108 protein-coding genes, 1 rRNA gene, 1 pseudogene and 1 riboswitch (1 of these 111 running past the window's edge) are annotated in these 115343 nt (G+C 43.9%); of the genes and pseudogenes, 19 read left to right on the top strand and 91 right to left on the bottom strand.

What is annotated here, in order from left to right; genetic code table 11:
• Nucleotides 1–245, bottom strand: the start of a protein-coding gene (locus NFR88_RS06665) for a creatininase family protein (RefSeq protein WP_251614372.1). Its footprint begins 520 nt before the window's first position; 245 of the gene's 765 nt are visible here — the first part of the coding sequence; it begins with the start codon at nt 243–245; the stop codon falls past the left edge of the window.
• A 186-nt stretch (nt 246–431) separates the two neighbouring features.
• Between NFR88_RS06665 and NFR88_RS06660 the strand changes: the two genes are divergently transcribed.
• Nucleotides 432–2027, top strand: a complete 1596-nt coding sequence (locus NFR88_RS06660; protein ID WP_251614369.1) for a PucR family transcriptional regulator — start codon at nt 432–434, stop codon at nt 2025–2027.
• Nucleotides 2028–2323: 296 nt separating this feature from the next.
• On the opposite strand, the gene NFR88_RS06655 is transcribed toward NFR88_RS06660, so the two are convergent.
• From NFR88_RS06655 to trhA, 4 genes are all read right to left on the bottom strand, one after another.
• Nucleotides 2324–3730: an amidophosphoribosyltransferase gene (locus NFR88_RS06655; protein ID WP_251614366.1), complete on the bottom strand. Its 1407-nt coding sequence runs from the start codon at nt 3728–3730 to the stop codon at nt 2324–2326.
• Nucleotides 3731–4127: 397 nt separating this feature from the next.
• Nucleotides 4128–4832, bottom strand: a complete 705-nt coding sequence (locus NFR88_RS06650) for a pseudouridine synthase (protein ID WP_251614364.1) — start codon at nt 4830–4832, stop codon at nt 4128–4130.
• Nucleotides 4833–4898: 66 nt separating this feature from the next.
• Entirely contained in the window at nt 4899–6164 is a 1266-nt protein-coding gene (locus tag NFR88_RS06645) for an FAD-dependent oxidoreductase (protein WP_251614362.1), read from the bottom strand.
• A 52-nt stretch (nt 6165–6216) separates the two neighbouring features.
• Nucleotides 6217–6876 carry a PAQR family membrane homeostasis protein TrhA gene (gene trhA / locus NFR88_RS06640; protein WP_161908874.1) on the bottom strand — a complete coding sequence of 220 codons (660 nt, stop codon included), beginning with the start codon at nt 6874–6876 and terminating at the stop codon, nt 6217–6219.
• Between the two features lie 180 nt (nt 6877–7056).
• On the opposite strand from trhA, the gene NFR88_RS06635 reads away from it, so the two are divergent.
• Nucleotides 7057–7698: an HAD family hydrolase gene (locus NFR88_RS06635; RefSeq protein WP_251614361.1), complete on the top strand. Its 642-nt coding sequence runs from the start codon at nt 7057–7059 to the stop codon at nt 7696–7698.
• A 60-nt stretch (nt 7699–7758) separates the two neighbouring features.
• On the opposite strand, the gene NFR88_RS06630 is transcribed toward NFR88_RS06635, so the two are convergent.
• From NFR88_RS06630 to NFR88_RS06590, 9 genes are all read right to left on the bottom strand, one after another.
• Nucleotides 7759–9381, bottom strand: coding sequence for an ATP-binding cassette domain-containing protein (locus NFR88_RS06630; RefSeq protein ID WP_251614360.1), 1623 nt, complete (start codon nt 9379–9381; stop codon nt 7759–7761).
• Between the two features lie 121 nt (nt 9382–9502).
• Complete coding sequence (gene scfB, locus NFR88_RS06625; RefSeq protein WP_251614359.1) at nt 9503–10873, bottom strand: thioether cross-link-forming SCIFF peptide maturase; 1371 nt, start codon at nt 10871–10873, stop codon at nt 9503–9505.
• 1 nt (nt 10874) lies between these two features.
• Complete coding sequence (gene scfA, locus NFR88_RS06620) at nt 10875–11018, bottom strand: six-cysteine ranthipeptide SCIFF (RefSeq protein ID WP_160200859.1); 144 nt, start codon at nt 11016–11018, stop codon at nt 10875–10877.
• Nucleotides 11019–11127: 109 nt separating this feature from the next.
• Complete coding sequence (locus tag NFR88_RS06615; protein ID WP_251614358.1) at nt 11128–12018, bottom strand: polysaccharide deacetylase family protein; 891 nt, start codon at nt 12016–12018, stop codon at nt 11128–11130.
• 6 nt (nt 12019–12024) lie between these two features.
• Entirely contained in the window at nt 12025–12531 is a 507-nt protein-coding gene (locus NFR88_RS06610; protein ID WP_160200857.1) for a bactofilin family protein, read from the bottom strand.
• A gap of 2 nt (nt 12532–12533) precedes the next feature.
• Nucleotides 12534–13244, bottom strand: coding sequence for a polymer-forming cytoskeletal protein (locus tag NFR88_RS06605; RefSeq protein WP_160200856.1), 711 nt, complete (start codon nt 13242–13244; stop codon nt 12534–12536).
• A 73-nt stretch (nt 13245–13317) separates the two neighbouring features.
• Nucleotides 13318–14241 carry a hypothetical protein gene (locus tag NFR88_RS06600; RefSeq protein WP_160200855.1) on the bottom strand — a complete coding sequence of 308 codons (924 nt, stop codon included), beginning with the start codon at nt 14239–14241 and terminating at the stop codon, nt 13318–13320.
• On the bottom strand, nt 14228–15076 hold the full coding sequence (locus tag NFR88_RS06595) for a D-alanyl-D-alanine carboxypeptidase family protein (protein ID WP_251614357.1): 849 nt from the start codon (nt 15074–15076) through the stop codon (nt 14228–14230). The genes NFR88_RS06600 and NFR88_RS06595 overlap by 14 nt, the downstream gene beginning before the upstream one ends.
• 54 nt (nt 15077–15130) lie before the next feature.
• The gene (locus NFR88_RS06590) at nt 15131–16537 is read right to left on the bottom strand and encodes a Sapep family Mn(2+)-dependent dipeptidase (RefSeq protein ID WP_251614355.1); all 1407 of its coding nucleotides are present in this window, start codon (nt 16535–16537) and stop codon (nt 15131–15133) included.
• A 167-nt stretch (nt 16538–16704) separates the two neighbouring features.
• Between NFR88_RS06590 and NFR88_RS06585 the strand changes: the two genes are divergently transcribed.
• Both NFR88_RS06585 and NFR88_RS06580 read left to right on the top strand, forming a co-directional pair.
• Entirely contained in the window at nt 16705–17736 is a 1032-nt protein-coding gene (locus tag NFR88_RS06585; protein WP_160200852.1) for a 2,5-dihydroxypyridine 5,6-dioxygenase NicX family protein, read from the top strand.
• Nucleotides 17737–17921: 185 nt separating this feature from the next.
• Complete coding sequence (locus tag NFR88_RS06580; protein WP_251614354.1) at nt 17922–19910, top strand: sigma 54-interacting transcriptional regulator; 1989 nt, start codon at nt 17922–17924, stop codon at nt 19908–19910.
• A gap of 62 nt (nt 19911–19972) precedes the next feature.
• On the opposite strand, the gene NFR88_RS06575 is transcribed toward NFR88_RS06580, so the two are convergent.
• The 13 genes and pseudogenes from NFR88_RS06575 to NFR88_RS15210 form a co-directional block, all read right to left on the bottom strand.
• Complete coding sequence (locus tag NFR88_RS06575; protein ID WP_251614454.1) at nt 19973–20917, bottom strand: ABC transporter ATP-binding protein; 945 nt, start codon at nt 20915–20917, stop codon at nt 19973–19975.
• A 28-nt stretch (nt 20918–20945) separates the two neighbouring features.
• Complete coding sequence (locus NFR88_RS06570; RefSeq protein WP_160200850.1) at nt 20946–21983, bottom strand: ABC transporter ATP-binding protein; 1038 nt, start codon at nt 21981–21983, stop codon at nt 20946–20948.
• A gap of 11 nt (nt 21984–21994) precedes the next feature.
• A complete protein-coding gene (locus tag NFR88_RS06565; protein WP_243150994.1) occupies nt 21995–22969 on the bottom strand; it encodes an ABC transporter permease in 975 nt (324 codons plus the stop codon).
• 10 nt (nt 22970–22979) lie between these two features.
• Complete coding sequence (locus NFR88_RS06560; protein WP_160200849.1) at nt 22980–23906, bottom strand: ABC transporter permease; 927 nt, start codon at nt 23904–23906, stop codon at nt 22980–22982.
• Nucleotides 23907–23990: 84 nt separating this feature from the next.
• A complete protein-coding gene (locus NFR88_RS06555) occupies nt 23991–25610 on the bottom strand; it encodes a peptide ABC transporter substrate-binding protein (protein ID WP_160200848.1) in 1620 nt (539 codons plus the stop codon).
• 382 nt (nt 25611–25992) lie between these two features.
• Nucleotides 25993–26790 carry a M55 family metallopeptidase gene (locus NFR88_RS06550; RefSeq protein ID WP_160200847.1) on the bottom strand — a complete coding sequence of 266 codons (798 nt, stop codon included), beginning with the start codon at nt 26788–26790 and terminating at the stop codon, nt 25993–25995.
• A 144-nt stretch (nt 26791–26934) separates the two neighbouring features.
• Nucleotides 26935–28230, bottom strand: coding sequence for a cytosine permease (locus NFR88_RS06545; protein WP_251614353.1), 1296 nt, complete (start codon nt 28228–28230; stop codon nt 26935–26937).
• A 113-nt stretch (nt 28231–28343) separates the two neighbouring features.
• Nucleotides 28344–29501: a PucR family transcriptional regulator gene (locus NFR88_RS06540; protein ID WP_251614352.1), complete on the bottom strand. Its 1158-nt coding sequence runs from the start codon at nt 29499–29501 to the stop codon at nt 28344–28346.
• 40 nt (nt 29502–29541) lie between these two features.
• A complete protein-coding gene (locus tag NFR88_RS06535; protein ID WP_251614350.1) occupies nt 29542–30009 on the bottom strand; it encodes a low molecular weight protein-tyrosine-phosphatase in 468 nt (155 codons plus the stop codon).
• Between the two features lie 167 nt (nt 30010–30176).
• Nucleotides 30177–30344 (bottom strand): hypothetical protein, encoded by a 168-nt coding sequence (locus NFR88_RS06530; RefSeq protein WP_160200843.1) that lies wholly within the window; start codon nt 30342–30344, stop codon nt 30177–30179.
• 148 nt (nt 30345–30492) lie between these two features.
• On the bottom strand, nt 30493–31383 hold the full coding sequence (locus tag NFR88_RS06525; RefSeq protein ID WP_251614348.1) for a Fic family protein: 891 nt from the start codon (nt 31381–31383) through the stop codon (nt 30493–30495).
• A gap of 369 nt (nt 31384–31752) precedes the next feature.
• Nucleotides 31753–32052: a YciI family protein gene (locus tag NFR88_RS06520; RefSeq protein WP_251614346.1), complete on the bottom strand. Its 300-nt coding sequence runs from the start codon at nt 32050–32052 to the stop codon at nt 31753–31755.
• A gap of 272 nt (nt 32053–32324) precedes the next feature.
• Nucleotides 32325–32408 (bottom strand): annotated as a pseudogene (locus NFR88_RS15210) (sigma factor-like helix-turn-helix DNA-binding protein); the annotation flags it as partial.
• 402 nt (nt 32409–32810) lie between these two features.
• Between NFR88_RS15210 and NFR88_RS06510 the strand changes: the two are divergent.
• Entirely contained in the window at nt 32811–33779 is a 969-nt protein-coding gene (locus tag NFR88_RS06510) for a helix-turn-helix transcriptional regulator (protein ID WP_251614344.1), read from the top strand.
• A gap of 369 nt (nt 33780–34148) precedes the next feature.
• Here the strand turns inward: NFR88_RS06510 and NFR88_RS06505 are convergent, their stop codons facing one another.
• The 3 genes from NFR88_RS06505 to NFR88_RS06495 all read right to left on the bottom strand — a co-directional run bounded on the left by NFR88_RS06505 (nt 34149) and on the right by NFR88_RS06495 (nt 36103).
• Nucleotides 34149–35042, bottom strand: coding sequence for a Fic family protein (locus tag NFR88_RS06505; RefSeq protein WP_251614341.1), 894 nt, complete (start codon nt 35040–35042; stop codon nt 34149–34151).
• A gap of 258 nt (nt 35043–35300) precedes the next feature.
• Complete coding sequence (locus NFR88_RS06500; protein WP_251614339.1) at nt 35301–35588, bottom strand: hypothetical protein; 288 nt, start codon at nt 35586–35588, stop codon at nt 35301–35303.
• Nucleotides 35589–35599: 11 nt separating this feature from the next.
• The gene (locus NFR88_RS06495; protein WP_251614337.1) at nt 35600–36103 is read right to left on the bottom strand and encodes a hypothetical protein; all 504 of its coding nucleotides are present in this window, start codon (nt 36101–36103) and stop codon (nt 35600–35602) included.
• Nucleotides 36104–36278: 175 nt separating this feature from the next.
• Here NFR88_RS06495 and NFR88_RS06490 point away from each other — a divergent pair, with 175 nt between their 5' ends.
• Both NFR88_RS06490 and NFR88_RS06485 read left to right on the top strand, forming a co-directional pair.
• Nucleotides 36279–36518, top strand: a complete 240-nt coding sequence (locus NFR88_RS06490; protein ID WP_160200837.1) for a helix-turn-helix domain-containing protein — start codon at nt 36279–36281, stop codon at nt 36516–36518.
• A 136-nt stretch (nt 36519–36654) separates the two neighbouring features.
• Nucleotides 36655–36894: a helix-turn-helix domain-containing protein gene (locus NFR88_RS06485; protein WP_160200836.1), complete on the top strand. Its 240-nt coding sequence runs from the start codon at nt 36655–36657 to the stop codon at nt 36892–36894.
• Between the two features lie 198 nt (nt 36895–37092).
• Here the strand turns inward: NFR88_RS06485 and NFR88_RS06480 are convergent, their stop codons facing one another.
• The 9 genes from NFR88_RS06480 to NFR88_RS06440 all read right to left on the bottom strand — a co-directional run bounded on the left by NFR88_RS06480 (nt 37093) and on the right by NFR88_RS06440 (nt 44428).
• Entirely contained in the window at nt 37093–37839 is a 747-nt protein-coding gene (locus NFR88_RS06480; RefSeq protein WP_251614335.1) for an aminotransferase class IV, read from the bottom strand.
• A gap of 12 nt (nt 37840–37851) precedes the next feature.
• Nucleotides 37852–39312 carry an aminodeoxychorismate synthase component I gene (gene pabB, locus NFR88_RS06475; RefSeq protein ID WP_251614452.1) on the bottom strand — a complete coding sequence of 487 codons (1461 nt, stop codon included), beginning with the start codon at nt 39310–39312 and terminating at the stop codon, nt 37852–37854.
• Between the two features lie 35 nt (nt 39313–39347).
• A complete protein-coding gene (locus NFR88_RS06470) occupies nt 39348–40022 on the bottom strand; it encodes an anthranilate synthase component II (RefSeq protein WP_307726235.1) in 675 nt (224 codons plus the stop codon).
• A gap of 499 nt (nt 40023–40521) precedes the next feature.
• Nucleotides 40522–40653, bottom strand: coding sequence for a Rid family hydrolase (locus tag NFR88_RS06465; RefSeq protein ID WP_463602657.1), 132 nt, complete (start codon nt 40651–40653; stop codon nt 40522–40524).
• Nucleotides 40654–40708: 55 nt separating this feature from the next.
• On the bottom strand, nt 40709–40987 hold the full coding sequence (locus NFR88_RS06460) for a flavodoxin (RefSeq protein WP_463602658.1): 279 nt from the start codon (nt 40985–40987) through the stop codon (nt 40709–40711).
• Nucleotides 40988–40994: 7 nt separating this feature from the next.
• A complete protein-coding gene (locus NFR88_RS06455) occupies nt 40995–41483 on the bottom strand; it encodes an HD domain-containing protein (protein ID WP_160200830.1) in 489 nt (162 codons plus the stop codon).
• A gap of 14 nt (nt 41484–41497) precedes the next feature.
• Complete coding sequence (locus NFR88_RS06450) at nt 41498–42118, bottom strand: helix-turn-helix domain-containing protein (protein ID WP_465250576.1); 621 nt, start codon at nt 42116–42118, stop codon at nt 41498–41500.
• 279 nt (nt 42119–42397) lie between these two features.
• The gene (locus tag NFR88_RS06445; protein ID WP_251614331.1) at nt 42398–43696 is read right to left on the bottom strand and encodes a tyrosine-type recombinase/integrase; all 1299 of its coding nucleotides are present in this window, start codon (nt 43694–43696) and stop codon (nt 42398–42400) included.
• Nucleotides 43697–43798: 102 nt separating this feature from the next.
• Nucleotides 43799–44428 (bottom strand): helix-turn-helix domain-containing protein, encoded by a 630-nt coding sequence (locus tag NFR88_RS06440; RefSeq protein ID WP_016301857.1) that lies wholly within the window; start codon nt 44426–44428, stop codon nt 43799–43801.
• A gap of 175 nt (nt 44429–44603) precedes the next feature.
• On the opposite strand from NFR88_RS06440, the gene NFR88_RS06435 reads away from it, so the two are divergent.
• From NFR88_RS06435 to NFR88_RS06410, 6 genes are all read left to right on the top strand, one after another.
• Nucleotides 44604–44834, top strand: coding sequence for a helix-turn-helix domain-containing protein (locus NFR88_RS06435; RefSeq protein WP_016301858.1), 231 nt, complete (start codon nt 44604–44606; stop codon nt 44832–44834).
• A 658-nt stretch (nt 44835–45492) separates the two neighbouring features.
• The gene (locus NFR88_RS06430) at nt 45493–46995 is read left to right on the top strand and encodes a MobA/MobL family protein (RefSeq protein ID WP_251614329.1); all 1503 of its coding nucleotides are present in this window, start codon (nt 45493–45495) and stop codon (nt 46993–46995) included.
• Between the two features lie 111 nt (nt 46996–47106).
• A complete protein-coding gene (locus tag NFR88_RS06425; protein WP_251614326.1) occupies nt 47107–47964 on the top strand; it encodes an NUDIX domain-containing protein in 858 nt (285 codons plus the stop codon).
• A gap of 46 nt (nt 47965–48010) precedes the next feature.
• The gene (locus NFR88_RS06420) at nt 48011–48445 is read left to right on the top strand and encodes a GNAT family N-acetyltransferase (protein ID WP_016301861.1); all 435 of its coding nucleotides are present in this window, start codon (nt 48011–48013) and stop codon (nt 48443–48445) included.
• On the top strand, nt 48414–48989 hold the full coding sequence (locus tag NFR88_RS06415; RefSeq protein ID WP_251614324.1) for a M24 family metallopeptidase: 576 nt from the start codon (nt 48414–48416) through the stop codon (nt 48987–48989). Before NFR88_RS06420 ends, NFR88_RS06415 begins: the two co-directional genes overlap by 32 nt.
• A gap of 173 nt (nt 48990–49162) precedes the next feature.
• Nucleotides 49163–49978, top strand: a complete 816-nt coding sequence (locus NFR88_RS06410) for a KilA-N domain-containing protein (protein WP_465250575.1) — start codon at nt 49163–49165, stop codon at nt 49976–49978.
• A 40-nt stretch (nt 49979–50018) separates the two neighbouring features.
• Here NFR88_RS06410 and NFR88_RS06405 read toward each other — a convergent pair whose 3' ends face one another.
• From NFR88_RS06405 to NFR88_RS06390, 4 genes are all read right to left on the bottom strand, one after another.
• On the bottom strand, nt 50019–50258 hold the full coding sequence (locus tag NFR88_RS06405) for a DUF6061 family protein (protein WP_016301864.1): 240 nt from the start codon (nt 50256–50258) through the stop codon (nt 50019–50021).
• A gap of 532 nt (nt 50259–50790) precedes the next feature.
• Nucleotides 50791–51900, bottom strand: a complete 1110-nt coding sequence (locus NFR88_RS06400) for an aldo/keto reductase (protein ID WP_251614322.1) — start codon at nt 51898–51900, stop codon at nt 50791–50793.
• A 190-nt stretch (nt 51901–52090) separates the two neighbouring features.
• Nucleotides 52091–52882 (bottom strand): zinc dependent phospholipase C family protein, encoded by a 792-nt coding sequence (locus NFR88_RS06395; RefSeq protein ID WP_251614320.1) that lies wholly within the window; start codon nt 52880–52882, stop codon nt 52091–52093.
• Nucleotides 52883–52908: 26 nt separating this feature from the next.
• Nucleotides 52909–54495: an ABC-F family ATP-binding cassette domain-containing protein gene (locus NFR88_RS06390; RefSeq protein ID WP_161908901.1), complete on the bottom strand. Its 1587-nt coding sequence runs from the start codon at nt 54493–54495 to the stop codon at nt 52909–52911.
• Nucleotides 54496–54693: 198 nt separating this feature from the next.
• Between NFR88_RS06390 and NFR88_RS06385 the strand changes: the two genes are divergently transcribed.
• The gene (locus NFR88_RS06385; protein ID WP_160200825.1) at nt 54694–55071 is read left to right on the top strand and encodes a desulfoferrodoxin family protein; all 378 of its coding nucleotides are present in this window, start codon (nt 54694–54696) and stop codon (nt 55069–55071) included.
• Nucleotides 55072–55134: 63 nt separating this feature from the next.
• On the opposite strand, the gene NFR88_RS06380 is transcribed toward NFR88_RS06385, so the two are convergent.
• From NFR88_RS06380 to NFR88_RS06365, 4 genes are all read right to left on the bottom strand, one after another.
• The gene (locus NFR88_RS06380; protein WP_161908902.1) at nt 55135–57057 is read right to left on the bottom strand and encodes an ABC transporter ATP-binding protein; all 1923 of its coding nucleotides are present in this window, start codon (nt 57055–57057) and stop codon (nt 55135–55137) included.
• The gene (locus tag NFR88_RS06375; RefSeq protein WP_251614318.1) at nt 57050–58837 is read right to left on the bottom strand and encodes an ABC transporter ATP-binding protein; all 1788 of its coding nucleotides are present in this window, start codon (nt 58835–58837) and stop codon (nt 57050–57052) included. The genes NFR88_RS06380 and NFR88_RS06375 overlap by 8 nt, the downstream gene beginning before the upstream one ends.
• A gap of 307 nt (nt 58838–59144) precedes the next feature.
• Nucleotides 59145–60122: a choloylglycine hydrolase gene (bsh, locus tag NFR88_RS06370; RefSeq protein ID WP_251614316.1), complete on the bottom strand. Its 978-nt coding sequence runs from the start codon at nt 60120–60122 to the stop codon at nt 59145–59147.
• Between the two features lie 159 nt (nt 60123–60281).
• Nucleotides 60282–60776, bottom strand: coding sequence for a shikimate kinase (locus tag NFR88_RS06365; RefSeq protein WP_251614314.1), 495 nt, complete (start codon nt 60774–60776; stop codon nt 60282–60284).
• Nucleotides 60777–60934: 158 nt separating this feature from the next.
• On the opposite strand from NFR88_RS06365, the gene NFR88_RS06360 reads away from it, so the two are divergent.
• On the top strand, nt 60935–61636 hold the full coding sequence (locus NFR88_RS06360; protein ID WP_251614311.1) for a helix-turn-helix domain-containing protein: 702 nt from the start codon (nt 60935–60937) through the stop codon (nt 61634–61636).
• On the opposite strand, the gene brnQ is transcribed toward NFR88_RS06360, so the two are convergent.
• The 10 genes from brnQ to mtnA all read right to left on the bottom strand — a co-directional run bounded on the left by brnQ (nt 61633) and on the right by mtnA (nt 70330).
• Nucleotides 61633–62898 (bottom strand): branched-chain amino acid transport system II carrier protein, encoded by a 1266-nt coding sequence (gene brnQ, locus NFR88_RS06355; RefSeq protein WP_160200819.1) that lies wholly within the window; start codon nt 62896–62898, stop codon nt 61633–61635. The two genes, NFR88_RS06360 and brnQ, sit on opposite strands and share 4 nt — an antisense overlap.
• A gap of 190 nt (nt 62899–63088) precedes the next feature.
• A complete protein-coding gene (locus NFR88_RS06350; protein ID WP_251614309.1) occupies nt 63089–63529 on the bottom strand; it encodes a threonine/serine exporter family protein in 441 nt (146 codons plus the stop codon).
• Nucleotides 63529–64287, bottom strand: a complete 759-nt coding sequence (locus tag NFR88_RS06345) for a threonine/serine exporter family protein (RefSeq protein WP_161908906.1) — start codon at nt 64285–64287, stop codon at nt 63529–63531. Before NFR88_RS06345 ends, NFR88_RS06350 begins: the two co-directional genes overlap by 1 nt.
• A gap of 15 nt (nt 64288–64302) precedes the next feature.
• A complete protein-coding gene (gene pgeF / locus NFR88_RS06340) occupies nt 64303–65127 on the bottom strand; it encodes a peptidoglycan editing factor PgeF (protein WP_251614305.1) in 825 nt (274 codons plus the stop codon).
• 346 nt (nt 65128–65473) lie between these two features.
• Nucleotides 65474–66115 (bottom strand): CpXC domain-containing protein, encoded by a 642-nt coding sequence (locus NFR88_RS06335; RefSeq protein WP_251614302.1) that lies wholly within the window; start codon nt 66113–66115, stop codon nt 65474–65476.
• On the bottom strand, nt 66096–66692 hold the full coding sequence (gene scpB, locus NFR88_RS06330) for an SMC-Scp complex subunit ScpB (protein WP_161908908.1): 597 nt from the start codon (nt 66690–66692) through the stop codon (nt 66096–66098). Before scpB ends, NFR88_RS06335 begins: the two co-directional genes overlap by 20 nt.
• A complete protein-coding gene (locus NFR88_RS06325) occupies nt 66682–67458 on the bottom strand; it encodes a segregation and condensation protein A (RefSeq protein WP_160200813.1) in 777 nt (258 codons plus the stop codon). The genes scpB and NFR88_RS06325 overlap by 11 nt, the downstream gene beginning before the upstream one ends.
• Nucleotides 67455–68363: a DMT family transporter gene (locus NFR88_RS06320; protein WP_160200812.1), complete on the bottom strand. Its 909-nt coding sequence runs from the start codon at nt 68361–68363 to the stop codon at nt 67455–67457. Before NFR88_RS06320 ends, NFR88_RS06325 begins: the two co-directional genes overlap by 4 nt.
• Entirely contained in the window at nt 68363–69277 is a 915-nt protein-coding gene (locus NFR88_RS06315; protein WP_251614299.1) for a DMT family transporter, read from the bottom strand. The genes NFR88_RS06320 and NFR88_RS06315 overlap by 1 nt, the downstream gene beginning before the upstream one ends.
• Nucleotides 69278–70330, bottom strand: coding sequence for an S-methyl-5-thioribose-1-phosphate isomerase (mtnA, locus tag NFR88_RS06310; protein ID WP_251614296.1), 1053 nt, complete (start codon nt 70328–70330; stop codon nt 69278–69280).
• Between the two features lie 313 nt (nt 70331–70643).
• Here mtnA and NFR88_RS06305 point away from each other — a divergent pair, with 313 nt between their 5' ends.
• The gene (locus NFR88_RS06305) at nt 70644–70856 is read left to right on the top strand and encodes a cold-shock protein (RefSeq protein WP_161908912.1); all 213 of its coding nucleotides are present in this window, start codon (nt 70644–70646) and stop codon (nt 70854–70856) included.
• 91 nt (nt 70857–70947) lie between these two features.
• Here the strand turns inward: NFR88_RS06305 and NFR88_RS06300 are convergent, their stop codons facing one another.
• Nucleotides 70948–71625 carry a transglycosylase SLT domain-containing protein gene (locus NFR88_RS06300; protein ID WP_160200808.1) on the bottom strand — a complete coding sequence of 226 codons (678 nt, stop codon included), beginning with the start codon at nt 71623–71625 and terminating at the stop codon, nt 70948–70950.
• Between the two features lie 262 nt (nt 71626–71887).
• Nucleotides 71888–72532 (bottom strand): transglycosylase SLT domain-containing protein, encoded by a 645-nt coding sequence (locus tag NFR88_RS06295; RefSeq protein ID WP_161908913.1) that lies wholly within the window; start codon nt 72530–72532, stop codon nt 71888–71890.
• A 288-nt stretch (nt 72533–72820) separates the two neighbouring features.
• On the opposite strand from NFR88_RS06295, the gene NFR88_RS06290 reads away from it, so the two are divergent.
• Nucleotides 72821–73699, top strand: coding sequence for a PhzF family phenazine biosynthesis protein (locus NFR88_RS06290; protein WP_251614293.1), 879 nt, complete (start codon nt 72821–72823; stop codon nt 73697–73699).
• Nucleotides 73700–73788: 89 nt separating this feature from the next.
• On the opposite strand, the gene NFR88_RS06285 is transcribed toward NFR88_RS06290, so the two are convergent.
• From NFR88_RS06285 to NFR88_RS06220, 14 genes are all read right to left on the bottom strand, one after another.
• A complete protein-coding gene (locus NFR88_RS06285) occupies nt 73789–74961 on the bottom strand; it encodes a sugar-transfer associated ATP-grasp domain-containing protein (RefSeq protein WP_251614290.1) in 1173 nt (390 codons plus the stop codon).
• Nucleotides 74962–75882: 921 nt separating this feature from the next.
• Entirely contained in the window at nt 75883–77076 is a 1194-nt protein-coding gene (gene tuf, locus NFR88_RS06280) for an elongation factor Tu (protein WP_160200804.1), read from the bottom strand.
• 78 nt (nt 77077–77154) lie between these two features.
• A complete protein-coding gene (gene fusA / locus NFR88_RS06275) occupies nt 77155–79224 on the bottom strand; it encodes an elongation factor G (protein WP_160202879.1) in 2070 nt (689 codons plus the stop codon).
• A gap of 41 nt (nt 79225–79265) precedes the next feature.
• The gene (rpsG, locus tag NFR88_RS06270) at nt 79266–79736 is read right to left on the bottom strand and encodes a 30S ribosomal protein S7 (RefSeq protein ID WP_160202880.1); all 471 of its coding nucleotides are present in this window, start codon (nt 79734–79736) and stop codon (nt 79266–79268) included.
• A gap of 458 nt (nt 79737–80194) precedes the next feature.
• The gene (gene rpsL, locus NFR88_RS06265; protein ID WP_160202881.1) at nt 80195–80611 is read right to left on the bottom strand and encodes a 30S ribosomal protein S12; all 417 of its coding nucleotides are present in this window, start codon (nt 80609–80611) and stop codon (nt 80195–80197) included.
• 244 nt (nt 80612–80855) lie between these two features.
• Nucleotides 80856–81749, bottom strand: a complete 894-nt coding sequence (locus NFR88_RS06260; RefSeq protein WP_251614288.1) for a cation diffusion facilitator family transporter — start codon at nt 81747–81749, stop codon at nt 80856–80858.
• 19 nt (nt 81750–81768) lie between these two features.
• Nucleotides 81769–83025 carry an L-cysteine desulfidase family protein gene (locus tag NFR88_RS06255; RefSeq protein ID WP_251614285.1) on the bottom strand — a complete coding sequence of 419 codons (1257 nt, stop codon included), beginning with the start codon at nt 83023–83025 and terminating at the stop codon, nt 81769–81771.
• Nucleotides 83026–83033: 8 nt separating this feature from the next.
• On the bottom strand, nt 83034–84809 hold the full coding sequence (locus tag NFR88_RS06250; protein WP_160202884.1) for a sigma-54 interaction domain-containing protein: 1776 nt from the start codon (nt 84807–84809) through the stop codon (nt 83034–83036).
• Between the two features lie 17 nt (nt 84810–84826).
• Nucleotides 84827–85855 (bottom strand): uroporphyrinogen decarboxylase family protein, encoded by a 1029-nt coding sequence (locus tag NFR88_RS06245; protein WP_243151104.1) that lies wholly within the window; start codon nt 85853–85855, stop codon nt 84827–84829.
• A gap of 12 nt (nt 85856–85867) precedes the next feature.
• A complete protein-coding gene (locus NFR88_RS06240; RefSeq protein WP_161909349.1) occupies nt 85868–87271 on the bottom strand; it encodes a YfcC family protein in 1404 nt (467 codons plus the stop codon).
• A 388-nt stretch (nt 87272–87659) separates the two neighbouring features.
• Entirely contained in the window at nt 87660–87842 is a 183-nt protein-coding gene (locus NFR88_RS06235) for a GNAT family N-acetyltransferase (protein WP_251614282.1), read from the bottom strand.
• A gap of 14 nt (nt 87843–87856) precedes the next feature.
• Nucleotides 87857–89254, bottom strand: coding sequence for a sodium:solute symporter family protein (locus tag NFR88_RS06230; protein ID WP_161909348.1), 1398 nt, complete (start codon nt 89252–89254; stop codon nt 87857–87859).
• A gap of 15 nt (nt 89255–89269) precedes the next feature.
• The gene (locus tag NFR88_RS06225; protein WP_160202887.1) at nt 89270–90475 is read right to left on the bottom strand and encodes a metal-dependent hydrolase family protein; all 1206 of its coding nucleotides are present in this window, start codon (nt 90473–90475) and stop codon (nt 89270–89272) included.
• Nucleotides 90476–90495: 20 nt separating this feature from the next.
• Nucleotides 90496–91704: an MFS transporter gene (locus NFR88_RS06220; protein ID WP_251614447.1), complete on the bottom strand. Its 1209-nt coding sequence runs from the start codon at nt 91702–91704 to the stop codon at nt 90496–90498.
• A 242-nt stretch (nt 91705–91946) separates the two neighbouring features.
• Between NFR88_RS06220 and NFR88_RS06215 the strand changes: the two genes are divergently transcribed.
• The gene (locus tag NFR88_RS06215) at nt 91947–92648 is read left to right on the top strand and encodes a helix-turn-helix domain-containing protein (RefSeq protein WP_160202889.1); all 702 of its coding nucleotides are present in this window, start codon (nt 91947–91949) and stop codon (nt 92646–92648) included.
• Between the two features lie 3 nt (nt 92649–92651).
• Here the strand turns inward: NFR88_RS06215 and NFR88_RS06210 are convergent, their stop codons facing one another.
• From NFR88_RS06210 to NFR88_RS06170, 9 genes are all read right to left on the bottom strand, one after another.
• Nucleotides 92652–93959, bottom strand: coding sequence for an NCS2 family permease (locus tag NFR88_RS06210; RefSeq protein WP_251614280.1), 1308 nt, complete (start codon nt 93957–93959; stop codon nt 92652–92654).
• A 66-nt stretch (nt 93960–94025) separates the two neighbouring features.
• Nucleotides 94026–94200: riboswitch (cobalamin riboswitch) on the bottom strand.
• 246 nt (nt 94201–94446) lie between these two features.
• Entirely contained in the window at nt 94447–94626 is a 180-nt protein-coding gene (locus NFR88_RS06205) for a hypothetical protein (RefSeq protein ID WP_202620439.1), read from the bottom strand.
• 5 nt (nt 94627–94631) lie between these two features.
• Nucleotides 94632–95171, bottom strand: coding sequence for a GNAT family N-acetyltransferase (locus NFR88_RS06200; RefSeq protein WP_251614278.1), 540 nt, complete (start codon nt 95169–95171; stop codon nt 94632–94634).
• A gap of 458 nt (nt 95172–95629) precedes the next feature.
• Entirely contained in the window at nt 95630–99454 is a 3825-nt protein-coding gene (gene rpoC, locus NFR88_RS06195; RefSeq protein ID WP_160202900.1) for a DNA-directed RNA polymerase subunit beta', read from the bottom strand.
• A 17-nt stretch (nt 99455–99471) separates the two neighbouring features.
• A complete protein-coding gene (gene rpoB, locus NFR88_RS06190) occupies nt 99472–103137 on the bottom strand; it encodes a DNA-directed RNA polymerase subunit beta (protein ID WP_251614274.1) in 3666 nt (1221 codons plus the stop codon).
• 572 nt (nt 103138–103709) lie between these two features.
• Complete coding sequence (locus NFR88_RS06185; protein WP_251614272.1) at nt 103710–104579, bottom strand: SPL family radical SAM protein; 870 nt, start codon at nt 104577–104579, stop codon at nt 103710–103712.
• A 45-nt stretch (nt 104580–104624) separates the two neighbouring features.
• Nucleotides 104625–105335, bottom strand: a complete 711-nt coding sequence (locus tag NFR88_RS06180; protein ID WP_251614270.1) for an amidohydrolase family protein — start codon at nt 105333–105335, stop codon at nt 104625–104627.
• A complete protein-coding gene (locus NFR88_RS06175; RefSeq protein WP_251614268.1) occupies nt 105332–105853 on the bottom strand; it encodes an ECF transporter S component in 522 nt (173 codons plus the stop codon). Before NFR88_RS06175 ends, NFR88_RS06180 begins: the two co-directional genes overlap by 4 nt.
• A gap of 188 nt (nt 105854–106041) precedes the next feature.
• Nucleotides 106042–107991, bottom strand: a complete 1950-nt coding sequence (locus NFR88_RS06170) for a fructose-1,6-bisphosphatase (RefSeq protein ID WP_251614266.1) — start codon at nt 107989–107991, stop codon at nt 106042–106044.
• A gap of 107 nt (nt 107992–108098) precedes the next feature.
• Between NFR88_RS06170 and spoIID the strand changes: the two genes are divergently transcribed.
• Nucleotides 108099–109049, top strand: a complete 951-nt coding sequence (gene spoIID, locus NFR88_RS06165; protein WP_251614264.1) for a stage II sporulation protein D — start codon at nt 108099–108101, stop codon at nt 109047–109049.
• A 95-nt stretch (nt 109050–109144) separates the two neighbouring features.
• On the opposite strand, the gene murA is transcribed toward spoIID, so the two are convergent.
• From murA to rrf, 9 genes are all read right to left on the bottom strand, one after another.
• Nucleotides 109145–110410, bottom strand: a complete 1266-nt coding sequence (gene murA / locus NFR88_RS06160) for a UDP-N-acetylglucosamine 1-carboxyvinyltransferase (RefSeq protein ID WP_251614262.1) — start codon at nt 110408–110410, stop codon at nt 109145–109147.
• 180 nt (nt 110411–110590) lie between these two features.
• Nucleotides 110591–110833, bottom strand: coding sequence for an AbrB/MazE/SpoVT family DNA-binding domain-containing protein (locus NFR88_RS06155; protein ID WP_160202907.1), 243 nt, complete (start codon nt 110831–110833; stop codon nt 110591–110593).
• Between the two features lie 23 nt (nt 110834–110856).
• A complete protein-coding gene (locus tag NFR88_RS06150) occupies nt 110857–111210 on the bottom strand; it encodes a hypothetical protein (RefSeq protein ID WP_160202908.1) in 354 nt (117 codons plus the stop codon).
• Nucleotides 111211–111276: 66 nt separating this feature from the next.
• Nucleotides 111277–112011: a tRNA1(Val) (adenine(37)-N6)-methyltransferase gene (locus NFR88_RS06145; RefSeq protein WP_251614259.1), complete on the bottom strand. Its 735-nt coding sequence runs from the start codon at nt 112009–112011 to the stop codon at nt 111277–111279.
• 3 nt (nt 112012–112014) lie between these two features.
• Nucleotides 112015–112941 (bottom strand): PSP1 domain-containing protein, encoded by a 927-nt coding sequence (locus NFR88_RS06140; protein WP_161909334.1) that lies wholly within the window; start codon nt 112939–112941, stop codon nt 112015–112017.
• A 4-nt stretch (nt 112942–112945) separates the two neighbouring features.
• A complete protein-coding gene (locus tag NFR88_RS06135) occupies nt 112946–113755 on the bottom strand; it encodes a hypothetical protein (RefSeq protein ID WP_251614257.1) in 810 nt (269 codons plus the stop codon).
• Between the two features lie 5 nt (nt 113756–113760).
• The gene (gene tmk / locus NFR88_RS06130) at nt 113761–114381 is read right to left on the bottom strand and encodes a dTMP kinase (RefSeq protein WP_160202912.1); all 621 of its coding nucleotides are present in this window, start codon (nt 114379–114381) and stop codon (nt 113761–113763) included.
• A gap of 9 nt (nt 114382–114390) precedes the next feature.
• Nucleotides 114391–114639, bottom strand: a complete 249-nt coding sequence (locus tag NFR88_RS06125) for a hypothetical protein (RefSeq protein ID WP_251614255.1) — start codon at nt 114637–114639, stop codon at nt 114391–114393.
• A gap of 416 nt (nt 114640–115055) precedes the next feature.
• Nucleotides 115056–115172: ribosomal RNA gene (rrf, locus tag NFR88_RS06120) — 5S ribosomal RNA — on the bottom strand.
• Nucleotides 115173–115343 lie beyond the last annotated feature (171 nt).

Genomic DNA, 115343 nt, shown 5'->3' with positions numbered 1-115343 from the left:
CTGCCAGGAAACGGCATATGGGGGTCAGAAACGCCGGGACGAATCACAGGTGCCGCCAGCGCTTTGCCCAGCCTCTTCGCAAAGTCGCCCGCCTCCGCATGGGCTCTGATTGCATCAGTATCCTCCGGCAGGTGTGGCCCATGCTGTTCCACCGCACCGGAAAAAATTACCACTGTCTTATATCCTTCAGCCAATGCTTTTTCAATTTCAGGCCAGGTCATTTCCTCTAAATAATAAGTTCTCATAGCTGATTTCCTCCTTTCTTTTGCTATATACAATATTATAAATTTATCATATCATTGAAATCACTTTTAGCTCTTTTCTGTTTCAGATAAAAAAACGTACTTCCCTTTGTTCCTTTTGACAAAAAACTCCTCCTATGATACACTTTAAACAATTATCTTGTCCAAGAAGGCAGATAGGAGTGCAATATGAGTATCACCCTGAAAGATTTATTAAGCCTGCCAGTGATGGAAGGTGCCATTGTAAGAGCCGGAACTTTATCGCTTTCCAACACCGTTTCCGGCATTGGAATCGTTGACCAGTTCGACATTCAATTTAATTATGACGAGTTGTTTCACACTTCCAAATATCTGCTTGGAGAGATTCTGCTGTCCAGCTATTTTCTTACGTTTCCCTTACAGGTCAAACTGGATTGCCTGCACTTTCTTAGCCGCGTCGGAGCAAGCGGAACTTTAGTGATGAATATCGGTATGTTCAAAGAGGACTTCGAGCCGGAAGTGATACAAACTGCAGAAGCGCTGGATTTTCCTTTGATTCAGATGCCGTCTCACAGGCACTCCTGCAGCGAACTGATTACGCCTATTATGGAACAGATTCTGGAGGATCGAAAGAATCAAAACTACTGGACTAACATTGTCCTGGAATACATGGCGTCCCTCTCTGCGCAGGAGCGCTCTCTAACCCTTCTTGTAGACATTATCAGCCAGTACACCCATTTTTCTATCGGTCTCTACGATAAGGACTTGAACCTGCTTCACGGCGCTGACTGGGCCGGTGAAGATTTCAAACCTCTTCATGACGCTAATTTTACCATTTCCCATGGAGAGAAACTTTCCACTCGCACATCTTATCAAAGTGCTTTTGTCTCAAAGACAGGAAACCGCTACTACTTCACCCGAAGCCCCATTTTCTTCAGCGACCCGGTATTAAGATATCTAACAGTGATTTCCAAGCAGGGCGCGGTAAACCAAATCCAGTTTGAGCAGGTGATGGAATCGATTCGTCTGTATCTGTGTATATGGGAGAAAAACCGCTCTGATAAGACTGCCCTGTGTCATGCTCTTATTCACAACGAACCTATTAAAATTCAGAGCCTTGCCAAGCGGCTGAGTGTCGATATAAAGAAGATTCACGCTGTACTCATTTTCAGCATGACAAACAGGGCAAAAAAAGAGCCCGATTTACTTCGGACGAAATTAGAAAAACACTATTATTCCCAAGGATTTACGCCAATTTCAGAGGTAAACGGAGATTGCATCGTTCTGTTTCTGGAATTTCCTGATTATGAGATCAATCGCTACGATTTCTTTATGGAATCAGAAAAAGCTTTTTCTTCCTATGAGGAAATTGAGCGCATGATGATTCATGCCGATTACTATAACCCCGGCATTTACAAAGATTTATTCGAAGAGTACGTCGCCTATAACGCCTACCTGCATCGCATTCTTCCTTCAAAAAAAGTTTTCAATCTGGGCGAACTGCATTTCTGCAGCGAGTGCGCTGCCGTTGCGTCAGACAAAAAAGCTTCTGACCATGCCCTTACCATTCTGCATCCGATTCTGCATGCCGCTTCCGGTGCTGATACTTTGCTGGAAACTCTGGAAACCTTTATTATTGATGCCAACGGTAATATTGACAAGTCTGCCGAAATGCTGTATGTCCATAAAGGCACGGTGAAGTACCGGCTGAAACGAATTAACGAAATCCTTGGTTTTGATATGCGAAAAATGCCTGAATCTCTAACGATTTACAAGGCGCTGGCCCTTTACCGGATTTTAAAATAGAAAAAATTCAGCGCTGCTGAACTCTGTGCGCTTGCTTCACTCATATCTCATGCATATTTCAAAGAGAATTCTCAAAAATATGCACCGCTGCGTGCATATTTTCACCAAAAATTAAAAAAATACGCATAAAACGCCGTCATCAAGAGGGTTTTCCCTCTCTCTGACGGCGTTCTTCATTGTAAATCTGCATATTGCAATCAAAATTCTAAAAAATATGCACGATTCCTTATCATAGCCTGCATATTTTCGCTGATTTTTACGAATATATGCACAGCTGCTGCATTACAGTGCAAAGACTATTCTTTTCCGTTCCAGCAGTAGGTGCAGAGTTTATTTCTTTCAAGGCCCGTAGCATCCATCATATCATCAAGGCGACAGAACTGCAGCGTAGTGAATCCCATTTCCTTACGGATTTCCTCCACCATCTGCGCATATTTTTCTGTCTCAGGATTTGCATATTCTTCCAGGATTTCACCAGTTACGTTGCCATTCTCAAGTCTTGTGATAACTCTTCTGGTAATCAGATCCATTTCAGAGGAAGAACGCGAGAAGTTCAGATATTTGCATCCATACATAATCGGCGGGCACGCAGGTCTGATGTGCAGCTCCTTTGCGCCGATTTCAAAGAGATATTCGGCAGTTTCTCGAAGCTGCGTTCCTCTTACGATGGAGTCATCAATGAGTACCAGTCTCTTGTCTTTGATTAAATCTTCCACAGTCAGAAGCTTCATCTTTGCAATCAGATTTCGCTTGGTCTGAATGGTCGGCATAAACGAACGCATCCAGGTCGGCGTATATTTAATAAAAGGTCTTCCGTATGGAATACCAGAAGCATTGGAATATCCCACTGCGCTTCCGATACCGGAATCAGGTACACCAGCTACATAGTCCGCTTCTACACTATCCCGCTGTGCCATCTTGGCACCGCAGGCATTTCTCATCCGCTCTACACTGATCCCCTCATAGGAGCTTGCCGGAAACCCGTAATACACCCAAAGGAAAGTACAAATCTTCATGTCTTCGTTTGGATTCAGCAGTGTCACACAGTTCTGATCTGTAATCACTGCAATTTCTCCTGGTCCCAGTTCTTTGTAATCTGTATATCCCAGATTCTTGTAGGCAAAACTCTCGAAACTAAAGCAGAACCCCTCCTCTTTCTTACCTACAGCAATAGGTGTTCTGCCGTATTTATCACGAGCTGCATAAATGCCCGCCTTATTCATCAGAAGCAGCGATATGGAGCCGTCGATGACTTCTTGTGCATAGTGCATGCCCTCGATTAAATTCTCTTTCTGATTAATCAGCGCTGCAACCAGTTCGGTCGCGTTGATTTCACCGCCGCTCATCTCCAGAAAATGAGCATGTCCCGTATCAAAGAGTCTCTGCACCAGACTATCGACATTATTAATCTTTCCCACTGTCGTCAGCGCATAAGTGCCATGATGGGAACGAATAATCAACGGCTGTGGCTCGTAGTCCGAAATACAACCAATTCCCATAATGCCGTCCATCGTCTGCATATCTTTGTTAAACTTCGTTCTGAAAGGAGAGTTTTCGATATTGTGAATCGCTCTGTTAAAGCCGTCCTTTCCGTATACCGCCATACCACCTCGCCGAGTTCCCAGATGAGAATGGTAATCTATCCCAAAAAACAAATCAAACACGCAGTCCTGCCGCGCTGCAACACCAAAAAAGCCGCCCATAACGTAACCTCCTTTATCGTAAATGGTTTAACTGAAAAAAATATTGTACCACACTCTTTTTGCTTTTACAATATTTCTTTATAAAAAACATACGGCAAATATGAAAAGTATCATTAGCCATCAATACTGACAAAATGATAGTAACATGCAGGATTTTGTCAGCAAATCGTGAAGAAACCCATCTTAATACGACTGAAATCCTGACAGAGCTGACAAAATCAAAAATAATTGTCAGTTCTGGCAGAATTTTTGATAGAAACACAGACAAAACTGACAAAAATTTAAAAAGCTGTCAGCTTTGTCTGTTCCAGAAAATCATTAAACGTTTTTCATGCGTTTGCCGTGACAGAAAACAACATAAATGCGGGGTAACTAAAAGAAGACGGTTTCCCGTCTTCTAGCAATTCTTTAAATATTCGACTTCTTCTTTTGTCAGTTTTCTATAATGCCCTACAGCCAATCTGCCCAGCTTAATATCGCCGATAGCAATACGTGCAAGTTCCTGCACGTTATTGCCGACCGCCTTAAACATCTTGCGTACCTGGCGATTTTTTCCCTCGTGAATGGTGATATCCACGATGGTAGACCTCTGCACGCCTTTAACAATCTGCACTTTGGCGTTAGATGTCACGTAACCACCGATATCAACGCCCCTTCGCAGCTTTGCACATTTCTCGTCAGACAGAACGCCTGCAACCCGCGCCCTGTAAGTCTTCGGCATCTCATGTTTCGGATGGGTCAGCCTATACGCAAAATCTCCGTCGTTGGTCATGATCAGCATGCCGGAAGTATTATAATCCAGTCGTCCCACCGGAAAAATTCTGGCGTCGACATCCTTCACCAAGTCCATCACAGTCTGTCTGTCCTTATCGTCACTGACGGTTGTCACATACCCCAGCGGCTTGTTGAGTAAAATATAGACCTTCTTATCCTCCGGTTCTATGCGGCGACCGTTAACTTCCACTACATCACCTGCAACTACATCATAGCCAGCTTCCTTCAGCGTCAATCCGTTGACCTTCACATTGCCGGCAGCAACCAGTTCATCTGCCTTTCTTCTGCTGGCAATTCCTGATTGCGCAATATATTTATTAATTCTCATCGATTTTATGTCTCCTTTTCCTAAGGAGGATTTTAACACAAAATCATCTGGAAGTCATCGCTTTTTTTAACAGTCGTATACGCAGGTGAGATCTGCCGCCTCGATGCGCGCTGCAATTTCTTCTCTGTTTACGGAGTAAAGTCCTTTCTCCTTCATATACTGGAAAAATTCATCTCCCGCAAAAGTAAACATGCCGCCGTCAGGTTTTTGGTACGTTAGCAGTGCACCAATAGCGATAGTGTCCGGCAACTGCAAACACGATTCGCCTGCCGCATAACAACCGGCATTGTGACCGGCCAAAGCCCCTGTAGAAATTGCTTCCGTATGACCGATGAAAAGTCCCGACTTCTCCCCGCCGCAAAAGAGGTTTTTAACACCTTTTACCTGCATATTTTCCTCTCGCTCTGTCACTGCCAGATAGCGAATAGAGTTGCCTTTTCCGCCTGCATAAGGGTCTGCATATCTTGCATTTTCAAAACCTTCCACCGTCCGAAGCTGCTCCAGCGGAAAATATGGGGTCATCATCTTTGCATAGCCAGTATCGATGAGAACAATGTTTTCCACAAATTGCGGCAGCGCATACTGTTTGCAAACCTTTTTAGAAAGCTTGCTTTTATTGATTAATTCCTTTGCAAGGGGCACGATTGCTACGCCTTTCTCAGAAAGTTCCTGTTGCAGTGGCTTTGATAGAGTCGATTTCTCTATTTTCGTGGATCCGCTGAAAGCGCCCGGCGTGCCGTCTGCACGTTTACCATAATAATCAAATCCACCTGCTTTTTCAGAAATGCTGACTCTCGGTCCAAAGGCGGGACACCTGAGCACGCACATACTGCATCCGTTTCCAAACTCCATGCAGTTTCCCATAGGTCCCGTCGTTCCCGTACAATCTACATAAACATCGGCATCAAAGTGCTCGCCATCCGCTGACACAAGTTCCGTAATTCTATTTTCACCATCCTGACATTTCTCGGTTTCGACATCTATAATCCGGGTCATGAAATGTATATCGACTCCCATCTCATGCAAAAGTTGCCGAACCTTCGGCTCCACTTTTAATACGTTATAAAATGTTGCGTGCTTATGTCCCGGAAAATCTACATTTCGATGGGTTGCACAGCCGTCAGTAATCTCAAAAAGCTCTCTTGCACCCATAGCGATATTCTCTTCTGCCGCGGTGAATCTTCCATTATTTCGCATAATACCGCCCACATTGCCCAGCCCCAGGAGCAGGTCTGTCCTTTCAAGAAGCTGCACCTTTGCGCCGGTTTTTCTTGCGGTGACTGCAGCGCTGACCCCTGCCCAGCCGCCGCCGACTATGATAATCTTTGCCATATGAACCTCCAACAATTCTTCTTGTTACTATTCATATGACAATTTATGCTTTTTAGAACGCCATAGGTATGACATAAACCGCGATACAGATATAATGCAAGACACTCCCTGCCAGCACAAACAAATGCCAAATGCTGTGCATATATCTTTTTTTCATGGCATAAAATACAAGTCCCCCTGTGTAACTGATCCCTCCAAGAAGCAGGAGCCAGAAGGCAGGCTGCGGCAGTACGCGGATAATATCTTTAAAGGCAAATACAATTGCCCAGCCCATGACCACATAAAGTACGGTGCCCAGCCTCTCGGTCTTAGCAAGATCGATGGCGTTGAGCAGAATGCCAAAACCTGCGCAAAGCCAGACTGCACCCACTACGACTAGTCCTTTGGGATTTCCACGAAGGGCGACGAGACAAAATGGCGTATAACTCCCCGCAATCAGAAGGAAAATAGAAGCATGATCAAAAATTCGCAGTATTTCCTTTGCTTTGGGATGGGGTACCCCATGATAAACCGCCGACATGGTGTAAAGCACAATCAGCGATATACCAAAAACCAGACTGACGCCCAGCGCCAACCCGCTGTGGTGAACTACAGATAAAACGATCAGCACTGTAGTGCCGCCTACTGCCAGTACTGAGCCTAAGCCGTGAGACACTGTATTAAAAATCTCTTCCCCCACTGTATATCTCTTTAAAGTTCCGTCTGTCATCATTTTTCCCCTTTCTAATTTCGTATATATTTTTTAACATTTTAAAATCTAGTTTTTATTACTATATTATAATATATTCATTTTCATTTTATGTCAAGTTTAAAACAAAATTTGTCTGCTACTTGTTTCCCAACATAGAAAATGCTACACTTTCTACTAGCATGGAAAGGAGCCTTAGATTTTATGTATCAGGGAATTATTTTTGATTTAGACGGCACCCTCTGGGATTCCACAGCACAGATTTTACCGGCGTGGAATAGAGTGCTGGCCCGCTGCAACACCTGCTCTCCTATGACACTTCCTGAGTTTCAGAGCTATATGGGGAAAACCATAGAAGAAATTGCAGCTATCAAGCTGCCCCACCTGCCGCTTAAAGAAGGCGCAGCCATTTTTTCTGAATGCTGCAAAGAAGAACTCATTGAGCTTGCAAAAAGCGGCGGTGTTTTGTATCCGAACCTAGCGGAAACCCTCGGCACTTTGCATCAAAATCACTTTCTCGCCATTGTAAGCAATTGTCAGAACGGCTACATTCAAACTTTTCTCGAGTTTCATCGGCTGAGAGACTTCTTCGATGACTTTCTTTGCTTCGGACAAACACAGCTTCCCAAAGGTGAAAACATTCAGCTTCTCATGGAAAGAAACAATCTGCAAACCGCCGTTTATGTCGGCGATACGCAAGGTGATTTCGATGCCGCAAGGCAAGCAGGAATTCCATTTATTTACGCTGCCTATGGGTTTGGAGAAGTTCCGGACCGTTCCTATCGTTTAAATACGATTTGTGAGCTGCCGAAACTGTTGAAAGAACTAGTAGTACTGTCAGAATAAACCTTCTGTCGTACAACCAAAAAGGAACGACCCCACTAGTTGTTCCTTTTTAGACTATGCTCAAACTGATATTTCTTTTCTTAGCTTTTGATAAGCCTCCGTTTTGATAACCTCATCAGGTGTTCCAGCCATCAACAGCTTTCCTGCCTCCATGAGGAGAACTTCGTCAAAAGCTTTCAAGTAGTTGCTATCTAAATCATGGGTTGCAACAATCACAATTTTATCTTTACGACTCTGCAGAATCCCTGACAGTATTTTTTTATTTGCCATATCCATGGCAGAAAATGGCTCATCATACAGTTCAACCGATGCGTTTTCTGCAAAAGCACGGAGCATGCAGATTACCTGTTTTTCTCCTGCGCTAAAATCCAAGCCTCCGAAGTCAAAGTTTTCTAATCTTTGTTCTTTGTCATAAGCTCCAAACATGGTAACATTTTCTGTGAAATCGCCTTTAAAAATATGACTTCCTACACCGGTTAAGGATACGTAATCCTCTACGCATATATCATCGGAGGACGTTCCGTCAAAATAAACCTTTCCAGAATCCTCCACTTTACTTTTACGGATTATTTCAAGAATCGTACTTTTTCCACAACCGTTGTGTCCAATTAACGCATATTGACGTCCTCTTACGAAGCGATAGCTAAAGTTTTTAATTTCAAACCCCTCAAAGTTCTTAGAAAGGTTCTCAAGCTCAAGGGTTTCAATAGCGTTTTCCTCTAGTTCCGATTTCAATTCTTTCCTTGCCACACCTTTTCCCAGCTGGTTGATATATTCCATCAGATTTTCCGTAACCTGCTTTGTCGATTTAATATTGCTGACTTCTTCCAAAATATATCTCAGCGGTTCAATAAAGCTTTCTGCATAACCAAGGGCTGCAACTCCAGTCCCCAGCGTAATTTTTGAAAAAACAAAAAGAATCCCGACTGCAGCAAATGATAGAATATTAACCGCATATAAAAATCCCCCATTTAAGATATGAGTAAATGTGCTGAATTTCCCGTAGTGAAGCATACTATCTTCTGTTTTCCGCAGCACTTTTGACTGCTCACTTCCCATGGCGTTCTGCGTTTTTTTGTTGACCTCACGAAAACCGGCAAATAAATCACGCAGCTTTTCTATATAGTTTCCTTGCAGGCACACCCATATTTTCCTGCGTTCTGCCAAGGTTTTCCCTGTAATTGCCGGTGCCAAAAGAGCAAGCAGTGTTCCCACCACAATTACCAGCCCAATATAAAGATTCAGAGAAAAAATAAATACGCCATACACAAAAATCTGCATTGCAGTCTGTACCACCGCAACACAGCTGGAAATATATTGACTCGCCACCCCTATATCATTTGTAAAAAGCGATAAATACTCTCCTTGCGACTTCTTCGCAAATTCCCTGTACGGCTGGTTAAGCAGTGCATGAAACAAATCATCTTTGATTAAAAGATTGAACTTCCAATCAAGCTTCCAGGCATTTCTTTGACTGATATATTCAAAAACACTATTGATGATATAGACCAGAATATATAGTCCGATAAGCAGGAGAATTCCATAGTCGCCCCAAATTTTAAATTTTTGATCGAATAAAAGTTTATTCAAATATGGAATCGCTGCTAAGGCTGCAATTGAAATAACAGCACAAGATATTTTTGCGAAAATGATTCCTCTCAGTTTATATAAATATTTTTTCATGCTGCACCTTGTCTTTCATTTAGTTCAGATATATATTAACTTATTCTGTTTTCTTTTGTCAATAACTGAAAAAACGCTCCGAAGCATTCATCATTTCTTCGGAGCGTTCTATTTATTAATTTTATTCCATCATTGCAATCTGCATCATGATCGCACATTCCATGCGCTTTTTAAAAAGCTTGCATCCGTAGTCGTAGACGCCTTTGATGGAACCCGTTGCGTGATATGCGTTAGCTGCGCAGCCGCCGCTGCAGTAAAGACGCGCCCAGCAGTCTCTGCATTCCTCACGGGCATAGACATTGCACATCTTAAAATCCTGACGAGTTTCTTCGTTTGTAATGCCGTTCCAAATGTCACCCATCTTGTACTTTTCATCGCCGACAAACTGGTGGCACGGGTATAGGTCGCCCCACGGCGTCACAGCAAAATACTCCGTTCCCGAGCCGCAGCCGGAAATTCGCTTATAAATACAAGGTCCATGAGTCAAATCTATCATATAATGGTAGAAAGTGAACCCGCTTCCCGCTTTCTTTCTGCGAATCATCTCCGTCGCCAGAATTTCGTACTGTTCAAAGAGCTTCGGCAAATCCTCTTCCGTCAGCGCAAAAGGATCCTCCGGCGGACATACCACCGGTTCCATGGAAAGTTCCGTAAAGCCCAGGTCTGCCATATGGAAAATATCTTCTGTAAAATCTACATTATTATGAGTAAAGGTGCCTCTCATATAGTAGCCTTTGCCGCCTCTTGCCGCAACCAGCTTCTGGAACTTCGGCACGATTAAATCGTAGCTTCCCTCATCGGACGGTGTTCTTCTCAGCCTGTCGTGAACTTCCCTGCGTCCGTCAAGGCTCAACACCACATTGTGCATTTCCTTGTTTGCAAATGCAATGACATCATCGTCAATACCTACACCGTTGGTGGTCAGCGTAAAGCGGAAATTTTTTCCATGCCGCTTCTCCACGCTGCGGGCATACGCAACCAGGTCCTTCACCACCTGCCAGTTCATCAAAGGCTCGCCGCCAAAAAAGTCCACTTCCAAATTGCGTCTGTCACCGGAATTTTCGATGAGAAAATCCAGCGCCTGCTTTCCTGTTTCAAAGGACATCAGTCCCCTCTCACCATTAAAATTCCCCTGGCTTGCAAAGCAATAGCTGCAGTTTAAGTTGCAGGTATGCGCAACGTGAAGGCAAAGCGCCTTTACTTCCGTATGGCGATTCTTCAAATCGTAAGCATTTGGTTCGTAGATATCTTCTGTAAAAAGTTTTCTCTGCTCCTGCAGCGTTTCAATATCGTCTATGACTTCCAGCACTTCCTGCCGGGTTACATCAGCTTTGCCTGCGTACTTGTCCAAAATCTTTGCGACCAGCGTCTCTTTTTCCTCAGAAAAGAAATCATGGATGATGTCATACGCAACATCATCCACTACATGTACCGAACCGCTATAAACATCTAAAACGATATTGTATCCGTTTAGTTTATACTGGTGTATCATCTTAGTTCTTCTTCTCGCACTCCTGATTTGCTACACCGCAGGAAGTTTTGCAAGCTGACTGGCAAGAAGTCTGGCATTCGCCACAGCCACCGTTCTTCATGCTCTGTTCTAAGTTTCTTGTTTCGATTGTCTTGATTCTTTTCATTTTATATCTACCTTTCTATTTGTAATCTTTCACTATTTTCTTATTTTACCTTATGGTGCGGCACACTGTCAAGTCCCGTATCACCGCACACACGGCAAAGTCTGCCCATTTATTTTAAATAAGAGAAAGTAATGGGTTTTACACTCCGGTCCAGCTTATCAAAAGCATAACCTTCATCCTGCAGCTGCTCGATAATTTCAGGCAGTGCCTCCACGGTGGATCCCATGCTGGCACTATCGTGCATCAGTACGATACTTCTGTCAGCATTATGCACGCCGTTTAAGATTCGTTCTGCAATCACATCGCTGGACGGATTTCCTGATGCCGCATCCTCTGCAGAGGCATTCCAGTCAAAATACACAAACCCACGCCTGTACATCTCTGCAATAATCTGCTGACAAAGCGTATAATTATAAGTATTGACAGAACCGCCCGGAAAACGGAAAATTTCTGCCCGATAAGAAAATTCCTCATAAAGCTCTGTCCAGAGTTTTTCAAAATCCGCAAGATAAGTGTCCATCGACTGATAAACGTATTCGTAGGAGTGAGTATACGTGTGAATACCGATAGTATGTCCTTCATCAATAATCCGCTGTACAATATCTCTATTTTCGCTGATCTTACCTACTACAAAAAAGGTCGCTTTAATATTGTGTTCCTTCAGAATGTCCAGTACCTCCGGCGTGCACGTCTGAGAAGGCCCGTCATCAAAGGTCAGGTATACCGTTTTTGACTTCGCCTTTGCCTGCCGGAATTCATCCCGAATATAAAGTGATGCATACTTTTCCTGATAAGGAAGTGCCTCCTCTTCAACAATCAGCGCAGAATCTGCGTTTTGGGTTTCGTTTCCGCCAGAATCTGTGCCACTGCCAGCTTCTGCAGACAATGCCGTCACTCTCACAGAGAGAACGATGACCGCCACCGTCAAGATGAGAAGGACGCCCAGCACTGTAAATGTAATAAGTCGCTTAAAAAATCTTACTGAAAATCTGCCTTCCATATTTATTTACCGAACCACTTGCATACTTCCCAGGAGCTGTGCCCCTGCATCAACAGAGATAGATTTTGTGCGAATTCCGCCTGTAATGCTGGCGCTGCTGTGGATCTGCACTTCCGAAGTCGCCTCTATATTTCCCTTAATGGTGCCGTCTGCGGAAAGCACACTGCAGAAAATTCTCCCTTCCACTTTGGAGTCTGCATCCATCAGGATATTTTCTTTTACGGTGAGATTGGATTTCAGCTGGCAGCCAGTCAGCTTCAGATTACTGCAGGCGATATCACCCGAAATCCTGCCTGTTGCAGTGATGTTTCCTGCTGCTGTTACATTGCCTTCTACCTCTCCGTATATCATTAGGTGCCCACGAGTCACAATATCGCCCGTCACCTTGGTATTCGCTGCAATCACACCGGTCTCATCTATAGGCAGCACGCCCTCATGGTTTTTTTCCTCTTCAGCAGTCTCTTCCTGTACTGGTTCTTCGTATTCTGTCTGCTGTTTCTTTTCTTCTTCCATGTTTACTCTCCAATACTAAAAAGTTGCTCTTCATCAAAAGTAAAGCTGCGGGTATTCCTCGTTGTCACATTGCCATTGATGACGCAGCCTCGCTCGGAATTCAGTTCCCCAGTATCAATGTTTCCCACGACCACAGCACTTTCCGTAATATCAACGACGTTTTTGATTTCCAGATTGCCTTTTACTTTTCCTTTTGTCTGCAAATTCGCCGACTTGATATCGCCCACAATTACTGCCGCATGTTCAATGCGCGCATCTAAACTGACCTTCACAGCACCTTTAATACTACCGCTTACCGCCAGACTTTCTGTGGCAACATCTCCGATTATCTTTCCATTGACGATGACGGACGATGTCGTATTCAAATCGCCAAAAATACATCCATTTGCCTTTACTTGGTCCGCCCCTTCTATATTGCCGGTAATCACCATGCTGCTGCTGATGACAGTTCCTGCCTCCTGATTAAATTCAGGCACAAGAATTTCCATCTGCGGTCTGATACGCGGTTCCATCTGCGGCATCCGAAATGGCTCGCTGGTCTTATCTCTATCTTGCGCAAAATCCTCACGCTTTTCGGCGGTCTTAACTTTTTCTTTTGACGTTTCATCGTCAAATCCGGTCAGTTCTTTCATCGCCTGTGTAAAATTCGAAATTGATGACATGAAAATTTCCTCAACTTTTCTGACTTCTGCTATGTCTATTCTCTCTGCCATTTTATCATCTTTTTCGCCCAAGTTCAATTAGATTCTACATATATCGACAGCTTTTCACTTATAATCGTTTTTTCTACTCTTTTATTTTGCACCTGCGCACGGTGCGTCCCATCTCATCTGTGCAAGTGCAAGCTCCACAAATCCCCTCACCACAGCACATATTTCCTTCTACCGGTCGTACAATGCTGCTTCCTGCTGCTCTCTCGACCTGACTGGCATAATATGGTGAAGTCAATGCAAACACATTGAGAGAATCACTTTCCTCCATATGATCCAAATCATCTAAAGAGCAAAGACCTTCCTTGGCAAAGTCCCGCACTTCAACTGCTTCTGCCGGCAAATCCCCAAAATAGTCGTGAAAGAAATCAAAGCCTACCTTTTCCAAATCAACATAGACGTGCAGTTGCCCAAGCCATCTGCTATACCGCTTCCCGCCATCCAGAAAGTTGCGCAGCGGCGCAATCGCAATGCCTTTTGCATAGACAAAAGCTTCCTGTGCATTTTCCCTAAGCGCGCCAAAACCTGAAAGGGCATTATAATATACGCCTCGAATCCACAGATTTTTTTCCGCCTGAAAGATGCTGCTGCTCTTCGGACCGCACCGGCAAATACCAAGATGCAAAAGTCCCGCTTCCGGTTCCGCTTTTAGAACAGAGATTGGCGCATCATACCATTTTGCCCCATCCTCGGCCCGCACAAACACGTACGCTCCTGCTGTCTGTGCCTTTTGGCAGAATCCGCGGTCAGCCTCGACAACAAAGACTTTTAAATCATCGCTGTAGGTCTTAATCTGCTTAATTTTAAGCAGCCTATCCTTGCGGCTTAAAATCACGCTGCGGCCATTTTGTTCATACAGAGAATAAATACAGGTGCCCTGCCAGCTGCACTCCTGACACGTTCCACCGCGCAGCTTTGCGCAGATCAGACACTGTCCGCATTCTGCCAGCGCACAAGGGCATCCCTGACGTCCTGCATCAATACATCTACTTTTCTTCATCCTCAATCCCCCTCACTTCATACCCATAATCCATCAGCGCATAAGCGTCATTAAACCAGTTTCCATCAGATAATACCACGCAAATCAGTTCCGTATCCTGTCGCTTAGATGATGCTACCAGTGTTCTTCCGCTCATCTTGGTAAATCCGATTTTAATCCCTGTGGCGCCCTCATACTGAAACACCGTCTTGTTTTTGTTATGGTATTCTTCCCAGGACTTTGCACCCACTATTTCCCGGAAAATCTTGTTTTGCATGGCCTCTTTTGCGATGGTCGCAAGATCTCGTGCCGTCGTATAATGGTTATCATCATAAAGCCCGCTGGAATTAACAAAATTGGTCCCGGTGCAGCCTAGTTTCTCCGCCTTTTCATTCATCAGCTGTACAAAGTGTTCTGTGTTTCCGCCCATAATAGCAGCCAGTGCTGTGGCGCCGTCGTTTCCAGACCTGAGCATTACACCGTAAAGCAGATTTTCCAACGTTCTTTCTTCTCCTTTTTTCAAATACAGGGAAGATCCTTCCACGCCTACTGCTTCCTCCGGAATTTTCACTGTCGTATCTATGCCTGCGCCGATTTGTTCACAGACGTCCAAAGTCACAAGAGCAGTCATAATCTTCGTCGTGCTGGCAGGATAACCTTTTTCGTCTGCATTTTTCTCAAAAAGCACCTCGCCGCTTTTTCCGTCAATTAAAATCGCCTGCTTGGCGCTTATCGTCGGCGGCTGTACCATATCTGCAGCCGCCGCTTCACCCTCCGGCTCTGCAATATAGCCAAAGATCATAGCGCCCAGCGCAAATCCTAATATCGTTCCTATGATAATCAATATTTTCTTCATAATAAAAAATCTCCCATACCTAATCTATTTTAGGATGGGAGAAATATGACTGGTTTATTTTTTCATTGTCAGCAGCCCTTTCAGCGCCTCGATGTAGATAAGCGTCATCTTATCCAGACTTTCTAAATCCAGAAATTCATCCGCTTCGTGGGCCAACTCCTCCTCATAAGGAAATAACGGTCCAAAAGCCACTGCATTCGGAATCGTTCTCGCATATGTTGCACCCCCAATAGCAATTGGAAGGGACTCATAGTCCCTGCTAATCTTCTGATAAGCATTCATGAGGACTCCAATAAAGTCCGATCCAGCATCCACATACAGCCCGTTCATATGACTTGTCATATCCATTTTCATCCCTGCGCGTCTGCAGGTCTCTTCGGCTGCTGAAAACACCTTGACTTTATCCACAGTGGCAGGATATCTGACACTGACGCCAAAAGTAAGTTTTCCGCATTCTAACGCTATGGTTCCCACATTAAAAGTCAGTTTGCCGGAAGCTTCATCCGCAAAATGCAAACCAAATTTTTCTCCATAATAGGTCATGCCGATATACTGATTATAGGTTTTATATACCGGCGCTATATCAAATTCTGCACTGACCTCTTCCAGGGTTTTCATCATCAGACTGATGGCGTTCAAACCTTTTTCCGGAGACATGGCGTGAGTGCTCTTTCCCGAAACGGTCACGAAAATGCTGCAATGTTCCTGCTGCGCGCAGATATGTTCAAAGGCATTCAGTACCGCAGTAAGGTTTGCAGCGGTTTCTGTATCCGGACACCGCAAGGTGCAATGTGCTTTTCCCGGTACTACGTTTTTGGCTTCTCCGCCGTAAAGAGACTCCACTGCAATTTGACAGCCAATGTCCCCGTCCGTTTCATAGGAAAAGTCCACATCCAGAAGACCCTTTTCGCAGTGAATCAGAGGAAAGTTTCCATCCGGCACGATGGAGCAGTCCGGCATCCGGTCTGCCTTTTTCGCATAGTGCTCAATACATCTCCAGTTTTCCTCCTCATCACAGCCGATAATCATCCGAATCGCCGTTTCCGCTGGAATCAGATTCTCCTCCATCAGATATTTGACTGCATAAAGACAAGATATAATTGGACCCTTATCATCCAAAGTACCCCTGCCGTACAGCTTGCCATCTATCTCCTTTATTTCAAAAGGCGCCGTATGCCAGCCTTCTCCTGCCGCCACCACATCTGCATGACCCAAAATTCCAATCAGCCGATCGCCTCCGCCTGCCGTCATTTCTCCGGCGTAGCCGTCAAAGTTTTTCACCTCCATTCCCATGAATCTTCCTTTGTTCAAAATCCATGTAAGAGCCTGCGCAGCTTTCTGCCCAAAAGGTCTTCCCTCCCCTTTCGTTTCTTCATCTAAAATGCTTGGAATCGCTGAAAATTCTTTGATATCCATTATCATCTGTTCTCTGTTTTTCTTTACGAAATCTTCCGCTTTCATCGCAATCCTCCCTATGATAGTTTTGTAAAGATTTTATAAGAGTATGGCTCTTTTTTCATTGTACTGACTACAAAAAAAGAAGGTTCGATTTAAAATTATTCTAAAGAAACAGAAAAAAGCTCCAGCTATAATGAGACCATATTATGCGTCAAAAAGGAGGACACATCATGTTAGAATTTGAATTACAGAAAGCTGCCGATAAGCTGATCCGCGAGGTTTTCGGCGTAAAGGAGAAAGAAACGGTCGCTATCACAGCTGACACGAAATCCAATCCGGTTCTGATTCAGGCGGTTGCCGCTGCAGTACACAGCGTAGGCGGCTTTCCAGCCGTCATCACGATTGCAACACCAAAGGGTGTTGGCAAAGCTGCCGACCCTGATATTCCAGTAGAGCTTTTAACTGCTGCTCTATCTGAAGCTGACGTATGGATTGAGTTCAATGAACAGTGGCTGCTGTACTCAACTCCATTTGAAATTGCAATGGATAAGAACAAAAAACTCAGATACATGTGTCTGGTCGATTTTTCACCAGAGCTTCTAATCAGAACAATCGGTGACATCAACACTGCACAGCTGAAAGAATTTATGGAGGCCTTCGGTGTTCGCCAGAGACAGGTAAAAGAAATGCGTGTCACTACGCCTGCAGGAACCGACGTAAGCTTTGTTTTAGATCCATCTCACACTGTAGCCGTAGACTGCGGCAAAGCTGACGTTCCTGGATTTCACATGTGCCCAGGTCAGCTCAATGTCATTCCGAAGTTCGGTACCATCAACGGAAAAATCGTTTTCGACGGTACAATTACCCCACCATTCGGACACGTGCCTTCTCAGCCGGTTGAACTGACTGTAGAAAACGGCGTTATCGTAAAAATCGAAGGCGGCCGCGAAGCTTCTGAATATGAAAAATTCCTGAAAGGCTTTGACGATGAAGGTATGCTGAAAATGGCACATATCGCCTACGGCTTCAATCCGGGTGCAAAGCTGACAGGAAATGTCGTAGAAGACGAGCGTGTATGGGGATGTACAGAATGGGGCATCGGCTATGTCAGCGCCATCGAAGCGCCTCCAATCGGACAGCCTGCCGCTTCCCACACCGACGGTATCTGCCTCAACTCCACCATTTACTTCGATGGTAAGCTGATTATGGAAGACGGCGTTATCGTCGATGAGGAACTGAAGAAACTGGATCCAACAGTATAAATCTAAAAATCTTAAAAACACGGGCTGCCCCCATGAACAATTATTTTTCGTTCATGGAGGCAGCCCATATTTTTCTAGGTCAGGAGGCAGAAATAAGTTCAATTCAGTTCAATCACATTGCACCCTGTCATTAAATATAGTATACTTTTATCAACAATATGAAAACCCACAGGAGTATGCTGCCCATGAAAAAAGTAATCATTCTTTATAGAAACTCGAAAGATTCCGTCAACACCCCTGCAAGCGAATTCATCTACGACAATCTGCGGTCAGTATTCAGTGATTATGCTGTTTTTGAGAACTGCTTTATGGCAGATTTAAAAGAAAACGAAATCCTTCATGCCGACGCTTTTCTTGCCGTTGATGCAAGAGTCTTTCAGAAAGCGAAAGAATGTGTTGCAGATTTTAGTAATGTAATCAAGATGGGCAGGAGTATTGAGCAGAGTGTACTAATTACCCTTCAGGATATCCCCGCAGATACAAATGTACTGGTCGTCAACGACTCTTACAGCACTGCCGTAAATACGGTAAACATGTTTTACGAGCTTGGAATCAGCCATTTAAACTTTGTGCCCTTTGATAAGGAGCTGGCTCATACGACGATTTATGACGATTTGTCCCTTGCTGTTACCCCTTCCGAAAAGCATTTTGTACCGGCACATATTAAGAACATAATCGACATCGGCTACCGTAAGGTCAGCTTTGATACCATGTTCAGACTGATGAAACTCCTGGATCTGGATAACAGCGTCGTTAATCGCAACCTGTTCCGATACATGCAGACACTGGCAGAGCCGGATACTATCTTTAATACAAATTACATTTATGAGTATTTAAAAACGCAGACCCTTAGTTTTGTCACAAATTCCAACAAGTCCTGCGTATTTCTGACAGACCAGCATATGAACATTATTTACGCAAACGACCCTGTGGAGGGCATTTCCCGAAAAGATCACAGCAGTCTGTTAGATGCAGGCCAATTAGTAGAATTAAAGGATTCCCCCGACAGTGAATCAGGAAATCCTTACACGACAATAAACGGCACAGATTATTATTACGACAAATACCCGATAAAGCTCATCGACGAAGTCATAGGATATTTTGTTGTTCTGAAAGAAAAAAATCAATTGCCTCCCGTCAACAAAGTCAACCTGCAAAAAGGATATGTGGCAAAATATCATTTTCAGGATATCGTCCACATGTCGGAAGAGATTCAAAACTCCATTCAGACTGCAAAACTAATCTCATTAGCAGAGCACACGGTGCTGATTTACGGTGAAAGCGGAACAGGCAAGGAAGTCTTTGCTCAGGCCATTCATAACGCCTCAAAGCGAGCAAATGCTCCCTTTGTTGCAGTAAACTGTGCAGCGCTTCCGGAAAATCTTTTAGAGAGTGAATTGTTCGGATATGAACCCGGCGCATTCACCGGCGCCATTGCTAAGGGAAAGGCAGGGCTGTTTGAACAGGCAAACCACGGAACGATTTTTCTTGATGAAATCAGCGACATATCACCGAATCTGCAGTCCAAGCTGCTGAGGGTCATTCAGGAAAAGCAAGTCATGAGAATAGGTACAGACCACATCATCGACATTGATGTGCGCTTAATTGCAGCGACAAACCGGGATTTAAAGCAGGCGGTCCAGGAGAAGACTTTCCGCAGCGATTTGTTTTACCGTCTCAATGTGCTTCCCATTCGGATTCCGCCTCTCCGCAAAAGAATGAAAGACATTGTTCCTTTGCTCAAGTACTTTCTCGGCACATCTTATGATAATCTGACCCCACAGGAAGTTCGGCAGCTTACTGCTTATTCATGGCCCGGAAACGTGCGAGAGCTGGAAAACTTCTGCACCTATTATAAGACCCTTTCCTCTTTTCCCGAATATCTCTATGAGGAAATCTCTGTGCCGGAGGATTGTCCTTCCACGGCTGAGGTGCAGATAGAAATCCTAAAGCTAATCAGAAAAAACACCAAAATTTCCCACGGCATCGGTCGAACGGGTCTGGCGGAGCTTCTGAAAAAGCAGGGACTTTATCTCAGCGACAGAGCGCTGCGCCCTATACTCAATCAGCTTCAGCAGGACGGTCTTATTGAAATAGGAAAAGGCAGACACGGAATGCGAATTACAAAGAAGGGTTCCTCTCTGCTAACCTCTGATTCCTGCGAAAAGCATTAATCCGCTTTTGGAGATACAGCAAAGGAGACAGCCTTTAAGCCGTCTCCTTTTATGATTTGCTATTACAGCATGTGATAGCAGGCAACCTGATGGTTGTTTCCGATATCTGTAAGAGGAGGCATCGCCTGCGCACATTCTGCAGTCGCATAGCGGCAGCGGGTTCTAAACGGGCACCCGCTCGGAGGATTCATAGGTGAAGGAACATCGCCCTCCAAAATAATTCGGTTGCTGGCCGCTGATTTTTTCGGGTCTGCTATAGGCGCCGCAGACATAAGGGACTGAGTATATGGGTGTCTCTTGTTCTCAAACAGTTCTGCAACATCTGCCACTTCTACCAAATGCCCCAAATACATTACACCTACCCGGTGTGAAATATGTCGAACCATAGAAAGGTCATGGGAGATGAACAAATAGGTCAACCCCATCTCTTCCTGAAAGTCCTCTAATATATTGACAACCTGCGCCTGAATGGATACATCAAGAGCAGAAATCGGTTCGTCACAGACAATAAACCGAGGTTTTAAAGCCAGCGCTCTGGCAATACCGATACGCTGCCGCTGTCCGCCAGAAAATTCATGAGGATATCTGTTGATATGGTCATCTTTCAATCCGACCATATGCACTAGTTCCCTAACCCTTTCATCTCGCTCCTTCTTGGAAGCAACTAATTTCTGAACCAGCAGCGGCGCACCGATAATTTCATTGACTGTCTGCCTCGGATCTAACGATGCATAAGGGTCCTGAAAAATCATCTGCATATCCTTCCGATACGGTGAAAATTCCTTTTCCGATAAATCGGTAATATCCTGCCCGTCAAAGAAAATTTTTCCGCCGGTAGGCTTGTATAACTTCAATATTGTTCTGCCAACGGTAGTCTTTCCGCAGCCAGATTCTCCTACCAATCCAAAGGTAGTTCCGGCAGGAATAGACAGGGTCACATCATCTACCGCTTTCAATGTCTGCTTGCTTTTCTTTCCGAAACCCTTTCCAGCCACTGAAAAATGCATTTTCAATCCCTGTACTTCAACTAAAAGCTTATTCTCGTTCACTTGCGTCCTCCTTCTCCATGGTTTTTCCTCGATTTGCCTGCGGATGAAGGAGCCAGCAGGCTACGCGATGACCTTCTGCTACTGTCGTCAATTCTGCCGGCGCCATATTGCAGATTTTCATCGCATTTTCACAGCGTGCTGCAAAAGGACAGCCTTTCGGCGGATTCATTAAGTCCGGAGGACTTCCCGGAATCGGTTTCAGCTTCTGCTTTTCATAGGTGCCGCTTCCCATCGTATCACTATGGGGTACTGACTCCAAAAGCCCCATTGTATACGGGTGCTTTGTTTCATAGAAAATCTGATCCAAAGAACCTTCTTCCATAATTAGCCCACCATACATAACCACTACGCGAGTGCAGACCTGGGCAATTACACCCAAATCATGGGTGATTAAAATAACAGATGTCGAAAACTTTTCCTTCAACTCCTGCATCAACTCCATAATCTGCGCCTGTATGGTCACATCAAGGGCTGTAGTCGGCTCGTCAGCAATCAGTATTTTCGGATCACAGCACATCGCCACAGCAATCATCACCCTTTGGCGCATACCCCCTGACATTTCATGAGGATACTGTTTCATTCGTTTTTCCGGCTCATTGATGCCAACCAGCCGCAGCATTTCGATGGCTTTTTCCTTGGCCTGTGCCTTGGACAGCTTTTTATGTACTCTCAAGGGCTCCATCAACTGATTGCCCACTGTATACAGCGGATTCAAAGAAGTCATAGGATCCTGAAATATCATACCAATCTCGTTTCCCCGAATCCGTTTCATTTCCTTTTTACTTTGCGAAAGAATATCTCTGCCGTCAAATTCCAGCGCATCCGCACGTACTGCCGCATTGTCCGCCAGAAGACGCATGATAGACATCATAGTCACACTCTTTCCGCATCCTGACTCTCCTACAATGCCGAGAAATTCGCCAGAATCCACATAAATATCTATACCGCGAACCGCCTGCACAATTCCGCCGCCGGTCGCAAAGTTGGTTCGCAAATTTTTTACTTCTAAAAGATGTTCTGACATAATTTCTACCTCTATTTCTTTAAACGCGGGTCAAGTGCATCGCGTAATCCGTCCCCAATAAAGTTCAGTGCAAACATGGTTAAGCTGATTGCCAAAGCCGGGAACAGCATCAAATACGGATACATACCCATTGTTGCCATACCGTCGTTTGCCAGTGTTCCCCAGCTTGCTACCGGTACAGCAATACCAATACCGATAAAGCTCAGGAACGCCTCTTCAAAGATTGCGGAAGGAATAAGCAGCATAACCGTAACAATAATCGGGCCCATACTGTTAGGCACCAGATGCCGCAGTAAAATCTGCACCTTGCTCTCGCCTACTACCTTAGCTGCCGTAGCAAAATCCTGGTTCTTTACCGATAAAATCTGACCTCTTGTCTGCCGCGCCGGGCTAAGCCAATAGGTCAAGCAGATTGCAATCAGAATACTGGACATTTTCGGGCCCATAAACATAATCAGCAAAATACTGTATAGCAGCGATGGAACTGCCGAAAATACGTCTACAAAACGCATCATCAGCATATCGACTTTGCCGCCAAAGAAACCTGATATTCCGCCGAAAAGCACACCGACCACCAGGCTGACCAAGGCTGTTACAATACCAATCGTCAAACTGATTCTTGCACCATAGGCAACACGCACCAGCAGGTCGCGTCCAAACATATCTGTACCGAGTGGGTGTTCAGCACACGGCGACTGATAAATTGCGTTGTAATCCTGCCCATCATAGGTATATGGACTTAGTATAGGCACGAAAATCGCTACCAGTATCATAAAGATAATAAAAATAATTCCTACAACCGCCAGTTTATCTGCTTTCATCTTCATATAAGCATTCTGCCAGTAGGAGATGCTGGGCCGGTTGATTACATCAGTCAGCTTATCCTCCTCTGGAAGCGGTTCAAATAATTCCGCCGGAATATCTGTATCTGCCATGGTATACGGCGGTACAGGAACTTCCGGAAACATATTTTTCTTCTTTCTCATCTTTCCCACCTCACGAATCCAATCTTACGCGCGGATCGATGAGTGCATAAGCAATATCCACAATCAGCGTACAGATCATAATAAACAGACCATAGAAAATCGTTACACCCATAATCATGGTATAATCGCGGTCGCTGACAGAATTAACGAAATACCTGCCAATGCCGGGAACCATAAAGATTCGCTCAATGGCAAAGCTTCCTGTCATCAGTCCTGCCACCAGTGGTCCCAAGTAGGTAACTACTGGCACGATAGCATTACGCATAGCATGCTTACCTATCACTGTAAACTCAGACAACCCCTTCGATCTGGCAGTCCGAATGTAATCCTGCTGCACCACCTCCATAAGAGTCGAACGGGTCAGTCTGGTGATGTTCGCCACAGGTGCAAGGCAAAGACAGGCTACAGGCAAAATGAAATGCTTCAGCTCGCCCCAGCCGTGCGTAGGCAAAATTGCCCATTCCATACAAAAAGCATACATCAGCAGCATGGCGATAACAAAGGTTGGAATGGATATCCCCACCGTGGCAAGGGTCATGGACAGCATATCCGCCACGCCTCCCCGCTTCAGTGCGGCAATTACTCCAAGGGGAATACCGATTAGAAGCGCTACAATGATGGCAACAAAACCAATCTGAGCAGAAACCGGAAAGCTGTCGGCAATCAGTTCATTTACGCTATAATTCAGCTTTTTCATGGACAAACCCATATCTCCATGAAAAAGATCCTTTACATAGTTAAAAAACTGCTCATGTACCGGAAGATCCAGTCCATACCTGGCCCTGATTACTTCCAAAACCTCCGGATTTAGGTTTTTCTGTTCGCCTGCACTGAAGGGTCCTCCCGGAATGGTGTGCATCAGGAAGAAGGTAATCGTAATCAATAAGAACATTGATACGATTGCAATCAATACACGCTTGACAACATATTTAAACATAGACTTATCCTCTCTGTTTCAATTCCTTTTTTGAAGCAGGTGTTCCAGTTAAATTGGAACACCTGCCGCAGTTTCTATGCTTTCTTATTCTGCAATATCTGCATACTGGAAGAATACGTGACCGATGTAGTTCTTCACTACGCCTTTCACTCTCGGATTTACCAGCATTGTATCTGTATAGAAGGTTACTGGAATAATCGGTGTTTCTTCAATCAGAATCTTTTCTGCATCAAGGAATGTCTTCATTCTAGTTTCATAATCGGTCTCTTTATAAGTCTTCTGCATCAGCGCATTGTATTTCAGCGCTTTCTCATCATGCCAACGAGCATCTTTCAGACTGCCGTCCGGATTTACTTCACGACGTTCTTCCCACAAGAACAGGTTTGTGCTTGGGTCGTCATAGTCACCGGTCCAGCCGTCATCGGCGATATCCCAGTCCTCAGTCTCAAATACGTCCCAGTAAGTGGACGGCTCATAGGAAACGATTTCAATCTTGAAGCCTGCTGCCTGCCACATGGACTGCATTGCCTGCGCACGGTTCATTGCTTCCTCATTATTCTGACAAACATATTTATATGTCGGAAGTCCCTCGCCGTTTGGATATCCTGCTTCCTCGAGGAGCTTCTTAGCACGTTCTAAATCAAAGCTTACTAAATCGCCCGCTTTGTCACGATACTGTTCATCTCCCCAGTGAATACCATAAGGGACTAAACCAGTAGCAGGGTAGCTTACCTGACCCAGAATTGAAAGCAGGGTTTCTCTATCAAGAGCAAGAGACAACGCCTGGCGCACACGATTATCTGTAATATGTCCCGTATGAGTGGTCAGATAGTTTACACCGATACGGCTTTCGTTTACAAATTCGTCACTGTCTTTATATTTAGACACCGCTTCCGCATTAAGGTTATCTGATACATCGATATCCCCATTCTGGAAGGAAGCCAATTCTACAGATGGTTCGTCCAGGAATACGAATTCTACCTGATCAATGGCAACATTATCTGTATCATAATAGTACGGATTCTTTTCCAGCACCACATTTACCTGGTCTTTAAGGCTGGTCATTCTGAACGGACCGTTTCCAACGTAAGTTTCCGCAGTTTTATTCCAGTTCGGATTTTCATTTACAATGTGCATCGGCAGTGCTACATAAGTACATGCGATATCCAGGAAATAAGTACAAGGGCTTTCCAGTGTAATCTCCAGTGTGCGATCGTCAAGGGCCTTATAGCCGACCTCTTCCCAATCACATTTTCCGGCGATGTAGTCGCCCATATTCTTTACATACTCTTCCAAAGTCGTCTGTTGTGCAGCTGTCTCCGGTGCGCAGTAGTATTTCATCGTTTCTTCCCAGTCATGGGCAGTCATATCTGTGCCGTCAGAGAACTTTGCACCATCTCTGATATGGAAGGTCCATACCAATCCGTCATCACTGGTTTCATATTTGTCTGCCCATCCCATCTCAGATGTGCCGTCTTTAGAAATTCGTGTAAGTCCTGTATAAATGTTGTATTTCAGGACGCTGTATTTCGCATAGCGGCTTCCTTCAACATACTCCATTGATTCCGGCTGTCCGCCGTTGGCGTAAACGATTTTCTTCATTCCGTCTGCGCCTTTATCACCTTTATCTTCTCCTCCGCATCCTGCAAGGCAGGTCAACACCATCGCTATACAAAGCGCGGTCGCCAATAACTTCTTTTTCATTTTTTCCTCCTTTCACGTCCGCCAAACCTTTAGAACCTTTCTCCCGCTCGGCAAGACAGGGGGGAACAAGAATTTCTGTTCCCATACTTTTTGCTGGTCTGCGACACAGCATTTGCATTATATTCTGTTAAATTGCAATATTCATGCCATTTACCATCTTCACTACAATAATGTGTAAAAATGCGTAAATTCATCAACGACTCCTTCGCCTGCCCTCTTATGTGTTTCGCTAAAAATAGGTTCTATTATTCTATGAACCTTTTTGTCCTCATTTATTTACCTTGATTTTCTTATACAAAAAACCAGCCGAATTACGCCTTCGGCTGGATAAATTTTAGTTTTTAATTCTTTACTTAGAAAACCCTGTTCAAGCTACAGTGCGTTAGCCGATAAAATACCGGCATCTTGCCAGTTCCATCGGGCTATCTGCCGTATAGGAGACAGTATAGTCATTTAGCTTCTCAACGCCCGGAAACCAAGTTGCGGACATAGCTTTCTGAAACTCCTTATAGCATAGTGTCATCGTATAGGACTTTGAAAGCGGCTTGGACTTCGGTAAAGGCTTTGACAGTACTTCAGTCACAGCCCGCTCAATCTCTGCTACCACCTTATCAGGGTGTATATTCCATGTTGCATTGCCCATTCCTTTTTTGGTCGGAACGGTAACAATACCCGGATATTCTGTCTCCGCTTCGCTGCAAATCCCCGCGTCACCGGACAGCAGCAGTGACGGAACGCCAAACTGGTCAGCAACCCCTGAATTGATCGTGAATTCAGACGCATATTTATCGTTGATTTTAAACCAGTTGTAGATGTAATCCTCACAGGTATGCTTCAGCGGACTCGTGTTGGTCCACGCCCCGGAATGATAGCCGATGTAAATGACGCCCGCAAAGGTTTCATCTATGCCTCCAAGCATAGATAAAGGTGTGCACGTCCAGCCTGAAATCAGCTCAGCCTCCTCCGGCAGCAATTCATGGGCGATATTCATCGCATCTTCATGTCCGTCTTTGACAACCACACCATAGCCGCAGTTTAACGCAGCCCTGCATGCAGCGGCCGTTTCCTTCGCCATTTGCCTGCAAGCTTCCTCGTAACCCTTGCCACCGTATCTGGTTGCTTCCCAACTGGTGATTCCGCTCACGCCTTCGATGTCCGCACTAATAAAAATTTTCTTCATTTATGGCCTCCTTTCAGAAGTATTCTTCTCATGTAAATACACCATGCAAGTTATATGCCATCAAATTCTCCCGAAAGCGATTACGACTCCATCTATTGAAAAAGCATTACGGACAATCCCTGTTAATTGTTCTGCGTCCTGTTATTATGCCAGATCTTTACCATCTGCTTTATCCTGCGGTCTTCCTACTGTCTTTGCCAGAATGACATATAAAAGTCCTGCTGCAATAATTCCCTGCGCAAAAGGAACGCCATAAGGAATGAATTTGATCACAGCATAGCCCGCCAGCCAGGATACAATCCCAAGCCAGTTGAAGCCGTCTGCAGTCTTGTAATTCTCCGGTTTTGCTTTATTGACAATCCAGTAATCCGCTAAAATCACGCCCATAGTCGGCAGCATTAAATCTCCCAGCACATATAAAAAGCTTTCAAAATGAGAAGCAAAGCCCAGCAGCGCACAGATTGTTCCAAGAACACCGGAAATCATTGTCGCTGCGGCCCTCTTGTTATCTTTCAAATTAAACATCATAACTGCATTGATGCCTCCGGAATAGGCATTGGTCGTGTTCGTTGTCCATGTAGCAGCAATCAAAACCAGCATGCCCAGAACCGGGATTCCGATTTCACAGAACACAATTGTAATATCATACTGCTGTGCAACCTTTGTCATAACAGCGCCAAGTACAATCATCAAAATGCCTGCCGGCGCAACACCGATGGAACTGGAAAGAATGGTATCTTTACGGGTTGCCTGATATCTTGTAATATCTGATGCCGCAAGACAGCCTGCCGCCATAAAGCTAACAGTCAGTACTATGCCATCTACAAAGGACATGGTAATCTCCGCCGGATCCACATTCAGCGCTGAAGTGCCATATTTATTCACCGCGATAATAGTTCCAACAATGGTGATTACAAACAGGGCAGGAACCGCAATCCTATTCAGTTTATCCAAGGCATTGATTCCATATACTGCCGTAACCAGCATGATAATCCCCCATACAGTGGAAGACAGCCATACCGGAACATCCAGTCCAAAAAACTCCGACATCAAATTAGAGAAAGCATTTCCGCACACGTCGTTTTGGACAGCAAACCAGCCAATCATAGAAATAAAGATCAAAGTGCTGATGATAAAGCGGGAGCCCTTTTTTCCAAAGCCGCCTAATGTCGTCATACAGGTTGGAACTCCCAGATCGCTTCCGATAATGCCCATAAGACTAAAGAGTACGATTACAATAATATAACCGATAATACCAGAAATAATTGCAAGATGAAGCGGCATTGCACCTGCCAGTATTCCGCCCAGAAGCAGGCTCGGAACACAAATCATAATGCCCGCCTGCATAAAAGCTACGGATATCCAGCTTTTTCTTTCTTCCATGGGAACTTCCGTCAGCGTGGTCGTTTCCATAGTGTTTTTCTTTTTCTCGTCACTCATAAGAAAACCTCCTTAGTTTTCCCTGATTTTACAGAAAATTAATTCAGTTTTCTTTGTACTGGTTTTAATTATGACAGGATTTTTTTGTAATTATTACAAGCCCTATACTTCGATTAGATTTCCCGATTTAGCAGGATTCTGAGTTTAACTGCAATTGCAATGGTTTCGTTGAACTTAATGGTATCGTTTTCCATATTCAGCGCACTCTTGATACGATTAATCCTATATCTTATGGTGTTGACATGCTGGTTCATCATCTCCGCTGTCAGCTTGAAATCTCCGGAGTTAGCCACATAGTTCTCCACGGTCAGTATCATTTCCGGAAGGTTTTCCTCGGTAATCTTTGTTCTGAGCGCCTCTAGGTAAGCATCATAGTAATCTTCCGCTTCCTGCGTATCCTTCACTGCCGTTAAAAGCTGAATCGACGAAAGGGCATCATAGGTTTTTACAGTCATATCCATAGCCTTGGCAGTTTCCAGGGCAAGTCTTGCTTCCTCCAGCGCCTTGCCACAGTCTTTTCTTGGAAATGCTCGGCTGTAGCCGATGACGGGATTGTCCAGAAATTCTTTGATTCTGACAAGACATGCATTTAAAGTCTGCTGAAGTCGCTCTTTGTTGTCCTCGCTGAGCAGAATAATCATTCCCTGCTCAGTTCTGACGAAAATATCATTTTCTCTGTTGAGATAATAACTTTGCAGTTCCAGCCTGGCGATATCCGAATTGAAGCCGCCCTGTATAAATATCCCTCTAATGTACTGCTTTACTGTAGGCTTGATACTGTAAAGTACTTCGCTGCGTTCTGTATCGTTTAGGCTCTCGTACATAATCTTATCCAGTCGAAGTTTATTAATAGTATTGTAAGTATCGAAGGTAATATAGCTGTGCACTGTATCAATAATCACCGTGTAAGGATATTCCTCTGGTATGAGTATTACAGGAAAGTCATTATCCTCGCACAGTTTTAGAACCTGCGGCGTCAAAAGGTTTACTCTATCGTCCGTAACAATTAAAAGCCCTGCAGATTCAGAGTGAATCAGACATTCCAGATAATAGCGAAGTTCACAATCATCTTTCTCACTGCGGAACTGTTCCAGACACGTAATGAATAAATCCCCCTCGCAAAGAATTTTGCGCTCCAAAAGATCGGGCACGCAGGGGCAATCAAAGACTGATATTCGCTTCACTTTTCTATGAAGTCCCTCTCTCCCCGCCAGCACCTTCCTGTTTTCAAAAAGTTTGTCTTTCAAAAGCGCACCGATTTCTATATTCACTGCAATTCTCCTTTTGTTTTTCAGAGTAGGCTTATACTAATTACAACTGCAAATTTTGTTTAGCAAGGGACTGCAAAAACGCCTGGCATCCTGCTACAACATCATCGTAGGTTTCGTCAAAATTCCCCGTATACCATGGATCTGCAATATCCCGATCCTTTCCGGCAAATCCCAGCAGCATGTGTACTTTATTATAGGGATCTGCACTGATAATACGAGACAATCCTCTTTTATTTTCTCTATCCATCAAAATCAGATAGTCAAATTCCTCATAGTCTTTTTTCGTCACCTGGCGAGCCTGCCGTTTCTCAAAGGCAATGCCCTGTTCCCGCAGCTTTGCTTTGGTGCCTCTATGGATATCGTTGCCGATTTCCTCGCGGCTGGTGGCTGCAGATGCGATCTCAAATTCCGCTTCACAGCCCGCCTTGCGGACCATATCTTTCATTACGTATTCAGCCATTGGCGAACGGCAAATATTGCCGTGGCAGATGAAAAGTATTTTTATCATAATCTCTATATTCCTCCAGAATTCCGAAAATCCTTGATTTTACTGATTTTCGAGCTTTCGATTTTTCTTCAATTTTTCATAAGTCTCTACAAATCTATGTAACTACACTACTTGGTGGTGTAGTAATTGGTGTAGTAAACACAAGATACTACCACCATATTTGCTGCTTATCCAACAGCAAAATCCCTGTCTTTTTTCATTTCAGGGGACTGGCGAAACTGTGAAATTTTCGCCATCTGTTCCGCAGCGTGTGCGTAGCTTGCATGGGTGTAAACATTGAGCGTCACGCCCGCATCGGAGTGACCCATCAGATGCTGTAGATTCTTAATATCCATGCCTTCGTTTGCAGCTTTGCAAACCACTGTTTTGCATCGGATACCTTGACGGTGCTGATATTGCGATAGCCAAAATCCTCTTTTTTGACCAGATTCAAAACAAAATTATAGCCAAAATGAGCCTTTGACACTTTGGAAATCCGTCTTCTTAATAAGCAATCCTGAAATAGTCCAAGTATGCTTTATATTTGTCCTGCGCGTTCAGACAGGTATCAGTCAAATAACTCTTTTCATTGTTCCATTCTTTCAATCCTCGGTAATAGAACATCTTCAGATTATCCTCTATGATGAATGGAACAATATCATATTTCAGGCATTCTTTGAACATAATCAATCTGCCTACACGACCGTTGCCGTCTTGGAATGGATGGATTCGCTCAAACTTCACATGGAAATCCAGAATACCTTCAAAAGTCTTTTCTTCCTTGGCATTGTATTCTGCCAGCAACGCTTTCATCTTATCGGCAACTTCTTCCGGAAGGGCGGTATCCATGCCGCCAACCTCATTCGGAAGCTTCTTGTAGTCGCCAATTGCAAACCAATCTTTTCTGGAATCACTGGTTCCATTCTTCAGGATTAGATGAAGTTCCTTAATGAACTTCTCAGTTAGTGCCGTTTTTGCGTTCTCAATAATCATGTCAATACAGCGAAAATGATTTGCTGTTTCAATAACATCGTCAACATTGAGAACTTCATTTTCCACGCCGATCGTATTGGTTTCAAAAATATATCGGGTCTGATCGTGAGTCAGACGACTACCTTCGATGTGGTTTGAGTTGTATGTCAGATCAATCTGCGTCTTATGATAAATACCACCAGAGTATTTGCTTGCTTTCTGCTCTTTCAGAATATCCAACAGAGTAATCGGTTCCTCTTTTCTCTTGTTGGCACGCTCTGGTTTTTCTGCATTTTCGGGAATATTCCAAGTCTTGCCGGTAAGAAAGGCTCCATTCACACGTCCTTGGGCGCAATAGTTTCTAACACTACGCTCCGACACATCCCATTTTTTTGCTATCTCAGTAACCGAAAGGTATCGCATCTGCTATCCTCCGTCATAAATCAAATCAAAGAACTACACTAATCTACTGTATAGTATATCATATTATCGGCAAAAACATCAACATATTTTCGGCAAAACTATTATATTTTTGCCGCCAAAGGAAGTTTGGTTTTGTCGCTTACCCATCACACTAAATTACAGAAAAATGTGATTCATTGCCCATAGCGATAACTCTGCGTATGTACCTATAATAATACTCCCCCGGTCAAGCCGGTGGTTTTCGCTTCTACAAGAAACAGGAAATCTTTTCTTGATTTCCTGTCTTGGTGTGTCGTTCCATGTAGCGGCGGTTATTCAGTTTCCATATAAGCCGGATCTTATTTGCCCCAGTGTTGTTCCTTTTCGCAATTACAGTAAGTAATTATTTTCCCGGTTTGCAATCTGCAAACCAACTAATTCGTAGGTTGCATATCCTCCCATAACCAGCGGCTCTGCTTTGCAAATTTCTTCTGCTTCTTCACGGCTCTCTGTTTTTAGGATATACATACCTGCCATCCCCGGATAACCTTTAAAGACACCGCAGATTTCCAGCTTTCCTTCATCGTCCAGCCTTCTTATGTTCTCAACGTGTTCCATAACTACCTGTTTTGTCATTTTATTATAGGTCTTGCTTTTCTCAATCATCATCATGTACATCAATTTTTCCATACGATTTTCTCCTTTACATTCTATGGGGATTCACTGAGGGTATTATATTATATTTATCCGGCAATAGCAATTTGTCTGTTCATTTTCTGGAAGCAAACTTATAGCCCACGCCTATAACGGTCTTTATGCAGGTAGGCCTCCGGCTCTCCGCTGGTCGCCCGGACAATCGTTTCATAAGGCAAAAGATTAGGATTTCTCATGCGAAAGCACCTCCATTTCTTTATGCAGGAGTTGTAAAGTCCTATGGATTTGATACCCGTCGTACTCCGGCGGCGTCCGTACATTTCCCCGATTTCCCGCTGTGTGTAATGCCTGAAAAAGTAAAGGAAAATGATTTCCCGTTTTTTCTCCGGCAGAGCTAACAGGGCGGCGGCAAGTTTTCCGTTGGTGAGGATAACTGTCTGACCGCATATCGTAATGGGGTATTCTTCATAGGGTGCTTCAAAATATTCGTCCGTTGTGCCTAAAGGGTAAAACTTTTTTCTGTGAGGTATTCAAGGGATATTTCTTTTTTTTCGCCGTCTGCTCCTGTCACGCCATGCGTTGATAGCGGCATAGCGAATGACAACTTTGCAAAAGCCATTGAAAGTATACATAATATGCCCTTTGTATGCTTCTATACAAGTCATAAATGATTCCCCCTTTCTTCCACATAGGGGGGTACATGACTTTGTTTTGTGCCAGATTGCATTTGGAACATGGATAGTTTATCATAGAATAGTGACAAGAGCTGTCACCATTCGGAAAGGAGTTCAAAAATGTCAAAAGCAGAACGGCTTATTGAGATGATGATAACAATAAATGCAAAAAAAGATTTTACTGTAGGCGAATTGGCAAATGAATTTTCCGTATCAAAAAGAACCATACTGCGTGACTTGCAAGAATTGGAACAAGCTGGTTTTCCTCTTTACTCCGAAGTTGGGGCGGCGGGTGGGTATCATATCTTAAAAGAGCGCATTTTGCCGCCTATTGCTTTTTCAGAAAGCGAAGCAAAAGCTATTTTCTTTGCCTGTCAAGCCTTGCAATATCACCGTGACTTGCCGTTTGAACAGGAAACCATATCCGTCTTAAAAAAATTTTTGAATTGTCTGCCATTAGATGTACAAAACAGTATCACGCAGATTCAAAACAAGGTAGTATTTTGGATTCCAGACAGACATTGCAATTCGCCATTACTTAAATCAATATTCCTTGTTGTGATAAACCGCCATGCCGCAACAATACGGTATTCGTCAACATATTCTGAAAGTACACGCACAATTATACCTATCGGCTTATATGCTATGAATGGACTTTGGTATTGCCCCGCCTATTGTACAACGGCAAATCAAATCAGAGTGTTCCGGGTTGACCGTATTAAAGAAATCATAGAGGAAAAGCCCTATCCAAAAGGGAAATACCCTATTCCTACGTCTATTCAAGAATATCTTGAAAAAACAGAGGTTAAGAATGATTACCATATGAAAATCCAACTAACGGATATAGGTATTAAACGCTGTGAAAGTGAATGTTTACTTGCAAGCGGATTAAAAACATTTCCAACGGGCGGCGGGATAATCGACATGGAAATAAACCATGCTGCTTTAGAATGGGTTGCCGATTATATATTGCCATTTGGGAACGACGCCACTGTGTTAGAACCATTGGAGCTAATAAAACTAATACAGCAAAAAATATATGAATTGCATCAGCATTATTGCAGTTTGGAAACAAGTATGAATGAATGAATGAGAGGGATTCCGTTGTCGTCGGCATTGTGGGAATAGTGTGGTGCTGGCAATCTATCTCTTGTTTTTGATTTCTTGCTTCTTTACCGTGCATGAGCATTTTTCAAGATAGATAATTTTGCAAAGAAACAGGAATAGCCAGCCCGAAAAAATTTACGGGCTGGCTGTATCAGCAAAGTAATATTATTGTTGAATTGTGTGAAATATAGTTATAGAATAATCCATTTTCCTTTTTGACTAGAACCTTCTCTTTTTTTAATTCCAGATTTTTTCGATTCCACGTCCCCATGCCTCAATAAAACCAGCTCTGAAAAATGTATTTGCAATCAACGGATTATATGGTCTTGACCCGAAACCTCTCTTATATGGTTATTCTTCCAGAATCATCAAGTAACGATCCAGTCTTGCATTCACATAACCTGCAAACAGCTTTTCCATTGTACCAAGATTATGCTTTACATGGTATTCATCAAACGCATTGTAATAAAAAATGCGATCTGTAAACTTAATGTCAATCGGCGGATATCCGGCTTTCATCAATTCCAAATTCACAAGCAGCCTTCCAGTTCTGCCGTTTCCGTCAATAAAAGGATGAATCCTCTCAAACTCAATATGAAATCGTGCGAGCCTGCTAATAATATGTTCGCTACTATTTCTATAAGCCTGCAGCAACTGTTCCATCTCAGACTGGATCAAATATGGCTGTACCGGCTCATGTTTCGTGCCCATAATCCTGACGGGGATTTTTCTGTAAACCCCTCGATCCTGTGGTTTATCTGCCAACACAAGATAATGAATCTGCTTGATGATACTCTCCGATAAAGGCGCCTGTTCCTTTACCAGATCCTGCACAAAATCAAACGCCTCTTTATGCCCGACTGCCTCCATATGGTCTTTTAACGGCTTCCTGTCAATCGTCAACCCACGCAAAACCATGTCTGTCTCACGCAGGGTCAGCGTATTTCCCTCAATTGCATTAGAGTTATAGGTATACTCAATAATGAATTCCTCAGTCAAACGTTCCAGTTCTCCCTCTGTCAGTGGGCGTCTGGAATCTAATTCCATTTTCTTCCTGTCTATGACCGTCAGCAAACTTTCTGTTGCCTTAAAACGCCCATCCTCTGGCTTTTTCGCCTCTGCCGGAATCATCCAACTACGCCCTTCACGGGTAACACCTAAGATCTTCCCTTCTGCGCAAAGTATACGCACTCGTCTATCAGAAATCCCCCACTTTTCTGCCGCCTGCTTTACCGTCATATACATAAAGATTGTACCTCTCTTCCGAAAATAGTATATCCTATTTTCGGAATAATATCAACTTGAAAGGAATAATGTTTTATCGTATTCGGAATAATAAAAACATCCTGATCTGATTAACTCCATGTCCACGGCACAAGCACACCTTCCTTAAAATTCCAAATCAAGTCCCCCCTACTTGGTCCGTATTCATTTTCACTTCAAAGTGTTCGCAAAGCACCAGATACCCTGCATATTTTTTTGATGATACCCACACTTGTCTTTTCAATCCCCTCCCAGCTCTTCTGGCAAATTAAATTCATAGATCAGAAAACTACACATGCCGTGTTCTTCCATTTCTTTCAAAGTGTTTACCGCATTATCTGCCGACAAATCTTCCGTTCTACATCTATCTGATTCTAACTCGGTCAGATAAGCTTCAATCGATATCATTTTCTTCACTACATTTTGAAGAATTTCCGGATCCCATTGACAGGATATCGCAATGGTTCCAAGTATCGCTTCAAAAATATCCGCCTTCGCTTTCTCCTGTGCATCTATCCGATTATCCATATCACATCTTCCTACAAATTGGAGCACCTAATCTCTTTCAACCTTTTTTCTATTTCCATAATACACTCAGATAAATCTGCTATTTCAATTTTATCATATAATTCAAATGTAAAATGCATCTCAAAGTATTCTCCCCTTTGAGAAATTGAAAAACTATCTGCAACAGATAAAATTGCATTAAAGTCTGTCAACCCTTGAACTCTATCGATGTCTAACATAAGATTATTTCCAATGTAAATTAGTCCTGCATAGCAGGTATCCTCACATGTATTCATTTTAACACATCCACCCTGTATTTCTGCAATATTGCAAAGTGCTGGATATAATATATCTATAAAATTATCCCACTTCTGTTTATTTTTTCTTCTTTTATACTGTGATTCCCTCGTTTCCACCAATAGCTTTACCAAGTCAAAGTATTCCCTTTGCTCATTTGTCAGAGGCGTTTTCTCCTCTTTTTCAAAAACTAATCTGTCCCATTGATATTCTTCAATGTAATTCATTTCTTTTTTCATACTGCAACTCCCTATTAAGCAAAATTAAACTAATGAAGAATGGCTTATCTAAAGCTTTACTATATTTAGGCATGGATACTAGAAATTCCTCGGTTTAGTACATTTACAGGGACTATTTTGGCATTACATTAACCTATAATAATTAGTACAGTCACAGGGATTGGTGGAAGTACAAATGCAACTAAACAAAGCTATAAGCGAACGTCTATTGGAACTACTTGCAGAACGTAATATGACGCAGTATCAACTTTTTACTAAAAGTGGCGTACCTAAATCCACAATAGGAAATGTGGTTAATTGTTCTTACACATCTGTAAAATTACGTATCATCCACGAGATGTGTCAAGGGCTTGGTATTACATTATGCGATTTTTTTCACTCATCGTTATTCGATGATGAAAATCTTGAGCCCTAAACCTCAAATCAATATGTCAAGTTTAGAATATCATTCTCTTCTTTAAGTATACCATGAAACGCTCAACTAGTACAGCTACAGGTTCTATCTTTTTTAAAATTCCACTTATAATTATGATTGCAAGGTGGTGATATATATGCAACTGAACGAAGCGATAAGCCAAAGGTTATTGGAATTGCTTACTGAACGCAATATGACACAATATCAGCTTTATATTAAAAGCGGCATCCCTAAATCAACAATAAGCAATGTGATTCATTGTTCTTATCCATCCGTAAAACTGCGTATCATTCATGAAATGTGCCAAGGACTTGATATTGCGTTGTATGACTTCTTTAAATCGCCATTATTTAATAATGAAAATCTTGAACCCTAAAAGCCAATATGTCTCTTAACAGCATATTGGCTTTTCATTTCAATTCTTTGGACAAAAGACTCCCGGTCTCCATTACGCTTCCCATTGACTCTTTTAATATATTGTTTTTCTTTTAAATGAAATGCCCTTTTCGCCGTTCTATTCCTTTAACCTGCGATAATAGAACAGCTTTTTCTTGCAAAGACATCTACTAATCGTTTAAAGGCGCTGGACGGTCAGATAGGCCTTTTGACAGATCTGTGCCTGCTCTCTCGTAAGGAATTTCTTTTCTCCTAAGCAGTTCACAGGCATAACGCCCATCAGGGAATTGGTCACGAAGCATTCCTCCATCTTCGAGACATCCTCCTCCCTTATCACACACTCTGTCACCGGGAAGCGCTCCAAAATGAAGCGGCGCAGGATTCCCGGAAGAAGACCGCAAAAGACAGGCGGCGTATAAAGCCTGCCCTCCCGGACAAAGAAAATATTCGTTGTGGTTCCCTCACAAATCTCTCCTCGGCTGTTTCGAAAAATCAGCTCGTCCGCACCCAAGGACACTGCCCTGCGCTTCTCCATGATGCAGTCGCCGTAGTTCATGGTCTTGTGGCGCACAAGGGGTGAGGTCTCGTTCCGGTATACGCTGCTGTATACCAGTCGAAAGCCTCTTCTTCGCTTCTCGGGTGTGTAGGGATTTTCGCGCATGGTAAAAAGGCTGTTTTTCTCGGATACCATGATTTTTAGAGCGCCGTGATCCAAAAAAGCCTGCGCCCCTTCTCCCTCTTTTATAGAAGTAAGGTAGTCCTGAACCTCCCTCTCGGTGATACTCCTAGAAATTCCCAGTTGCTTTAGAGAGACCCCGAGCCGTTCCAGATGCCAGTCGAGAAAAACCGGCCGCCCGCACTCCAGCGCTACAGTCTCAAAGACCCCCAGCCCGAATTGATACCCCTCATCCAATGTAATCTGCATAGCTGCTCCTTCCTACTTCGTATCCGCACCGTTAAAATCCGCCCCTGCGCCCAGCTTTGCCACCTCGACCCCTGGGACGTCTGCAGCAATCTCCTGCTCCCCAACGTTCAGCGCCTCAAGAAGGGCTCTGGCCTTTTGAAGCGTCTCCTCATACTCAAATTCCGGCTCCGATTCACAGGTGATTCCGCCGCCTACGCCCAGGTAATAGATGCCGTCCTGACAGAGGGCTGTCCGGATCACAATGTTGAAATCGCAGTCCCCGTCCAGGGAGAGATAACCCATAGAGCCCGTATAGAGGTTCCGCCCACTGTGCTCCAACTCATCGATAATCTCCATGGCCCGCAGCTTCGGTGCTCCGGTAATGGAACCTCCCGGAAAAGCGGTCTCCAGCAGATCCATGACCGTCATCTCCGGTCCAAGCTCCCCAACGATATTGGAAATCAGATGAAAGACCGTGGCGTACTCCTCCACTGCAAAGAGCTCCGTCACCCGCACGCTGCCTGGAACACAGACTCGGTTCAGGTCGTTGCGCTCCAGATCCACAATCATCAAAAGCTCGCTCTTGTCCTTCTTTGACTGCTCCAGTTCCCTTCGAAGGAACGCATCCTCCTTCGGCGTACTGCCCCGTTTTCTCGTGCCCTTGATCGGCCGCGTCTCAACCCGACCGCCTCGCACCTGCAGAAAACGCTCCGGGGAGGCGCACACCACCTGAAAGCTTCCATAGTTGAAATAGCCCCCAAACGGTGAGGGATTGTTCCTGCGCAGCTTCCGGAACATCTCATAGGGCGGCACCGGACTTGTAATGCGAAGCTGCTGCGTCATGTTGGCTATGTAGATGTCCCCCTCTATGATATACTCGATCATGCGCTGAACAGCGGTCAGATAGGCTTCCTTTGTAAAGTTTGCGCAAATCTCTCCCGGCTCTCCCTGCCCGGCAGAGCTGTCTGCGACCAACATGCCGGGCGCATTTTTGCTGAAGCTCTTCATCGCAAAGACCTCGTCCGCCGCCTGCCCTGCTGCCTGCCGCACAAGTCCCAGGAGCTCCTCCAACTCCTCATCACAGTCCCGCCCATGACCGTTGGAGATTAGGAACAATTTCTTCTGCCTCTTATCCTCTATCACAAAGCTGTCGTAGAAGATGAGGATAGAGTCGGGAATCTTCACCTCCGCTCTGTGCCGTGTCCTCACACCCTCCTTTTCTCTTCCGTATTCATAGGAAAAATAGCCCACGGCCCCGGAGGCCAGCGGAAGGCCTGTACGGTTTTCCTCCCTGTGCTTCCGCAGATACATCTTGACATAGTCCTCAAAGCTTTCCTCCAAGACCTCGCCATTTACCGTAAATTTCTCCGCCTTTACCAGCTTTAGGTAAGGGTGAAGCCCGATGATCGAATAGCGCCCCAGATCATTTTCCAGGGAGGAATCGAGAAACACGCTGTCCTCCCAATCCTGCACCAGAGAAAATATCCGCTCCATATCAGGGTATTGCTCAAGCTCATGTATCAGCTGCATCAAAATTCCTCCCTTCCGTAGCCGTTCTCCCAGCTCAACGCTTCCGCAAAGTGTGCCTCCCCGGACCAGCCCAAGGGCTGGCTCGGCTCCGGACGCCATATTCCCTGCTCATACCGTCTGCATATGCCGCAGAAATTCCCCAAAAGCTCCCGACCGTGCTGGGTCAGCACAGCCTCCGGGTGAAACTGTACCCCGTAAATCGGCATAGTCCTGTGCGCAAGGCCCATGACGACCCCGTCCGCGCTTCTGGCCGTCACCCGCAGGCAGGCAGGAAACCGCTTCTCCGACACCACGAGGGAATGATAACGTGTCACCTCATACTCGGCGGGCAGCCCTGCAAACAACCCCGTTCCGTCATTGCAAAGCTTCGTGATTTTCCCATGCATGGGACGTTCCCCCTTGCATACATTTGCCCCGTAGACCTGACCCAGAACCTGGTGTCCCAAGCATACGCCGAGTATCGGAATCTGGTTCTGAAATTCCCTAAGAACACTTTTAGCCTCCACGGCGTCAGAGGGTCGTTTCGGGCCCGGGGAGAGGATAATCCCCTCCGGGCGAAGCCTACGTATCTCAGCCAGACTTACTGCGTCCGCCCGCCGCACCAGCACCTCCTGCCCCAGCTCCCTCATATAGGCGGACAGATTATAGACAAAAGAATCGTAGTTATCGACCATAAAATACATAAAAAAAGACCCACCTCGCTTTCTGTTGGATTCACAGTCGTTTATCCTAAAGCAAAATTAGGTCCGTAACCTGTATACACCGTATTATATAGAAAAAGAAACCGAATGTCAAAAGGTTTTAGTTCAGCCGCAGACTTATACGGAAGTTTGACATCCTTATCGATGTAGAAATCTAGCTGCTTTGTCATAATATCCGCCTGTACAATAGTCTTTAAATCATGCAGGGTCTCCGGAAGAGAGTTCTCCTTTTGTTGAGGAATGTAGTTTTCACGTCTTCTGCCAGCTATCGTATTGTAACGGGAAGAACCACCAGCACAATTCCGCCCCTATGATAAGCCCTATGGTTTATTTCTTCCGTTTACTTAATCGCATCGTGTTCTGCCCTCTGTGGTTTAATCCTGCTTCTGAACCTTTTTCTATAAAACGCTCATTTATATGTCGCATTCAATGCTGATATTTCTCAGCATGCTACATTAGCATTACGCAATAATTATTTTTCCGCAATCGCTTCAATTTCACAAAGAACGCCTTTTGGGAGCGCTTTCACTGCAACACAACTTCTTGCCGGGCACGATGTAAAATGGGCAGCATACACCTCGTTAAATGCAGCAAAGTCTTCCATATCCGCAAGAAAACAGGTTGTTTTATCACCTTATCCATGCTGCTTCCCGCTTCGTTTAGAATTGCTCTACCCGTGCTTTCAGCTCTGACTCAGACAATTTGCCATTCAGCATTTTTCCCGGAAGAAGTACTGCCCCCGGACAGCTGTCCACAAGGTTCTCGTTGGTTTTACCCATACCGCTGCCACCCGAAGTCGCAAAAGGCACGATGGTTTTACCGGAAAAATCATAGCTTTCCAAAAATGTATTGATGATAGTCGGGGCAATGTACCACCAAATTGGATAACCCACAAACACCACATCATATTGTTCTATATCTAATGCTGCGCCTGCCAATCCGCCCTCACCTAAGATAGATCGAATCCAAAAGCCCCTTTCCTGTTTCCGTCTTTGCGACTTTTCCTTTGAATGCCTCAATCTGCGCCCTTGACATCTGCGCTTCCGATGCATTGACCAGAAAGTCCGCTTCTACCAATATCTGATAGTCCTGTCCATCTATCCCTGAAAAGGTGTGATGGTGCGATACAAGATAAATTACCCGCTCTAGCACCTCTTCAGCCAAATTAAACTCAAAAAGAAACGGTCTAAGCAGCGCCTCGCTTTCCGCCTCCTGGTGTTTTCCATCGGTATTACCATACTTTTCCCGGCAGAGTGGGCAGGCAATATCGTGAACAATTGCAGCCATCTCCAAAATATCCTGCGTCTTCTCATCCAGACCCTCCAGCTTGCCAATCATCCCTGCATAACTGAGCACCTTTAAGAAATGTTCGACATCATGCACACTACCTTCATAAAAATCTATCATCTTCTGTATCATTTGTGCTTTTTTCATGGATTATCTCCTCATTACATTTTGTATTTTACCGAAAACGGCTTTTTTACAAAGATAAAACTTACAGCCAAAACTGTAAAGAATACCAAGCTAAAAATTAACGTATGAAACATTCCACTGGGATAAGGCGCAATCCAGCCTTGTTTAAAAACAAGTATCGAGATATATCCTGTCACCATAGAAACTGGCATTAAAGCAATTCCAACTATATTAAGCCAGTTAATATAAAACGATGCTTTTTCCATTGACAATAATCTCCCAATAAAATATCCAGCAATTCCCACCGTTTGAATAATCATTGAACCCCAAACAACTTCCATCGTTTGTTCAGCGTACCACCCGCCAAATGCGCAAAATAACCCAATAGCAATAAAAGCTGTTGATGAGATATAAAGTATCTTACTTGCAATCTCTTTGCTTTTTTGTTCTTCACTCTTTATTAGTTCAACGCCTTTTAGAATGTAATCTGTTGTTACTTCAAAAAAGTCACTCATTATAATTATTTTTTCTAAGTCGGGTGTACTTTGTTCACTTTCCCATTTAGAAACAGCCTGCCTTGAGACACCGACTTTATCAGCAAGTTCTTCCTGTGATATGCCCTTTGTTTTTCTTAAATATTGTATTCTGTCTGCCATATTCATTATCAGCACTTCCTTTCATAGTGTGATTATAGCAATATTATCAGTTGCATGACTACCATTTAGGCATGGAAATGTGTCAACTGGCAGTTGCAAAAGTGGGGGGGGAGGACTCCAACTTAATAGAAATCCTCATTCAAATCCAGTTTGTAAGCTTTTTCCATAAGTTTCCCCAGTTTTCAAGGCTTTGCGCTATGCCAACCTCAAAATATGTATCCTTTTCCCTTGTTTTTGCCCTTATGGGTAGGTTACAAGGGAAAGTTTTTCTTATTCAGTTTAATTCATTCCCACAACCTTATCCAAGAGTTTTGCAGATTCCCTCTTTGCCTCCCTTGTAGCGTGTGCATAGACATTTATGGTAGTGCTTACGTCCGAGTGTCCTAAAAGTTCCTGCACATCTTTTGGCTGCGCCCCGTTTGATAACAGGTTTGTTGTGTAGGTGTGCCTTAATGTGTGGAAGTGGAACCCCTCTAACTCCGGTACTTTCCTTGCCGCTGTCCGGCAGGCTGTTTCTACGGTGGCTGGAAGTTCCAGACAGCCATCTTCCCTCAGACATACAAAGGAGATTTCCGTATAATCCTCCGGCACATCCTCTGCCATTCCCAAGTTGTAATACTCATAATGTACCCGATTTTTCTCTGTAACTTCCCTGTAGAAATTCCTGTGGTAGAGTCCGCCATACTGCATACGGTTTTTAAGCTGCTGTTTCCTTGCTTTCTTCAGGATGTCAGCGAGGGCGTTCCCAAAATCAACGATCCGCACTTTCTTCCTTTTTGTCGAGCCGATTTCGTGCTTATGGGTAGCGCCATTGTAGCGGACGCTTCTGCGGACTGTCAGGCATTGTTCCTCAAAGTTGATATCCTGCCAAGTCAGTCCTGCCACTTCCCCAAGCCTGAGACCTGTGAAATAGGCTATCTGTACAGGTAGGATTGCGTCTTTGCTCCGCTTGCCAAGCTGTGCAATCAGCTTTTGGTACTGCTCAAATGACAGTGGATTGACTTTGCCATTGTCGGTGTCCGTTTCTTCCGCAAACAAGTCCATATCGTCCTTTTTATGCCTCATGACTACATACTGCATGGGATTGAACGTAATGTACTGTTTCGGGAACACCGCAAAGCGGAATGACTGTTGTAATACTGCGGAAAATGACTTTACGTAGTCTTTGGAATATCCTTTGGAAACAAAATCTTCAATCGTGCCTCCAAAAGACATGATATCCATGAACTGCTGCAAATGCCCCGAAGTAACCGTTTTTAGCTTTCGTCTGCTTACAGGGTGCTGTTTAATGCGGTTGATCGCCTGAAGATAAGTACCGACAGTTCCATTGCTCAATGTTCCTGTCTTTAATTCTTCCTCTGCCCATGTGTCAAGCAACTGTCCAAGGGTGATATTGTCCGCCTTTGCAATGAATTTCTTGCTTTCGTAATCTTCCATTGCCTGCCTTAACAGCTTTTCCGTTTCGCTTTTGCTTTCTGTTCCTGCATATTCTTTCTGTACCAGATTTCCACTTGCGTCCTCCACATAGAAGCGGTAGTACCATTTTTTTCCTTTCTTCCGAACTGATCCTTTTGCCATAATCGTTTCTCCTTTCGATAAACGCAACCTTTATTGCGTATGGCAATCGGAACTGATGAAATGCTTTCTGCGTGTAAGTATATCATAACTCCGGCTGCCAAGCTATACCGATTCGGATTCTTCCCCCGATACCATAGAAAGAAGATTTGCAAGCCTTATGGTGGCTGTTTCGGGATTTTTGGAATAGAGCCTCACAATATCGCCCATATCGTTAAACATATTTACGGTGTGGGTGATTTCCCTGAGAAACATAATCTCGTTATATTCCTTATTCGATTCAAACCCCATTGTCTGAGCGAGTGCGGCATTTTCCGCATTGTCCTTGAAATTCTTGCAGGCAAACTGAAAAGAATCCACGAACAATTCATATTCCTTCAACATCAGCAGCAGTAAATCTTTGGAAAAATCCGCCTCATCAGGCTTCATATCATAGGGGAGTTTGTTTACGATGGAATTCATCACATCACGAATAAATAATTCCCTATTATCCGTAATGTCCGTTTGGTATTCCTCCGTTTCCCCTTTCAGCCACTTCACAGACACATGGAGTGCTTCTGAAAGACCTTCCAAGACCAGCTTCTTTGTGTTGTCGATTGTTCCCGCCTCATAACGCACGATTGTGGAAGTGGCTACCCCCATCTTCTCTGCGACATAAGGCTGGTTTAATCCCAACTCAACCCTCCGCTGTTTTGCCCTGCTACCGATCAGCTTGCGTAACTCTTTATCTTTCATACTGATACGCCTCCTTTTTCGGTATGGACAAAGTATAGCATAGAAAAAGCAATAATGCAATATGCAACTTAAAAATGATTTTTGAATTGCCATAATGCTTGACAAGAGATTATAAAAGCGTTATAGTAAGCGTACTATCGAAATTGCATTATGCAATTAAAAGGGAGGTGAGTTAATGACCAAAACGAAAATTGCACTATCCATTGAAGAAGCTGCCGATTATACGGGTATCGGGAGGAATACCCTGCGAAACCTTGTAGAGTGGGGAAAACTACCCGTCCTCAAAGTCGGGAGAAAGGTACTTATCAAAATTGATATACTGGAGAAGTTCATGGAAGTGAACGAGGGGAAGAACCTGCGGGATAAGAATGATGTAAAGTCTGTTACAAGAAAATCAGCAGTATAAAAGGCGGCTTCTAAGGAAACCGCCCAATGGTATGTATCAGACCGAAGCCATGATATACCTACACACAAATAAATTATATCATGTGCTTCCTTTTGGTACAAGCGGAAATTTGGGGAAAGCGGAAAAAGTGAGTTGAAAAAATAAGTTAATTTTGGAACAGCCAACTGAAAAAATCAACTTGTTTTGGTATATTCAGTTAAAAAATTCAACAGATGTTTCGGGCGTCATTTTCAATGTGATGTAAGATTGCTGCAAAAATTTAACTGACATTTTAGATATTACTTTTTTGCTATCAAGGTTGCACTTTTTACTATCATAAGTGGCAGCACTTTTTGCTATCACAATGATGGCATTCCAAGGCAGATGACAGCATTTTTAGCTATCATGGCGGCTGATTTTACCGGCATAATCCGAACAGTTTCAAGAGAATATTACCTTCTCTTAAAGCCCTCGGCGTTTGAGAGCGAAATACACCCATTGCACAAACTTCGTTTATGCAATGGGGATTTCGCCCTTGCAGGGAGCAAATTCACGCAAGCGTGAATTACAAATGCTGCTGCATTTGTGAGAACCGCCGCCCTCTCCGCTTTCGCGCATCCGCTACTGCCATTTGCAGGAGGGAGGACAAAGCACAATACAAAGGCATTCATTTATCCGCATGAGCAAGCTGCTTGATGTCAGGGGCAGAATCACTTATATATCCAACCATGCAAAACAGGAAAACCTGTATGCAGTCTATGAAACGACAGACCGCTATTATTGGACGGAGCTTGCAAGATTCAATCAGCAGGAATTTCAAAAAAGCGGCACAGAGGGGGAATGTATCGAGGCGAGGGAATTTATCATTGCCCTGCCGGAATCTTTCCCGAATCTCTATGAGCCAGACAAACTTTTACAGTTGTTCACAGACCGCTTTAAGGAAAAGTACGGTGTGGAGTGCGTATCGGCTCTGCACCATAACAAACGAAAAACAAACTACCATATCCACCTTATTTTTTCAGAGAGGGAGAGATTGCCTGAACCCATAGAAAAGACTGCAACAAGGAATATGTTCTATGATGAGCAGGGAAAACATGTCCGCACCAAAAAAGAGATACTTGACGAAAACGGAAATGTCCGCAAAGGCTGTAAGATTGTGAAGAAAGGTGAGATATATGAGCGGAATCTTTTTACCGCCAAGAATAAGCTGTTCAAGCAGGACGAGTTTGTGGACGAGGTAAAGCATTTTTATACAGACCTTATCAATACTTTGGTAAAGAACGACAAAGAGAAACTACACGTTTTTAACGAAAACGGTCTGTATCTTGCCACTAAGAAGATAGGGAAAAATAATCCGAAAGCGGAACAGATACAGACGGACAACGAATACCGTATGCGTTGGAATCGTGAAGTTGACAGGGCGATTGTAAGCGGCGTGGCAGAAACAGAGATACAACAGATAAAAAAAGAGTACTTCTCTGACCGCATCAAAGAATCTATTGATTTATTCGGCAGTCAGCCGGAACGGTTTGGAACAATCCTCATGAGTGCAGTTGCAGTATTGGCAATGCTGATTTCAAAGGTGCTGCAAAAAGCAAGGGAACTGTCTGCAAAACTCTTTGATACAGAGCAGATACAACCGCAGATGCCTGTGCAAGAACCTGTCCGCCAACCATCCGAAAAGGAAGCACAGACCAAACCGAAGATACCGCCCAAACCTATTATGTCTGCCGAAGCAACCGCCTATCCAAAGCTGTTTAAGATTTACAAGGAACTGAAACGACAGAATAAGATTATTTTTGAGGCAGAAAAAGAACGCAATGCTTTGGAACTTGAGCGTGATGCCCTAAAAGGACTTGCGAAATTTACCAAGAAAGGTGAACTGCAAAGCAAAATTCACCGTAAAAATGAGGAGATTGACATCTTAAAAATCGGCTTGTCCGGCATTGTTAGAAGATATGGTTATCAGAATGTGCAGAATTTTTATCGGATTTACCATAAATCTCATAGTGCTTATATTGCTTATAGGGAACAAGAGGCTGAATGGGAAAAAATTTACGGAAAGGACAATCAAAAACAGGATAGGCAAAGTGTGCTTGAGCGGTTGAAAAATCCGCCAAAGAGAACGACAGATTGCCAGCAACAAATGACGGTTAAGAGCAAGGACCGAAGTGCAAGATAATATTTCAATCCTTGCTCTTACATAACAGTTTTTTAATGATGAATATTGAAAAATATGTTATGATAGGTTTGTAGCAGATAGCTTATAGATTTTGGAGGAATATATAAAAATATGGAAAAATGGGACTTGTATACAAAATATAGAGAAAAGTCAGGAAAAGAGCAGATTCGAGGAGAAAAGATTCCAAACGGTTTCTACCATTTGGTAGTGCATGTATGGATACGAAATTGCAAAGGGGAATATCTCATTTCCCAACGTTCAGTTAGCAGACCAACATTTCCGCTTATGTGGGAGTGCGTTGGAGGTTCTGTTTTGATGGGGGAAAGCAGTATTGACGGAGCACTTAGAGAAGTAAAGGAAGAAGTGGGACTGGATTTACAACCCGAAGCCGGAAAACTCCTTTTTACTAAAATCCGAGGCACTGATGTTAAATATGAATGCAAAGAATTTAATGATATTATGGATGTATGGCTTTTTGAATACGATGGAGACCTGCATTTGGAAGATGCAACAACGGATGAAGTTGCTGACTGTAAATGGATGACAGTTTCTGAGATTAGAAAGTTATATGAAAACAAGAAGTTTGTGCAGACATTGGACTATTTTTTTTGTGTTATGGAAGCAGATGAACCGGATTACAGCCATATTATTGGGAAAATGGTAGACGGAACTGTTGACAGACCATTAGGCACCGCTCATCCTCGTCATTCGGAGATGATTTATCCAATCAATTATGGATATGTAAATAATGTACTTGCCGGTGATGGAGCAGAACAAGATGTTTATATATTTGGAACAAATAAACCGCTAAAGAGTTTTCGTGGCAAAGTAGTCGCAGTATGGCATCGTTTTGACGATGTGGAGGATAAGTGGATTGTGTCTTTGAATGGAGAAGATATTGCAGAAGAGAAAATATTAGGTGACATTTCATTTCAAGAGCAGTTTTTCTATGGGAAATTGTATAAATAATATTAAATTGCAATTGGTATTTATGGAATAGGAAAGGATGCCCCGTATGGTTAGAGAAATAGAAAAAAATGATTTAGAGGGTTTATTAAGATTGTATATGCAGCTACATAATAATCCCATGCCGGAAAAGACCGCAGAACTATTGCAGATTTGGGATACCATTTTTCAGGATAAAAATCATCATGTGATTGTTGCAGAGGAAAATGGAAAAATCGTATCTTCCTGTGTCTGTGTTATCATTCCTAACCTGACGCACAACCAGCAGCCGTATGCTTTTATTGAAAATGTGATAACGGATGAAAAGTTTAGAAAAAGAGGACTGGCAACGCAATGCCTAAACTATGCAAAAGAGATTGCCATAAAAGAAAACTGCTATAAAATGATGCTTCTCACAGGTTCTAAGGAAATAAGTACATTGGATTTTTACAGAAAGGCAGGGTACAACAGTGATGACAAAACAGCATTTATTCAATGGATATAGCGTGGCAAAGGAAACGCTTGACTTATATTTGGAAATGCAAAACCTAAATCGGGCAGCAATAAAGTATGTTGCTGGCATAATTAAAGTCGGGATGAATCTGGCGGATATGAAAGCATTGTGCGAAAATTATTTGTTGGAACATGGCGCGGATTCCTTTTGGTATTGGGATGTTGGTGCGTTTGTTTTTGCGGGAGATGAAACTGCTGTTTCCGTATCAGGCAAAGATTATAAAGTGACAAATAGAATCATACAGGAAAATGATATTATTACGATTGATTTAAGTCCTCAAAAGAATAACATTTGGGGGGATTATGCAAGAACGCTTGTATTTGAAAATGGCATTTTATGTGATAAAACTGACAAAATAAGAAATAACGAGTGGCGCAGCGGATTGCAGATGGAAGAATATCTGCATAAAACTCTAATTGATGTCGCAACGCCGGACATGACATTTGAAGAATTATATTATCTCATGAATGATGTTATTGTAAAAAAAGGATTTCTTAACTGGATTTTCTTGGCAACCTTGGACATTCCATTGTGAAAAACAAAAATGACAGAATATATACCAAAAAGGGAAACCATCAAAGATTATCAGATGTTAAAATGTTTACCTTTGAACCGCACATCAGTCTTCCTGATTCCAAATATGGATATAAAAGAGAAGATATCTATTATTTTGATAACGGAAAGTTAATACAATTATAGACCGCATAGATGAAAGGATTTTATATGGGAAAACTAAATGTTGACGGAACAGAGATACAGGTCTTACAGATTGAAGAAGATGATTATATCTCTTTAACCGATATGGTAAGGAAAATTGACAATGGACCTGCTCTGATAGAAAAATGGTTACGAAACAAGAATACAATAGAATTTCTTGGTATATGGGAAGAAATGTACAATGCAGACTTTAATACTGCCGCCTATGAAGAAATCATGCTGGAGGCGGGATTAAACCGCTTTATTATGTCGGTTAAACAATGGGTAACCCGCACAAATTCAAAGGGCATTGCAGCAAAGGCAGGAAGGTATGGCGGTACATACGCATATAAAGATATTGCGTTTGAATTTGCAAGCTGGGTATCTCCGCAATTCAAATTATATCTTATCAAGGAATTTGAACGGTTAAAGAAAGAAGAACAGGCTCTGCTTGGCTGGAGTGCCAAAAGGGAATTGGCAAAAATCAATTATCGGATACACACCGATGCAATCAAAGTTAATCTCATTCCGCCGGAACTTACACCACAACAAACTTCTATCATTTACGTATCGGAAGCTGATGTGCTGAATATGGCATTATTTGGCATGACAGCGAAACAATGGCGAGATAAGAATCAGGACAAAAAGGGCAATATCCGGGATTATGCGAGTATAAATGAATTGATATGCCTGTCAAACATGGAAAACATCAATGCAGTGCTGATTGAAGATGGGCTGAATCAAAAGGAACGCTTAATAAAGCTTAATAAAATTGCAATACATCAGATGTCTATTTTGGAAGAACAGACCACAAAAGTCCTAAAGTGATTTAATTCCCCCGAATTCGGGGGAATTAAAATTTTTCTTTTTACCATAGTTCAAGGCTGTCTTCTGCATCAATCCACATTTGCAAGTTGCCATCGAGTGCTAAGCGGGCATATTCGAGCGGCTCATCTATTGCTAAGGTATCTAAGGCACATTGGGAGCAGGGAGTAGTCTTTAATCCATCTTCTGCCTTGTTGCAGTCAATCCGCAGAAGATACTCATCAAAGGTGGTTATATCAATGCTGTTGTGGTACATATTATATTCTGCATATATGAACTTCATATCTTATCAGCCCTTCCTTTACTAATTGAATTTTGGGAAAAATTTTAGAAAGCATTTCAATCAGTTCTTCCTGCCTAATTTATTCTGTGTTATAATTTGTTACAGGTTTTTCTTTCCCTTATTTTTGCCCTTATGAGGGTTCGTAACATGAGAGAAAAGGATATAACACGAGGGAAAGCCTAAGGGCAAACTCACTTGCTATAAATTTAGCATTTTCAAGGGTTTGCGGACTTTTTGAAGATAAGATATAACAGTTAATAAATGGTATAAAATATGTCTTATCAGAATTCCAGTTTATCTTTATGCACATTATATCATGATACCCCAATATCGTCATTTCTTTTCTGCTTATCCTGACTAGATGCCAAAAGAAAAACGTGTAGAGAACAATATCTCTACACGCATATATTAAACAGTCCGTGCTGATTGCAGTGTGCAACAATCCAGCCATAGATATCCACTTTCATGCCTACCTTTCGACAGCAACCTACGCTACGTAGATTCCTGACGTTTGCCGTGTATTAATCTGCCGTTAGTCGCCAACAGCTAAGCTATCACTAAAGTACGCAGCAATTTCTTTCATGCGTTCACTCTGACCTACGCCGAAAGGACAGCTTTTGTCGCAGTGGCCGCAAGCGGTACACTGTTCGGCTTTCTTTTCCAGATTTGCATAATGATCGGCTGCCAGGCTATCGCCAACTTTTGCCAGATCGTAATACTTGTTAATCAGACCTACATCAAGTCCCGCCGGACACGGCTGACAATGGTTGCAATACACGCATACACCTTTCACCTCAGCCGGCGTTAAAGACGAAATCATAGAATAGTCTTTTTCCGATGGCGAAGCATCATAGAAACTCAAAATCCGCTGAAGCTCCGCCTTATTCATGATACCCGGAAGCACTGTCAGCACGCCAGGCTTATCCAGCGCGTACTGCAAGCATTGAATTTCCGTCATCGCCTTGCCAAAAGGAGAAGTTTTTTCCGAAAGCAGCTGCCCGGCAGAGAATACTTTCATCACCGAAATCCCGACATCCTCTTTCTCGCAGCGTTTATAAAGTTCCATTCGCTCATCAGAGGCGCCGACCGCATACTCGCCGTGACAGTAGTCATAGCCCGCATTGATGCTGAACATGAGCATATCCACAAGACCCGTATCAAGTCCCAGCGCCGCTACAGAAGGCGTATGGGAAGACATACCGATATGACGCACCACGCCCTGCTGCTTCAATGCTTCTATGTATGCCAGAACGCCGTTATCGAGGTATTTGTTCCACTCCTCTTCCGTATCCAAACAGTGAATAAAACCGTAGTCAATATAATCTGTGTTCAGCTTAGAAAGCTGCCAGTCGATATTTTTCTTCACAGAATCCAGCGCTAAATTTTTCCCATAAACACCGGTGCTGAACTCCGTGCCAAAGTGAATCTGATAGAATACATTCTTTCTAGCATCACCGAAAGCCTTGTCATAATAGTCAAAACAAGCGCTTTCTGCAGCCGCGAAGTCATAAAAGTTAATACCTGCTTCATAAGCCATCTGCAGGGTCTCCACGCCCTCTTTTTCTGTCGCAGGGGTCAGATGCGCGCCCATTCCAATCTCACTTACTCTATCGCCTGTCCGGCGGTTTACACGATATTCCATAACAACCTCCTGTCGGTTTCATTCCAGTTCAAACTTAACTGTTCTCAGTATAACACACCTCGCCAGTCATGTCTAATACTTATGCAGTATGTCAATTCATAATCAAAACGTATGGAGATTATCACAGGCACAAAAATTCGGCTAAAATGCATCTAACTTTTATTTTAGCCGAAACCTTCTACCTCATACCTTATTCAAAATTCCTGTCAAACCGCTTCGCAAGTCTTTCTCCCGTCCGCAGGCTTTTATCGTAACTTTCTATCATAGCAGCAGTCAGAGGTACTGCCTCTTCAAAGAGTTCCCGAAGTTGCCGATTTGTCTCCTCACAAGCCGGATTATCCTTCCTCTGGTTCATCAGACCTTTCAACTGCCCGTAATGGCCCGAAATCTTCATTGCGCCATTGATGATGCCCTGCTTCAAAATCCCCGGCGCCGTGAGCAGTCTCTTTACTTTCTGCAAATCTGCCAGCGAATCCGCCACAATTTTCTCGCTAATACCATCATAAAAAGGCGCTATGGATGCGGCAGTTTCGCCATCGCGCGGCACCAGTTCAGCCGCCGAAAATGCTACCGGCTTTTTACCGTCCTCTCGGAGCAGAAATTTTTCAAATTCCTCTTCAATTTCAAGATGCTCAACGCCTGTCTCAAGGACCATGGAGTTGACATAGCTATGACATTGACTATCCAGCATAAAATGACAGATAAAACCCAGCAAGTAGGCATATTCTCTGCTGTCTACACCCCTTCTCTCCACAACAGAAAGGCCGTGTTCAAAGAACGGCAGCACAGACCGTTTATGAAGCTGATGTCCATAGGTTACAACTCTGTTCTTCCTGTAAGGCTTATAGAAGAAAAACAGATCCGGTCCCTGCAGCCCAATATCAAACTGTACCCTGTATTTCTCTGCAACTTCCCGCAAATCCTCCCTCAAACAGATGAGAACTTCTTTCCCAAAGCGGTGATGCGCATAAAATCCCGGCATAATCTCTGATCCCCCAATCTGAAACCTTAGTTTTCTTCTATATATTCATCGTAGGTGCACAGTCTGTCAACCAGCGTGCCGTCCTTGCGAATTTCCATAATTCTATTGGCAATGGTCTGAATAAATTCATGGTCATGGGATGCAAAGAGCACATTCCCTTTGAAATTTTTCAGACCGTCATTGACCGCCGTGATAGATTCCAAATCCAAATGGTTGGTCGGCTGATCCAAAACCAGCACGTTAGAGCCAAACAGCATCATGCGTGAAAGCATACAGCGCACCTTTTCACCTCCGGAAAGAACCTGTACTTCCTTATAGACATCGTCCCCTGAGAAAAGCATCCTGCCCAAAAAGCTTCGCATAAAGGTCTCTGTAGTCTCGCTGGTGTACTGGCTGAGCCACTCCACCAGATTCAAGCTACAACCGTTAAAAAATTCCGAATTGTCCATCGGGAAATAGGAGTTAGTGATGGTAACGCCCCATTTGTAGGAACCCTCATCTGGCTCCATTTCACCCATGATGATTTTAAATAGAGTCGTATTTGCAATTTCATTTTCTCCAACGAAAGCGATTTTATCCCCTTTATTCACGCGGAAGGAAATGTTGTCCAGCACTTTAACCCCGTCGATAGTCTTGGAAATCCCTTCTACAATAAGAATATCCTTGCCCGGCTCTCTATCCATGTTAAAGCCTACGAATGGATACCGTCTTGAGGACGCCGGCATCTCTTCTACCGTCAGTTTATCGAGCAGCTTACGACGGCTGGTCGCCTGCTTAGATTTGGATTTGTTGGCAGAAAATCGCTGGATAAACGCCTGCAGTTCCTTAATCTTTTCTTCGTTTCTGCGGTTCTGATCCTTCACCATCTTCTGTACCAGCTGGCTGGACTCATACCAGAACTCGTAGTTACCCACATACATCTTAATTTTACCATAATCTACGTCCACAATGTTTGTGCAAACTGTGTTGAGGAAGTGACGATCGTGGGAAACTACGATGACCGTGCCGTCATAATCCATGAGGAAATCTTCCAGCCAGTTGATGGCTTTTACATCCAGATGGTTGGTCGGCTCGTCCAAAAGGATAATGCCTGGATTGCCAAAGAGGGCCTGCGCCAACAGCACCTTCACTTTTTCCTTACCGGAAAGGGCGCTCATCTGGCTATAGAGAATATCGTTGGAAAGTCCCAGTCCCTGCAGCAGCCTGCTCACATCGGACTCTGCCTCCCAGCCGTCCATCTCCGCAAACTCTGCCTCAAGCTCCGCCGCCTTGATGCCGTCCTCATCACTGAAATCTTCCTTCATATAGATGGCGTCTTTCTCCTGCATAACCTCGTAAAGTCTGGCATTGCCCATGATAACAGTATCCAGTACCGTATACGCGTCATAAGCGAAGTGGTCCTGCTTCAAAACCGACATCCGAATGCCCGGCTTGACGGAAACATGCCCTGTAGTCGGTTCCAAATCTCCGGACAAAATCCGAAGGAATGTGGACTTTCCTGCGCCGTTGGCGCCGATAATGCCGTAGCAGTTGCCCGGCGTGAATTTCAAATCTACATCTTTAAACAGCGGCTGCCCGCTGAAGTTTAAACTTACATTTACTACATCAATCACAATTCCTGCTCCTTTATGATATTTTTTGTCTTGAACTGATATTATAACATATATTTAAAAATATAGCAAAACCAACCGTTGCCGCTGCACCTGTTCCCTACACACAAACTCGCGCAGTGCTGCAATTCTCTAGCTATGATTAAATTCCGTGCCCAGGGGGTATATTAATAAAAACAAATCAATCAGGAGGAAATTTGCATGGTAAAATTATTTAAATGCGCCCATTGCGGTAATATTGTAGAAATGGTGGAAGACAAAGGTGTAAAACCCGCCTGCTGCGGTGAAGCGATGCAGCTGATGAATCCAAACACTACAGACGCAGCGCAGGAAAAACATGTGCCCGTTGTTACTATCGACGGAAATAAAGTTACTGTCTGTGTCAGCAGCACCGAACATCCGATGATGGAAGAGCATCACATCGCCTTCATCATCTTGGAGACAAATCAGGGCGTACAGAGAAAATATCTGGATAAAACCGGAAAACCCACTGCGCAGTTTGTTCTCTGTGAAGGCGAAAAAGCAATCGCAGCCTATGAATACTGTAATCTCCACGGATTTTGGAAAGCGGAAATCTAAAGAAAATATGCAAAAAGTCGGACCAGCAAACCTAATTGCCTGTCCGGCTTTTTCTATGTTGCTTCAGCACTCTTCCTGCCCCGACGCGTAAGTTTCTCCATCCGCCATCTGTCTGCGGCTATACTGCAACATATACAGCTGGTAATATCTCCCCTGCTTTGCAAGCAGCTGTTGATGGTTGCCCTCTTCTGCAATTTCGCCATGAGAAAGCAAAATGATGTGATCCGCATGCTGTATCGTAGAAAGACGATGTGCTACAATGAGCATGGTGCCAATATTTCGCATCCTCTCTAGAGAATCCTGAATCAGAAGTTCCGTTTCCGTGTCAATATTGGCCGTTGCTTCATCGAGAATCATCACAGAAGGTCGGTGCAGCACCGTTCTGGCAAAGGACAAAAGCTGCCGCTGCCCAGCGGAAAAGTTATTCCCCCTTTCCCTGACCTCCTGATCCAAACCATGCTCCAGCTTACTGATAAAACTGTCCGCGTTGACATAGCGGCACGCCTGCCAGACCTCTTCATCGGTAAAATCACCCCGTAGCGTCAGGTTACTGCGCACCGTGCCGGAAAACAGGAATACATCCTGCAGCATCTGCCCGAAGTGGCGGCGAAGCGAAGCAATCTTGATTTTTCTGATTTCGATTCCATCAATCAGAATCTGCCCTTCCTGAATATCGTAATTCCTACAAATCAGAGACAGGATGGTCGACTTGCCGGAGCCTGTCGCGCCAACAAAGGCTGCGGTCTGACCCGGATACACATGAAAGGACACACCTTTCAGCACCCACTGACCAGGATTGTAGCAAAACCAAACATCACGAAATTCGATCTCGCCGCGCAGAGTCTCTAGCTCAATCAGCTGCTCCTCTTCTTCCACGTCCACAATTTCCGGCGCCATGTCCATGATAGTGAAAATTTTCTCCGCGGCGGCAAAGGATCGCTGCAGCATATCAAACTGCTCCGCCAAAGTCTGAATTGGATTAAAAAAACGTGAAATATACATATAGAATGTGACAACTACGCCGCTGGTCACCGTCTGTCCAAACAGCTGAAGATCATCAATGTAGCCCCTGCCACCCAGATAAAACAGGCACATCACCGAAGATACATAAAGCATGTATACCATCGGACGAAAAATCCCGAAAACGAAAATTCTGTCCTTTTTTGCCTTCCGTAACGTCTGGCTTTTTGCCCGAAATTCCTCCATCTTGCGTTCTTCCTGATTGAATACCTGCGTAATCTTCATGCCGGACAGATTTTCTGAAAGGTAGGTATTCACATCCGTCGTCGCGTTATTAACCCTGCGGTGCACTTTACGGGAAAAATGCCGAAAGAGTACTGTAAACAGCACCACAAAAGGCACAAAGCACAACACCATCAGGGTCAGCTCGTAGTTGAGCAGTAGCATGGCAAACAGCACGCCGAAGATGACTACCATGTTTTTAATCAGCGTCACTAAAATATTGGTAAACATATAAGAAATTGCATTGGTGTCATTGGTCACCCTGGTAACCAGCTTACCTACAGGAATCGCCGAAAGCTGTCCATGAGAAAGCCCCTCTATATGGATGAAAACATCCTCTCGCAGCGCAGAAAGAATTTTCTGCCCCGTGCGCTGTAAAATCATGGACTGTCCGTAGGTACAGATCATACTGACAATCAAAATTCCTGCGTAAAATCCCACCATCGTCCAAAGATAAGACAGGGCGAACGAACCCTTTACCGTCTCTTCGATATAGCCAATTAAAAGAGGTGAAGTCAAATCATACGCAATCGAAAATAACAAAAGTATAAGTACCTTCAAAAATTCTTTCCGGTAAGGTCTGGCATAGGTCATCAGCCTTTTGATCAGTTCTCCATCTTTCATATGGCGGTCCAAATCCGGCGCTTCTTTTTTATTTTTTTCTACCAGATAGGTCAGTACAAAAATCAGCGTAAAGACACCGATGATTGCACCCACAATCAGAATCGGGAGATAGCTACGCATTCGCCTCATCTCCTCTCTCTTCCAGTTTCTGTAGCTCCACCATCTTGCGGTACGGCAGGCAGCTGTCATAAAGCTGCGCATGGCTTCCTTCCGCCACCAGGCGCCCGTTTTCCAAGAACAAAATACGGTCCATCTGCTCGATGGTGGAAATACGGTGCGCGATTAGAAGCGTCGTTTTTCCCTTCCGCACCGAACGCAAATTCTGCAAAATCATTCTTTCCGTCTTGGTGTCCACCGCTGAAACCGAATCATCCAAAATCAATATCGGCGCATCCTTCATCAAAGCGCGCGCGATTGAAATTCTCTGTTTCTGCCCTCCGGACACCGTCACGCCTCTTTCGCCCAGCACCGTATCGTAGCCAGCGGTAAAGCCGCAGACATCCTCATCAATGTCCGCCATTCTCGCCGCGGTCTGTATGCGATCCATCCCTGACACGTCTCCATCCATTCCAAAGGCGATATTTCGCGCAATCGTATCCGAAAAGAGAAAATTATCCTGCAGCACATAGGCAAACGCCTCCCGCACGGAAGCAATCGTCAGGTCGTTGATTTCCTTTCCATCCAGAAAAATCATGCCGTCATTCACGTTATAGGTTCGTAGCAGCAGATCGACGAAAGTCGTTTTTCCCGCGCCAGTCTTTCCTACAATGCCCACCTGCTCCCCAGCTTTAATCGTGCAGGTAATATCAGACAGAGCTTCCCGCTTTTCGCCAGGATAGTGAAAACAGAGACTCTCAAAACGAATTTCGCCTCTGACATCCTCCAGGACAGACGCACCGGGGCGATCCGTTACGGTCGGCTCCGCATCCAGAAGTTCTCCGATTCGGTTCAGAGAAGCCTTGCCCCGAGAGGTCATGTCGATCAGTTCGGAAACCGCCATAATCGGCCATACTACAGCATTAAAATATCCGATAAACTCTACCAGTTCCCCTGCGTTAAAGACGCCCCGGTAGACAAGATAACCACCATATCCCAGGATGATGCAAATCACACTTTCCACAAACATGGTAACCAGGATGCGCAGAAGTACCGAGGCCTTCGTATGATCGATATTGGCGTTTTCGTTCTCTACATTCAAATTCTGAAACGCCAGCAGTTCCCTTGCTTCCTTTACAAAGGCTTTGATGACAGCAATGCCCGAAAAGCTTTCCTGCGAGAAATCTGAAAGCTTGGAAAAAGCCTCCTGTCTGATGTCCCATTTCACCATCATATAACGGCCTACAACCGTAGCGCTGGCAAGCAGAAGCGCCATAGGAATCAGAGAAAGCAGCGTCAGCACCGCGTCCATCTTCCACATCTTGGCGATTGCCAAAACGCCGAGAAAAAGCGTGTCCAAAAACATCATAATGCCCCAGCCGAAACACTCCTGTACTGTATCCAAATCATTGGTAAATAAACTCATCAAATTGCCGACTTTATTGTGCTGGTAATACGCCAGGCTTAGCCGTCGGCAGTTGTCAAACATATCCTCCCGGAGCCCTGCTTCCACACGGACTGCCGCCCCGAAAAACATCACCCGCCACAAAAAACGGCCGAAAACGATGGCAAGAATAATCCCTGTCATCGGCATGCAGATTCTATCCAGTAAAAAGTCCATATCAAAAGATACTGCCGTTCCGTCAACCTCGACAAAGCCCTGATTCATACCATTTATTACCATCTGATATAAATTAGGAATCGCCAGCTGCAGGCAGTCTACCAAAAGCAGTGCGGCCATGCCGAAGAAAAGCATCGGTGCGTACCGAAAATAATATGGATTGATATGACGTCCAAAAATCAAGGGATCACTCCTTCTTTCATTGTTATACCTTATCATTATAATGAACATTTGTTCTTTCGTCAAGCAAAAGAAAAACCCGCACGTAAAAATGCTAGCGAGTTTGATTGCCTTTACCGTTTTCGCTGCTCCACTACTCCACCGGACATAGATCAGGCTGTGCATATTTTAGAAGATTTTTTGGAATTTCTGCACTGACAGACTGCCTACTTTGTGAACCCGGCTGTAGACCCAGTTGTGAACCTGCTGCCGTAAAGCGAAAGCAGCAAGCCGCGCCCAAGGGAGCGGCTTGCTAGCAAACGCAAAATATTTAGTTCTGCCTGTAAATCTGCTGACCCCGAACCGGCTGATACCGGATCAGTTCCGATGCCTCCAGATTTTCTCTTCGCATATCCACTGCCGAAATCTGATGATTATCGTAGGTAGTATAATAGTAAATTCCTCGATCCGCATTGCAGCAAGCCGTAAAGAGGGTCACCTCGTACTTGCCGTCTCCTAAATCACAGCAGCCACGCTGCTGATCTACTGCGCCTAGAATATGAAAAAACTGACTGACGCTTTCTTCTTCCGAATCATCACTGACCGAGTTCATTTTTACAAAAGAAGCCCGCACAAAGCGCGACTGAGAGGATAAATCTCCCGGAAGCCCTAAAGCGCCCATGCCCCGGCTGTAAGCAAAAAGCGGCAGCTTATCACAAAAATGATTCTGCGGCGCGCAGGTCGACAGGCTCATATAGTTATTCAGCTGAAACATCTGCTCCCCAAAAGTCGGATTGTTGGTCAGTACGCCCACCGGATTATCATAGATAAACAATCCCTCCGCGGTAGATTCTAGCGTGATAGCTTCCTGCTTGTCGGCAATCATCCAGTGCAGCTGCGCCGGCGGAAGACTGTCGCTGTAGGGAGTATCCAAAAGATTCACGCGCGCAAGCAGCTTCCGTGCCTCCTTTACTGAAACGCATTGTCCCAGAAGCCACGGAATCAGTTCAAATTGGGCAAGATTGCACTTCCCCTGTTTCACTTCTTTCTGATACACCGCGTTGCCCACAAAGTTCAGTCCTGCCATACCAAGCCCCGCTTCATTGACGGCCTCATAGTAAAGCGGCTCATCCTCCGGCACATACGCCATCCCAATCATCGCATGGTGGTTTTCCATCGTCTCCATGTTCCGAAAGCGAAACGGATAGTTTCGCGGTGTTATGGTAACCTCGTCCCCATAAGAGAACTCATAATCCAGTGTCCTCCCAAAATAAAAGTCCTTCGTCTTGTACGTAATCGCTGTACACATAAAATTCCTTACCCCAATCTTAACAAGATGCCGCTATGCGGCAAAGTGTATCAAAACGTTCCTATAACAAAACCTTCCTTTCGGTTATTCCTGTAAAAATATCTTTTCCCATTCTTCTCAATTTATGCCACACTTCCTAATTTCATGCACAGATTTCCATCAGTTCAGCGCTGCGGCAATTTTTTCTACTACGTCTTCTACCGTACATTCATCACAGCAAATCGTTACATCCGCATATTTTTCATAAAGCGGCACTCGCTGCTGGTAAAGATCCGCCAGAGTCTGTCCCTTTTCCAAAGTCACGCCGCGGGTTTTAATATTAGACAGCCGCTCAAGCACCGTGTCCAGCGTCACCTGCAGATACACAACGATGCCGTTTTCCTTGAAGCGATTCATCGCCTTGTCAAAATAAATAGCACTACCGCCTGTGGCAACGACATAATCCGCTCCCTTAAAATCCAGCAGCACAGATTCTTCTACCCGATGAAAATACCCATTGCCTCGACTGTCAATAATCTCCTGCAAGGTTCGCTTCTCCCGTTGCTGAATTAAAAGATCCGTGTCCACAAAACCTTTATTTAAAGTTTTTGCAAGAACAACACCCACCGTGCTCTTCCCGCAGGAGGGCATTCCCACTAAAATAATATTCTGCATATTTCGTTTAAACTCCTATCATTTTCACTTAGTTTTTTATTCTACCATAAATCGGTTCAGATAGCAAAGTCAGGCTTGAATCTCTGCAAAAAGAATCATTGGCAAACCACCCCGACCTGATGTACAATATAAGGAGGAAAATAGGAGGCACAGAATTGATGAACCAGTACAGCAAAGAAGTTGGAAACAGAATCCGCATGTTCAGAAAAGCCAAGGGCTTCAGTCAGCAGGAATTTGCAGATGCACTGCATAAAACAAAATCAACCATTTCTAAATATGAGCATGCAGCTATTGCACTGGATCTTGAAACCCTGCACGAAATATGCCAGCTTCTGCAAATACCTATGCACGCACTTTTGACAATTGCAGAGGAAGAAGACTTCTCATCTGAAAAAAACGTCGTATCTCAGTTTTATCTGTACAACCTTGCCGGACGCAGCGGCACACTCCACAGAAGTCTTGTAGAAATTTACAGCGGCAATCAAAATTCGAATCTGCATCATCAGGAAGCTTCCATGTTCTACGGCGTTCCCTCTTTTCAGACACCCGAAAAATGCCAGGGTTTCTACTACGGTTTTATCACCAAAAAGGACATCTTTACGCATCTGCATTTAATCAATCAAAAAAATAATATTGAGCAGGTTTCCATCTGCTATCGCTCTAATCTGGATAACCTGCTCTTTAATATCGGTCTTCTCACCGGTCTATCCTTTGCCAATCTGGTTCCCGTCACCTGCAAGGCAGTCATTTCAGAAAAACCGCTGACAGAAAACCAGCTGCTCCTTGACGCCCTCGCCTTCGACCAGATGGAAATCAGACGCATTCGAAACACCGGTATCGTATCGCTGCAAAGGCGCTAAATTTTCTTCGTTTTCAGCACGCCCAGCACTGTAAAAATCCCTGCCGGGATAATCCAGCCGAAGCCCAGTCCGGACAGCGGCAGCAGATTTGCAAAGATATCAATGTCGAAGATATTTCCAATCTGCAAAAGCACCGATGCTGCAAAGGCGCCAAATGCTGCAAAGCGGTAGGTCGTTTCTGACCGAATCCACCTTCCCAAAAATCCAAATACCACCAGCACAATCAACACCGGATAAATCAAATCCAGTACCGGCGCTGCCATAGAAATAATCGTTGAAGTTCCAAAATTGGAAATGACCCAAGAAACCAGCGTAAATACAGCAACCAGCACTTCATACTTTACACCTGTTTTTTCTGCAAAGAAGGATGCAATGGAAGTCAAAAGTCCAACTGCCGTCGTCAGACAGGCAAAGGCGACAATCACACCCAGAAGAAGCATACCAGGCTTTCCCAGAAGCTGTTCTGTCAGCAAAATCAGAAGCTGTGCCTGACTCAGTTGTTCCTTTACAGAAACCGACATAGTCGCGCCTATATAGGCAAGGCCGCCATACACCACGACTAGCAATACCGTTGCAATAAGACCACCCCTTAGAATCAGCGCAGAGTGTTCCTTCTGCTGGCTATATCCTTTCTGACGAATGGTCATCAAAATCGCTACAGAGAAAATATACGCAGCCATCATATCCATAGTCTGATAGCCGGACAGCAGTCCGTTTCTCACAACACTTCCCGTCTGGGCAGAAGGTCCGATTTCCCCCAGCGGCGTTACAATTCCTTTTCCAATCATTACTAAAAGTGCAACAAACATCACAGGCGCCATAAATTTCCCTACAAGATCTACAACCTTGCTCTGTTTTGCGCTGAGAAGAAATGCGACTGCAAAGAAAATCCCAGTAAATAACCAGGAGTTTATTGCTCCCAGGTTCGGTACTACACCGACCTCATAGGTAATTGCCGCCGTCCTAGGAACCGCTACAAAAGGTCCAATGCACAGACAGTTAAGCGCAAGAACCACAGTAGAAATTTTATTTCCAAGCTTTCCCGTAAGCCCTTCTGCACCCTCTCCGCTTCCTGCAATAGCAATCATGGCAAACAAGCTCATACCGATATCAATAAAAATAAAGCATAAAAATCCAATCAGCCAGGATCCGCCGGACTCCCAGCCTAAAAATGGAGGAAAAATAAGATTCCCTGCTCCAAAGAACATTGCAAAGAGTGCAAAGCCAATGGTCAGGGAATCAGCTGTTTTAATTTTGTTCATCTTTACACCTCACAACTAAAATTCATGAGGCTATTTTATCATCTGAAATCTGCCGATGACAAACCCAGGGTCGTTTCCTTGCAGGAAATCTTTTTCTTGTATGTATCTTTTAAAGAAACTTTTCCTCGTCTTTCATAGCACTTTACAGAATTCACTGTGAAAACGAGAAAATTCACGAAAAAGGTTCTTTTTAAGAAACTTTTTTATGTCTGCGGAACATACTTCTCGGCAGAGAGAACACCGCCACCATGCCCAGCACCATAGCGCCGATGATTTTCAGCACTGCAAAACCGCCAGACAGCCCCTGCACCGTATTTCCGATAAACAGATTATAGATCATGTTATAGATGCTAATCCCTGGAATAATGGGAAATATCCCAGGAATCATAATCACGTTGGCAGGCACCTTACAAAATACGGCAAGGATTCTCGCAAGAAGTGCAATAACTGCCGCTGCAAGAAATGATGCCAGCGCAATGGACATAAAAGGAAGACAGAGGGTATAAATGACCCAGCCCGCAAGTCCAACAAGGCCGCATACGCCGCACTGTCTGCCCGGCACTTTAAACAGCACCGCAAAAGCCGCTGTTCCGATACAGGCAGCAATGCCCTGCAATACAAATTCTATCATCAGACACGACCTCCCAGCTGCAATGCTAAAAATACTCCTGTGGTAATGCAGGTAAACAGTAAAATTGCGTCTACCATTCTGACCCCGCCGGAGATATAGTTCTGATCCACTAAATCCCGCACGCCATTAACAAAAGCCACACTGGGAAGCAGCGGTATAATCGCCCCGACAATGGCTTTATCAAGATTTTCCACCATGCCCATTCTCATCATCAGCACGCAGCCTCCCGCCGCTATAAAGCTAGCAGCAATGTGCAGAAGCACATTGGAAAGATGCAGGGGTTCCAGTGCCAGAAAAAAGCCCCAAACGAGAATCCCCATCAGACAAGCTACCATGCAGTCTAACGTTCCTCCTCCGAGAAAATAGCAAAACGCTGCCGCACCGATACCAGAGCAGAGAACGTGCAGCCACTTATTATATTTCCGCCCCTGTCTAATTGCCTCAAATTCTTCTATTGCGGCATCAATCTCTAAATCCATCTGCTCTATTTTTCGCGACAGATTATTCAGTTCGCAAAGTTTGTTTAGATCTACACTGGTGCTCATAATCGGCTCCAGGCTGGTCTCCCGCTCTTCTGTTCCCATTTCCAAATTGACAAACACACCGTTAGATATGATAAATACCTGCTGTTTTGTCGTTCCATAGTGCTTTGCAATTCTCTCCATGGTCTCTTCTACACGGGCAATCTCCGCACCGCATCGCAGAAGTTGTTCCCCGACCCCTGCAGTCAGATATAACACTTTCTGTAGATATCGCATTTTTTCGTCCTCTTTCTATCGTAACAACATCGCTGCTGCCATAATACCTCGTTTCCCCTGGTGCCCCCGGTGGGAAAAGAATACGTCCTTATGGCATTTCGTACAGAGATTCATATCGCTGAAATGTTCTGGCAAAATTCCCTCTGCCAGCAAATCATACCTGATGATTTGCTTTAAGTCAAGATAATATTTTTCGCCTTTTTGGTAAGAAAAATTTCTATAATTTTCGTCCTTATCAAAAAAACGCTGCGCGACATCCGTATCCACCTCAAAACAGTCTTGGCAAAGGGCAGGTCCAAGCCCTGTGATCAAATTTTCTGCAGAGCTGCCGTAGCAATCTTTCATCTTACGCACCATTTCCCTGCTGATACCGCCAAGTGTTCCTCTCCATCCCGAATGGGCAAGACCGATAACTCTCTTTAGCGGATCATAAAAAAACACTGCATTGCAGTCTGCATGACCAGTTACTATAGCAATCCCCGGTACATCAGTCACAAGACCATCCACATCTTCGTAATCCTTGGGACACGTTACACCCTTTCCCGCATCCGATGCCTGCACCACTCGAATATTGGTGGTATGGGTCTGATCTGAAACGACAAGGCTCTCAGCGCCAGTTCCCAATGTCTCCGCTAAAAGCTCATAATTCTGCCGTATATTTTCCTCACTGTCCAGAGTTCGCGCTCCAAAATTCCAGCTGGCGGTACAGCCGCCGCTCACACCGCCGTGACGCGTTGTAAACAGATGCACAAGCTCCGGATATGCCGCAAAAGCATTTAGCGTCAGGTACTGCCGCTCTCCCAATTTGTGAAGCTTATAATTTTTCGTGGATTCTTTCATTCTCTTCCCCCCAACATAAAATCTTCCATCACACATACGGATAGTATACGAGATATTTACAAAAACTACAAGAGACAGCTTGCATCCTTTTGTTGACAGTAAGGCTTATGTAAAAGCATTTTGAAGTTACAGAACTTTACCCTTTGTTGCCACAAAAAAAGGAAAATTCCTAAAGACAATACGTCGCAAGACGGATACAACACTCCTTCTACCTATATTTTTCTCAAAAAGAAGGAGCATCCCCATCACCGGACGCCCCTATCAATCAAATTTTCCTTTTTTCAATTATATTTCAACGTTTTTCTGCAACGGCGATTTTCATTTCATAAATAACCCCATTACAGACTTACTCCACATCCACCCGTTCAGAAAGCCATGCGGCATTGACCTCGGCATACTTTCCGGCAGGCACTGAAAGGGACTTCAGATAATCCCGCTCCAGCTGCCCGTAGAGTTCCTCATCCAAATTAACCGTCAGTTGTTCGCCCATAGCGTTCGTATAATCCCAAATAATAAAGTAATCCTCCTCACCATCGAGATAATACAAAAGATCCTCGCGGCGCACCTTAGGCCATTCGCCCTTTATATTCTCATAAACCAGCGCCTTGTAAAGCTCGATAATCCGGTCATCTCTGCCGCCATCAAAGATGAGAATTTTTTCTAAAAGCTCTCCGCCATCTTTGACTACTCGAAAAACTGCCTCTGCGTCTATCGAAGACTCCGGCAGTTCCAGACTGTTGAGCTGCGCAAGCAAAGAGTTGTCGTGTTCCGGCGCCATGTAAATGGTCAGTTTCCGATCAGAATCCATATACATCATCGGATACTCCGCCAGCGTTTCATCTCCGCACTTTGGACATTTTGCAAGGAAAAAGGACCCATTCATGACCTTCTCCTTATACGACGGCTCCACACACACATCTACAAATTCATGGATATCCATCATAATCTCTTCCCCGCAGCCCGGGCATTTAAATTTCTCCCTCTCCATAATCCACCTCTTCAATTGATATTTGTTCCATGTCCTTAGGCTCTTCCACATTAATCACGCCTTCAATATCCTCAATCTCCGGCAATTCCTTCAGACTGGTAAATCCAAAATTCTTTAAAAACGTATCTGTTGTACCGTACAAAATGGGTCTTCCAATCCCTTCAGACCGCCCCTTTGCACAGATCAAGTCTTTCTTTGCAAGACCATCGATCACCCGGTCACATTTGATTCCTCTGATCGCATCGATTTCCCCCTTCGTTACCGGCTGTTTGTAAGCGATAATTGCCAGTACTTCCAGCGCTGACTGAGACAGCTTTTTCACCTTGACCGGCGTGCACAGTCTCTCAATAAACTCGGCATTCTCAGGTCTTGTTACAAACTGAAAAGACTTTCCCACCTGCCTGACGACAATTCCCCTGCCTTCCTGCTCATACTCATCTTTCAGCTCCAGAAAATATTCCATCATATCCTCTTTACTGATATTAAAGAGATCTGCACAAGTCTTCACTTCCAGAGGCTCGCCCCAGATAAACATCATGGATTCCAGCGCAGATTTGATTGTCTTCTTACTGTTCATGTTCGATTGTCTCCTCCATGTTTTTTTCTCCCGGCAAAACCATAATATCTCCGTAAATATGCTTCTGCTCTGCGTCCAGATATTTGTCGCGCATCATCTGCAGCACAGAAGTAAAAGTAACCACCACATCATATCGATCTTTCTTGTCAGGAATCAGTTCCTTCAGATTCAGCTTGCCAATTCCCCTTGATAAGGCTGATTTAAATCGGTCTTTAATGTAGACCATTCTGCTTTCAATGGTGGCTTTTTCTCTCTCCACCCTGGTATAGTGGGCTCTGACATCTTCCTCCCGCTTTTTCTTTCGCAGAAACAGATCGAAAGCCGTCGCAAACTGCTTAATATCCAGCGCCAGATATTCATCCGGTTCTTCCAGATAAGCAGAAATATCTTCCTGCGGTTTCTCGTAAACAAAAGACATATACGCTTCTCGTTCCGCCAGAATTTCCGCACCTCTTTTAAATCGCTTGTATTCCAGCAGACGTTCAACCAGTTCGCTTCTTGGATCGTCTTCAAGCACCGTCGTGCCGTCGATGGTTGTCCTCGGCAAAATCATCTTCGACTTAATATCAATTAAAGTCGCCGCCAGCACCATAAACTCTGTGCCGATGTTAAAGTCCATCTCCCGCATCGCTTTGATATATTCTAAGTACTGTCCGGTAATTTCCGAAACCTTTATATCATAGATACTCATCTGGGCATTCTCAATGAGATATACGAGAAGGTCAAAAGGTCCCTCAAAAATAGGCAGCTTTACTTTGTAACTCATAATCTCTCCTTTTCAGCGATGCCCGTATAATAATTATAGTACAAAAGTCCGATAATCACTATCACGCAGCCAATCAGCTCGTAGGAAGTCGGAATCTGTCCCAGAAAGATAACGCCCATGATGATAGCAAACACGGATTCTCCCGACTCCCATGCAGAAACGTACAGAGAATCCACATAGCCAAAGCACAGGTTAAGCACTGCATGGGCGCCGATTTGGCAAACCAGCGTCATTGCGATAATATAGATATAGTCCATGCTGCTGTAGCCCAAAACCGGCGTTCCCGTTGCAATAACACCTGCAGAAAAGCAAATCCAGCAGGAGAAAAATACTAAAAATACATAAACCGCGCCTGGCACGCTTTTTCGCACTTCATTGCCGATTGCAAAGTAAATGCCCATAAATGCGCCGGCAAGGAACGCCAGCACATCGCCTTTAAAGTTACCTGCCGTAAGCTGCTGATAATCGAGTCCAGCAATCATGACACCGCCGAGAAGGGCTAGAACAATGCCCATAATCGGTCTGCGTCCAACCTTCCGTTTGAAAATAAAAATCGTGATTGCCAGAACGACCAGCGGATGCAGTGCTGCCAGCACAACTGCACTAGCCACATTCGTCATTTTCACCGCATTAAACCAGGAAAAGAAATGTCCAAACAAAAATGCCCCTGCAACAAAGGTCCATATGTAGTCTTTCACAGAAATCTGTTTCAGCACATCCCGCTGCTTTAGAAGCACCGGAACCGCAAAGAACGGCACACCGATAGTCAGTCTCCAAAATCCAATAGCAAGAGAAGGCGCCTCAATCACACTGCCAAAAATGCCTGAGGAGGACCCTGCCATTACAGCCAGTACTACAATAATTTTAACATAGCGGGCAAGAACGCCCTTCTTTTCTTTTTCCATTATTTCGCTTCACTCCTGTTTCCTGCCGCCTGACATATGCAAACGCCAGCAATGATGATAACCGTTGTTAATATCTTAACCGGCTGCAGTTCCTCTCCCAGCATCAACGTTGCCAAGATGAAAGAAAATACCGGCACTAAATTGACGAAAATTGAGCATCTGGTCGGTCCGATGATTCTAAGCGCAATCTGCTGTATATAATAAGCGATGCCTGAGCAAAACACAGCCATGAATAATAGTGCAATCCAAGCAGACGCCGGAACGCTTGGCAGAAATTCCCACGGCTTTTCCATGAGCGAAACAGGAATCAGCACGATGGAACATACCAAAAAACTGTAATAAGTCAATACCACCGGTGGAATGTGACTGCATCTGCTCTTGCTGTAAACCCCATATGCCGACCAGCATACCACAGCACCGATCATATATAGGTCGCCTCGATTCAGTTCCATCTCTGCAAAATGTGCAAAGTCACCGGCTGTAATCGTAAGCACCACCCCAAATAGAGACAGTAAAATGCCGAGAAGCTGTTTGAGCGGCACCCTCTGATGTAAAAACACAAAAGCGATGAGCACCGTAATCACAGGGTCAATAGCTCTGATAATCGAAGAATTGATTGCCGTCGTATAGTTGAGGGATTCAAAGAAAAACAAATGATAGCCTACCATACCCACAACCCCTGTAAAAAGAAAATGCGGAATGTCCTTCTTTGTAAATTTATATGCCGCCTGTGGCTCCTTCGCCTGGGTCGCCTTCATGATAAAATACATTAAAACCGAAGCAATTGCAAATCGCAGGAATGTCACCGAGCCGGACGGAATGTATGGACCCGTATATTTCCCAGCAATAAAAGCCCCCGACCACAAAAAAGCAGCCAGTACCATAAGTGCGTAAATCGTCGTATTCTTCTTCATTTATTTCAATAACTTTTCCAGATTTTCCCTGTAGGGAGGTCTGACAATTCCTTTCTCCGTAATTACTGCTGTGATATATTTCGCCTCAGTCACATCAAAAGCCGGATTGTAAGTCTTAATCCCTGCAGGCGCCATAGGCTTCTCATACCACATCTTATAAATCTCTTCTCCGTCTCTTTCCTCAATCTCTATTGCTTCGCCGCTTGCCGTATTCAAATCGATGGTCGAAGTCGGCACATACATATAGAAAGGGATCCCATATTCCTTTGCCAAAATTGCTACGCCGCTGGTACCTATTTTGTTGGCGCCATCACCATTTGCCGCCATTCTGTCGCAGCCGGTCACAACAGCGTCAACCCAGCCCTTCTTCATCACAGTCGCCGCCATGTTGTCACAAATCAGAGTAACATCAATACCCGCCTTGGAAAGCTCCCAGCTAGTCAGTCTTGCCCCCTGCAAAAGCGGCCTGGTTTCATCAGCAAAGACATGAAAATCAAACCCTCGCTCTGCACCGAGATAAATTGGTGCCAGACAAGTTCCGTACTTGGCAGTCGCTATGGTTCCAGCATTACAATGGGTCAGAATTCCCATACCTGGACGCAGCAGCGACAAACCATATTCTCCCATAGCATAGCAGGCAGCCTCATCCTCACTGCGAATGGATTCCGCCTCGATAAAGAGCCTCTGCTTTGCGGCTTCAACACTTTGCGGTTTCTCCGCCCCAAGCACGCCGCACATTCTATTCAGCGCCCATGCCAGATTGACCGCCGTCGGTCTTGCCGAAATCAGATAATCCTTTGCTTTTTTTAGCGCCTGCATAAACGCCGCAAGCCCCTTTTCTTCCGGAAAATCCCGCATTTCCACATAAAGACCATATGCCGCTGCCACACCAATTGCCGGCGCACCTCGAACACGCAATTTGTAAATTGCTTCAAAGACGTCTTCTTTGCTCTGCATTTCTATGTAAACTTCTTCACCGGGCAAACGGGTCTGGTCCAAAACAAGCATTTTTCCGTCCAGATATTTAACCGGTGCAATATCGAAAACTTTCATTTTTACACTCCTCTAAGCTTATAGTATACCACATTGAGTGCGGTATTGACAAGAATTCCCTTGCATGTTTTGCGATACTGGCAGCATCGTCTCCTTCCACCTCTGCTAGTTATAAATTAACCAGAATTTTATTTTTCTAAATTTTTTAGCAAAAAACTCTTGTAAATTCTAAAATATCTGTTATACTAATATTAGTTCTAAGATGTATGATTGATTGTCACCACAATGCAAGGTCGATTTTCCATTTTGACCTGCCCGTGGTGTTTTTTATTTGTATCATTTGGGCTAATATAATATAAAGGAGGTACCACTTATGAATACTGGTACTGTAAAATGGTTTAACAACGAAAAAGGTTTTGGTTTTATCTCAGGAGATAATGGTAGCGGAGATGTCTTTGTACATTTTTCTGTCATTCAAAGTGCAGGCTACAAATCCCTGGAAGAAGGACAGCATGTAACCTACGATGTAGAGCAGGATCCAAGGGATTCCGCAAAGCTTCGCGCAGTTAATGTTTTCGTTGCATAAACGCCCACAATTTCAAAAGGAAAAGACGCAGCCCTCGCAGCTGCGTCTTTTTTATCTTTAAACACTATGCGCCAGCATGGTATTTAAAAGCTTAGATATACTTATTGCGTTCCAAATATTTTGTAATGTTATCCCTGCGATTCAGTACTCGGTTTGCATAACTGTAGGAAAATTTTCCTGCATTCACTGAGCCCGGTCCATACGCATAGGCGGAAAGCGCCTTTTTATAGGTCTTGTATGTTTTTTTCATACTTTTTAAATACCTTGCGCCGACTTCAATACTGACTTCCGGCTTGTAAAGGCTTGACGGGCTATATCCGTAACTTCTTGCTAAAGAATCGCTGGTCTGCATAAGCCCCTTATAGCCATAAGGGTTAGTTGCATTGGTATAAAAAGTGCTTTCGCCTTGAGCAACTGCCATCAGTACTTTAGGATCCAAATCGTACTTCTCGCCTTTTTCAATGAACAGTTTTGCCAAAGTCTTGGATTTTCTTGTTCCTACATTTGGATTAATTTTTCTGATGTAAGCGGCAAGACCGTTACGGTACTTTTCTTCCTTCTTTTTCTTTTCCTCAGCTTTCTTCTTTTTCTCTGCTTCCTTCTGAGCTTCTGCTTCGTCGTATTCGTCGACCATCTGCTCTACTCTCTGTCCGCCTTTTTCTGTATCGTTACTAGATTCTACTTCTCTGCTTTCTGCTGCGTAAATGGAAACTGATGAGCAAGCGACGATGGTTAATACCAGTAAAACTGTGATTAGCTTCTTCGCCATTTCTTTCTTCTCCTCTGTCTATTAGTTTACTCGTGCAGGAAGTCATTCACCAGATGTTTCCTGCGACTCCTATATTATAAACAAAGGTCAAGGCGAATTCTTAAGAAATCTTAATTTTTCACACACTTTTCACGAAGCTTTACCATTTTTTGTTTTTATTGTCCAATTTATATTTTAATTATTTGTTTTTAATTCTAAATTGTATCCAATCTCCTTAAGATTTCTTAAGAATTATTGCAGTTTCTTAAGGAATCTTAAGAAACTATTTTTTCAAATATCCATGCTCCTTCAGAAAGTTCTCCATGTCCTCTGCTCTTCTTAAAGTCAGATCTGCATAGTCTGTGGAATAGTTTCCTGAATGCACCGAACCCGAACCTTGGTTGTAGGCTGTCAGCGCCAATCTGGTGTCTCCGAATTCTTCCAATTTATCTTTGATATAGCTGGCGCCAACTTTGATACTGATATCCGGATTAAACAGACTTTCAGGGGTATAACCCGCACTTTCCGCTAAGATATCTCCCGTCTGCATGAGTCCTTTATAATTAGCACAGCTAACTACATCCGCGTAATAACAACTCTCTGTCTGGGCTACCGCCATGACGATTTTTTCATCTACATTATATTCATCCGCATACTTCACGAAACTGTCAACCATAGCATCTGCCTCCTGCTTGCTTACATTTCTGTTGACATGGCGAATATACGCAGAAAGACCTTTTCGATAATTCTGATCTTCCTTTCTGACCGCAGTCGCACAAGATGCCATAGCAGTTTCAATTTTTGTAAATTCTTTTGGCGTAAATGACGTGAGTTCCGGCTCCCTTACATCTGTATCGGCATAAATCACAGCTGCTGAAAAAACAGTCATAGAAATCAATGCCCCTGTAATAAATAGCTTCTTTTTCATATCAAATCTCCCTTTTTTTCCTTTTGTGTCTTACACTTAAACGTGCCTGCCACAATTTCTCAGGCTATATTAGTATAGGCAGGCAAAAAAATGAATAAACTGTAAATCACGACTTTTCACATCGTCTTCACAGTTCGGTTCAGTTTTTTAATGTTTTAAAACTAATTTAAAGGTTCGCCTTTGGTGTTTTTGTATAATTGTATGCAATTTCCCCTCTGATTTCTTCCTTCTTGCAATTATTCCTACTTTACACTATACTATAGGTAGATTTAGTGAGGAGGTCTTATTATGAAATTTTTAATTGCTGATGCTTTTACCGATACCACTTTCGGCGGAAATCCAGCCGGCATCGTTCTGCTTTCCGAAGGCGCTGACTTTCCGTCTGACGAACTCTGCATCAAAACCGCTGCAGAACTTCGCTACTCTGAAACAGCTTTCATTAAAGTTTTAGATGCCCATGAATTTCAGATTCGCTATTTTACCCCAGCTGCGGAAGTTGACCTTTGCGGTCACGCTACCATCGCATCATTTTATGCACTGATGTACCTCGGCATTATCGAAAATAACTGTTCCTGCATCAATCACACCCTTGCAGGAGATTTGAATATCGAAATCAAAGACGGCTTTATCATGATGGACATGGCTTCCCCAGAGGAAATTTCCATTATGAACGACCCTGAGAAAATCAAAGAGCTTTACGATATCATGGGAGCAGATTATGACTCCTCCATGGACCTACCTGTGCCAAGACTGATTTCCACAGGTCTTCCAGACATCATGATGCCCGTTTCTGACCTTGCCGCCCTTAACGTCATCGAGCCTGACATGAAAGCTCTTTCCGCACTGTCAGAACGCTATGGCGTCGTCGGCGTCCATGCCTTTACGCTGCACTGTGAAAAAGGCGTTACCGCCCACGCCAGAAACTTCGCACCTCTTTACGAAATTGACGAAGAGGCCGCCACTGGCACTTCCAGTGGCGCTATGACCTATTACTTCTATCTGAACAAACTCATTGGCGAAAAGAGCAGTTGTAAGTTCGTTCAGGGAGAAAAAATGCAGCGTCCGTCGGTGATTCTTACCGAAATCGACGCTTCTGCAGAAAGTTGCCGAATTAAGGTCGGCGGCAGTGCTGTCATTTTAGCGGAAGGTGAAATTCATATCAAGTAATAAGCGCTTGACCGCAAATGATGAAAAACAATGAAAAGCAAAAACAAAGCCCTTGCCGATGCGCCAATCGACAAAGGGCTTTTATATTTTTAATCCAGAAATGGTGCAAAGATGTGTTTCATACCAATACCCTCTTCTACGTAAGGCAGCTGAATGATATGGTAGCTAGCCTCGGAATTTCCTTCTATCAGGCAAACGCCTTTTTCTGTAATGGCAACGTCCCAGCCTACAAGGCCCACTCCTTCAAGCCGTAGTGCAGCCTCCTCCGTTACTGTAAGAACTTTATCCCAGTGAGGTATCTGAAAGCCTTTCGTTGCAAGCTTTGAAATAGGATGCTGAGGATAATGTTTCCCCTCCAAATCAATTGCATCCATACAGGTTACGCCACTTTTTACATCCACCGTAGCGATAATTCCGCCTGCATGAAAATTGTCCACAATCTTACCGCGACCCATGCGAAAGCCCGCATAAATATGATAACATTTTCCTTCCTGCGTAATCGTCAGTACCCGCACAGAATTCACCGAAGACGTATTGAACGCCGCCATCTCCGGATGCTGCACGATGCATTCCTCGCAAATCATTGTTTTCTTCGCCGAAAACAGTTTCTCATACAACGAGCGTTTCTCGGTTTCAGACAAGTCCGCGCCGCAGTGTATCTTTTCGATACCCTTACCTTGTGTAGCAGACGTAGGCTTGCAGACTAAGTCCTCCACGCCTTCCATCCTTTCTAAAAACTCTTCAAAGGTGAGCTTCCGATTTACAAACCACTTTCGGTTCAGCAAATCGTCGTATTTCTTCGCAAAACGCTCCTTATGCAGCAGGAGTTTCAGCACTTTAGGATCGTGGTTGTACTTAAAAGAGATTTCATCCATCACCTTCGAGGTCAAAAAAGTGCTCTGTTTATCTGCATCATACCTATACAATTTAAATTTATAATAATCCTTGTAAGTGCATCCGCACACCTTTCTCGCCTGCCTAATTCGTTCAAGTGCCGTCTCCTCGTCCCATCCGGTCTCCTTGCAGACCATTTCAAGAGCATGTGCCTTTTCTTCACGATTTCGTGCATTTACAATCTGCATATCCCGTTTTACTTTTTCCAGCTCTTTCTCAGTTCTGTCCCAAAGTTTACGTTTTGCATAATATCTATAGGAAATATCCCATTCCCTGGCAACTTCCATCTGCTCTTTTGCTTGTTTATAGGTCCAACCAGTTTCTTTGCAAACGTATTCAATATATGGATTTCGCTTTTCTTTCCTCAAAATGCGCAATATTAATTTCTTTCCAGTTTCATTCATCTTTCAGTTCATCCCCATATAATTTTTCTAACACTCTGTTAGTTTACACATCTTTAAAGAAGATTACTCCTTGAAAATGAAATTGAGATGAAAATTCCAATATTTTCTTTTATTAAAAAGAAATATTGGATACAGGCTAATGTCTATATCCAATATCTCTAAGTACAATATGATTAAGAGTCTAATCCCTCTTCCCTTTTATTTCAGTATAATATATCGTCAACAAAAATCAAGGAATTTCGGATAACTGGTCGTTTTTTCGGATAACTGGTCATTATTTGGTAATTAATCCCATAATTGTATGCGAAAACTGCCACTTTTCATATTTCTTTTCCCTAGTCAGTTTCTCCTATTTACGTACCTTGATCTCTTCTTTATCCAGGGTATTCAGTATGAGTGAATGCTACGAAGAAAGAAACAGGCTGCGCCCAGTGCTAAGCGCTGCTTGATGAATTATGACCGAATGGAATTTACACCACATTTTGAACTTGACTTATTTTTTACTCTTTTTAACCTAAATTGTGATTTTTTTATAAAAGTGTATAAGATTTTGCTTCTTTCAGCTCTTTCATACTGCTGTGTCTCCAAAAATCTTTGATAAACCCTCGGTATTGCCTCATAAAATGCAGTATTTATGTATGTATCTTCCAATATTTCTAAAAACTTTATGCAGAAGTGCTCTATTGCTGAATGCAATTTATACATTTATCCAAGATTTTTTGATTTTCGGTTAAGATTTAATGATTCACTTATACACTTTTTTCGCGAATATCCGTTTTAGGTTAAAAGCAGTCTCCACTCGCTTAATGCTCTATTTATACAACCATTAAAAATAGAAAAAAGAGACAGATTTAACTCTGTCTCTTTCATAATGCGAACTTGCAATTATTCGATGATCTCAGTAACAACGCCGGAACCTACTGTTCTGCCGCCTTCTCTGATCGCAAATCTCAGTCCTTCTTCGATTGCAATCGGGGTGATCAACGCAATTGTCATGGTTACGTTATCTCCTGGCATACACATTTCTGTTCCTTCTGGTAACTGCAGGTCTCCTGTTACGTCTGTTGTTCTGAAATAGAACTGTGGTCTGTATCCGTTAAAGAACGGAGTGTGTCTTCCGCCTTCTTCTTTCTTCAGTACGTATACTTCGCCCTTGAACTTTGTGTGCGGATGAATGGTTCCTGGTTTTGCCAGTACCTGTCCTCTTTCGATTTCTGTTCTCTGCACACCTCTTAACAGCGCACCTACGTTATCTCCTGTTTCTGCCTGGTCTAACAGCTTTCTGAACATTTCCAGTCCTGTTACAACTACGCTTCTCTTTTCTTCTGTTAAGCCGATGATTTCTACTTCTTCACCAACCTTCAGTACGCCTCTTTCTACTCTTCCTGTTGCTACAGTTCCTCTTCCTGTGATGGAGAATACGTCTTCTACTGGCATCAGGAATGGCTTATCGTTTGCTCTTTCTGGTTCTGGAATGTAGCTGTCTACTGCTTCGAACAGCTCTACAATCTTATCTCCCCATGGTCCTTCTGGGTTCTCTAATGCGCCCAGCGCAGATCCTCTGATGATCGGTGTATCATCTCCTGGGAATTCATATTCATCAAGCAGTTCTCTGATTTCCATTTCTACCAGATCCAGCAGTTCTTCATCATCTACCATATCGCATTTGTTTAAGAATACTACGATGTATGGTACGCCTACCTGTCTGGACAGCAGAATGTGCTCTCTTGTCTGAGGCATCGGTCCGTCTGTTGCTGCGCATACCAGGATTGCGCCGTCCATCTGTGCTGCTCCTGTAATCATGTTCTTTACATAGTCAGCGTGGCCCGGGCAGTCTACGTGTGCGTAGTGTCTGTTCGGTGTTTCGTATTCTACGTGTGCTGTAGAAATGGTGATTCCTCTTTCTTTTTCTTCTGGTGCCTTATCGATCTGGTCGAATGCTACCTTTTCACCCAGCTGATATCTCTGATACAGGGTGGTTGTGATTGCTGCTGTCAGCGTTGTCTTACCATGGTCTACGTGGCCAATGGTTCCGATATTGATATGCGGTTTGGTTCTCTCAAATTTTGCTTTTGCCATTTTTGTTTTCCTCCTAATGATAGGTCTGCCCCAGTCGCTAGTCCGAAAGGACAGACCGCTAAAGGTTAATTTATAATTTTATTTATTTCCAATTTTTTCAACTAAGCTGTCAGGCAATTTTTCGAAGTGGTCCATCTGCATTACATATACACCACGACCCTGAGTCTTGGAACGCAGGTCGGTTGCATAGCCGAACATTTCGGACAGAGGTACCATACCTCTTACTGCAACAACGCCGTTGTTCATGTCAGAACCTTCGATTCTTCCTCTTCTGGAGGAGATATCGCCGATTACATCACCCATATATTCTTCAGGAACTGTAACTTCAACTTTGAAGATTGGCTCCAGAAGAACTGGTTTTGCCTTCTTAGCTGCTTCTCTAAATGCCATGGAAGCGGCAACCTTAAATGCCATTTCAGAGGAGTCGACTTCATGATAGGAACCATCGTACAGTTCTACACCAACGTCTACTACCTGATATCCTGCAATAGGACCGTTTTCCATTGCTTCTTTGATACCGTCTTCAATCTTAGGGATGTATTCCTTAGGAATTGCACCACCGACGATATTGTTGACAAATTCAAAGCCTGCACCCGGTTCTCTCGGATAAACTTTGATCTTAACATGACCGTACTGACCGTGACCACCGGACTGTTTAGCATACTTGTGGTCAACATCAGCGTTGGAAGAAATAGTTTCTTTGTAGGATACCTGAGGTTTACCTACGTTTGCTTCTACCTTAAATTCACGCAACAGTCTGTCTACGATGATTTCCAAGTGAAGTTCTCCCATGCCGGCAATGATTGTCTGTCCGGTATCTTCGTTTGTATAGGTCTTGAAAGTTGGGTCTTCTTCTGCCAGCTTAGCCAGCGCAATGCCCATCTTTTCCTGACCTGCCTTGGTCTTAGGCTCGATTGCGATTTCGATTACTGGATCTGGGAATTCCATGGATTCCAGAATGATCTCATGTTTTTCATCGCAAAGTGTATCACCAGTTGTAGTATCTTTCAAACCTACTGCAGCAGCAATATCTCCGGAGTAAACCTTGTCGATTTCCTCTCTCTTGTTTGCATGCATCTGCAGGATTCTTCCGATTCTACCCTTCTTACCCTTTGTAGAGTTGTAGATATAGGAACCGGAATCCAGTGTACCGGAGTAAACACGGAAGAATGCCAGCTTACCAACAAACGGGTCAGCCATAATCTTAAATGCAAGTGCTGAGAATGGTTCGTTATCATCAGCGTGTCTTACGTCTTCTTCTCCAGTATCTGGGTTAACACCCTTAATAGGCGGAATATCAACTGGGGACGGCATATAGTCGATGACTGCGTCCAGCATCATCTGTACGCCCTTGTTTCTATATGCACTGCCGCAAAGCATCGGAACCATTTCGCAGGCAATCGTCTGCTTTCTAATGGTATCTTTCATTTCTTTTACGGTCAGTTCCTCGCCTTCCAGGAATTTCATCATCAGTTCTTCGTCACATTCAGCAACGGATTCTACTAATTTTTCTCTCCATTCTGCGGCAAGTTCCTTCATATCGTCAGGAATCTCAGTGATTTCAAATTCCTGTCCTAGTTCATCTTTGTAAATCTCTGCTTTCATTTCTACCAGGTCGATAATTCCAACGAAACTATCTTCCGCACCGATAGGAAGCTGAACAGGCACTGCATTTGCTTTCAGTCTGTCCTTAACCATGTCAACTACTCTGAAGTAGTTTGCTCCTAAAATGTCCATTTTGTTTACAAAGATCATTCTAGGAACACCGTACTTTTCAGCCTGTCTCCAAACTGTTTCGGACTGCGGTTCAACACCGCCCTTTGCACAAAGTACAGTTACTGCTCCATCCAGTACTCTCAGGGAACGTTCTACTTCTACTGTAAAGTCAACGTGACCCGGGGTATCGATGATGTTGATTCTATGGTTCTTCCACTGTGCTGTAGTTGCTGCAGAGGTAATTGTAATACCACGTTCCTGTTCCTGTTCCATCCAGTCCATTGTAGCTGCACCATCGTGGGTTTCGCCAATCTTATGGGTTCTTCCTGTATAGAAAAGGATACGCTCCGTGGTAGTGGTCTTTCCGGCGTCGATGTGCGCCATGATACCAATGTTTCTTGTTTTCTCAAGTGAAAACTGTCTACCAGCCATTACATTTCCTCCATTTTTTTATGAAATTGAAGAAAGTGAAATTACCATCTGAAGTGTGCAAATGCCTTGTTAGCTTCTGCCATCTTATGTGTATCTTCTTTCTTCTTTACAGATGCGCCAGTGTTATTTGCTGCATCCATTAATTCTTTTGCCAGTCTTTCAGACATAGTCTTTTCGCCTCTAAGTCTGGTGTACTTCGTCAGCCATCTCAAACCTAAAGTCTGTCTTCTTTCCGGTCTTACTTCAATAGGAACCTGATAGTTTGCACCACCGATTCTTCTTGCTTTTACTTCTAAAACAGGCATGATATTGTTCATTGCCTTTTCGAATACTTCCAAAGGTTCTTCGCCGGTTGCTTCCTTGATTCTATCGAAGGCGGAATATACAATCGACTGTGCTGTACCTTTCTTTCCGTCAAGCATGATGCTGTTGATCAGTTTTGCTACAACAACACTGCCGTATACTGGATCTGGAAGTACTTCACGTTTTGGTGTGTTACCTTTTCTTGGCACTTCTCTTCCCTCCTCGCTTGATAATTTCGCCTATGACTGTGTTGCTGCATGCGTCGTACTCGCTCACGTACTCAAGTACGCTGCGCTCGTACTCCTTTGCGCGCCTTGTCCTAGGCGAAATTATCTGCGCGAGAACGTTCTTAACATTTCTCATGCTTCACCTTTCAACAAAAGCCAGCAACGCTCAGGCAAAATTACCTGCACAATTGTTCTAACTGATTTTCTAATTGCACATTCTCTTCACCCATACGCAAAAGCGCAGGATTACTCTGGAATCGCCCTGCAATTAAATAGGCGCCCAGTCTTACGGGGGTACTCGACTTCCTTCCAAGGAGCCGCGAGCGCACTTAATATCCTGTCGTACCATGCCAGAGGCTGTACATCCTGCCAGCATCAATATTATATATATTAAGGGCTCTTTCTATTCCCGATTCATTCTTTACTTGTAAGAAATATTCTTATTTCTTCTTAGGTCTCTTAGCACCGTACTTGGAACGAGCCTGATTTCTGTTGTTTACGCCGGCAGTGTCCAGTGTACCTCTGATGATGTGATAACGCACACCTGGGAGGTCCTTAACTCTTCCGCCTCTAATCAGCACTACGCTGTGTTCCTGCAGGTTGTGACCGATACCAGGAATATAAGCGGTTACTTCGATACCGTTGGACAGACGTACTCTGGCAACCTTTCTAAGAGCGGAATTCGGCTTCTTAGGGGTTACAGTCTTAACTGAAGTGCACACGCCTCTCTTCTGTGGTGAGTTGGTGTTAGTTGCTACTCTTCTTAAAGAGTTCATACCCTTACCGAGAGCAGGAGCGGTTGACTTCTTAACAGAACTGGTTCTGCCCTGACGTACTAATTGGTTAATAGTAGGCATTCGTTTCTCCTTTCTTTTTAAACTTTATTTTCACAATCAAACTGACCCTAAATCACTTCTAGGGTCAATTTCATTCGAAACGCTCTAATATTTTATCACATATTTTTTCCAAGTGCAAGGAAATTATTCCTGATTTTGCTGCAAATTTAGCCAAGGTGTGGGAACAATCTTTGACTTCTAAAAATCTCTATTCCGTTTAGACACACAGGTGAAACCCCTAAAAAGTATATAATGCCATCCACCTTCAGTTCAAAGAAGGATTTACATGAACCATACAATGCTTGATATTCTCATCACTGCGCTCAATCGTCGCATGGACGTCTTCTGCAATCGTATGCGCATTCTTAAGGCTCAGTTCGCCATCTACCTGAATTTCCACATCTACATACATTTTCGCACCAAATTGTCTCGTCTTGATATCATCAATATCGACCACACCCTGCACATTTTTAATTTCCTGCTCCATGTTCTGTATGATGCTGTCATCGCAGCTTTTATCCACCATTTTATCCACAGTCTCAAGGAAAATATCTACAGCAATCTTGATAATAAAAATACAAATTACAATACTTGCAATAGGATCCAGAACTGCAAATCCCATACGAGCGCCGGCAATTCCAATCAAACTGCCCACAGAGGAGAATGCATCAGATCTGTGGTGCCAAGCTTCCGCTTTCAGAGAAACCGAATTGATTTTCCTAGCTGCAATAATCGTATACCAGTACATACCTTCCTTTACAAGGATGGACACCACCGCCGCTGCAAGCGCAAGGGTTCCGGGCGCTGCAACAGTTGCCCCAGCTCTGATAGAAAGCACCGTTTTTATCCCTGCATATCCAATTGCAATGCCAGCCAGCACAAGTATATTTGCAAGAAGCAGCGCAATGACACATTCCATTCTTTCATGACCGTAAGGATGCTCCTTATCTGCCTTTTTTCCAGAAAGATGTGCGCCTAAAATCACCAGTCCTGTGCCCAAAACGTCTGAACCGGAATGGATTGCATCAGAAATCATAGCATGGGAATTGGCAATGACTCCAGCCACCAGCTTGACTGACGCCAACAAAATATTCCATACAAGACTCACATTGGAAACACGAATGATTACTTGTTTGGCGTCATCTTTTTTATATTCCATACTTTTCAGCTCCTCAAAATTAATTGGAAATCATCATATTCAATATTTCCGTGTCAGTATTCTTCATCCCTTCTTTTCCCAGTCTCCATATGTTTTCAATGGTCTCCTCAGCGGATTCTTCAACCAGCCCTTCTCCATCCTGAAATCTGCTGCCATCTATGGCAAGTTCCCTGGCCATAATTGACGCATCTAGGGCAGATGCAATCTTTGCAGCACAGGATGCTTTCGCACCATCACATACGATACCCGAAACATTTCCCAGGGTGTTGATCACACCATTGGAAATCACATCAAAAGAGTCGTCATACAGAAAACTGATACCAGCACCCGCACCGCAGGCAGCCCCCACGACGCCACAAAAAGCTGATAATTTTCCGATCCCTCTTTTGATATGTATTGCTACTAAATTGCTGAGAATCAGCGCGCGATACAGCTTTTCATCCGATACACCTAAATATTCTGCGTACTTAACAACGGGAACAGATACGGTGATCCCCTGGTTTCCGCTGCCTGAATTGATTACTACCGGCAGTTCACAACCTGCCATTCTGGCATCAGAGCCTGCTGCCGCATATGCCTTTGCAACTTCACGAATCTCATGGTGTCTGTGTTTCAGAATGCTTTTTCCCACGTTTGCACCATACTGATTCTTTATGCCCTCTTCAGAAATCGCTTTATTATACTGAATCTGACGGTCTATGTATGGAATCAATTCCGCAATATCGCCTTCTCTGGCAAAATCATAGATTCCTTTCAGATCCATAATCTTTTCCTCTTCCTCGAAATCATGGAAGGACTCACTTTCGCTTTCGAGAATCGACTGTCCGTCTCTGGCAACTTTGACAATGTTTGTATGCCATTGCGAAATCACGACCTCCGCACAGTGGGTGCCGTCAGAAATAATCATATCAATGTACAGATTCTCAACACCCGCAGCCAACTCTACAGAACAGATGCCCTTTTCGAGATACTGAACCATTGTCGCAACCTGTTCTTCCGTAATGCCCTTCAGAACCTCCAGCTTGTCATCCGGGTTTCCCCACAGTACGCCCAAAAGTGCGCTGGTCTCTATGCCTCTCATATCTTTCGTGGATGGCACAATCACGCCTTTCACATTTTTGATGATATTTCCGCTGCAGCGAACCAACACCTTCTCCGGAACATTTCCCAGTACTTTTCTGGCGACTGCCCCTGCATATGCAATCGCAATAGGTTCTGTACACCCCATGGCGGGCATCAGTTCCGTTTCCAATATTCTAATATATGCATTTTTCATATGTTTGTTCACTCCTTCAGTTTTCTATACAATGTCGCAATTCCGATGCCAAGCGCATCTGCAGCTTTCTGCTTGCCTTCGGTAGTATCACCGTAAACACGGATTGCCTCATCGATATAGGCCTTTTCTACATCCTTCAGTGGCTTTATCTCTGCCGAATGCTCTATAGAAAATTCTTTTCTCTCACATTTTACACGCGCAGGCAGACTGTCAGGCTCTATCACCCTCCTATTGGAAATGTTTACGCAGTATTCTACAACATTCTGCAGTTCCCGTACATTCCCCGGCCAGTCGTACGTCTCCAGCATTTTCATCGCTTTTTTGGAAAATCTGCTGATATTTTTGTTCAGCACTTCATTGTATTTTTTTATAAAGGTATCCACAAGAAAAGGAATGTCACTTTTCCGCTCCCGCAATGCCGGCACATAAATCGGAATCACATTAAGACGGTAAAACAGATCTTCTCTGAATGCACCGGACACAATCATCTCTTCAAGATTTCGATTGGTTGCCGCAATAATTCTTATGTCTGTTGCGATATCAACATTTGAACCAATTCTCTGTATTTTCTTTTCCTGAATGGCACGAAGCAGCTTGGCCTGCAGATGAATCGGAATCTCTCCAACTTCATCGAGAAGCAGAGTTCCCTTGTTTGCCAATTGAAACTTGCCGATTCTCCCACCCTTTGCCGCGCCGGTGAATGCGCCCTCTTCATACCCAAACAGTTCACTTTCAAGAAGATTATCCGGAATTGCTGCACAATTGACAGAAATAAATGGTCCCGCTGATCTTCTGCTTGCATTGTGTATCGCTCTTGCTATGATTTCCTTTCCCGTTCCGCTTTCTCCCTGAATCAGAACGGTCGATAAGCTGTTGGCAATCTTCTGCGCCTGCATCTTCAGATTCTGAATCGGTTTGCTTTTACCGATCAAATCTTTAAATGTCATTTCTGAAGATGCATTGGTGACTCGGTTGATTTCCTCATAATACTTTTCGCTGTCCCGAAAATAAATCACGCTGCCTACCTGTGTGCCCTCATCGTTGATGGAAACAACCGTAACCATTTCATGGTTGATTTCAGTTTTTCCGTCCGAAAAGGACAGCTCTTTGCTGAAGGTTCCGTTTACGTGGTATAGGCTCTTCATCAGTTCGCTGCATTCTGCAAGTTGGCGAATATCTGTGATTCTTTCAGGCATCTTCGGTCCGATGCCGAAAAGCTTCCTAAACATCTGATTCCCATAAATAATTCTTTCATCGTTATCAATACATACCACTGCACTGCCGATATGGTCGACAACTGCCTGCAGCTGCTTTTTTACAACAGACAGTTCATAGTTTTCCTGATTTTCGTCCAGCTTACTGATGAGCAGCTCTGACATCTTTGAAATAAAATTCTTCAACTGATCTACGCGTTCTTTTTTATCGCCGGAAAGTCTTTTTTCTTTGGAATAAAGTGCGATGCACCCTATTACAACGTCATTTTTCAATAAAGGAAAAGCTATGATAGAGTGAATATCACAGGTTCTGAAATTCGCGCACAGGCTGCATCCCTTTAAAGAATGCTTAATATCCTCGCTGACAATCGTTGTCTTATGTGCCATTGCATTGAGCATAATTGACTGTTTCGTCACAGAAATATCAGTCAGTTCCGAAGGACTGCTGCAATTGCTGTCACCTAAAAGATTCATCTCATTATCACAGATGACTACCTCTTCGTTGATTACAGATGCAATGGTTTTCGCCGTTGCGAAAGCATATTCTCTAATGTGCATTAACTCTGTCATACGTCTTCCCCTACATATTATTTACCGTACTTGGTTGCCGCAATTCTCGCAGCCAGGTAATTTTCAAGTGGTGTATCCTCGTAGATGGTACACCCCGGTCCCAGCATGAATCCAGTTCTGCCTGCCATTTCTACTGCCTCGCGAATATGTCCATATACGTTTTGATAGCTAGTTTTGTTGAAATACTGCTCTTCATTAATGCCTCCAATCAGACATTTGTCCGTGTATTTTCTAGCCTCTGCCAAACTCGGTCCCACCCATCTGTCATGCCAGTTGAGACAGGTGCCCGGGTAGTTTGCAAGTCTTTCAAACATGGACTTCTCTTTTTCCTGTGTAAAGCTATGTACGTGAATTACGTTGAACCAGGTTCGGTCTGCATATGCACCGATGACTTTCAAATCATACTGCTCACCAAATACATCATACATTTCGTCCGTCATAAATCTGTAGTTTGCAAGCTGACTTGCAAAGAAAAACCCGCTGACGCCAAGTTTGATGTTTTCGTTTACAAAGGCAATTGTAGTTTCCGTAACCTGCTCCAGCGCACGATGCACCAGTGTCGGATGCGCTTCGATTTCCTCAAAGAGTTTCTTTTCGCCCAACAGCTTGTACAATGTAGTGATTGGACTGAAAATGGTGTGAATCACCGGCGCCTCATCCTGGTGTTCTTTCATAAGCTGCAGCATTCTTTCCGCATATTTCAGCTGATTGCCGTAGGTGCCCTTTGTCACGTCAAGAGGCACGATTTTTTCCCAGTCCTCCGGCGTCTCTATAAACGCTTCTACGATTCGCGGCCACTGATCCGGCTGGCATATTTTTTCAATTTTACATCCGTAATCTTCTACCGTGTAAAGTCCAAAAGGCATCAGCTTTACAAAATCAATATCTGTTTCTCTGTAAAAGGCAAACTGTTTATCGGCCAGTTTCACATAGTCCTGATCCACATCCGTGTGATGTGGCCAGAGCCCCAAAGGAATTCTATCTACTTCTTGAAAGTTGACTGCCGCTTTGACGCGTTCTGTTTTTGTCATAGTTCTGCTACACATATTGTCCCTCCTTTAAAACGGTCCGTAATTGATCAGATTTGCCGCAATCAGAATCACTGCACCTATGCAGATCCAGATCAGCATCAGCGGCCAGATAAATTTGAACCACTTATTGTACGGAACCTTCGTTACTGCCAGATAGGACATCAGTACTGTGGAGGTCGGAATAATAGAATTGCTGAAACCGTCTCCAAACTGGAAGCAAAGGACTGCAGTCTGTCTTGTAACCTGCACAATATCAGAAAGCGGAATCATAATCGGCATAATGGTTGCCGCCTGCCCTGTGGAAGATGGAATAAAAAAGTTTACTATAATCTGCACAATAAACATGCCGACTACAGAGATGCCTGTAGGCAGCGCAATGACAGCCTGACTCAGGGCATGAATGATGGTATCCATAATCTGACCTTCTTCCATAACAATTACGATGGCTTTCGCAAACCCTGTTACCAGTGCGCCAAAAGTCAGTGATGCCGCACCTTCAACAAAAGTATTTGCAATTTTGTTCAGATTCAATCCACCGATGATTCCGGCAATCACGCCAACTGCAATGAAAATACCTGACATTTCATCAATGTACCACTCCCAGTTGAATACACCGTATACCATGAATATGATTCCGGCTACAAACAGAAGCATAATTGCAACATCTCTTTTTCCCATCTTCGCGATCTGAGAAATATCCACATCTTCTTTTTCTGTTTCACATCTGCATCCGTAGACAATGCTGGCTTTCGGATCTGCCTTCACCTTTTTTGCGTAGCGCATGATATACCAGACTGTCACAGCAAACATGATCACAAAAACAACAATTCTCAGTTCGATGCCGGAGTACATTGGTAACTCAGCAATAGATTGTGCAACACCTGTAGAAAATGGATTTAAAAATCCTGCATTGAATCCGCATGCTGCACCAAGGGTAACTGCTGACAGACCAGTAAGGGCATCATATCCAAAAGCGTGGGCTACTGCTACTCCAATAGGTGCAAATACCACCAGTTCATCAGATGCACCGAATGTTGCGCCCATCAGACCAAAAACAAAAGCGAAAACTGGGATAAAAAACTTGCCCATAAATTTGTTTCTGGCTAAGGTTCCCACACCATGCTCAATTGCACCGGTTGCATTGATGATTTCCATGGATCCACCAATGATAAATACGAAGAAAATAACGTCTCCCACGCCCTGCATTCCAAGTGTGACAGAAGTAAGTAGTGAAAGCAGCGAAACCGGTGATTTTTCCACATATTCAAACGAATTAGGATCAATGACATCTTTCCCGATTTCCTCATTAAACACTGTGCTGTAACTACCCGCAGGGATAACGTACGTTAAAATTGCCATTAAGATTACAAATCCGCAAATAATGACATACGTATGTGGAACTCTGCTTTTCTTGTCATTTAAAGTTTCCATTTCATTCCTCCTTAAGATTATGCGCTGTTTTGTAGACAAGTTCCTTTATTATTTATAAAGCAATTATTGTGCCATCTCCTTGAACCCTTACAAAACGAAGATTTCTTCCGTATCGATTTTTTCTTTGTCTTTCCTGATTATCATTTTGATAATCAGGAAAGGTTTAATTATCATTCTAATAAATTTTTGTAAATATTTCAATATATTAATTCATTTTTATCATATTGATAATTAACAAGGGTTTCTCTCTCGGCCAAAAAGAAAAAAGAATCCCAAGACTTCTGCCTCGGGATTCTTTCCCTGCTAGTTAGGTGTACGGGGATATTTTCTTCTGGATGCAGAACCGTACCATGGCTTAGACTTCCTATTTTATGATGTCATTCGCTTTTTATATCGATTTCCCATATTTCTCAAAATATTCCTCTGCCAACATAGACATCAAGTGCACATCATAAAGTACCCCGTTTTTTCTGCAGTTTTTTCGAAGCACACCCTCATACTGAAATCCAAGATTCAGATATAGGTGCGCCGCCGGATTTCCCGTGTAATGATCCAGATAGACTCGCTGCAAAATCGCGTAATTTTTTACTTGCTTATCGACGCCTTATCCTTTGAGACCATCGAAACACCATACAGCAAAATTCCACTGACAGCTAAGCTAACTAAAACCGATGGAATTTTTCCAAGAATCGACACCTTGCCTAAGACAAAAAACTCCCATGCAAGTCCGCAAATGATTGAGCCTGCCACACTGGCAATCGCCGCTTTCTTCGTCGCCCAATCCGTGTACAATCCCAAGAGCATCGGAAGGAAAACTGCCGAACTGTAAAATAAACCGGATGTATATAGCACCGCAATGATATTATCAAAAGCCAACGAAATAGCAAGACTTATCAGCGCTATAACAACTGTCGTAACCCTCGATAGTTTCACGTCACTCAGCTCTATTTCTCTCTTTTCCACGATCGGCATCAGAACATCACTTACACTAAGCACTGTAACCGCATGCAATACCGAAGTACTGGTCGAAATCGTCGCCGCGAAAACACCAGCAACTGCAATCCCCGCAAAGCCTGCAGGCAGCACTTTAACAAGAAGCGTCGAAAACACCATATTCGAGTCTGTTATCTCTGGAAGAAGCGACACAGCGCTTACACCAATTAACCCCGTTGCTGCCGAAACCACAACATAAAATCCTGCAGTAAACAGCATCCCAAATCTTGCCGTACTGCCGTCTTTTGCAGATACAATTCGTTGTATATAATTCTGATTGGTCCCATAAGAGATGCCAAACAAAATCCCCCAGGACAACGGCGTCCATATGCCTATACTGCCGATCGACATAAATCCTTCCGGCAAACTCCTCGTTATTTCTCCAAGGCCTCCACCTGCACTGATTGTCACAGGTACTGCCGTAAAAACAGCCGCCACCATAACAAAGAACAGCAAAATGTCTGTATTAACAACAGTTCTCAAACCCCCGCTAGTCAAAAACAATGTAATAAGCATTCCGATTACCAGTGTAATTCGCACGTCTAAACCAGTCAACGTGTTAAGCATTACAGATGAAACCGTAAACTGTGTCGACAGTGCAGCAACAGACGCACAGATGTGCATTACACTGGTAATGTACTTTACGCTCAATCCATATCGTTTACCCAAATAATCCGGTACAGTAAGTCCGTTCAAACCGTTGAGCCTTTTCGCCAAAACAAAGCCTATCAGTAAGAATCCTGGCGCAGCGGCAAGGTTCCACCACATGCCGCCCATCCCCATCAGATAGCAGTACCCTACTGCGCCAACCAGTCCGCTCCCGCCAAAATCCGTCGCCGCCATAGACAGTCCGGTTTGCAGCTTATTCAAGCCTTTATTCATCGTCAGAAAATCACTTGAATCCGAAAGTTTGCGATTGGAGCAGTGACCAACAATTAAAACAGCTGCAAGTAGCAGAGCCATAAAAATATAGTCTATCGTCTTCATCATTCTACACAGCCTTCTTTACTCGACAAACAATTTACCTTCCTTAAATACATATTTGGGTAGTTTTTTCATGTCCTCAATATTTATATCAGGCTCACCTTCCATTACGATTAAGTCAGCCAATTTGCCTTCTTTTACGGTTCCAATACTCTCCTGCAGTCCTACAAGAGCTGCACTGTCCACCGTCGCCATCTTCAGTAGCTCTTCGTTAGAAAATCCCGCCGCCTTTCTGGCAATAAATTCCAACCCAGGGAATTCATTAAAAGTAACTCTGTCTGCATCCGTACCCCAACCAAGCCTAATTCCGGCGCGATAGGCTTTTGTCATATACTCCGAAATATGCTCCATGATTTCTATAGAACGTTCATGCATGAACGCAGGCGTATTTCCCGTCAAATCCTTCAACATGGAATATGCAATTTCCACAGTTGGAACGATGAAAGTCTGGTTTCCATGCGCTAATAATGTCTCGATACACGCATCATCAATGTAGGAAGCATGCTCAATACTGCCTATTTCTGCCTCCGCACATGCCATAATGCCCTTTTTTCCATGACAATGAGCCGCTACATAAGTTCCCTGTTCTTTCGCCGCATCGGAAAGTGCCTTCAGTTCTTCAAAAGAGCAGATCATAGCTCCAGGATCCCCACCGATGTTCATCACTGCACCAGTTGCCATATATTTGACAAAATCACAGCCAGCTTCAATATCTTCTCTCACAATTTTTCTTGCGTCAGCCACATCGTCAAACACTTTATAAAGTGGTCCGAATTCTGCATTGCCCGGTGCAGTCGGGGTGTTACAATGGCCGGAAGCAATCACACGCGGACCCATGATAGTTCCCTTAGCATACATGTCACGCAGCGTTACGCCCAGATTAAATGCAGAGCCACAGTCCCTAACCGTAGTATAACCGCTGCGCAGATAATCAAAGCCATATTCAATTCCTTCCACTAGTTCTTTTACCGCACTGCGATATTTAATCTGCAAAACGTCCATCGTTGTAAAATCAAAATGCATATGTAAATCCAACATACCCGGCATGAGAGTATCTCCTTTGACATCCAGTATGTCAACATCCCCCTCAAAGGCAGTTCCCGCCGGAAGAATCGTCTTAATTCTCTTGTCTTCAATCACAACATCTGCCAGTTGATTTTCTTGAACCACAAATCCCTCAGTCAAATAGGGAATCAGTCTGCAATTTTTCAAAACTAAAGTTTTCATATTACATTCCCTCCAAATCTTTACATCACTGCCCGCTCAGATTCAAAGCAGTGATTTTTCTTTTCATATAAATGCAGCAACACTGCACAAACCACTACAATTCCAAGACCAACTATCAGCAAAATAAAAATGTTGTTATATCCATCTGCGCCTTTTGTATCCAGCCATTTTCCACATAAATTATACAGCCACAGGTCAGTTGAATAGCCTACTGCTGAAGCAATCCCCATAGAAGTTCCGGTAATTTCAAAAGGAACCTTCGCTTCAGGAATCGGAGTATATAGGCCGGAACGGCTCAGCGCAATTACACTGATAAGTACAATACTCAAAATCACCGCAATTGTTTTGCTGGATTCCTGATGCGGAACAAACAGCAGACCCACAATCGTAATACCTATAGCGATACAAACCAGAATCAAGAATTTAGGCGTGCGGCACTTATCCAGAAGAAGCCCTCCCAGCGGCGAGAGGATGATTCTTACCACCGAACGATTTGCAATTGCAAAAGCTGTACTGAAAGTCACAGATACACCGAACAAGCCAGATAAAAACGGGTTGAGATATGTTGCACCAGAGATCACAATAAACAACCCCATAACAATAAACCCGTTCAACCAGGTCACCGGATGCGCCAGCGCTCTTCCAAGCATAGAAAACTTGAAATCATCGTTAGACTCTAAGCCCTTTACATCCTTCACCAGCACCATAATTAAAATAGCCACAATCGCAATTACAACGGCAAAAATTGTCGTTACATATCTGAATCCCATGCTTTCTGCAAACTGTGACAGTGCCGCCAGCACACCGTAACTCATAATTGCACCTACAATTGCTGCACACATTTCAAAGAATCCAAACATCTTTCCTTCTTCGTTTTCATCTGCCTGTGCACGAACCAATTTCAAATATGCCGACCAGTGAATGAAGGTTGTCGATACGCCGAATCCCAAATAGCAGCCAATTAACACCAAGTAGTTAGGTGCAAAGGTCATAAGGATGCCCAGACCTGCTGTCAAAAGCTGTGAAATTACAACCAGCTTCTTCGGTGAAAATCTATCTGCTAAAATACCACCCAGCAGATATCCCGGCGTTGCTGTAAAAGAAAACATCGTCAGTAGCATCCCCGCCTGCTGATTAGATAAATGAAATGCCTCCAAAAATTGCGTATAAAAAGTCGAACTTAAATAGGGCAAATTATAGCACAAAGTAGACAGGGTCAATAAAAACACAATGAAATACTTTCTTCGATCTTTCAAAATAATCACTCCTTATAATAAATTTTCTATCATTATAAAGAACTTCCTTTTCCTTTTCAAAAAACGGTATTTTCATTTTACGACTATTTTCTGCACTTTTTTCCAACAACATTGGATTTTTTGCATAAAATATGCTATACTAATAAAAAACTTTACGAGTTTTACTTTATTTCAGAGAAAAAAGCAATTATATGAAATCTTTGCGGAGGTACAGCATGGAAGAAACAATACGCAGTATACTTGGTCAGCGCATTCGTCACTACAGGAAACAAAAACATTACAGTTTGGCAGAATTTGCTCTACTCATTAACAAAAGTAAATCTTCCCTTTCAAAATATGAGCGTGGGGAAGTATCAATTGATGTGGAAACACTCATTATTATTGCAAAGAATCTTGATGTTCATATTTCACAGCTTCTTGACATGGACTATTTACTTCCAACTGAGAATTTATCACAAGAAACACCCGGTTCTTCACAACCAGGAAAAATCTATTATGTGTACGTACCCTCTCTCATACAGAAAAAAAACAAAGAGGTCAACATCTTGACCATAAATCAAGAAAAAGCTTCCTTTTATGGGCGTGTAGTCGACCCCACCGATTTTGCTAAGTGCACCTATTATTACACAGGAACAGTGCAGACTTTCGATTCATCCCAGAGGATTTTCCTCGCAAATACTGCAAATAAAAATGATTTGCTGGTTCTGGATCTTACCAGCAATTTTGGTACATCTTCAATTATCGTTGGTCTGTTCTGCAGTCTTTCCCTTGGTCGATACGATTCCTTTGTCAGCAAATGTATCGCTACCGAGAATCCTCTTACCGACCTCACCGAAGCCACTGCACTCACAGCTCCAACACGTGATGAATTGAACCAGCTAAAGAAAAGGCATATATTCAAAATACTGCAAACCTAAATTTTACAGGCAGAAATAAAGAAAAAATACCATAGCCAGCGCCACAACAGGCAGATTCACCTCATTTCTTCTGCCAGCGGCAATTTTGCAAATCAGATAAAAAATAAATCCCGCAGCAATTCCTGTCGTAATGGAGTATGTCATAGGCATCGCCACTATGGTAATAAATGCAGGAATGGCGTCATCCAGACGACCAAAATCAACTTTTTTCACTTCCATGAGAAGATACATTCCCACGATAATCAAAGCCGGTGCAGTTACAGCACTTGTCATCACCCCTGTCAGAGGCGAGAACACAACCGCCAGCAAGAAGCACAAAGCAGTTGTTACAGCAGTCAGACCGGTTTTTCCGCCTGCCGCAATCCCGGAAATCGATTCCGCATAGCATGTAACGGTAGAGGTTCCAAATAAAGCGCCCATCACAGAACCTGCCGCATCAGCAATTAAAATCGACCCGCTTCCCGGCATGGTTCCCTTTTCATCAGTCATTCCCGCCCTGGAGCTGGTGCCGATTAAAAAACCAAGGGTATCAAACATATCAACCATGGTCAATGAGATAATAAGCGCAATAAGTGACAGGATACCGGACAAGCCCGCTTTTCCTGAAATCAATCCGGAAAAATCAAGCTTAAAAGCCACGTCCGCTATTGCGCCCGGAAACTCTGCAAGGTGGTCGGGCATCGCTGTCTGTCCTGCCGCCAGACTCAGTACAATCGTTATCACCATACCGATAATCAAACTTCCATTTATGTTCAATACCACCAAAACAGCTGTGATTGCCACTCCAAGCAATGCAATCAGAACTGTAGGCGAACTGAGATCCCCGAGAGCAGGCATTCCGCTTGCTAAAGATATAATCCCTGTATCCAGAAGACCAATGAGCGCTATAAACAGACCCACGCCGGCGCTTATAGCGTATTTCAGATTTACAGGTACTGCATTGATTATCTTATCTCTCAGAGGCGAGATAACAATTAGAAAAAATAGGATTCCGGAAAGGAAGGTAAGTGCCAGCGCCTGCTGCCATGAATATCCGTAAATTCCGCATAGGGTATACGCAAAAAAGGCATTCATCCCCATACCCGGCGCCATCGCAAAAGGCTTATTGCTCAAAAATGCACACAGCAGCGTGCCTGCTGCGGCAGAAAGACATGTAGCAACCATAACGCCGCCGGAACTCATGCCTGTAGATGACAGAAATACCGGGTTCAGAAAAATGATATACGCCATGGCAAAAAAGGTTGTCAGACCGGCGCGTACTTCCTGTCTGACAGTGGTGTGATTTTCTTCCAGTTTAAATAGTTTTTTCATTAGTGCCCTCCATATAAAAAAATAACGCATCCGGCAGAGATACTTTCGCATCATATCTCTCCAATGCGTTTGCGCTGCTTCCCAGCTGGTGTTCTGACTCCAGTATCAGCATCTTTCTTCGCCTTCCCGGTTTCCCAGTGACATCATGAAGAAGACTCCTCTGTTACAGCGTTGGCGGCGTACAGGAATTTCACCTGTTTTCCTTTAAACCCTTTCGGGTACTGGCAAGCTCTTTTCAATTTTCATATATCATTATACACAATTTGAGCGAAAATGCAAGACTTTTGCATGTCTTCAAACAGGGCAAAGGCATGAAAAAAGAAATGTGACAAATATTCGTGATTCTTTTATTTTTGTCAACATCAGAAACCGTTCTCAGACTGACGGAAAAATCTCTTGAAGAGTGTACAAAAGGAAACGCCGTAAACCTGTCAAACTCCACTTATAAAGACAGCCGCCCTTTTCGCTAGGCGGCTGTTAATTATTCTTAATTCTTTAGACATCCCACCGGCACTACATAAATTCCATCCTGCCTTCGGTAAGCATAATCACCTACGCCAATAAGAATCATTAAAAAAGCCGGTTTTTTCATTTTATCTGTGTCTATTTTTTTCGGCGTGTTGGCATAATTTTTTTCGGCGTGTTGGCGTTTTTCCAGCTTATTCACTGCATTCATTTACCATATCGCTCAAAGTATTCCTCCGCCAGCATGGACATCAGGTGCACATCATAGAGGACGCCGTTCTTCCGGCAGTTCTTTCGCAGCACGCCCTCGTACTGAAATCCCAGATTCAGATACAGGTGCGCCGCTGGATTTCCCGTGTAATGATCCAGATATACCCGTTTCATCCCAAAATCCTCAAAGCACAGTTTCATGGTCGCTTCCATAGCCTGTCTGCCGTAGCCTTTGCCGCGAAGTGCCGTATCCGCAATGTAAATCCGCCAAATTTCACACTTCCAGCCTTCTATGATATCGCCAAGAATAATTCTTCCCACCGGCTCACCGCTCTCGCGCAGACAAATAGTGTACTGGCGCATATCGGCAGCCTCATCAAATTTCACATATGCCTTGGTCACATCCTCCAGACTCTGCCCGTCCGCAATGCTGAAAAACTCCGTTACTGCAGGCTGCCTTTCCCATGGGTCAAAATACTTTAAATCCTCAAAAACGCTGTCGCGTATGATTAAATCTTTGGTTTCAATCGGGTTCATATCCTTTCTCCTTTCAGAATTCACCGCCAAATCTTTTCCCTAAATTAATTTCAATATATCGCACAATTCCTATTAAGTCAATAAAAATGACTGGCTCCCAATTTAACGATGATTCCACGATACTCCTTCCTCATGGCAAAATGCATATTTTTAAAGAAATCTCCGCAAATATGCACATCAGTCTGCATATTTGCGGGGATTTTGCATTATATATGCATATTTTTCACTGCGAACCGGTAATCGCGTTGCTATTTCAGAGTATTTTATTGGCGAAAATGCATATGAGAGGAAAAATCGCCAAAAATATGCAGATTCCTTCAGGACGTTATGCATATTTTAGGTCTTTTTTACGAATATATGCACAGGCGGCACAGAACGTACTAACAAAAAGGAGCTACCTCCTCAGATCAACCTAATTGGTCAACCGTACAAGTAGCCCCTTTACAATATCCAGTCTCTTATTCTAATTCAATCAGCTCGGATTCTTCCGGTTCCAGCACCAATGCTGTATCCATTTCCATAATACCCTCGTTAGGCATGCTCATCAAATCCAAATCTTCTGCGCTTTCATCATCCATCGCTTCCACGTCAGCTTCAGCTTCTAACAGGGCCTCTTCCTGCATACGAGTATATTCACGCATGAATTCCTCATTTACACCGTAATCCACGTCAATATTTTTGTAACGCTTCATACCGGTTCCTGCAGGAATCAGCTTACCGATGATAACGTTTTCCTTCAGACCCATCAGCTTATCGTTCTTGCCCTTAATTGCGGCATCAGTCAGAACCCTGGTGGTTTCCTGGAAGGATGCTGCAGACAAGAAGGAGTTAGTTGCCAGAGAAGCCTTGGTAATACCAAGCAGCATCTGTTTCGCTTTTGCAGGTTCGCCGTCTGCTGCAAAGGCAGCTTCGTTTGCTTCCTTGATTTCAAACTTGCTGTACAGACCACCCGGAAGCAGATCCGTATCGCCTGCGTCTTCAATCTTGAACTTGGAAAGCATCTGGCTTACGATAACCTCTACGTGCTTGTCGTTGATATCTACACCCTGGTTCTTATATACACGCTGCACTTCCTTGAGCAGGTACTGATATACGCCCTCAACACCGTTGAGTCTCAAAATATCGTGCGGGTTCAAAGGACCGCTGGTGATGTTACCGCCGGCAAGGATATAATCGTCCTTCTTTACGGCAAGTCTTGCGCCATAAGGCACAACGTAAGTCATATCTTCTCCGTCATCGCTTCTTACGATAACCTCTGTCTTATTGTCAGTTCTAGGCTGAATATCGATTACTCTGCCGTTTGCCTCGCAGATTTCTGCAAGACCCTTTGGCTTTCTAGCCTCGAACAATTCCTCTACTCTCGGAAGACCGTGGGTGATATCGGAACCTGCAACACCACCGGTATGGAATGTTCTCATAGTCAGCTGTGTACCCGGCTCACCGATGGACTGTGCCGCAGTGATACCGACAGATTCACCGATATTAACCTCTTCACCTGTTGCCAGGTTTCTTCCGTAGCATTTTGCACAAATACCGGTTCTGGAGTGACAAGTCATAACGGAACGGATTGCAACGGAGTCAATGCCTGCGTTGACAACATCCATTGCCTGTTCATCGCTGATTTCCTCGCCCTGTTCAACAATGATTTCCCCGGTCTGCGGATTTACAATGTCAAGAAGCGCAGTTCTTCCTGCGATACGCTGATTCAAAGGTTCGATGACTTCTTTACCGTCGGTAAAGGCTCTAACCTCCACACCCTCGTCAGTGCCGCAGTCAAATTCCCTAACGATAACGTTATGAGATACGTCAACCAGTCTTCTTGTCAGATAACCGGAGTCGGCTGTACGAAGCGCTGTATCGGCAAGACCTTTACGAGCACCGTTGGAAGAAATGAAGTATTCCAAGATTGAAAGCCCTTCACGGAAGTTCGCCTTAATTGGAATTTCTACAGTCTTACCAGTTGCGTTCGCCATCAGACCACGCATACCGCCGACCTGTCTGATCTGGTTCTTACTACCTCTGGCTCCGGATGTTGCCATGATGTTCAGATTGTTCTGCGGATCCAAAGATTCCATCAGTGCGTCTGCTACATCATCCGTAGTCTTGTTCCAGATTTCAATAACTTTATCGTATCTTTCAGAGTTTGAAATCAGACCCATTCTGAAAGCTTTTTCGTATTTGTCAACTTCTTTCTGAGATTCTGCTACGATATCCCATTTGTTGTCAGGAATTTTCATATCGTCGATACCGATTGTAACGGCAGCCTTTGTGGAATAGTGATATCCCATATCCTTGATATAGTCAAGCATGATAACAGTTCCAGTATTGCCATGTGCTTTGTAGCACTTATCGATAATCGCACCCAGCTTTTTCTTGTCGCAAAGGAAGTCAACTTCCAAGGAATACGGGTCAACATTTCTGTCAACAAAGCCGAGATCCTGCGGAATCTGCTGGTTGTAGATGAATCTTCCCACAGTGGATTCAACCAGATGTCCTCTCTGGTCATTTTCGTCAAGGTACATTCTAACCTTTACCTTAGCGTGGATATCAACGATTTCATCCTGATATGCCATCAACATTTCATCAAGGTCAGTAAATACTTTGCCGTCGCCCTTTTCCGGTACACGCTCAAAGCCTGCGGCCTTGTGCGCTTCAGAAGCTTTTCTGTCGTTAAATTCGTCTTTATCATAGGAAACCTTTTCCTTGCCGTCAACGATTTCAACCTTTTTGCAGGTGCCCGGATAGGTCAGATAGTACGCACCCAGAATCATATCCTGTGTCGGCGTAGTGATTGGGGAACCATCCTTTGGCGCCAGAATGTTATTGATGGACAGCATCAAGAATCTGGCTTCTGCCTGTGCTTCTACGGAAAGCGGTACGTGTACCGCCATCTGGTCTCCGTCAAAGTCAGCATTGAATGCTGTACATACCAACGGGTGCAGCTTGATTGCCTTACCTTCTACCAGTACCGGTTCAAATGCCTGGATACCCAGTCTATGCAGCGTCGGTGCACGGTTCAGCATTACAGGGTGTTCTTTGATGACACCTTCTAATACATCCCATACTTCCGGTCTTACTTTTTCTACCATTCTCTTGGCGTTCTTGATATTGTGGGCATAGCCCTGTTCAACCAGTTCTTTCATGATGAAAGGCTTGAACAGTTCCAGCGCCATTTTCTTAGGCAGACCGCACTGATAGAATTTCAGTTCCGGTCCGACTACGATTACAGAACGTCCGGAGTAGTCAACACGCTTACCCAGCAGGTTCTGTCTGAAACGACCCTGCTTACCCTTCAGCATGTCGGACAAAGATTTCAGCGGTCTGGAGCCAGGACCAGTAACAGGTCTTCCTCTTCTGCCGTTGTCAATCAGAGAGTCTACAGCTTCCTGCAGCATTCTCTTTTCATTTCTGACGATAATATCAGGTGCGCCCAGTTCCAACAGACGGTTCAGTCTGTTGTTTCTGTTGATTACTCTTCTGTATAAATCATTCAGGTCAGAAGTTGCAAATCTGCCGCCGTCCAGCTGTACCATCGGTCTGATATCAGGCGGAATAACCGGAATTACTTCCAGAATCATCCATTCCGGCTTGTTTCCAGAAATTCGGAGAGCTTCTACAACTTCAAGCCGTCTTACGATTCTGATTTTCTTCTGACCGCTGGCATCCTTCAGCTTTTCTCTGAGAGATGCAGACAGCTCTTCCAGATCAATCTGAGAAAGCAGTTCTCTGACTGCCTCTGCACCCATGGCCGCTTTAAAGTCATTTCCGTACTTTTCTTTGGCTTCTCTGTACTGCATTTCAGTCAGAATTTCTTTGTAGCCAAGTCCTGTATCGCCAGGATCGGTTACGATATATGCCGCAAAGTAGAGAACTTTTTCCAGGTTTCTTGGCGTAATGTCAAGAATCAGTCCCATTCTGGAAGGGATTCCCTTGAAATACCAGATATGAGAAACCGGAGCAGCCAATTTGATGTGCCCCATTCTCTCTCTTCTCACCTTTGCTTTCGTTACTTCTACACCGCAGCGGTCGCAGACGATACCTTTATATCTGATTCTCTTGTACTTACCGCAGTGACATTCCCAGTCCTTCATAGGTCCGAAAATCTTTTCGCAGAACAGACCGTCTTTTTCCGGCTTCAGGGTTCTGTAGTTAATTGTCTCCGGCTTTGTTACTTCGCCGTGAGACCATTCCAGAATCTTTTCTGTGGAAGCCAGTTTAATCTGTAAAGATTCGAAATTATTCAATTCGAAATTGTTTGTGTTCTTATTTACATTCTCAGTCAAAGATTTCCTCCCCTTTCTTATAACTCATCATCTGCAAAGCTCTCAGTCATATCGTCGTCGGGGGTCTCTTCTGTGAATCCCTCTGCAAACAATTTTTCTTCACTTTCCAGTTCCGTATCTACGTCCATAATGCCGTCGATACCGGAAACGTCATCGTATTCGGATACTTCCTTTATCTGAATTTCTTCATTGTCCTCAGTAAGCACTCTTACATCCAGTGCCAGTGACTGCATTTCCTTGATGAGAACCTTGAAGGACTCAGGAATACCCGGTTCCGGAATATTTTCACCTTTGACAATTGCTTCATAAGTCTGTACACGACCTACGATATCATCGGATTTTACGGTGAGGATTTCCTGCAGTGTGTGTGCTGCGCCGTATGCTTCCAGCGCCCAAACTTCCATCTCTCCAAAACGCTGTCCGCCGAACTGTGCTTTACCGCCCAGAGGCTGCTGCGTTACCAGAGAGTACGGACCAGTACTTCTTGCGTGAATCTTATCGTCTACCAAATGGTGAAGCTTGAGCATATACATGTAACCTACGGTTACAGGATTGTCAAACCACTCACCGGTTCTGCCATCTCTCAGTCTCAGTTTACCTGTCTCTGAGAAACCACAGTCCTCAAGAAGCTCACGGATATCTTTTTCGGTCGCACCGTCAAATACTGGTGTTGCAATATACCAGCCCTTAGTCTTTGCTGCAAGACCCAGATGCACTTCCAACACCTGACCAACGTTCATACGGGAAGGTACGCCCAGAGGGTTCAGCATAACCTGCAGCGGCTCGCCGTCTTCCTTAAATGGCATATCCTCTTCCGGTAGGATACGGGAAATTACACCCTTGTTACCGTGACGACCTGCCATCTTATCGCCTACATTGATTTTTCTCTTAGTTGCGATATAGCATCTTACTAATTTATTGACACCTGGCGGCAGTTCGTCGCCATTTTCTCTTGTGAAGATTTTTACGTCTACTACGATACCAGTTTCACCGTGAGGCACGCGCAGGGAAGTATCTCTGACTTCTCTTGCCTTCTCACCGAAGATGGCGCGCAGCAGTCTTTCCTCTGCGGAAAGGTCGTTCTCGCCCTTTGGCGTTACCTTACCGACCAGAATATCTGTGGAGTCAACCTCTGCACCGATTCTGATGATACCCTCTTCATCCAGATCCTTCAGCGCCTCATCGCCGACGTTAGGAATATCTCTGGTGATTTCTTCAGGTCCCAGTTTGGTGTCTCTTGCTTCTGCTTCGTATTCCACGATATGCAGGGAAGTCAGCACATCATTCATCAGAAGTCTTTCGTTCAGAATGATTGCGTCCTCGTAGTTATAGCCTTCCCAGGTCATGAAGCCGATGAGCAGGTTCTTGCCCAGTGCAATTTCTCCAAGGTCTGTGGAAGGACCGTCAGCGATTACTTCGCCGGCTTCAATGTGTTCACCGTGAGATACAATCGGTCTCTGGTTGATACAGGTTCCCTGATTGGAACGCTTGAACTTCAATAATTTATATTCATCTAATTCGTTGTTGTCATCTCTTCTGATACGGATTTTGTCAGCGTCAACAAACTCAACAGTACCTGCATTCTTAGCGAGGATTACAACACCGGAATCTCTGGCTGCCTTGTATTCCATACCAGTTCCTACAAACGGCGCTTCTGTCACCAGAAGAGGCACTGCCTGACGCTGCATGTTGGAACCCATCAGGGCACGGTTGGCGTCGTCGTTTTCCAGGAACGGAATCATTGCAGTTGCAACGGATACTACCTGCTTCGGAGATACGTCCATCATGTCTACAACTTCTCTTGCGAACATAGCGATTTCGCCGCCGACACCTCTGGCAGCAACCTTTGCATTGACAAAGTGTCCCTCTTCATCCAGCGGCTCATTTGCCTGGGCGATAATCAGCAGTTCTTCTTCGTCTGCAGTGATATAACGGATTTCTTCTGTAACCACACCGGTTTCTTTATCTACTACTCTATATGGAGTCTCAATGAATCCATATTCATCTACGATACCATAGGTCGTCAAGGAACCGATCAGACCGATATTCGGACCTTCTGGCGTCTCAATCGGACACATTCTTCCATAGTGAGAGTGGTGTACGTCACGCACTTCGAATCCGGCTCTTTCCCTGGAAAGACCGCCAGGTCCCAATGCGGAAAGTCTTCTCTTGTGAGTCAGCTCTGCCAGCGGATTGTTCTGGTCCATGAACTGGGACAGCTGAGAACTTCCGAAAAATTCCTTGATTGCAGCCGTAACAGGTCTAATATTCATCAGCGCCTGCGGCGTTGTTACCTCAATGTCCTGAATGGTCATTCTTTCCTTAACCACACGTTCCATTCTGGCAAGACCGATACGGAACTGATTCTGGAGCAGTTCTCCTACAGTTCTCAGTCTTCTGTTGCCCAGATGGTCGATATCATCAGTGCTTCCAATGCCATAATTCAGGTTTAGAATATAGCTGACAGATGCAATGATGTCTTCCATAATAATATGCTTTGGAGAAAGGTCGTTCTTTCTTGCCACCAGCATCTGTTTAATCTCATCCTCATCCTGGCACTGTTCCAAAATTTCCATCAGTACAGGATAATATACCTGATCTGCCACTTTCAGATCTGTCGTGTCAAAATCTACATACTGAGACAGCTCGACAAATCTGCTGCCGATTACTTTTGTAATCTGTGTTTCATCATCTTTTCCACGTGCCATTACATATTCAACACCGGCATTTTCGATGTCCTTTGCAAGAGCGCGGCTGATCTTCTGACCAGCTTCCGCCAGGATTTCTCCAGTGTTCGGATCGATAACGTCCTCAGCAACGACAACATCAGGCAGTCTGTTTGACAGCCCTAACTTCTTGTTATATTTATATCTTCCTACTTTAGCAAGGTCATATCTCTTTGGATCAAAGAATAGGGAATTCAGCAGGGATCTAGCGCTGTCCACTGTAGGAGGCTCGCCAGGTCTCAGTCTGCGGTAAATTTCCTTCAGACCACTTTCGTAGTCATTGGTTGTATCTTTCTCTAAGGTCTTCAGCAGTCTGCTGTCTTCACCGAAGATATCAATAATTTCTCTGTCGGAGCTGATACCCAGTGCACGAAGCAGCGTAGTCAGCGGCTGCTTTCTGGTTCTGTCAACTCGAACGGAAATAATTTCGTTGGAGTCTGTCTCGTATTCCAACCATGCACCTCTGTTAGGAATAATCTGGGTGGAATAAAGTTTATTATTAGATTTGTCAGTTTCGACACCGTAGTAAGGTCCCGGGGAACGAACCAGCTGTGTTACGATGACACGTTCAGCGCCATTGTAAATGAAAGTTCCCTTTTCTGTCATCAGAGGGAAATCTCCCATGAACACTTCCTGTTCCTTTACTTCTCCAGTTTCTTTGTTTACGAGTCTTACTCTGACTTTCAGCGGAGCTGCGTATGTTACATCTCTCTCCTTACACTCCTCCTGTTCATACTTCGGAGGATCGTTCAGGGAGTAATCAATGAATTCTAAAATCAGATTATCCGCATAATCTCTAATCGGGGAGATGTCCTCAAAAACTTCTCTCAGACCTTCTTTGATAAAAGCATCATATGAACTGGTCTGGATGTCAATGAGATTTGGCATCTGGCCAACTTCATTGATTTTTGAGAATGTCATACGGTCTTTTCTACCTACTTTGATAGGTTTTGGCATATTTATCACTCCTTATATCTTCACAGTTTACATTTGCGTGGCAGTCTATTATGATACCATATTCTTGTCAAATAGTCAAGCTAATCATGGAAAAATTTGCGCATTTGCAAAATCTCACAGTCCCTTTCCTCCAACCAAGCGCGCATTTTCGCAGAAAAAGCAGGTACGAATCCATTTGATACTGGTTCGTACCTGCTGTTATGATTTATTTTTTCAATTGTTTTCTATATACTTTCCGGTATCTTCCCTCACTTCCGCCAGCGAAATGTCGCTCCGTCAATAATTACAACCCGTTATTCACGGCAAATGCATGAAAAGTATTCTGAACCATAAATACTGACAAAATGATACCAGCATGCAGGATTTTGTCAGCAAATTGTAAAGAATCCTATCTTAATACGCCTGAAATCCTGACAAAGCTGACAAAATCAAAATTAATTGTCAGTTCTGTCAGGATTTTTGGTAGAAACACTGACAAAACTGACAAAAATCTAAAAAGCTGTCAGCTTTGTCTGTTCCAGAAAATCACTAAACGTTTTTCGTGGATTTGCCGCGCCCGTTATTCCTTTATACTAAAAAAGGCTTAGCTGCTCTCCCTGTTCCTTACTATCTAAAGTTCGCAAAAACTGAAAAACCTTTTCCCTTTCATAAGCAATTCCATACGCTTTGCAAGTAGATACAAAAATTTCCATTAGCTTCCTGCTGCGTGGACTTTCCAGCACATATTGATTTCCGTAGTACTCCATATATCGCTGCTTCATTCCGGGAAACTGTAAATCCAGCTGTTGGAAAAAATACTCGCGGTTCCCTTCACGCATAGTAACGCCCATTCCAAAGTTCAATATACCATACACGCCGCTTTGTCTGCACCCACGCAAAATTCCTCTCAGATTTTCTTCCGTATCATTGATGAAAGGTAAAATTGGGCAGAGCCAGACAACTGTAGGAATCCCTGCTTCTTTCAACTGCATCAGCACCTCTACGCGCCTTGCTGTAGTACAAACCCCCGGCTCTATTTTTCGACACAGTCCTTCATCAAAGGTCGTTAAAGTCATCTGTATCACGCATTTAGACCTTTCGTGAATCGCCTTTAACAGATCGATATCCCTCAGCACCCTGTCAGACTTGGTAATCAGCGTTACGCCATGTCCATAAGCATAAATCGTTTCCAGTGCCTTTCGCGTATGCTGCAATTCCAGCTCTAAAGGGACGTACGGATCAGTCATGGAGCCCATACCTACCATACATTTTTTTCGTTTTCGAGATAGGGCGCGTCCCAAAAGCTCTATGGCGTTTGATTTCACCTCAATATCCTCAAAATCGTGTTTCATCTGATAGCACTTACTCCTGGAATCACAGTAAATACAGCCATGAGAGCAACCGCGGTACAAATTCATACCATTGTCTTTAGAAAATATCCCCTTTACCGTTACATAATGCATAGCTTTATTTTAACACAAAAACAGTTATCTGGCTTTCTTTTTTGTTTATGCAAAAAACGCCGCTGCATTATCATAAAGGATTCTTCTAATGCCTGTCTCATCTACGCCGCTGACAAGCACCTTCTGCAGTTCCACCGATGGATCATGAAAAGGTGTGTCTGTACCAAACATAATTCTGTCATTGCCAACAGTCTCATAAGCTTCACGAATTTTTGACGGCATTGGCATTCCGCTCATTTCCAGAAAAATATTCGGATAGCGACGTGCCATTTTCAGTGCCGCGTCAATATAAACACCATGACCATGTCCCATATGAATCATCATTACCTTTACATCAGGATGGCGCTCAGCCAGAAGCCCAATTTGCCAAGGCAAGGAATAAGGCGGATGACCACTGTGAATGCAAACAGGAACGCCGGCTTTTTCTGCTTTATGAAGGACCGGATCCAGAGCCTCGCTGTCCGCGCAATAAGCATGACGCAGCGGGTTTAGCTTGACTGCCTTAAACCCTTTTTCAAAATAGTTTTCCATGGAATCCACAGTACTCTGATTAAGCGGATTCACATAGACTGCACCTATAATACGCCCCGGATATTTCCGCATCATATCCAAAGTAACCTGATTATCCTCGTGACAGAGAACGGTTTTCTCAATGCCGAAGCGATCCATCTGCGCGATGAGCTGCTCACCTGTAATACCTACGTCTGCCCAGCCTCCAATATATCCGATATGCGCATGCCCATCTATGATTTTCATTTTGCTGCATCTCCTCTCTCTGTCAAATTTACAATTCTGCCGGATAGTACTCCAGAAAGCACCATAAAAATCACCACGCCTACAGTCGTCTGAATGGTAACATTAGGTATCGATGCAACAGCCGGCGCTATTCCAAGCATTACTATCTTTACAAGCGTATAAGCGATAATCTGAAATATACCACCAATTATAGAGCCTGCTAACTGCAGCTTGTGAGCCTGTGGATTGCTTTTTATCACAGTGCCCATGATATAAGCCATGATATATTTAATCACCAGCGTTGGTAAAATCCATACTGCAGCACCAGCAAGCAAATCTGAAAGCGCACCGCCAAGAGCCGCTGCAATAGCACCGTTTTTCCTGCCTAACATCAAAACAGCCAGAAAAATCATACAGTCGCCCATGTGACTGTATCCGCCAGTTGCTGGATTTGGAATCTTAATCAGATATGTAGCAACAAACACAATTGCCGCCATCAACGCTGTCATAACCAAAGTCTTCGTTTTCTTATCTTCCATAACGATAGCCCCCTTATCAGTTCTTCTTCGATCATCTAGTATTATAGAAGAAATCTGCACCGTTTAAAATAGACACTTTTATATTTTTTAATAGGAACAATTCTCCTGATTTCACCGCATCATGTGGGAATTTTGCAAAAATAATAACAGTACAGTCTGCAAAACTGTACTGCTGCTAAAAACTATATTTAATATCTCTCTTTCAGAATACCTTTTCGGTATGCCTCCACCAGACGCTTCATGTTTTCTACTTGTTCTGTCAACTCCCTTCCCTGATCTGTATCAATGACCATCATACGTTCCGGAAGCACCTCTACAGTTTTCACCTCCGGCGACTGGAACTCCTGCGTCCCGTCAGGCTGCAGCGGCTGATACGGCTTGTGCTGCGCCAACGCCATAAATCTGGAGTTGAAGATGAAGGTGTAGCCCGCAATACCGGTCTGCTTCTGATAGGCCTTAGAAATACCGCCGTCGATGACATATAGAAGACCGCCACCCTTAATTGGGCTTTCCCCGTCCTTAATTTTTACTGGCACGTGACCATTCAAAATCTTTGAGCGGTGCGGATCCAGTCCAAACTCCATAAGAATTTTCTCGCAAGGTCCTCTTTCCTTAATCAACTTATAGTACGGTCTGGTCGGCTCCTTGTGCGCTGCTTTATCTGCGATGAACAGCCGCTCAAAGGTTGTCATCTTGGCTTTCCCAAACAATGGCGAATTACCCCCCAGCCACAGATACCACATCAGGTCGCCCATACGCCCCACTTCTCCGGACTCATCAGGAGAAAAATACGCATTACGCACTTCGCTGTCCAGATAATCCATCAACGCCTTTCCCTTAAAAGCTTCACCGTTTAGCTCCACAAGCTCAAAATCTCCGTCTTCCGTCATCGGAATGCAGCCGTGGTAGAGCAGATTGCCGTTGACCCGCTTATATAGCGCACCATGGCTGTAAAGAAATCTAATGTGCTTCTGCAGCTTCTCCGAATTCAGGACAGAAGCTTCCAGTGCATTCATCATTTCCTCTTCTTCTTCCGTCAGCGCATACGGATTTTCCGGATCTACAGTAGGGAAGTTGGTATCTCTCAGTTCATATACAGTACCGTCAATTTCCACAGTGCCGTTTTCCCAGTTAATTTTATCCAGAATCAGACGGTTTTCCAGATGGTATTCAGGGTGCGCCTTAATACGCTGCCCTTCCACCTTAAACTGGCAGATAGCGATAGCCTTGTGCATTTTCGCCGCCAGAGGCTCCTCAATCTGGTCGTACTCATTCTTCTCCAAAATATGCGGCTGAAAGAACTGGCACGGATCGTCGCCGTACACCTTTTCCGCAAAGGAAGCGAGCGGTCTCAGGTTGATACCGTATCCGTACTCCAGCATATCGAAATTATTATAGCTGATATTCATCCGAAGAATATTGGCAATACATGCCCAGTTTCCCGTAGCAGCGCCCATCCATACGATATCGTGATTGCCCCACTGAAAATCCACATCGTGGTAATCCATCAAAAAATCTAAAATCGTATCAGGGTGCGCACCTCTGTCAAAGATGTCCCCAATAATATGTAAATGATCCACAGCCAAATTACTGATAGCGTCCGCCATTTCTATGATAAAGTCATCTGCGATTCCGCTTTCAACAATGGTCTTAATAATTGCGTTATAGTAATGGAGACGGTTCTCCTCATCGTCTGCGTGAAGCAGTTCGTCCATAGCGTAGTCCAGATACTTCGGCAGCATGCGGCGAACCTTTGAGCGCGTGTATTTGGTAGACACCGACTGACAAATCGTAACTAAACGATGCAACACAGTCATACACCACTTATTAAAATCGGCTTCGTTCTTTCTTCTCCGCGCCAGCTCAGCCTGCGGATTGTAAATCAGCGCCGCCAGATCCTCTCTGTCGCTGTCGCTGAGAACGCCGCCGTAGTGCTCATCAATTTTGGTCTTGATGGTGCCGGAGGCACTTTTGAGCATGTGGATAAAAGCCTCGTGTTCACCATGAAGATCGCTCAGGAAATACTCCGTTCCCTTTGGCAGTGCCAAAATCGCACTCAGGTTGATGATTTCTGCTGTAGCTGCTTTAATATTGGGATAATCCTTCAAAAGCAGCTCCAGGAATTTAATGTCAGGCATATCAGATTCCTTTCAATTATATTTTAACTGTTGTCCTATTTATTATATACTTTCACGTCTATTTTGTCCACATCAGCATAAACTTAAGCAGAAGGAGAATTTGTACAATGTTTCATCACGGAAAACTGAACAGGCAGCACGCTGTCATTTATTTTGTCTCCATGGTTATCCTCATGGTAGTCCTGCCCTATCTCTCTATAAAACTGTTTCCGGCTCTGGTAAAAGACCTGCCTGAAACTTCCACTTATGATGGAGAAATCCCCGACACTGTAAGAATTTACCTGACAAAAGAGGATAAATACGAAACCATCGCTTTCGAAGATTACATAGAAGGCGTCGTAGCCTCAGAAATGCCCGCCTCCTTTGAGTACGAAGCTTTAAAGGCGCAAGCTGTAGCAAGCAGAACCTATGCCCTCGGCAGAATCCTTGCCGGAACCGAAATCTGTGACTCCGTCCACTGTCAAGTCTATCGCAGCGACAACATTGATGAAAAGGTCAGCAAAGCGGTAGAGGAAACCTGTGGTCAGGTTCTTTTATATAAAGGAAAACTTGCCGCACATGCTCTTTATTTCGCTTCCAGCGCAGGACCCACAGAAAACTCACAAGATGTCTTCTCCGGCACCTACGCCTATCTGGTCAGCGTTGACAGCTCCTACGAGCCCGGCGCTACCCATAAGAAAGAGAAAACTACCATGACGATTTCCGCCTTTTCAAAGGCGATCAAAAAGGCTTTTCCCGAAAAGAACTTCGGCACCATCAAAAAATCCAATATCAAAATCAAGTCTCGTTCAGAGGGAGGCCGAGTTGCAACTGTAAAAGTCGGCAAAGAAACCATCACCGGCAGCGATATCCGCACTGCCCTAAGCCTTTACTCGACCCGCTTTGAGATATCCTTTTCAGGAAATACGAAAATCACTATCACCACCGCAGGCTCCGGTCACGGCGTCGGCATGAGTCAGTACGGCGCCAATGGTCTGGCAAAGAAAGGAAAGACCTATAAAAAAATACTTTCCCACTATTACCGAGGAACTTCTGTCAGCACAGGAGAAAGCAAATGACGACTTGCTCTATGGGAAACCCCTGCGAAAAAGGAAATCCCGGTGCAAATATAGATTTTGCTCTGGGATTATCTCTTTTGTAAACAATATTCTATTTAATCTTCGATACGGAATATATTGGCGCCCAGCCCTCTGAACTTGTCAGTAAACTTTTCGTATCCGCGCTCAATATGATAAATCTCTGAAATCTCTGTCGTTCCCTGGGCCACAAGTCCTGCCAGAACCAGCGCTGCACCACCGCGCAAATCCGTTGCGATTACTTGCGCACCTTCCAGCTGCTTTGCGCCCTGAATCATGGCACGGTTACCGTCAGTCTTGATGTTGGCGCCCATTCGATTCAGTTCCGCAACGTGCATAAATCGATTCTCAAAGACAGTTTCAATTACCGTACTAGCGCCGTTTACCGTAGTCAAAAATGCCATAAAAGGCGACTGAATATCCGTAGGGAATCCTGGATAAGGCAGGGTCTTCAAATCCGTTGCAACCAAATCAGGATTATCCGCAATAACGTACATGCCCTCATCTCCCATTTCTACAGTGACACCGCACTCACGAAGCTTTGCGGTAATCGGCTTTACATGGTCAGGTACCACATTCTTAATCAGAATCTGTCCATGAGTGATAGCTGCAGCCAGCATAAAAGTTCCCGTTTCGATTCTATCCGGAATGACTGTATGCTGCGCGCCGTGGAGGCTTTCAACCCCCTCAATCTTGATAGTATCAGTTCCTGCACCCTTAATCTTTGCGCCCATCTTGTTGAGGAAGTTTGCCTGATCGACAATCTCCGGTTCTTCTGCCGCATTTTCAATATAAGTGGTGCCTTTGGCAAGAACTGCAGCAGACATAATATTCTCTGTAGCGCCTACACTTGGAAAGTCCAGATAAATGCTGTTTCCCACAAGCCCCTGTGGACCTGCAATTGCTTCCACGTAATTATCCTTTACGATAATCTCTGCACCGAGTGCCTCAAATCCTTTCAGGTGCAAATCAATAGGTCTTGCTCCAATGCTGCAGCCCCCCGGCATGTGCACCTTGGCTCTTCCCACTCTTGCAAGAAGCGGACCCATGACAAGAAATGATGCCCGCATTTTGCTGACTAAGTCAAACTCTGCTTCACACTTTAAAATTTTCTCTGTATTTATCTCAATAATGGATTCTTCCAGTTCGTTTATCTCTGAACCCAGGGAACGCAAAATATCCTTCATCACATCCACATCTCGAAGTGCCGGTACGTCCCGGATTATACATTTTTCTTCTGCCAAAATAGCAGATGCCATCAGCGGCAGCACTGCATTTTTTGCTCCGCTGATTACTACTTCTCCATTTAATGGCTCGCTCTTCTGAACTAAAAATTTCGCCACATCTATCCTCCACAAATTGTTATTAGCACTTCCCTTAACCAGCGAGATTATTTTCTCCCCGCAATCAAAGGTATATACTATTAGTATACTAATGATTCCCCTTTTTTTCAACTAAAGATGAAAAAAATGAAAAAAAAGTCTGCCGAAGCAGACTTTTAGCAGATGTTCTATTCCATGCAGCTACATTTTTTTCATTTCTGCAATGCAGTCAACACACACAGTCTTACCGTGAACTAATCTGACATCTCCCACTTCTCCGCAGAAAATACAAGATGGCTCATATTTCTTCAACATGATATACTGACCATCAACGAAAATTTCCAGAGAATCCTCTGTCTTAATATTTAAATTTCTTCTCAATTCTACCGGAATCACGACTCTGCCGAGTGCGTCTACCGGTCTTACAATCCCTGTTGCTTTCATAAAAACTCCTTTCCGTCTTGCATTTACTTACTTTTTTTATTATTGCTATTCTCCTCGCCGTCTTCTTTCCTAAAAATCGCAGCAAGAGAACCAAAAGCCTTCACAATATTGGATACAGCACCTACCAGATTCTGCTGACCTTTCACTGCTTTTGAAATATCAGCGACAGCAGATTGGACGTCTCCAACCATCTCATCCAGCTGCTCTGCCTTATCCGCAGCAATACCGGAGATTACTGAGGCATCTCTCAAAATCTTATTGGTTTCCTTGATTGTCTTCACTAGATTCTTTGCAATAATAATCAAATATATCACCAGTACAATCAAAGCTGCAAAAAGCAGATAAACCAGCGTAGCTTTAATGTCAATTGTTACCATAGTAAACCTCCTTATCCCGACTATGGATTATTATACCGTTTTTTCCATAAAATAGCAACCTATTTCTTATTTTTTCTCATATATTTTTAATATTTCCTCCGAATAGCTGCCATCTGCACAATGCACATACATAGGGTCTAGTAGCCGCAGTTCTCTATTTCCGTTTTTTATACAATGTACCAGCATGATGTTGGGTTTTTCCAAAGGTCTACCGCTAACAAAGCGCATTTCCTTCGGCTCCAGCCCATGCCTTCTGCAGCTTTCACAAATATCTACAAGCCGCCCCGGTCTATGCACCATATAGAAATCCCCTTTATCCTTCAAAAGCGCCGCAGCAGTTTTTACAAAATCATCCAAAGAGGCTGTAGTCTCATGGCGAGCGATTGCCTTTGCACGATTGCTGCTTTCAATACCGCAGCTTCCCTGGGTGTAGGGTGGATTTGTTGTCACTACATCATAAGTCCCGCACTGAGATTTGTCAAAATTCTTGACATCCTGATGAAAAAACTCCAGCCGCTGCTCCAAACTATTGTGCCGCCTGTTTTTCTCTGCCAGAGCCCATGAGCTTTCTTGAACTTCCATACCAGCAATATATGCAGCCTGCGTTTTATGACTGAGAATCAGCGGAACAATACCCGTTCCCGTGCCCAAATCCATAATTCTGCACGCCTGCTTCCGCCGCATCGCGCCACTGGCAGCAAAATCCGCAAGAAGCACTGCATCTACACCGTAACAAAACTCCTCAGGATTTTGAAAAATCTCTAACTCTCCAAAACCTGTTCTATCCATCCGAAGTCCCATGAACTACTCCTTAATTAAAGCTTTCAGTTCATCAATGTACTCAGCGTCAACGTCCTCCAAAATATTATTGTTCTGGGAACCACCATGTTTCTTGTGACCTAGTCTCTTAATTTCATCTTTTTTATAGGTAAAGATTTCCGTGCCCAGTTTTTCACCACCATCGTCATCTTTTTCTCCTGTATAGAGCCTAACCCGCACTTTGCTCTCCAAAATATTGGTATCCACAACCTTTCCCATGCCGTCGCGAGTCTTCACTTTCTCTCCGTTATCAGGAAGTCCTTTTCGAAGTTCCATATAGACATCATTTTCATACTTCAGGCAGCACATCAGACGTCCACAAATGCCGGAAATCTTCGTCGGATTCAGAGAAAGATTCTGTACTTTCGCCATTTTAATAGACACCGGTTCAAAATCGGAAAGCCATGTATTGCAGCACAGACTTTTCCCGCAAGAACCGATACCTCCCAGCATTTTAGCCTCATCACGCACGCCAATCTGACGCAGCTCGATACGCATTTTGAACACACCTGCCAGATCCTTTACCAGTTCTCTGAAGTCTACTCTGCCATCGGCAGTAAAGTAAAAGATAATTTTATTGTTATCAAAGGTATATTCCACATCGATCAGCTTCATTTCCAGATGGTGCTTGTCGATTTTGTCCTGACAGAGTTTCAGTGCCTTAGCTTTCTTTCGCTCGTTTTCCTCGTGGCGCTTGATATCCTCTTCTCCTGCAATTCGAATAATTTTCTTTAGTGGCTGCACCACTTCTTCTTCCTTGATTTCTGTAATGTCCATAGTGACTGTACCGAACTCCAGTCCTCTGGCAGTCTCCACGATGACAGAATCGCCCAGACCAACTTCCAAATTGTCCGGATCAAAATAATATACTTTGCCGGCATTTTTAAATCTAACTCCAGCTACTTTTATCATAGTCTTACCCTCCAAGCTTCAATATCAGATTTCTGATTGCATATTTGTAATTTACATTGGCAAGCAAATCCCGCCTTGCCTCTTCTATATATTTAATCTTCGCAATTAGCTTTTCTTTTCTCACCGCCTGCGGGCCGTCCGCCGTTAAATATCTGCGATAAAGCCGTTCCAGCCCATCCAGAAGCTGAAACGCCTCTTTTCGGTCTTTGACAATCTTTCCAAGACGATCCTTTATGTCACAAAAGTATGCCCCCGCAAAAATCATTTCCATGATTTCCTCTGCACCGGAAAGATTAGAATTCTCATTGCTATTTATAAAATTCCCCAGCCTGTAGATTATGCACCTTGATGTAATAGTCTGCAGCAGGTTCTCTGTATTCTCAGACAAAAGCACAATTACGGTTCCGTCATTAGGCTCTTCCAGCGTCTTTAGAAGCCTATTCTGTGCCCGCACTGTCATCGTATCTGCATCTTCAATTATTGCTATATTTCTCATCCCACCGGACGGTTTATTTTTAAGTTTTTCCTGCAATGCCGAAATAGCGGCATCCTTTACAGAAAAATCATCCGCCTGTGCTGCATATAAGTCCTCATAATTATCATGGTCAATTTTCCGGCAAACTACACATTGATCGCAGCCAAATCCTGGCTCTAAAGAACACAAAATTGCCTTTACAAAATCCTTGGCAAATTTCCGCTTATCAACACAGCTGTCGCCCTCTATGATATAGGCGTGGGACACATTCCCGCAGGAAATCGCCCTGCTGATTCTCTCTGGCAGCCTTCCGAACTCCTTATACTCTCTTAATGACATATAAACTAGCCTTCCAAAATTCTATCAAGATGCGAAAACATAATGTCGCGAATGGTTTCTTTATCTTTTCCCGCGTCAATCTCTACAAACCGGTCTGGATAAAATTTCGCAATCTCCTTATATCCCGCATACACTTTGTCGTGAAATTCCAACTTTTCCTGCTCCAGCCTGTCCTGACTGTCCTCTCTGATTCTGGACTTTCCAATTTCCGGCGAAAGTTCCATCAAAAAAGTTACATCGGGCATACACCCGTCAACAGCAAGTTCATTGATGACACGCACCACATCACCGAGATTTCTCCCATAGCCTTGATAAGCAATACTGGAATCGATAAAACGATCACAAATTACAATCCTACCCGAATCTAACGCCGGTCTAATCAGCTGCTGCACGTGCTGTGCTCTTGCCGCCGCATAAAGAAGAGCTTCTGTCATATCACACATTTCCTGGTTTTCTTTATCAAGTATAATATTGCGGAGCTTCTCTCCGATGGCCGTTCCTCCAGGCTCCCTGGTAAATATGCATGGCAGAGCCCTTTCCTGACAATATACCTTTAAAAACTCTATTTGTGTCGACTTCCCGGAACCGTCCGGTCCCTCCAGCGTAATAAAAAGTCCTCGTTTCATAACCTACTCCTAGTGCTTCTTAATTGCATCATCTACCATTTTCATAAAAAGAAGTGCAATTCCATAAGCTAACGGACAGCAAAGCAGAATACAGAATATAATTTTCAAAAATAACATTGTCTGACCATCCTTTCTGTTCGCCCAAATATACAGAATAAGTATATCACAAATCTCCATTGAGATAAAGGACTTTCCTGTTATCTGAGTAAAAAACTGTAAATTCAGCGATTCACGACCTTCCATTTGCCCTATCTTCACTACCCGCCTCCTGTCTTAAAGTTAGGCAAAATAAGAATTGCAGAAACCTACCCTTTACTTCCGCAAAAAAAGGAAAATCCACATTCCCATACTCAGCCACCTGGATTTAAATAGGCATATATATTAAAAAAATGACAAAAATCCAATAATATATATCATTATCTATAGAATATGCACCCCCACTTTTCTAGTTTTAGACCTACAAAAATATCATTTTCCTTTTTTTGAACAGAAGTACAGCAAAATTCTGCAAAGCAAAAAATCGTTTCATGCTGCAGGTTACATTTATTAAAACCAGCACTAAGCCCATACCTCAAGCCAAAATCCCATACTCAACTTACCCGTTGTTGTCCCGTTTCAGACGTGTCCTTCCGACACTAAAAAAGCAAGCTACTTCGTAACTTGCTTTTTACTGAAACCGGCAACGACCTACTTTCCCAGGCAGCTTCCCACCAAGTATCATCGGCGCTTGAGAGCTTAACTTCTGTGTTCGAGATGGGTACAGGTGTATCCTCCCCGCTATTGTCACCGGATTTCCTGCTTGCCTTTTTCAATCCTGACTTTGTTGCTGCTCTTTCGCTCATCAGTTACGTACACTAGTACGTGCCCTCTTCGCTCCTTCGCACGCCGCGTCAGCTCTTGAAAAATTCTTCGCAGCTTCTTTTCTCTTGAGGTATATACCCTCAAATCTGAATAACAATCAA

Source organism: Senimuribacter intestinalis, assembly GCF_943192965.1.
Lineage (GTDB): Bacteria > Bacillota > Clostridia > Peptostreptococcales > Anaerovoracaceae > Senimuribacter > Senimuribacter intestinalis.
This window is presented reverse-complemented; position numbering and strand designations above follow the sequence as displayed.

Bases quoted from the DNA above. Each gene is read 5' to 3' on its own strand.
- NFR88_RS06660 (WP_251614369.1), top strand. From the start codon at position 432: ATGAGTATCACCCTGAAAGATTTATTAAGCCTGCCAGTGATGGAAGGT.
- NFR88_RS06655 (WP_251614366.1), bottom strand. From the start codon at position 3,730: ATGGGCGGCTTTTTTGGTGTTGCAGCGCGGCAGGACTGCGTGTTTGAT.
- NFR88_RS06650 (WP_251614364.1), bottom strand. From the start codon at position 4,832: ATGAGAATTAATAAATATATTGCGCAATCAGGAATTGCCAGCAGAAGA.
- NFR88_RS06645 (WP_251614362.1), bottom strand. From the start codon at position 6,164: ATGGCAAAGATTATCATAGTCGGCGGCGGCTGGGCAGGGGTCAGCGCT.
- trhA (WP_161908874.1), bottom strand. From the start codon at position 6,876: ATGATGACAGACGGAACTTTAAAGAGATATACAGTGGGGGAAGAGATT.
- NFR88_RS06635 (WP_251614361.1), top strand. From the start codon at position 7,057: ATGTATCAGGGAATTATTTTTGATTTAGACGGCACCCTCTGGGATTCC.
- NFR88_RS06630 (WP_251614360.1), bottom strand. From the start codon at position 9,381: ATGAAAAAATATTTATATAAACTGAGAGGAATCATTTTCGCAAAAATA.
- scfB (WP_251614359.1), bottom strand. From the start codon at position 10,873: ATGATACACCAGTATAAACTAAACGGATACAATATCGTTTTAGATGTT.
- scfA (WP_160200859.1), bottom strand. From the start codon at position 11,018: ATGAAAAGAATCAAGACAATCGAAACAAGAAACTTAGAACAGAGCATG.
- NFR88_RS06615 (WP_251614358.1), bottom strand. From the start codon at position 12,018: ATGGAAGGCAGATTTTCAGTAAGATTTTTTAAGCGACTTATTACATTT.
- NFR88_RS06610 (WP_160200857.1), bottom strand. From the start codon at position 12,531: ATGGAAGAAGAAAAGAAACAGCAGACAGAATACGAAGAACCAGTACAG.
- NFR88_RS06605 (WP_160200856.1), bottom strand. From the start codon at position 13,244: ATGGCAGAGAGAATAGACATAGCAGAAGTCAGAAAAGTTGAGGAAATT.
- NFR88_RS06600 (WP_160200855.1), bottom strand. From the start codon at position 14,241: ATGAAGAAAAGTAGATGTATTGATGCAGGACGTCAGGGATGCCCTTGT.
- NFR88_RS06595 (WP_251614357.1), bottom strand. From the start codon at position 15,076: ATGAAGAAAATATTGATTATCATAGGAACGATATTAGGATTTGCGCTG.
- NFR88_RS06590 (WP_251614355.1), bottom strand. From the start codon at position 16,537: ATGAAAGCGGAAGATTTCGTAAAGAAAAACAGAGAACAGATGATAATG.
- NFR88_RS06585 (WP_160200852.1), top strand. From the start codon at position 16,705: ATGTTAGAATTTGAATTACAGAAAGCTGCCGATAAGCTGATCCGCGAG.
- NFR88_RS06580 (WP_251614354.1), top strand. From the start codon at position 17,922: ATGAAAAAAGTAATCATTCTTTATAGAAACTCGAAAGATTCCGTCAAC.
- NFR88_RS06575 (WP_251614454.1), bottom strand. From the start codon at position 20,917: ATGCATTTTTCAGTGGCTGGAAAGGGTTTCGGAAAGAAAAGCAAGCAG.
- NFR88_RS06570 (WP_160200850.1), bottom strand. From the start codon at position 21,983: ATGTCAGAACATCTTTTAGAAGTAAAAAATTTGCGAACCAACTTTGCG.
- NFR88_RS06565 (WP_243150994.1), bottom strand. From the start codon at position 22,969: ATGAGAAAGAAGAAAAATATGTTTCCGGAAGTTCCTGTACCGCCGTAT.
- NFR88_RS06560 (WP_160200849.1), bottom strand. From the start codon at position 23,906: ATGTTTAAATATGTTGTCAAGCGTGTATTGATTGCAATCGTATCAATG.
- NFR88_RS06555 (WP_160200848.1), bottom strand. From the start codon at position 25,610: ATGAAAAAGAAGTTATTGGCGACCGCGCTTTGTATAGCGATGGTGTTG.
- NFR88_RS06550 (WP_160200847.1), bottom strand. From the start codon at position 26,790: ATGAAGAAAATTTTTATTAGTGCGGACATCGAAGGCGTGAGCGGAATC.
- NFR88_RS06545 (WP_251614353.1), bottom strand. From the start codon at position 28,230: ATGAGTGACGAGAAAAAGAAAAACACTATGGAAACGACCACGCTGACG.
- NFR88_RS06535 (WP_251614350.1), bottom strand. From the start codon at position 30,009: ATGATAAAAATACTTTTCATCTGCCACGGCAATATTTGCCGTTCGCCA.
- NFR88_RS06530 (WP_160200843.1), bottom strand. From the start codon at position 30,344: ATGGATATTAAGAATCTACAGCATCTGATGGGTCACTCCGATGCGGGC.
- NFR88_RS06525 (WP_251614348.1), bottom strand. From the start codon at position 31,383: ATGCGATACCTTTCGGTTACTGAGATAGCAAAAAAATGGGATGTGTCG.
- NFR88_RS06520 (WP_251614346.1), bottom strand. From the start codon at position 32,052: ATGGAAAAATTGATGTACATGATGATGATTGAGAAAAGCAAGACCTAT.
- NFR88_RS06510 (WP_251614344.1), top strand. From the start codon at position 32,811: ATGTCAAAAGCAGAACGGCTTATTGAGATGATGATAACAATAAATGCA.
- NFR88_RS06505 (WP_251614341.1), bottom strand. From the start codon at position 35,042: ATGTATATGACGGTAAAGCAGGCGGCAGAAAAGTGGGGGATTTCTGAT.
- NFR88_RS06500 (WP_251614339.1), bottom strand. From the start codon at position 35,588: ATGGATAATCGGATAGATGCACAGGAGAAAGCGAAGGCGGATATTTTT.
- NFR88_RS06495 (WP_251614337.1), bottom strand. From the start codon at position 36,103: ATGAAAAAAGAAATGAATTACATTGAAGAATATCAATGGGACAGATTA.
- NFR88_RS06490 (WP_160200837.1), top strand. From the start codon at position 36,279: ATGCAACTAAACAAAGCTATAAGCGAACGTCTATTGGAACTACTTGCA.
- NFR88_RS06485 (WP_160200836.1), top strand. From the start codon at position 36,655: ATGCAACTGAACGAAGCGATAAGCCAAAGGTTATTGGAATTGCTTACT.
- NFR88_RS06480 (WP_251614335.1), bottom strand. From the start codon at position 37,839: ATGCAGATTACATTGGATGAGGGGTATCAATTCGGGCTGGGGGTCTTT.
- pabB (WP_251614452.1), bottom strand. From the start codon at position 39,312: ATGGAGCGGATATTTTCTCTGGTGCAGGATTGGGAGGACAGCGTGTTT.
- NFR88_RS06470 (WP_307726235.1), bottom strand. From the start codon at position 40,022: ATGGTCGATAACTACGATTCTTTTGTCTATAATCTGTCCGCCTATATG.
- NFR88_RS06465 (WP_463602657.1), bottom strand. From the start codon at position 40,653: ATGGAAGACTTTGCTGCATTTAACGAGGTGTATGCTGCCCATTTTACA.
- NFR88_RS06455 (WP_160200830.1), bottom strand. From the start codon at position 41,483: ATGAAAAAAGCACAAATGATACAGAAGATGATAGATTTTTATGAAGGT.
- NFR88_RS06450 (WP_465250576.1), bottom strand. From the start codon at position 42,118: ATGGCAGACAGAATACAATATTTAAGAAAAACAAAGGGCATATCACAG.
- NFR88_RS06445 (WP_251614331.1), bottom strand. From the start codon at position 43,696: ATGGCAAAAGGATCAGTTCGGAAGAAAGGAAAAAAATGGTACTACCGC.
- NFR88_RS06440 (WP_016301857.1), bottom strand. From the start codon at position 44,428: ATGAAAGATAAAGAGTTACGCAAGCTGATCGGTAGCAGGGCAAAACAG.
- NFR88_RS06435 (WP_016301858.1), top strand. From the start codon at position 44,604: ATGACCAAAACGAAAATTGCACTATCCATTGAAGAAGCTGCCGATTAT.
- NFR88_RS06430 (WP_251614329.1), top strand. From the start codon at position 45,493: ATGAGCAAGCTGCTTGATGTCAGGGGCAGAATCACTTATATATCCAAC.
- NFR88_RS06425 (WP_251614326.1), top strand. From the start codon at position 47,107: ATGGAAAAATGGGACTTGTATACAAAATATAGAGAAAAGTCAGGAAAA.
- NFR88_RS06420 (WP_016301861.1), top strand. From the start codon at position 48,011: ATGGTTAGAGAAATAGAAAAAAATGATTTAGAGGGTTTATTAAGATTG.
- NFR88_RS06415 (WP_251614324.1), top strand. From the start codon at position 48,414: ATGACAAAACAGCATTTATTCAATGGATATAGCGTGGCAAAGGAAACG.
- NFR88_RS06410 (WP_465250575.1), top strand. From the start codon at position 49,163: ATGAAAGGATTTTATATGGGAAAACTAAATGTTGACGGAACAGAGATA.
- NFR88_RS06405 (WP_016301864.1), bottom strand. From the start codon at position 50,258: ATGAAGTTCATATATGCAGAATATAATATGTACCACAACAGCATTGAT.
- NFR88_RS06400 (WP_251614322.1), bottom strand. From the start codon at position 51,900: ATGGAATATCGTGTAAACCGCCGGACAGGCGATAGAGTAAGTGAGATT.
- NFR88_RS06395 (WP_251614320.1), bottom strand. From the start codon at position 52,882: ATGCCGGGATTTTATGCGCATCACCGCTTTGGGAAAGAAGTTCTCATC.
- NFR88_RS06385 (WP_160200825.1), top strand. From the start codon at position 54,694: ATGGTAAAATTATTTAAATGCGCCCATTGCGGTAATATTGTAGAAATG.
- NFR88_RS06380 (WP_161908902.1), bottom strand. From the start codon at position 57,057: ATGCGTAGCTATCTCCCGATTCTGATTGTGGGTGCAATCATCGGTGTC.
- bsh (WP_251614316.1), bottom strand. From the start codon at position 60,122: ATGTGTACAGCGATTACGTACAAGACGAAGGACTTTTATTTTGGGAGG.
- NFR88_RS06365 (WP_251614314.1), bottom strand. From the start codon at position 60,776: ATGCAGAATATTATTTTAGTGGGAATGCCCTCCTGCGGGAAGAGCACG.
- NFR88_RS06360 (WP_251614311.1), top strand. From the start codon at position 60,935: ATGAACCAGTACAGCAAAGAAGTTGGAAACAGAATCCGCATGTTCAGA.
- brnQ (WP_160200819.1), bottom strand. From the start codon at position 62,898: ATGAACAAAATTAAAACAGCTGATTCCCTGACCATTGGCTTTGCACTC.
- NFR88_RS06350 (WP_251614309.1), bottom strand. From the start codon at position 63,529: ATGATAGAATTTGTATTGCAGGGCATTGCTGCCTGTATCGGAACAGCG.
- NFR88_RS06345 (WP_161908906.1), bottom strand. From the start codon at position 64,287: ATGCGATATCTACAGAAAGTGTTATATCTGACTGCAGGGGTCGGGGAA.
- pgeF (WP_251614305.1), bottom strand. From the start codon at position 65,127: ATGAAAGAATCCACGAAAAATTATAAGCTTCACAAATTGGGAGAGCGG.
- NFR88_RS06335 (WP_251614302.1), bottom strand. From the start codon at position 66,115: ATGGAGAGGGAGAAATTTAAATGCCCGGGCTGCGGGGAAGAGATTATG.
- scpB (WP_161908908.1), bottom strand. From the start codon at position 66,692: ATGAACAGTAAGAAGACAATCAAATCTGCGCTGGAATCCATGATGTTT.
- NFR88_RS06325 (WP_160200813.1), bottom strand. From the start codon at position 67,458: ATGAGTTACAAAGTAAAGCTGCCTATTTTTGAGGGACCTTTTGACCTT.
- NFR88_RS06320 (WP_160200812.1), bottom strand. From the start codon at position 68,363: ATGGAAAAAGAAAAGAAGGGCGTTCTTGCCCGCTATGTTAAAATTATT.
- NFR88_RS06315 (WP_251614299.1), bottom strand. From the start codon at position 69,277: ATGAAGAAGAATACGACGATTTACGCACTTATGGTACTGGCTGCTTTT.
- mtnA (WP_251614296.1), bottom strand. From the start codon at position 70,330: ATGAAAGTTTTCGATATTGCACCGGTTAAATATCTGGACGGAAAAATG.
- NFR88_RS06305 (WP_161908912.1), top strand. From the start codon at position 70,644: ATGAATACTGGTACTGTAAAATGGTTTAACAACGAAAAAGGTTTTGGT.
- NFR88_RS06300 (WP_160200808.1), bottom strand. From the start codon at position 71,625: ATGGCGAAGAAGCTAATCACAGTTTTACTGGTATTAACCATCGTCGCT.
- NFR88_RS06295 (WP_161908913.1), bottom strand. From the start codon at position 72,532: ATGAAAAAGAAGCTATTTATTACAGGGGCATTGATTTCTATGACTGTT.
- NFR88_RS06290 (WP_251614293.1), top strand. From the start codon at position 72,821: ATGAAATTTTTAATTGCTGATGCTTTTACCGATACCACTTTCGGCGGA.
- tuf (WP_160200804.1), bottom strand. From the start codon at position 77,076: ATGGCAAAAGCAAAATTTGAGAGAACCAAACCGCATATCAATATCGGA.
- fusA (WP_160202879.1), bottom strand. From the start codon at position 79,224: ATGGCTGGTAGACAGTTTTCACTTGAGAAAACAAGAAACATTGGTATC.
- rpsL (WP_160202881.1), bottom strand. From the start codon at position 80,611: ATGCCTACTATTAACCAATTAGTACGTCAGGGCAGAACCAGTTCTGTT.
- NFR88_RS06260 (WP_251614288.1), bottom strand. From the start codon at position 81,749: ATGGAATATAAAAAAGATGACGCCAAACAAGTAATCATTCGTGTTTCC.
- NFR88_RS06255 (WP_251614285.1), bottom strand. From the start codon at position 83,025: ATGAAAAATGCATATATTAGAATATTGGAAACGGAACTGATGCCCGCC.
- NFR88_RS06250 (WP_160202884.1), bottom strand. From the start codon at position 84,809: ATGACAGAGTTAATGCACATTAGAGAATATGCTTTCGCAACGGCGAAA.
- NFR88_RS06245 (WP_243151104.1), bottom strand. From the start codon at position 85,855: ATGTGTAGCAGAACTATGACAAAAACAGAACGCGTCAAAGCGGCAGTC.
- NFR88_RS06240 (WP_161909349.1), bottom strand. From the start codon at position 87,271: ATGGAAACTTTAAATGACAAGAAAAGCAGAGTTCCACATACGTATGTC.
- NFR88_RS06230 (WP_161909348.1), bottom strand. From the start codon at position 89,254: ATGATGAAGACGATAGACTATATTTTTATGGCTCTGCTACTTGCAGCT.
- NFR88_RS06225 (WP_160202887.1), bottom strand. From the start codon at position 90,475: ATGAAAACTTTAGTTTTGAAAAATTGCAGACTGATTCCCTATTTGACT.
- NFR88_RS06215 (WP_160202889.1), top strand. From the start codon at position 91,947: ATGGAAGAAACAATACGCAGTATACTTGGTCAGCGCATTCGTCACTAC.
- NFR88_RS06210 (WP_251614280.1), bottom strand. From the start codon at position 93,959: ATGAAAAAACTATTTAAACTGGAAGAAAATCACACCACTGTCAGACAG.
- NFR88_RS06200 (WP_251614278.1), bottom strand. From the start codon at position 95,171: ATGAACCCGATTGAAACCAAAGATTTAATCATACGCGACAGCGTTTTT.
- rpoB (WP_251614274.1), bottom strand. From the start codon at position 103,137: ATGCCAAAACCTATCAAAGTAGGTAGAAAAGACCGTATGACATTCTCA.
- NFR88_RS06185 (WP_251614272.1), bottom strand. From the start codon at position 104,579: ATGCATTATGTAACGGTAAAGGGGATATTTTCTAAAGACAATGGTATG.
- NFR88_RS06180 (WP_251614270.1), bottom strand. From the start codon at position 105,335: ATGAAAATCATAGATGGGCATGCGCATATCGGATATATTGGAGGCTGG.
- NFR88_RS06175 (WP_251614268.1), bottom strand. From the start codon at position 105,853: ATGGAAGATAAGAAAACGAAGACTTTGGTTATGACAGCGTTGATGGCG.
- NFR88_RS06170 (WP_251614266.1), bottom strand. From the start codon at position 107,991: ATGCCTGACATTAAATTCCTGGAGCTGCTTTTGAAGGATTATCCCAAT.
- spoIID (WP_251614264.1), top strand. From the start codon at position 108,099: ATGTTTCATCACGGAAAACTGAACAGGCAGCACGCTGTCATTTATTTT.
- NFR88_RS06155 (WP_160202907.1), bottom strand. From the start codon at position 110,833: ATGAAAGCAACAGGGATTGTAAGACCGGTAGACGCACTCGGCAGAGTC.
- NFR88_RS06150 (WP_160202908.1), bottom strand. From the start codon at position 111,210: ATGGTAACAATTGACATTAAAGCTACGCTGGTTTATCTGCTTTTTGCA.
- NFR88_RS06145 (WP_251614259.1), bottom strand. From the start codon at position 112,011: ATGGGACTTCGGATGGATAGAACAGGTTTTGGAGAGTTAGAGATTTTT.
- NFR88_RS06140 (WP_161909334.1), bottom strand. From the start codon at position 112,941: ATGATAAAAGTAGCTGGAGTTAGATTTAAAAATGCCGGCAAAGTATAT.
- NFR88_RS06135 (WP_251614257.1), bottom strand. From the start codon at position 113,755: ATGTCATTAAGAGAGTATAAGGAGTTCGGAAGGCTGCCAGAGAGAATC.
- tmk (WP_160202912.1), bottom strand. From the start codon at position 114,381: ATGAAACGAGGACTTTTTATTACGCTGGAGGGACCGGACGGTTCCGGG.